A 115343-nucleotide genomic window follows, 5' to 3' on the forward strand; every position below is an offset into this window, starting at 1 on the left:
GGTGCTCGGCCTGTTGCCGATCGCCGGTGTCCCGCTCCCGCTGTTCTCCTACGGAGGCTCCGCCCTGCTGCCGACGATGTTCGCCATCGGGCTGCTGATCGCCTTCGCGCGTGACGAACCCGCTGCACGGGCGGCGTTGGCCGCGCTGGCTACGCGGAGGCCGGTTTTCGGCAGAAAGCCGGCCGGGGTGAGATGGAAGACGATGAGACGGCGCGTCAAGAAGCGACCGTCCGGAGAGCGGTGAATTTCGGTGCATGTCGTACTCGCCGGTGGGGGGACCGCCGGCCACATCGAGCCCGCGCTCGCCCTCGCGGACGCCCTGCGGAGGCAGGACCCGACCGTGGGGATCACGGCACTCGGCACGGAGCGCGGCCTGGAGACCCGGCTCGTCCCGGAGCGGGGCTATGAGCTCGGCCTGATCCCGGCCGTACCGCTGCCGCGCAAGCCGACCCCCGAACTGATCACCGTCCCCGGACGGCTGCGCGGCACGATCAAGGCCGCCGAGCAGATCCTGGAGCGCACCAAGGCGGACTGCGTCGTCGGCTTCGGCGGCTATGTGGCGCTGCCCGGCTATCTGGCCGCCAAGCGCCTCGGTGTGCCGATCATCGTCCACGAGGCCAACGCCCGCCCCGGCCTGGCCAACAAGATCGGCTCCCGGTACGCCAAGTTCGTCGCCGTGAGCACCCCGGACAGCAAGCTCCGCGGTGCCCGCTACGTCGGCATCCCGCTGCGCCGCACCATCGCCACCCTGGACCGCGCGGCGGTCCGCCCCGAGGCGCGCGCCGCCTTCGGTCTCGACCCCAACCTGCCGACGCTGCTGGTGTCCGGCGGTTCGCAGGGCGCCCGCCGGCTGAACGAGGTCATCCAGGCCACCGTGCCGGCGCTGCAGCGCTCCGGTATCCAGGTGCTGCACGCGGTCGGCCCGAAGAACGAACTGCCGCACGTGGACAACATGCCCGGGATGCCGCCGTATGTCCCGGTACCGTACGTGGACCGGATGGATCTCGCGTACGCCGCGGCCGACATGATGCTCTGCCGCGCGGGCGCGATGACCGTCGCCGAACTGTCCGCCGTCGGGCTCCCGGCCGCCTTCGTCCCGCTGCCCATCGGCAACGGCGAACAGCGGCTCAACGCCCAGCCGCTGGTCAACGCCGGCGGCGGCCTGCTGGTCGATGACGCCCAGCTGACCTCGGAGTGGGTGCAGAGCACGGTGCTCCCGGTCCTGGCCGATCCGCACCGGCTGTACGAGATGTCCCGCGCGGCCTCCGAGTTCGGCCGCCGGGACGCCGACGAGCTGCTGGTCGGCATGGTGTACGAGGCGATCGCCCAGAACCGGTAGCGGACGAGAGAGAGCAGGGGAGCGTGGCCGGACCGACGACCGCGGGGGAAAAGAGGAAGTCGCCGGCCGGCCCGCCCGCTTCGCCGGCGTCCCGTGCGCGGCGGTTCCCCCGGCTCCGCTTTTCCTTCCGTACGCCGCGCCGTCGCGGCATGATCATCACATTGGTCATCGCGCTGCTGGCCGGGGCGTTGGGAGTCTGGGCCCTGTACGGCTCGGACTGGCTGCGGGTGACACACGTCAGGGCCGAGGGCACCAGGGTCCTGACACCGGCCGAGGTCATCGCCGCGGCCGACGCTCCGGTCAACACACCGCTGGTCTCGGTGGATACCGACGCGATGGCCCGCCGGCTCAGGGCGCGCCTGCCGCGCATCAAATCCGTTGATGTGGTGCGTTCCTGGCCGCACACCATCGATCTGAAAGTGACCGAAAGGACACCGGAACTCCTGATGCGATCGGGCGGAAAGTTCATCGAAGTGGACGTCGAAGGCGTCCGTTTCGCCACCGTCGCCACCGCCCCCAAAGGCATTCCGCTTCTGGAAATGACCGCATCGGACTCCCCGAGCCTGCACCGGTTCGGGACCGACCGGTTGCGGCGTGCCGCGGCCGGCGTCACCGCGCAGCTGCCCCAGGCCGTACACCAGGCCGTACGCAAGATCCGCGTTCGTTCGTACGACTCGCTCACCCTCGAACTGACGGGGGGCCGTACGGTCCTGTGGGGCAGCGGGGAGCGGGGTGCGGAGAAGGCGAAGGTGCTTGTCGCGCTGCTGAAAGCGGCAGGTGACGCGCGCCACTTCGATGTCTCCGTGCCCAGCGCCCCTGCGGCGTCGGGGAGTTGACGTCCGTAGCCGCAGGCCAGCACCCTGGATGGCTACGACTATGGGTGATCACATAGGGTGAAAAGAAAAACGGGAGGTTCGGCGTGTTCGTTGAACGCGCGCGCCTTGTCGACTTAGTGTCTCGTTCCAAAGGGACTATGGAACCAAGGAACACAGGCACAGGTAACCCTAAAGTTGAACGTTAGGGTTCGGGTCGGCGATACGGAACCGTCCCAATCGGCATCAGTCGGCGCCCACACGGAATGTGAGGCGACGACACGTAACTCGAGGCGAGAGGCCTTCGACGTGGCAGCACCGCAGAACTACCTCGCAGTCATCAAGGTCGTCGGCATCGGCGGCGGTGGCGTGAACGCCATCAACCGGATGATCGAGGTCGGGCTCAAGGGCGTCGAGTTCATCGCGATCAATACCGATGCGCAGGCGCTGCTGATGAGCGACGCCGACGTCAAGCTCGACGTCGGCCGCGAAATGACGCGCGGACTCGGCGCGGGCGCAAACCCGGACGTGGGCCGCAAGGCGGCCGAGGACCACCGCGAGGAGATCGAGGAGGTCCTCAAGGGGGCCGACATGGTCTTCGTGACCGCGGGCGAGGGCGGCGGCACCGGCACCGGCGGCGCACCCGTCGTCGCCAACATCGCCCGCTCGCTGGGCGCCCTGACGATCGGTGTGGTCACCCGGCCGTTCACCTTCGAGGGCCGCCGCCGCGCCAACCAGGCCGAGGACGGCATCGCCCAGCTGCGCGAAGAGGTCGACACCCTCATCGTGATCCCCAATGACCGGCTGCTGTCCATCTCGGACCGCCAGGTGAGCGTGCTCGACGCGTTCAAATCCGCGGACCAGGTGCTGCTGTCGGGTGTCCAGGGCATCACCGACCTGATCACCACCCCGGGCCTGATCAACCTCGACTTCGCCGACGTCAAGTCCGTGATGTCGGAGGCCGGCTCCGCCCTGATGGGCATCGGCTCGGCGCGCGGCGACGACCGCGCGGTGGCCGCGGCGGAGATGGCGATCTCCTCGCCGCTCCTGGAGGCGTCCATCGACGGCGCCCGTGGCGTGCTGCTCTCCATCTCCGGCGGCTCCGACCTCGGTCTCTTCGAGATCAACGAGGCCGCCCAGCTGGTCAGCGAGGCCGCGCACCCGGAAGCCAACATCATCTTCGGCGCGGTCATCGACGACGCGCTGGGTGACGAGGTCCGGGTGACCGTGATCGCCGCGGGTTTTGACGGAGGGCAGCCGCCGGCCCGCAGGGAATCGGCGGCGAGCGGGCTGACCTCCGCGAAGCGCGAGGAGCCGGCAGCGGCCCCGAGCCGTCCGGCCGCCCCGGCCGAGCCGCGGTCGTCGTCCTTCGGCGGTCTCGGCGCGGTCCCGGTACGCGACGAGGAGCCGGCCCCGGCCGACACCCCGTCGCTGGGTGAGGTGCCGGCGCCGCCGGCGAGCGCCCCGCAGGTTCCCCCGGCCCGTCCGTCGTACGCGGACAGCGCGGCCGAGGAGCTGGACGTCCCCGACTTCCTGAAGTGACCGAAGCACCCACGTGATAGGGCACCAGCACCACGAGAGCGGCGCGCACTTCGCCTTCACCGACAGGTGGGGCGGGGTGAGCGCCGCTCCGTATGACCAGCTCAATCTGGGCGGCGCGGTCGGCGACGACCCGCAATCGGTCCGTACCAACCGCGAACTCGCGGCCAAGGCACTCGGCCTCGATCCGGCCGCGGTGGTCTGGATGAACCAGGTCCACGGCCGGGATGTGGCGGTGGTCGAAGGACCGTGGCAGGCCGCGGCCGGGGAGATTCCCTGTGTGGACGCGGTGGTGACCGCCCGCCGGGGCCTCGCGCTCGCCGTCCTGACCGCGGACTGCACTCCGGTTCTGCTCGCGGACCCGGTCGCCGGGGTCGCGGGGGCCGCGCACGCCGGCCGTCCCGGCCTGGTCGCCGGGGTCGTCCCGGCGGCCGTCGAGGCGATGGCCGCACTCGGCGCCGAACCGTCCCGGATCATCGCGTACACCGGCCCCGCGGTCTGCGGACGCTGCTACGAAGTGCCCGAGGCGATGCGTTCCGAGGTCGCCGCGGTGGTCCCGGAGGCCAGGTCGACGACCACCTGGGGCACGCCGGCGGTGGATGTCACCGCGGGCGTACGGGCCCAACTCGCCGCAGCCGGCGTGCCGTTGAGTGAGGATTCCCACATCTGCACGCTGGAGTCGGCGGACCACTTCTCCTACCGGCGCGACCGCACGACGGGGCGGCTCGCGAGCTACGTATGGCTGGACGGCTGGCTGTGACGGACGACCGCAGGACGCAACTCGCCGACAACCTGGCGCGGGTGGAGGAACGTATCTCCGACGCCTGCGCCAAGGCCGGCCGGGCGCGTGACGAGGTGACCCTGATCGTGGTCACCAAGACCTACCCCGCGAGCGATGTCCGGCTGCTCGCGGAACTGGGAGTGCGCCATGTCGCGGAGAACCGCGATCAGGATGCGGCACCCAAGGCCGCCGAATGTGCTGATCTGCCCCTTACTTGGCACTTCGTCGGCCAGTTGCAGACCAACAAGGTGCGGTCTGTGGCCGGTTACGCCGGAATTGTTCAGTCGGTCGACCGGGCCAAACTGGTCACCGCGCTCTCCCGTGAGGCGGTTCGCACGGGACGCGAGCTGGGCTGCCTGATCCAGGTGGCACTCGACGCCGAAGCGGAGGCCGGGGGGAACGCCGGGAACACCGCGCGGGTCGCCGCGCGGGCCGACCGCGGAGGGGTGGCACCGGACGGTGTCCCGGCGCTCGGCGAGGCGATCGCGGCCGCCCAAGGTCTGCGGCTGGACGGTGTGATGACCGTCGCGCCGCTGTCCGGTCCCTATGCCGGACGCCAACTCGCCGCTTTCGAGCGGCTCATGGAAATCTCATCCGACCTGCGCGCGAACCATCCTGCTGCCAACATGGTGTCAGCAGGTATGAGCGCGGATCTCGAGGACGCCGTTGCGGCCGGGGCGACACATGTACGCGTCGGCACTGCGGTACTCGGAGTCCGACCACGGCTCGGGTAACGTCGCGAAGCAAGTCGGACCACAGCACAAAATATGGTCATTCCCGCAAAAAGCGGGCAGACCGCGTGGATCCAAGGCGCCCGGTGACGGAGCCGATCCACCACAGAGCGGAGGACGCAGAGAATGGCCGGCGCGATGCGCAAGATGGCGGTCTACCTCGGCCTCGTGGAGGACGATGGGTACGACGGCCGGGGGTTCGACCCCGACGACGAGTTCGAGCCCGAGCTTGACCCGGAGCCCGATCGTGGACGGCGACAGCAGCACCAAGTACCGGCCGAAACACGCCCGGAACGGGAGGAACCCGTCCGAGTGGTGACGCCCCCGGCGCAGCGCGAAGCCGCTCCTCTCGCCGCGGAAAGCGGACGACCCGCGCGAATCGCCCCAGTGGCATCCATCACACCTGACCGCCCGAATTTGGAGAAGAACGCACCGGTGATCATGCCCAAAGTTGTGTCCGAGCGGGAGCCCTACCGCATCACCACACTGCACCCCCGGACCTACAACGAAGCCCGTACCATCGGGGAACACTTCCGTGAGGGCACTCCGGTGATCATGAATCTCACAGAGATGGATGACACAGATGCGAAGCGACTTGTCGACTTTGCGGCCGGTTTGGTGTTTGGTCTTCACGGCAGCATCGAGCGGGTGACGCAGAAGGTGTTCCTGTTGTCGCCTGCTAACGTCGATGTCACGGCGGAGGACAAAGCCCGTATCGCAGAGGGTGGGTTCTTCAACCAGAGCTGAGACGCAACACCGGGCACACCAAGGCCGAGAGGCCGGCAGGGATCAAGGGGAGAGGGACGCGCGAGATGAGTGTCTTTGGTCAGGTGATCTACATCGCGCTGTACTGCTTCCTGATCGTGCTGATCTTCCGGCTGGTGATGGACTATGTGTTCCAGTTCGCCCGCTCATGGCAACCCGGCAAGGCGATGGTGGTCGTTCTGGAGGCCACCTACACTGTGACCGATCCGCCACTCAAGCTTCTGCGGCGGGTCATTCCGCCGCTGCGTCTCGGGGGCGTGGCGCTCGACCTGTCCTTCTTCGTATTGATGATCATCGTGTACATCCTGATCACCGTCGTGAGGTCGGTGTTGTTGGTGTGAACGATACGGTCTTGCCGATTGCCGACGACTACGTTGAGGTGAAGTAGAGATGCCGTTGACCCCCGAGGACGTGCGGAACAAGCAGTTCACGACCGTCCGCCTCCGAGAAGGCTATGACGAGGACGAGGTCGATGCCTTCCTCGACGAGGTCGAAGCCGAACTGACCCGCCTGCTGCGCGAGAACGAGGACCTCCGCGCCAAGCTGGCCGCTGCCACCCGCGCCGCCGCGCAGAACCAGCAGCAGCAGGGCCTGCGCAAGGGACCCGACCAGCAGCAGGACCAGCAGCAGCGAGGCGGGGCCCCCGTGCCCGCCGCCATATCCGGTCCGCAGCCGGTCCCGCCGCAGCAGCAGGGGTTGGGTGGCCCGCCCCAACTGCCCGGTGGCGCACCGCAGCTGCCCCCAGGTCCCGGTGGTCATGGCCCGCAGGGTCACGGTCCCGGCCCGATGGGCCCCGGCGGCCCGATGGGCGGCCCCATGGGCGGCCCCGGTGGTCCGCAGCAGCTCCCGCAGGGGCAGCAGCAGGGCGGCCCCGGTGGTGACAGCGCCGCTCGGGTGCTGTCGCTGGCGCAGCAGACCGCCGACCAGGCGATCGCGGAGGCCCGTTCCGAGGCCAACAAGATCGTCGGCGAGGCGCGCAGCCGTGCCGAGGGCCTGGAGCGGGACGCCCGCGCCAAGGCCGACGCGCTGGAGCGGGACGCGCAGGAGAAGCACCGCGTGGCGATGGGCTCGCTGGAGTCGGCCCGCGCGACGCTGGAGCGCAAGGTCGAGGACCTGCGCGGCTTCGAGCGCGAGTACCGCACCCGCCTGAAGTCCTACCTGGAGAGCCAGCTGCGTCAGCTGGAGAACCAGGCCGACGACTCGCTGGCCCCGCCGCGGACCCCGGCTGCCGCTTCGCTGCCGCCGTCCCCGTCGATGGCGTCGGCCGGTGCGGGCACCATGGGCGGCAACCACACCATGGGTGGCGGCCAGTCCATGGGCGGCAACCACTCGATGGCCGGCCCGTCCGGCGGTGGTCCGTCCTACGGTGGTCAGCAGCAGATGTCGCCGGCGATGACCCAGCCGATGGCTCCGGTGCGGCCGCAGAGCCCGCAGCCGATGGGCCAGGCGCCGTCACCGATGCGTGGCTTCCTCATCGACGAGGACGACAACTGACGCCCGCCTAGGGCACGTAGTCGGCAATCAGGGCCGGGCCCCCGGGGAGTTCTCTCCCCGGGGGCCCGGCTCTTTTCGCTGGCATGCCACGGGCCTCCGACGGCCCGTGCTCCGTGGCGGCGGATACGGAGAAGCCCCCGGCGGTGAGCGCCGGGGGCTTCGTTGGGTGACGGGTCCGTTACGCCTTGCGCAGCCGGAACGTCAGGCCCAGGGCCTCGTCCTCGAAGACCTCGCCGTAGCCGTCCTCGGTGGCCTCGCCGGCGGCGCTGTCCTCGTTCGAGAAGGCCGTGGCCAGTACCTCGTCGGAGATCAGGCCCGCGTGGTCGGCCAGCGCGGTGCGCAGCTCGTCGTCGGCGGCCCGCCAGCGCAGCGCGATCCGGTCGGCGACGTCCAGGCCGCTGTTCTTGCGGGCCTCCTGGATGAGGCGGATCGCGTCGCGGGCCAGGCCGGCCCGGCGCAGCTCCGGGGTGATCTCCAGGTCGAGGGCGACCGTGGCGCCGGAGTCGGAGGCCACCGACCAGCCCTCCCGCGGGGTCTCGGTGATGATCACCTCGTCGGGGGTGAGGGCGACGAGCTCGCCGTCGACCTCGACGCTCGCCGTGCCCTCGCGCAGCGCCAGCGAGAGCGCGGCGGCGTCCGCCGCGGCGACGGCCTTGGCGACCGCCTGGACGCCCTTGCCGAACCGCTTGCCCAGGGCACGGAAATTCGCCTTCGCGGTGGTGTCCACGAGGGAACCGCCGACCTCCGAGAGGGATGCCAGCGAGGTGACGTTGAGTTCCTCGGCGATCTGCGCGCGCAGGTCCTCGGAGAGGTCCACGAAGCCGGCGGCCGCGACCAGCGCGCGGGAGAGCGGCTGGCGGGTCTTGACGCCGGACTCGGCGCGGGTGGCCCGGCCCAGCTCGACCAGTCGGCGGACCAGCAGCATCTGGGCGGACAGCGTCGGGTCGACGGCCGAGGTGTCGGCGACCGGCCAGGTCGAGAGGTGGACGGAGTCGGCCGCGTCCGGGCTGACCGGCACGACCAGGTCCTGCCAGACCCGCTCGGTGATGAACGGGGTGAGCGGGGCCATCAGTCGGGTGACCGTCTCGATGACGTCGTGGAGGGTGCGCAGCGCGGCCGCGTCGCCCTGCCAGAAGCGGCGGCGGGAGCGGCGGACGTACCAGTTGGAGAGGTCGTCGACGAAGGTGGACAGCAGCTTGCCGGCGCGCTGGGTGTCGTAGGACTCCAGGGCCTCGGTGACGTCCCCGACCAGCGCGTTCAGCTCGCTGAGCAGCCAGCGGTCCAGCAGCGGGCGGTCGGCCGGCGCCGGGTCGGCGGCGGACGGCGCCCACTGGGACGTACGGGCGTACAGCGCCTGGAAGGCGACGGTGTTCCAGTAGGTCAGCAGCGTCTTGCGGACGACCTCCTGGATGGTGGTGTGGCCCACCCGGCGCGCGGACCAGGGCGAGCCGCCGGCGGCCATGAACCAGCGGACCGCGTCGGCGCCGTGCTGGTCCATGAGCGGGATCGGCTGGAGGATGTTGCCCAGGTGCTTGGACATCTTCCGGCCGTCCTCGGCGAGGATGTGGCCGAGGCAGACGACGTTCTCGTACGACGACTTGTCGAAGACCAGGGTGCCGACGGCCATCAGCGTGTAGAACCAGCCACGGGTCTGGTCGATGGCCTCCGAGATGAACTGCGCCGGGTAGCGCTTCTCGAAGAGCTCCTTGTTGCGGTACGGGTAGCCCCACTGCGCGAACGGCATGGAGCCCGAGTCGTACCAGGCGTCGATGACCTCCGGGACGCGGGTCGCGGTGCCCTGGCAGGTCGGGCAGGCGAAGGTGATCCCGTCGATGAACGGGCGGTGCGGGTCCAGGCCGGACTGGTCGGTGCCGGTCAGCTCGGTCAGCTCGGTCAGCGAGCCGACGCAGGTGAGGTGGTCCTCCTCGCAGCGCCAGATGGGCAGCGGGGTGCCCCAGTAGCGGTTGCGGGACAGCGCCCAGTCGATGTTGTTGTTGAGCCAGTCGCCGAACCGGCCGTGCTTGACCGACTCCGGGAACCAGTTGGTGTTGCCGTTCTCCCGGAGGAGGGCGTCCTTGACCGCGGTGGTACGGATGTACCACGACGGCTGGGCGTAGTAGAGCAGCGCGGTGTGGCAGCGCCAGCAGTGCGGATAGCTGTGCTCGTAGGCGATGTGCTTGAAGAGCAGGCCGCGGGCATCGAGATCGGCGACCAGCGCCTCGTCGGCCTTCTTGAAGAACTGGCCGCCGACCAGCGCCAGGCCCTCCTCGAAGGTGCCGTCCGGGCGGACCGGGTTGATCACCGGCAGGTCGTACGCCTTGCAGGTCCTGAGGTCGTCCTCACCGAAGGCCGGGGCCTGGTGGACCAGGCCGGTGCCGTCGTCGGTGGTGACGTACTCGGCGTTGACGACGAAGTTGGCGCCCTCCAGCTCGACGAGGGAGAACGGGCGCTCATAGGCCCAGCGCTCCATCTCGCGGCCGGTGAAGGACTGCCCGGTGGCCGTCCAGCCCTCGCCGAGGGCCTTCTCCAGCAGCGGCTCGGCGACGACCAGCCGCTCGGCGCCGTCGGTGGCGACGACGTAGGTGACCTCGGGGTGCGCGGCGACCGCGGTGTTGGAGACCAGGGTCCAGGGGGTGGTCGTCCAGACCAGCAGCGCGGCCTCGCCGGCCAGCGGGCCCGAGGTCAGCGGGAGGCGGACGAAGACGGACGGGTCGACGACGGTTTCGTAGCCCTGCGCCAGCTCGTGGTCAGAGAGGCCGGTGCCGCAGCGCGGGCACCAGGGGGCGACGCGGTGGTCCTGGACCAGCAGGCCCTTGTTGAAGATCTCCTTCAGCGACCACCACACGGACTCGATGTACTGCGGGTCCATGGTGCGGTACGGGTCGTCGAGGTCGGTCCAGTAGCCCATGCGGGTGGTGAGCTCGGCGAAGGCGTCGGTGTGGCGGGTCACCGACTCGCGGCACTTGGCGTTGAACTCGGCGATGCCGTACGCCTCGATGTCCTTCTTGCCGTTGAAGCCCAGCTCCTTCTCCACGGCCAGCTCGACCGGGAGGCCGTGGCAGTCCCAGCCGGCCTTGCGGGCGACGTGGTAGCCCTGCATCGTGCGGAACCGGGGGAAGACGTCCTTGAAGACACGCGCCTCGATGTGGTGGGCGCCGGGCATGCCGTTGGCCGTCGGGGGGCCTTCGTAGAAGACCCACTCGGGCCGTCCCTCGGACTGCTGGAGGGTACGGGCGAAGACCTTCTGCTCCTGCCAGAACTCGAGCACGGCGTGCTCCAGGGCGGGAAGGTCTACCTGGGCGGGCACCTGGCGGTACTGGGGTTGCGGACTCATCGGGGGCTTCCTCCGGCGGACACCTGCTGCGTTTTCCGTCCGGAGGGACGAGAGCCTGCGCTCCCGCGGTACCACCCTCCTTGGCGGTGCCACTGCACCGCCCCCTCATTGGGGTCGCGCTGCCGGTTCTACTCGCCCTGGGTGGCCCGCGGCCCGTGGGCTCCGCCCACTGTCCAGACCCGTGGGCGGAGCCCACTATCCAAAGCTTTCTTCCGGCGACTCCGGGGTGATCTTCACGTCGCGCACGCCCCCGGGCTCGCACCGTCCCCGGGTCGCTGCTGGCTGCGTACGACGCTACTCGTCCCATCGATGCCTTTCGCTGGGTGCAAGTGTACGGGGCCGCACCGACAGCGGCCGACCGGTTTTCCGGATGCGGATGGTGGGTGGAGGGGCGGGCCCGGGAGCGCGGCGCGGCCGGGGCGCCCCGCGGGATGACCCGAATGGCGAACGGCCGGCCGCCGGAGCGCGCGTTCCCCCTGGCCGGCGGCGGACCCGGCGGTTACGGGGCGGGGAGCGGGGCACAACCGATGCAGACCTGGCCTTCGGGTGGGGTGGCCGGAACCGTCGGGCGGTGCGTCCCGTTGCCGCATGGCGTGCGGCGATTTATCGTTCCCGTCACGATTCGCGAACAAGATCACATATGTGAAGGGGTCGCGGCCATGGTGGCGAAAAAGACCGCCGCGGAGCAGAGCACGACGCCTGCCGACGAGGCCGTCGCGAAGCAGCCCGCACAGAAGGCGACGCACAAGACCGCCGCGCAGAAGAAGCCGGCCACGGAGAACACGGCACCGAAGAGTGCGGCGACGACGGCCGCCAAGAAGACCGCGAAGAAAGCGGCGAAGAAAGTGCCGAAGAACACCGCGGCCAAGAAGGCGGCGGTGCCCGCGAAGAAGACGGGAGCCAAAACGGTGGTGGCGAAGAAGACCGCGGCGGCGGCCGGGACGCACGGCAAGGCGCCCCGGCGGGAAACCGCCGTGCCCAAGGCGCGGGTGGCCGCGACGCCGGAGGAGCTCGCCGTACGGCCCGGCGAGGACCCCTGGACACCGGGCGAGGTCGCCGCGGCACGGGCCGAGCTGATGGACGAGGTGGGTCGGCTGCGCAGCGAGATCACCGCGTCCGAGGACGCCATCGCCGGACTGATGCGGGACGGCGACGGCGCCGGCGACGACGAGGCCGACACCGGCACCAAGAACATCACCCGCGAACACGAGCTGGCGCTGGCCTCCAACGCCCGCGAGATGCTCCAGCAGACCGAGCGGGCCCTGGGCCGGCTGGACGCCGGCACCTACGGGCTGTGCGAGAACTGCGGCAATCCGATCGGCAAGGCGCGCATGCAGGCGTTCCCGCGCGCGACACTGTGTGTGGAGTGCAAACAGAAGCAGGAGCGGCGCTGACACGGCCGAATCGTCGCGGCCGGGCCCCCGTTCCGGCCGCGGCCGTACGGGTGTGCCGTACTCTCGTCCTCAGCCAGGCACGGTCTGGCCGCGGACTCAACGGGCTGAGGGACTCACACGTGGCAGAGGCGGAACGCATCACCGGTACGCCGGAATCCGAGCCGGGATCCGGAGCGGATTCCGAGCCGGGATCCGAAGGGGGACGGCCGGCGGAGCCGGAGCAGAAGGCGGCCCGCGGCAAGCGGCGGATCGTCGCGCTGCTGCTCGTCGCCGCCTTCGTCTACCTGCTTGACCTGGGCAGCAAGCTCATCGTGGTCGAGAAGCTGGAGCACCACGCGCCGGTCCAGATCATCGGGACGCTGCTCCAGTTCGAGGTGATCCGCAACCGCGGCGCCGCGTTCAGCATCGGCGAGGCGCTGACGATCTTCCTCACGATCATCGCGGCGACGGTGATCGTGGTGATCGCCCGGATCGCGCGCAAGCTCTACAGCCTGCCCTGGGCCTTCGCGCTCGGGCTGCTGCTCGGCGGCGCCTTCGGCAACCTCACCGACCGCATCTTCCGCTCGCCGGGCGTCTTCGAGGGCGCGGTGGTCGACTTCATCGCCCCGGCGCACTTCGCGGTCTTCAACCTCGCCGACTCCGCGATCGTCTGCGGCGGTTTCCTGATCGTGATCCTGTCCTTCCGCGGCCTGGACCCGGACGGCACCATCCACAAGGACTGAGCCGGCCCCGCCCGCCCACAGGCCTCCGGGGTCCGGCCCCGGGGCCCAGGGCCCGCCGCCGGGCCGGAACACCGTGCCGCGGCTGCCATACTCGTGGGGTGAGCACCCTTCCCGAGATCCGCACCCTGCCCGTACCGGACGGCCTGGAGGGCGAGCGCGTCGACGCCGCGCTGGCCCGCATGTTCGGCTTCTCCCGTACGAAGGCCGCCGATCTCGCGGCCGCCGGCAAGGTCCGGGTCGACGGTGCCGAGGTGATGAAGTCCGAGCGGGTGCGCGGCGGTGCCTGGCTGGAAGTCGAGATGCCGCAGGCCGCGCCGCCCGTGGAGATCGTCGCCGAGCCCGTCGAGGGCATGGAGATCGTGCATGACGACGACGACATCGTGGTGATCGTCAAGCCGGTCGGCGTCGCCGCGCATCCCAGCCCCGGCTGGAGCGGCACCACGGTCATCGGCGGCCTCGCCGCGGCCGGCTACCGCATCTCCACCTCCGGTGCCGCCGAGCGGCAGGGCATCGTGCACCGTCTCGACGTCGGGACCTCGGGCCTGATGGTGGTCGCCAAGTCCGAGCGCGCCTACACCCTGCTCAAGCAGCAGTTCCGGGACCGTACGGTCGACAAGCGCTACCACGCCCTCGTCCAGGGCCACCCGGACCCGATGAGCGGCACCATCGACGCCCCCATCGGCCGGCACCCCCAGCACGACTACAAGTGGGCGGTCACCGCCGAGGGCAAGCCCTCGGTCACGCACTACGACCTGATCGAGGCGTTCCGGGCGGCCAGCCTGCTCGACATCAAGCTGGAGACCGGGCGCACCCACCAGATCCGGGTGCACATGGCCGCGCACCGCCACCCCTGCGTCGGCGACCTGACGTACGGCGCCGACCCCACCCTCGCCAAGCGGCTGGGCGTCGGCCGGCAGTGGCTGCACGCGGTCCGGCTGGGCTTCGAGCACCCCTCCGACGGGAGCTGGGTCGAGTTCGAGAGCGCCTACCCCGATGATCTGCGGCACGCCCTGGAGACCGTGCGGGACGAGAGCAGCTGACGGCGGGGCGGTTGCCGCCCGGACCGGGCGCGGTCGGCGACCACAGGCATCCGGCGTGCTGCCGGTCCCACCGCGGTCGGCAACCACAGGCATCTGGCAATCTTGAGCCGGAAAGTGATCGATTCCGACCACCCCGGAGCGTAGCCTCGTGGACCAGCTGGCTCTGCTGTTCGTCCTGCTGCTCGGAGCCGTGGTCATGGTCCCGGTCGGCGACCGGCTGGGGCTGCCCTCGCCGGTGCTGATGACGCTCGCCGGTGCGGTCCTCGCGCTGCTGCCGTTCGTGCCCAACATCGAGGTACCGCCCGAGTTCATCCTGCCGATCGTGCTGCCGCCGCTGCTCTACGCGGCCGTGCAGCGCACCTCCTGGCGGCAGTTCACCGCCAACCTCCGGCCGATCTTCCTGCTCGCCGTCGCGCTGGTCTTCGCCACCACGGCCGCCGTCGCCGCGGTCGCCCAGGCCGTGGTGCCCGGGATGCCGCTGGCCGCCGCGGTGGTGCTCGGCGCGCTGGTCGCACCGCCCGACCCGGTCGCCGCGACGGCCGTCGCCGGCAAGCTCGGACTGCCCCGCCGGATGGTCTCGATCCTGGAGGGCGAGGGGCTGTTCAACGACGTCACCGCGATCGTGCTCTACCACGTGGCGCTCGCGGCGGCGGTCAGCGGCACCTTCTCGGTGCCCGGGGCGCTCGGCTCGCTGGTGCTGTCCGCGGTGGTCGCCATAGCGGTGGGGCTGGTGCTGGGCTGGCTCACCAACAAGCTGATGGGACTGCTCGGCGACCCGACGCTCCAGATCGGGCTGACGCTGCTGGTGCCGTTCATGGCCTACGTCCTGGCCGAGGAGTTCCGCGGCTCCGGTGTCCTCGCGGTGCTGACCTGCGCGCTCTTCCTGGCCGAGTACGCGGTCGACGCCGACGACGTGATGGGCCGGCTCGCCGGATACACCTTCTGGGAGGTCGTCGACACCCTGGTCACCGGTGTCGCGTTCGGACTGATCGGGCTGGAGCTGCACAACATCTTCGGCGCCGCGGACGGCCGTTGGGACCAGCTGCTCGGCGCGGGCGCCGCCGTCGTCGGGGTCGTCGTCGCGGTCCGTCTGCTGTGGCTGCTGCCCGCGTCCTGGCTGGCCAAGCGGCTCCACCGGCGCCGCGACTACGACGAGGACATCCCGATGAGCTGGCGCGAGACGCTCATCATGTGGTGGTCGGGGATGCGCGGGGTGGCCTCGGTGGCGCTGGCGCTGGCCATTCCGTACTCCGTCGACGGCGGCGACGGTTTCCCCGTCCGCGACGACATCCTCTTCATCGCCTTCGCGGTGGTGCTCAGCACCCTCGTCGTCCAGGGCCTCACGCTGCCCTGGCTGGTGCGCAGGCTGAACGTGCGGGCCGACACCGATGCCGAGGACGCGCTGGAGCGGGAGCTGGCGCTGCGGGTCATCAAGGCGTCCAAGCGGCGGCTGAGGGAGATCCTGGCGGTCGAGGAGCTGCCCGAGGAGGTCGGCGACCAGCTGGCGCGGCGGGCGTACGACATCGGGGCGCGGATCGCGCCGGAGATCGTCGACGACGAGCGGCGCGAGCTCTTCGAGAAGCGCTTCACGCGGATGAAGAAGGTGCAGCGCATCCAGGCCGAAATGTTCTCCGCGGCCCGGCACGAGGTGCTCGCCGCGCGCAGCGAGCCGGGCGCGGACCCGGAGATCGTGGACCGGGTACTGCGGCATCTGGACGTGCGGAGCCTGCGGGGGAGCCCCTAGGGGACGTTCGAACAGATCCCCTAGGGGACGCGAGGGCCCCCTGCGGGTCCACAACGTGGGGGCGGCGGGGGGTTATTCCGGGGGGTGTCGGCGGTCCGGCCGCGCCGCTTCCTGGTCGGCCGGTGCCGTCGTCGTGCTGATGCGTGGCAGTGCGTACGCGTGCTCCGTGCGCAGCCACTCGATCATCCGCTCGCGGACGTGGCAGCGCACCGTCCAGATGGTGTCCGCGTCCCGGGCGGTGACCAGTGCGCGCACCACGATCGTGGACGGTGTGGTGTCGGTGACGACCAGGCTCCAGGAGCGGCCGTCCCAGTCCGGGGACTCCTCCAGGATCTTCTGCATCCGCTGCCGCATCTCCTCCACCGGCGCGGAGTGGTCGAGGTGGAAGAGGACCGTGCCGGTCATCTGCGGGCCGCCGCGCGACCAGTTCTCGAACGGCTTGCTGGTGAAGTACGACACCGGCATGGTGATCCGGCGCTCGTCCCAGGTCCGTACCGTCAGGAAGGTCAGCGTGATCTCCTCGACGGTTCCCCACTCGCCGTCCACGACCACCGTGTCACCGAGCCGCACCATGTCGCCGAACGCGATCTGGAGGCCGGCGAAGAGATTCCCGAGGGTGGACTGGGCGGCGATGCCGGCGACGATGCCCAGCACCCCGGCCGACGCCAGCATGGACGTGCCGACCGCCCGCATCTCGGGGAAGGTCAGCAGCATCGCGGCCGCCGCGACGACCCCCACCACGGCGGTCACCACCCGCTGGATCAGCGTCACCTGGGTCCGCACCCGGCGCACCCGCGCCGCGTCCCGGCCGGCCGCCGCATAGCGCGAGTACCACGACTCCACGACCGCCGCCGAGGCCCGTACGAGCAGCCAGGCGGTGGCCGCGATCAGGATCAGCGACAGCGCCCTGCCGACGCCGGCGGAGTGCTGCTCGACGCTCTCCAGCCCGGTCTCGTCGTACGCGCCGCGCAACAGGGCCGTGCACAGCACGACTTGCAGCGGGATCCGGCAGCGGCGCAGCAGGTCCCACAGCGGGGTCTCGGGATGTCTGACGTCGATCCGGTGCAGCGTACGGTCGGCCAGCCATCCCAGGATGAGCGTGACCACCACCGCGCCGCCGATCACGGCTATCGGGCGCAGCACATCCTCCATGGACACGGGTGCCTCCTCGATGCGGTGTACGGCACCGCTCGGGCAGCGATGCCGTGTGCTCGTGCCGTTCCCACCGACCGTAGCTGGCACGATGGGGGAAGTGCGATCCAACCCCAGGGAGTGATGTCAGTGCCGGCCTCCGCCGAGTCCCCGACCAGCGGGTCCTTGACGATTGTCCTGTTTCATTCGGTGTGTGGGCTGAGACCCGCCGTGCGGGCCGCGGCGGATCGGCTGCGCGCCGCCGGACACGAGGTGATCGTTCCCGACCTGTTCGACGGGCGGACCGCCGACTCGGTGCAGGACGGCATGCTCATCAAGGAGGAGATCGGCAAGGACGAACTCCTCAAGCGGGCCGTCACGGCCGTCGCGCCGTACTCGGAGCGCGGTCTGGTCTATGCCGGCTTCTCCTTCGGCGGCTCGGTCGCGCAGAACCTCGCGCTGGCCGACGAGAAGACCCGCGGGCTGCTCCTGCTGCACGGCACCTCCGACATCGCGGACGGCGCCGAGGCCGATGACCTGCCGGTACAGCTGCATGTGGCCGACCCCGACCCGTACGAGCCGCATGACTGGCTGAACGCCTGGTATCTCCAGATGCGCCGGGCCGGCGCCGATGTCGAGGTGTTCCGCTACGCCGGCGCCGGCCATCTCTACACCGACCCGGACCTGCCGGACTACGACGCGGAGGCGGCGGAGAGCACCTGGAACGTGGCGCTGGGGTTCCTGGCCGGCCTCTGAGCGGAAGACGGGCCGGGTCCGGGGCCCGGTGGGACGGCGCGGGCCCCGGCGCCCCGGCCTCAGCTCACCGGCTGGTCGGCCCGCTCCATCTGCTGGGTCCCCGTCCGGGTGCGGTAGGAGCGCAGCAGCTCGCTGGTGGCGTTCGGGTCGGTCTTGTCGGAGATGCCGAAGTAGTCCATCTGTGTGCGCTCGGCGGTGACGTCGAGGACGCCGTAGCCGTGCGAGTCCATGTCCAGCCACTTCACATGCCGGTTGGCGGCCCGGATGGCGGCGACGCCGGCGAGCGAGATGGTGTGCGGGGCGACGTGCAGGATGTCGTCCAGGTTGTCGGAGGTGACGGAGGTGACCACGAACTCGGTCGCCACCGGGCGGGTGGCCGGGTAGGTCGCCGCCTTGAGCGGTACGTCGTTGGCCCAGGCCATGTGGATGTCGCCGGTGAGGAAGACGGTGTTGTCGATGCCGCGGTCGCTGAGGTGGCCGAGCAGCTCCTGCCGGTCGTCGGTGTAGCCGTCCCACTGGTCGGTGTTGGCTGCCAGGCCCTCCTTGGGTATGCCGAGGATCTCGGCGAGCGGGCCGAGCAGATGGGCCGGTATGGAGCCGAAGGCGACCTGCGAGACCATGACCGAGGTGCCGACCAGCCGCCAGGCGGTGTCCGAGCGCTCCAGCCCGGCCTTGAGCCAGTCCAGTTGGGCCCGCCCGGTGATCGTCCGGCTCGGGTCGTCGACCGCGCCGCTGCCCGGCTTGGCCTGCTCGTCGCGGAACGACCGCAGGTCCAGCAGATGCAGATCGGCGAGGGTGCCGAAGCGCAGCCGGCGGTAGGTGGTGCCGGCTATGGAGGGGCGGACCGGCATCCACTCGAAGTAGGCCTGCTTCGCGGCGGCCACCCGTGCGGACCAGGCGCCCTCGGCGTCCGGTGTGTGGTTCACCGCGCCGCCCGACCAGGCGTTGTCGGCGAACTCGTGGTCGTCCCAGATGGCGATGACCGGGTGCGCGGCGTGCATGGCCAGCGCGTCCGGGTCGGTCTTGTGGATGCCGTGCCGGGTGCGGTAGTCGGCGAGCGTGAGCAGCTCGTGGGCGGGGGAGTGCGGGCGTACGACGTACTTGAAGGCGGGGTACTCGCCGGACTTGTACTCGTAGAGGTAGTCGCCGAGGTGCAGCACCGCGTCCAGGTCGCCGCGGTTCGCGAGATGGCGGTACGGGGAGAAGTAGCCGGACTCCCAGTTGGCGCAGGAGACCACGCCGAAGCGGACGTTGCCGGCCGCGGAGTCGTGGGCGGGCGTGGTGCGGGTGCGGCCGACGGGGGAGTGCTGCCCGTCGACGGTGAAGCGGTAGTAGTAGCGGGTGGCCGGGCGCAGGCCGCGGACGTCCGCCTTGACGGTGTGGTCGGTGGCGGCCGAGGCGGTCACGCTGCCGTGCGCGACGACGGAGGCGAAGTGCTGGTCCGTCGCCACCTGCCAGCTCACCTTGGTGGCCGGGCCGCGGCCTGAGCCGGGGGCGGCCGCGGCGGTCGGCGTGACGCGGGTCCACAGCAGGACGCCGTCGGGCAGCGGGTCACCGGAGGCGACGCCGTGCTGGAAGAACCGGCTCTGGTTCCCGGTCTCTTGGGCGTACGCGGCGGCGGCGCCCGCGAAGGGCAGCAGTGCGGCGGTGGCGGCTACGGCCGTGACGGCAGTGCGGCGGGAGATCTGGTCATGATCGGTCACGGCCGATCACCTTACTGGCCGGTAGGGAAGAACGGGAGAGCGATTTCCGGGAATCCCGAGAATTCGCCCTCCCGCCCCCATTCCTTAAGGGATTCGGGAGGTTCTTCCCTCCGTCGGGGCCCTCAGTTGCCGGCCGTGGGGTCCTTCTCCCCCTCCCGGATGCCCTTTCCGTCGCCCTTGTTCTTGCCGTCGTCCTTGCCCGCGCCCGTCCCCTTCGCCGGGCCGAACTCCTTGTCGATCATCTTCTTGAAGTTGGCGTCGGCGAGGGCGTTGTACTGCGCCTGCGTCATCTGCTGCTGCGGGATCGGGGCCAACGTCAGCTTCTTGTCGCCATGCATGAAGCTCGGCGTGCCCCGCACCCCCTTGCGGCCGAAGAGGGCCTCCATCTTCATCGCCCAGGGGTCGTAGGTGCCCTTCCTGACCGCCCCCACGAACGCCTTGTTGTTCTTCAGCTCCGGCACCTCGGCGGCGATCTTGAGCAGCGCGGCGTCCTTGCCGTAGACGTCCTCCCGCTCCTCGGGGTGGTTCTTGACGGAGTACAGCGCCGTCTTGAACTTCAGGAAGGCGTCCGGGCTGACGTTCAGCGCCGCGCCGAGCGCGCTCAGCGCGTTCTTGGAGCCCTCGCCGCCCGCCAGGCCGTCGATGAACGCGTACATGGTGAAGCGGACCTTGTAGCGGCCGTCCTCGATGTCCTTGAGCAGGGTCTTGCCGGTGCTCTGCTCGAAGGCCGCGCAGGACGGACAGCGGATGTCCTCGAAGACCTCCAGGGTCTCCTTGGCGTTCTTGTCGCCTATGAGGATCTCTGTGCCGTCCTTGCCCTGGGTGTGCTGCGGCTTGATCAGCTTCGCCTCCTTGGCGGCCTCCCAGCCGGTGGGCTCGTTCGCCTTCATCACGGCGACGCCGATCCCGGTGGCCAGGGCCAGGACGCCGACCACCGACCCCCCCACGACGAGCTGGCGGCGCAGCCGCTCCTTCTTCTTCTGCCGCTCCCGCTCGGCGCGGATCCGCTCGCGGGCGGCCGTCTTGCTGCTCTGGCTGTTGCGGTTGCTCATGGTGTTTTGTCCCGGTCCCTCGGTGCTGTGAATGCTGATGGCTCGTACGGACTGCTGGTCAGACGGCCGTACGGGGCGGGCCGCGGCGCAGTACGCAGTGTGCGAGGAGGGGCAGCGGGCGGGCCGGCGGCGCCGGGTGCGACGCCCTGATGCCGCGGCGGAGCAGGGCCGGCACGTACCCGGCCACCGTGACCGCGATCAGCAGCGGCCGGAACGCGTACGCGGCCGCCGCCCGCAGCAGCCCGTCCAGTGCGGCGTCCCCGCGGTGCAGCCAGGCGGCGGCGAGCAGGCCGACGGCCACATGGGCGGCGAGCAGCAGCCAGGGCGCGGCGGTGGGCACCACCGGCGGAATCGCGCCGCCGGGATGTGCCGCCATCCGGGCCAGCGGGGTGCCGAACTCGCCGCCCCGGCACAGCAGATCGACGCCGACCGAGCGCAGCGGCCCGGTCACCGGGCCGCCGGCCGGCCCGTAACAGGTGTGCTGCCCGGCGGTGAAGACGGTGTCGGCGGCCAGCTCCAACGGCACCAGGAGCGCCGCGAACCGGCCGTATCCGCGCCTGCGTCCGGTCAGCGCGTACGCCGCGGCGAAGACGGCGGCGCAGATCGCGGCGACCGTGACGGGCGGCAACGGGGCGCCGGAGAGCAGCACATGGGAGGCGGTGGACAGGGTCACGCACAGCGCGGTGAACAACGCGGCCCGCACCGCCCTGAGTTGAGCCCCCGGCGAGACCCCTGGCCGGGTCCCGGGGTGAACTCCTGTCCCCTGCATGCCGGGAGTCTGCCACGGGCACGGCACCCGCCCGGGTCAAGATTTGGCATCGGGACAAGAATGCGGCCGGCACGCGGGACGCGCGCCGGCCGCAGTCACGACCTGACCGGGGTCAGAACGTGGCTCAGCCCTTCATGGCCTTGTCGACCATGGACGTGAAGGTCGCCGGGTCGGCCGGGGCCGCCTTGCCCTGCGGGGTGTCCGTGCCCAGCACCGTGTCGTCGAGCTTGACCGTCGGGGTGCTGGTGACGTCCTTGAACTTGTTGAACGCGTCGGACATCGCCAGCGCCCACTTGTCGTACGTGCCGGACTTGAGCGCCTTCTGGAAGGAGGCGTTGCCCTTGAGCCCCGGGACCGTGTCCGCGACTTCGACCAGGTAGTTGTCGTCGGCGAACTTGTCCGGGCCGGTCTCCTCCGGGTGGAACTCCTTCGAGAACAGCGCTTCCTTGTACTGGAGGAAGGCGTCCGGGCTCTCGTTGAGGGCGGCGCCCAGCGCGCTCAGCGCGTTCTTGGAGCCGGTGCCCTGGAGGTTGGCGTCCAGGAACGTGCCCAGATGGAAGGACGCCTTGTACTTGCCGGCCTTGATGTCCTTCTGGACCGTCTCGCCGACCTTCTGCTCGAAGTTCGCGCAGCCGGGGCAGCGCGGGTCCTCGAAGAGCGACAGGGTGTGCTTGGCGTCCTTCTTGCCGATGACGATGGTGGTGCCGTCGGTGCCGCTGGTGTTCGCCGGCTTGATGAGCCTGGCCTTCGCGGCCTTCGCCCAGACGTCGCCGCTCGCGCCGCTGCCGCTGCTGTCGCCGCCGCCCGCGTTGGCGACCGCCAGACTGATACCGCCGGCCGCCGCCAGCACGCCGACGACGGCACCGCCGACGATCAGCTGCCGGCGGGTCCGCTCCCGCTTCGCCTGCCGCTCACGCTCGGCGCGCAGCCGCTCGCGGGCTGCCTGCTTGTTGGCCTGGGTGTTGCGATTGCTCATGACTGATCCTGCTCCGTGGAATCCGTGGCTGTCCGTGGGACGGGGTTGCGTGCTGTCGGAGGCGTACGCCGGTGACGGCGTACGCGTGCTGCGGGCCCGGGGGCCTCAGGCAGCGAGCGCGCAGGGCGGGCCACGGCGCACGACGCAGTGCACCAGCAGCGGGAAGGCGCGGGCGGCCGGTCCGGGCCGTACGGGGGCGGCCACCGCGCGGCGCGGTGCGGCCGACGCGGCGGTGACCGCGACGGCTATCAGCAGCGGGCGGAAGGCGAAGCCGGCCACCGCGCCCAGCAGCCGCGCCAGCGCGGCCTCGCCGCGGCGCAGCCAGGCTGCGGCCAGCAGCCCCACCAGCAGATGCGCCGCGAGCAGCAGCATCCAGACGGTGGAGGGCGCGGCGGTAGCGGCGGCGGCGTCCTCGGGGAGCCGCGCCAGCGGGGTGCCGACGGAGCCGCCGCCGCAGACCAGATCCACGCCCAGGGAACGCAGCGGGCCGGTGACCGGGCCGCCGGCCGGTCCGTAGCAGGTGTGCTGGCCGAGGCTGAAGACCGTGTCGGCGGCCAGCTCCAGAGGGAGCAGCAGCGCGGCGATCCGCCAGTAGCCGCGCTCGCGGCCTGCCAGCGCGTAGGCGAGGGCGAACACGGCGACCGAGAGCGCGGCGACGGTGGTCAGCGGCAGCGGCATACGGGACAGCAGCACATGCGACGCCGAGGACAGCGTGACGCACAGCGCTGTGAAGAGCGCCGCGCGCAGTGCCCGCAGGTGTGCCGCCGAGAGATCCATTGCTGCCGAGTGTGCCATGAGCCGGGGTAAGCGACGGCTAAGAGGGATCGAATTCACATATACCGGACAGGTCGGCCTACAGGCCGGGGATCCGGCCGTTGCGGAAGAGGTCCACGAAGACCTGGTGGTCGGCGCGGGCACGGGCGCCGTACGCGTGCGCGAAGTCCACCAGGAGCTCGGCGAAGCCGTCCTCGTCGGCGGCGATCGCGGCGTCGATGGCGCGCTCGGTCGAGAACGGCACCAGGGAGTGGCCGCTCTCGTCGTCCGCGGCGGCGTGCATCGTGGCGGTGGCCCGGCCCAGGTCGGCCACCACCGCGGCGATCTCCTCCGGGTCGTCGATGTCCGACCAGTCCAGATCGACCGCGTACGGCGAGATCTCGGCGACCAGCTGGCCCGCCCCGTCCAGCTCGGTCCAGCCCAGCCACGGGTCGGCGTGGTCCTGAAGGGCGCGCTGCGAGATCACCGTGCGATGGCCCTCGTGCTGGAAGTACTCGCGGACCTTGGCGTCGGTGATGTGCCGGGAGACGGCCGGGGTCTGCGCCTGCTTCATGTAGATCACCACATCGTTCTCCAGGGCGTCGCTGTTGCCCTCCAGAAGGATGTTGTACGAGGGCAGACCGGCCGACCCGATGCCGATGCCGCGCCGGCCCACCACGTCCTTGACCCGGTAGGAGTCCGGGCGGTCCAGGCTGGACTCCGGCAGCGTCTCCAGATAGCCGTCGAAGGCGGCCAGCACTTTGTAGCGGGTCGCCGCGTCCAGCTCGACGCTGCCGCCGCCGGCCGAGAACCGCCGCTCGAAGTCGCGGATCTCGGTCATCGAGTCCAGCAGCGAGAACCGGGTCAGCGAGCGGGCGTCGCGCAGCGCGTCCAGCAGCGGGCCCTCGGCGGTGTCGAGCGAGAACGGCGGCACCTCGTGATCCTTCGCACCCGAGGCCAGCGCCTGGATCCGCGCGCGGTAGGCGGCGGCGTAGGTGCGCACCAGGGCGGTGATCTGCTCGTCGCTGAGCGCCTTGGCGTAGCCGATCAGCGCGACCGAGGCGGCGAACCGCTTGAGGTCCCAGGTGAAGGGCCCGACGTACGCCTCGTCGAAGTCGTTGACGTTGAAGATCAGCCGGCCGGTGGCGTCCATGTACGTGCCGAAGTTCTCGGCGTGCAGATCGCCGTGGATCCACACCCGGCCGGTCCGCTCGTCCAGATACGGCCCGCCGTCCTTTTCGCCGGCGGCCTCCAGATCGCGGTAGAACAGGCAGGCCGTGCCCCGGTAGAAGGCGAAGGCCGAGGCCGCCATCTTCCGGAACTTCACACGGAAGGCCGCGGGGTCGGCGGCGAGCAGCTCCCCGAAGGCGGTGTCGAAGACGGCGAGGATCTCCTCGCCGCGCTGCGCGGCGTCCTGCGCCGGGGCGTGCTGGGACGACATCGCTGGGTGCCTCCTGAGGTGCGGAAACGATAGGGAGGACAGGTGCCGGTCGGGCACCTGTTCTGCCTGTGACAACGGGCGAGGCTACCCGCGAGTGCCCGGCGTTTGTCAGTGGGGAGTCGTAGACTTCGGGACCGTCTCACCAGTCCGTCGCCCACTGTTTTCCGGAGGTCCTCCGCCGTGGCAAAGCCGCCCTTCACGCACCTGCACGTCCACACCCAGTACTCGCTGCTGGACGGTGCGGCGCGGCTGAAGGACATGTTCAACGCGTGCAACGAGATGGGCATGACGCATATCGCCATGTCCGATCACGGCAACCTCCATGGCGCGTACGACTTCTTCCACTCCGCGCAGAAGGCCGGGGTGACGCCGATCATCGGCATCGAGGCGTATGTCGCCCCCGAGTCGCGGCGCAACAAGCGCAAGATCCAGTGGGGCCAGCCGCATCAGAAGCGCGACGACGTGTCCGGTTCGGGTGGTTACACGCACAAGACGATCTGGGCGGCGAACAAAACCGGTCTGCACAACCTCTTCCGGCTGTCCTCGGACGCGTATGCCGAGGGCTGGCTGCAGAAGTGGCCGCGCATGGACAAGGAGACCATCGCCCAGTGGTCCGAGGGCCTGATCGCGTCCACCGGCTGCCCCTCCGGGGAGCTCCAGACCCGGCTGCGCCTCGGCCAGTTCGACGAGGCACTGAAGTCGGCCTCCGAGTACCAGGACATCTTCGGCAAGGACCGGTACTTCCTGGAGCTGATGGACCACGGCATCGAGATCGAGCGCCGGGTGCGGGACGGCCTGCTGGAGATCGGCAAGAAGCTCGACATCCCGCCGCTGGTCACCAACGACTCGCACTACACCTACGCCCATGAGGCGACCGCGCACGACGCGCTGCTGTGCATCCAGACCGGCAAGAACCTCTCCGACCCGGACCGCTTCCGCTTCGACGGCACCGGCTACTACCTGAAGTCGACCGACGAGATGTACGCCATCGACTCCTCGGACGCCTGGCAGCAGGGCTGCGCCAACACCCTCCTGGTGGCCGAGCAGATCGACACCACCGGCATGTTCGAGAAGCGCGACCTGATGCCGAAGTTCGACATCCCGGAGGGCTTCACCGAGGTCACCTGGTTCCAGGAGGAGGTCCGCCGCGGCATGGAGCGCCGCTTCCCCGGCGGCGTCCCCGAGGACCGCCAGAAGCAGGCCGAGTACGAGATGGACGTCATCATCCAGATGGGGTTCCCCGGCTACTTCCTCGTGGTCGCCGACTTCATCATGTGGGCGAAGAACAACGGCATCGCGGTGGGTCCGGGGCGTGGTTCCGCGGCCGGCTCGATCGTCGCCTACGCCATGGGCATCACCGACCTCGACCCGATCGAGCACGGGCTGATCTTCGAGCGGTTCCTCAACCCCGAGCGCGTGTCCATGCCCGATGTCGACATCGACTTCGACGAGCGCAGGCGCGTCGAGGTCATCAGGTATGTGACGGAGAAGTACGGCGCCGACAAGGTCGCCATGATCGGCACCTACGGCAAGATCAAGGCCAAGAACGCCATCAAGGACTCCGCGCGCGTCCTGGGCTACCCGTACGCGATGGGCGACCGCCTCACCAAGGCCATGCCCGCCGACGTCCTCGGCAAGGGCATCGACCTCGACGGCATCACCAACCCCGAGCACCCCCGCTACTCCGAGGCGGGCGAGATCCGGGGGATGTACGAGAACGAGCCGGACGTCAAGAAGGTCATCGACACCGCCAAGGGCGTCGAGGGCCTGGTCCGGCAGATGGGCGTGCACGCCGCCGGCGTCATCATGTCCAGCGAGCCGATCGTCGACCACGCCCCGGTCTGGGTGCGGCACACCGACGGCGTGACCATCACGCAGTGGGACTACCCGCAGTGCGAGTCGCTCGGCCTGCTGAAGATGGACTTCCTGGGCCTGCGGAACCTCACCATCATGGACGACGCCGTGAAGATGGTGGAGGCCAACAAGGGCATCAAGCTGGAGCTGCTGTCGGTCCCGCTCGACGACCCGAAGACCTTCGAGTTGCTGTGCCGCGGTGACACGCTCGGTGTGTTCCAGTTCGACGGCGGCCCGATGCGTTCGCTGCTGCGCCAGATGCAGCCCGACAACTTCGAGGACATTTCCGCCGTGTCGGCCCTGTACCGGCCGGGCCCGATGGGCATGAACTCGCACACGAACTACGCCGAGCGCAAGAACGGCCGGCAGGAGATCACGCCGATCCACCCGGAGCTCGAAGAGCCCCTGAAGGAGACGCTGGGCCTCACCTACGGCCTGATCGTCTACCAGGAGCAGGTGCAGAAGGCCGCCCAGATCATCGCCGGTTACTCCCTCGGCGAGGCCGACATCCTGCGCCGCGTCATGGGCAAGAAGAAGCCCGAGGAGCTGGCGAAGAACTTCGTTCTCTTCCAGGAGGGCGCGAAGAAGAAGGGCTTCTCCGACCAGGCGATCCAGGCCCTGTGGGACGTCCTGGTCCCGTTCGCCGGCTACGCCTTCAACAAGGCGCACTCCTCGGCGTACGGCCTGGTGACCTACTGGACCGCCTACCTCAAGGCCAACTACCCGGCCGAGTACATGTCCGCGCTGCTGACCTCGGTGCGCGACGACAAGGACAAGTCGGCGGTCTATCTCAACGAATGCCGCCGGATGGGCATCAAGGTGCTGCCGCCGAACGTCAACGAGTCGGAGGCGAACTTCGCCGCCCAGGGTGACGACGTGATCCTCTTCGGCCTCACCGCGGTCCGCAACGTCGGTCAGAACGTCGTCGATTCGATCATCCGCTGCCGCAAGGCGAAGGGGAAGTACGCCTCGTTCCCCGACTACCTGGACAAGGTCGACGCGGTCGTCTGCAACAAGCGCACCACCGAATCACTGATCAAGGCCGGCGCCTTCGACGAGATGGGCCACACCCGCAAGGGGCTGACGGCGCACTACGAGCCGATGATCGACAACGTCGTGCAGGTCAAGCGCAAGGAGGCCGAGGGGCAGTTCGACCTCTTCGGCGGCATGGGCGACGCCGCCGACGGCGCCTCCGAGGGCCCCGGCTTCGGTCTCGACGTCGAGTTCTCCGACATCGAGTGGGACAAGACGTATCTCCTCGCCCAGGAGCGCGAGATGCTCGGGCTGTACGTCTCCGACCACCCGCTGTTCGGCCTGGAACACGTCCTGAGCGACAAGGCGGACGCCGCCATCGCCCAGCTGACCGGCGGCGACTACTCGGACGGCTCGATCGTCACCATCGGCGGCATCATCTCCGGCCTCCAGCGCAAGATGACCAAGCAGGGCAACGCCTGGGCCATCGCCACCGTCGAGGACCTGGCCGGCTCCATCGACTGCATGTTCTTCCCGGCGACCTACCAGCTGGTGTCCACCCAACTCGTCGAGGACACCGTCGTCTTCGTCAAGGGCCGACTCGACAAGCGCGAGGACATCCCCCGTCTGGTCGCCATGGAGATGATGGTCCCCGACCTCTCGGAGGCGGGCACCAACGCCCCCGTGACGATCACCATTCCGACGGTCAAGGTCACCCCGCCGATGGTCGAGAAGCTCGGCGAGGTGCTGAGCAGCCACCGCGGCTCCACGGAGGTGCGGATCAAGCTCCAGGGCGCGCGGAAGACGACGGTGCTCCGGCTGGACCGGCACCGTGTCACGCCCGACCCGTCGCTGTTCGGCGACCTGAAGGTGCTGCTCGGCCCGTCCTGCCTGGCGGGCTGACGCAAGGCCGACCAGGTCCTGCCGCTGGAACGCCGGCCCTGGTCGGCCTTGAGGGGTGCGCCCGCATCGGGTGCGCCCCTCAACGCGGCTGCGGCATACGTCAGTTGTGGCCGAACCTGCGCTCGCGGCCCTTGCGGGCCAGGTCCCCGGGGGTGGCCGAGACGGCGGACTGCGTGTGCGCCTCCATGGCCGACTTCTCGGCGTCCTGGCGGCCGCGCTCGGCTGCCGGGGCGCTCTTCTGCTGCTGACTGCGGTCACGGTTCTTGTTCTTGGCCATGATCGTGCCTCCTGAGGGGGATCCTGGGATCGGGGCCGGGATCAGACTTACACGCCGGACGAAGTCGTGCATTTCGGGCAATTACCCTGAGTGGTGTGGCCGGTTACGCGCCGTACCCGAGATCCCCGCCGAATCCGCCACGCCGATGATCCAGTTGGGGCAGATAACCCTCGTACGGTCGGGCAGACTCGAAGGAAGCCGAAGAGAACTCGCGCCACAGGCCGAGCCGGGGGGCGACCGGACTTCAGCACCTCAGGGAAGAGGGTGGAACGTGGATCGCTGCGTCGTCCTGGTGGACGCCGGATACTTGCTCGGCGCCGCTGCGAGTCTGCTCGCCGGAGAGCCTGCCCGGTCCCGGATCACCGTCGATCACGCCGCCCTCATCCAGGGCCTGCGGCAGCGCGCCGAAGCCGACACCGAACGGCCACTGCTGCGGATCTACTGGTTCGACGGCGCCCCCGACCGCGTCCCCCAGCCCGAGCACCGCCGGCTGCGCGTGATGCCCCGGGTCACCGTCCGGCTGGGCGCCCTGACCCGCAGCGACGGCCGCTGGGCGCAGAAGGGCGTGGACGCCGCCATGCACGCCGAGCTGACCGAGCTGGCCCGCAACCGCGCCTGTTCCGACATCGTGCTGGTCACCGGCGACGGCGATCTGCTGCCCGGCCTGATGTCGGCCAAGGAACACGGCGTCGCCGTCCACCTCTGGGCCGTACAGGCCGCCGACGGCGACTACAACCAGTCCGAGGACCTGGTCGCCGAGGCCGACGAGCGGCGGGTGCTGGACCGGACCTGGATCACCCGCGCGGTACGCGCCAAGGAACTCGGCGGGCCCTGCGCCTCGCCGCCCGCCCCGCGCCCCGAGATCGCCGCGATCCTCTCCGCGCCGCTGCCCGAGTCCGCGGTCGCGGCGGCAGCGGCGGCCGCCGCCTCGGCGTCCGGACCGGACACCGCCGAGCGCAACGGCGCGAACGGCACGAACGGTGCGGCCAGGACCGCCCCCCAGGACGACGAGACGGCCGCCGGCGAGGCGGGCAACGGCGGCGGCAGGGGCGTCCCCACCCCCAAGGACCTGGCCGGACTCGGTCGCGCCCACGCGGCGGGCCAGGGCGCGGGCCCCGCCGCGGGACCGTCCCTGCCCGCGCCCAGCGCCACCCTGCGCTGGTCCTCCGACAAGGGCTGGGTCGAACGCGGCGGCCCGGTGGGCGAACCGTCCGAGACGGCCTCCCTGCCCACCCTCGCCCAGCTGACCAGCGCCGAGCAGCGCTGGGCCGACCGCGAGGAGGACATCACCGCCGTCAGCGGCGACCCCTTCGAGGTGGGCCAGGTCTTCGCCCGCCGCTGGACCGAGCGGCTCTCCGACACCGCGCACCTCCAGCAGCTCTCCACGGAATACCCGCGCATCCCGCACCGCATCGACGGCGAACTGCTGCGCTACGCCGCCCGCTTCGGGCTGCTCGCCCACAAGGACGACCAGATCGACGAGCACGACCGCTATGCCATCCGGGCCGGATTCTGGCGCGAGGTCGATCTGCGCACCGCCGCCGAACACGCACCCGCCGGCGACTGAACGGCAGCCCCGGCGGCCGGCATCGTCGTGCCCCGCGGCCGGGCGGGCCTTTGGGGACGCGTACCCTCGTAGCTCGTGAGGACGGGCGCAAAGCAGGTGGAGCGCGGCGGGCCGGTGTGCGCCGTGCGGGACCTGGTCAAGACGTATCCCGCGACGCGCGGGCGCCGCGGGTCGGAGGGCCGGGCGCCCGCCGTACGCGCCAGCGACGGCATCAGCCTGGACGTGCACCGCGGCGAGATCTTCGGACTGCTCGGCCCCAACGGCGCCGGCAAGTCCACCCTGGTCCGCCAGCTGACCGGACTGCTGCGCCCGGACTCCGGCAGCATCTCCGTACTCGGCCACGACCTGGTGCGCCACCCGGAGCGGGCCGCCCGGCTGCTGGGCTACCTGGGGCAGGAGTCCACCGCCCTGGACGAGATGACCGTCGCGCTGGCCGTGGAGACCACCGGCCGGCTGCGCGGCCTCGGTGCCCGTGAGGCGCGGGCCGAGCGGGACGCGGTGGTCGATGAGCTGGGCCTCGCCGACATCGCCGGCCGCGCCCTGAAGAAGCTCTCCGGCGGACAGCGCCGGCTGGCGTGCTTCGCGACCGTCCTCATCGGCGAACGGTCGCTCCTGGTGCTGGACGAGCCGACCACCGGTATGGACCCCGTCGCACGGCGCGCCGTGTGGGACGCGGTGGACCGGCGCAGGGCCGAGCGGGGCGCCACCGTGGTGCTGGTGACGCACAACGTGCTGGAGGCCGAGAGCGTGCTGGACCGGGTCGCGGTGATCGACCGGGGCCGGGTCATCGCCTGCGATACGCCGGGCGGGCTGAAGGACATGGTGGGCGAGGAGGTCCGGCTGGATCTGGTGTGGCGGGACCGCCCGCCCCTGGACGTCCCCGAGGTCGCCGAGCTCGCCTCCGCCGCCCGGGTTTCCGGCCGCCGCTGGACTCTCCGCCTCCCCGCCGACCGGGCCCGCGCCGCGGTCGCCGCCGTCACCGCGGGCCCGGCGTTCGCGGCCCTCGACGACTTCACGCTGGCCACACCGAGCCTGGAGGACGTGTACCTGGCCTTGGGCGGGCGTGCAGAGGGGCTGGTCAAGGGGTGAGGCGGGGTTTGGCGTACCCGGAGTACCGGTCGGCCGCACCGGGGCGCGGCACTAAGGTACTGGCGGATGCGGCAAGAAAGGCTTGGTGAAGGCGTGAGTGTGGTTCCCGCGCAGGCGGTGCCCGTGCCCGGGGCACGGGATGCCCTGGAGGCCGCCGCCCGGCCCGAGGACGGCCGGGCCGCCCCGCTGGCACCGGCCGCCCGGCTGCTGCCCGCGCTCTGCGCCGTCTACCGCGCCCAGCTCTCGCGGGCCCGGGTCGCCCGGATCCCGCTGCTGTTCGTCGCCACCTTCCAGTCCGTCGGGATCATGGTCCTGATGCGCGGCGTGGTCGACGGCGGCGACGAGGCACGGGCCGTCGTCTCCGGCGCCGGCGTGCTGGTCGTGGCCTTCGTGGCGCTCAACCTGCTGGCGCAGTACTTCGGCCAGCTGCGGGCCAGCGGCGGACTCGACCACTACGCGACGCTGCCGGTGCCGCCGGCCGCCGTGGTGCTCGGGGCGGCCGCCGCCTACGCCTCGTTCACCGTGCCGGGAACGGTCGTCACCACGGTCACCGGATGCCTGCTCTTCCAGCTGCCGATGACCCACCTCTGGGTGCTGGCCGCCGTGATCCCGCTGTCCGGTGCGGCCCTCGCCGGCCTCGGCGCGGCCCTCGGCCTGCTCGCTCCGCGCCCCGAACTCGCCACGCTTTGCGGCCAGTTGGGCATGTCCGCCGCACTGCTGCTGGGCGTACTGCCGGCCGAGCGGCTGCCCGCGGCGATCGACTACGCCCGCGATCTGCTGCCCTCGACCTACGGCGTGGAGGCGCTGGCCGCCACCTTCGACGCGCGACCGGACTGGCTCGCGGTCGCCGCCGACCTGGGCGTCTGTGCGGCCGTCGGCGCGCTCTCGCTGGCCATCGCGACCTGGGCGTACCGCCGCGCCGCGACCCGATGACCGGCGCCGCACGCCCGAACGGGCGTCCTGCCTCCGGCCGCACCACGTCCACCTGGCACGATGACGGGGTGACCGCACCGCTGACGCCCCGCGACAACCAGCCGCCCGAAGAACCGCAGAACCCCTTCGCCGCCCCCTCCGCCGGGGGCTCCCCGGCCGATCCCGGCGCGTATCCGGCGGACAAGGGCGACCCGGAGCACGCCCCGGACCACGCCCGCGAGCTGCGCGAGGCCGCCGTGATCGCGCTCGCGGTGGCGGTGAGCGGTGCGCTGCTCGGCGTGCTGTGGGCGTGGCTGGCGCCGCATGTGCCGCTGGTCTCGGACGCCAAGAGCGTCTACCTCAAGAACACCGAGGGCGAGGAGGCGATCGGCGCGGACAGCGTGTTCGCGCTGCTGGCCGTCGGCTTCGGCCTGCTCACCACCGGCGGGGTGTTCCTCTTCCGCCGGAACGGCGGGATCCCGCTGGTCGTGGCGCTGGTCGTGGGCGGAGTACTCGGCGCGGTACTGGCCTGGCGGCTGGGCGTCTGGCTGGGCCCCGCGCAGGACGTGGTCGCGCACGCCCGGCAGGTCGGCCCCGGGGTGACCTTCGACAGCCCGCTGCGGCTGGAGGCCAAGGGCGTGCTGCTGGCCTGGCCCATCACCTCGATGCTGGCGCAGCTGCTGCTGACCGCGCTGTTCGCGCCGTTCGACACCGGGACGCCGCGGTTGGTGCCGGACTGGTCCGACTACCACCGGGAGAATCCGCCGGCGGCCGACGGCCGACCGACCGCGGACGAGCCGAAGCCGGACGACGGCCCCGAGCGGTAGGCCCTGCCCGATGGGCCGGGGCGGGAACGGCTCGGGTCCGCCCCCGCCCCCTGGCCCGCCCGCCCTCAGGCCGGGCGCCGTCCGTGGTTGGCCCGGTGCTTCCTGATGCGCCACTTCCGCTTGCGGGTCCGCTTCGACACGGTGTGCCTCCTCGGCTGTGACGTGGGCCGTGGCCCTTATCCCCACGGGTCGTAGCCGAGGACCGATCCGCCGTAAAGCCCTCGCGGCAGCGGCGCCGTATGCCCGGCGGCCGTTCTCGGCCACTCCGGAGGGCGCCGGCTCAGACGCGGGCGATCGGTGCGAACCGGGCGCCGGTGAGCGCGGCCAGATCGGCGGGCGACAGCTCGACCTCCAGGCCGCGCCGGCCCGCCGAGACGCAGACCGTCGGCCGGCCCTCCGCCGACGCGTCCAGCACCGTCCGCAGCCGCCTGCGCTGCCCCAGCGGCGAGATCCCGCCCAGCACATAGCCGGTGCTGCGCTCGGCCGCCGCCGGATCGGCCATCGCGGCCCGCTTGCCGCCCACCGCGGCCGCCAGCGCCTTGAGGTCGAGGGAGCCGGACACCGGGACCACCGCGACGGTCAGGGTGCCGTCGACGTCCGCGAGCAGGGTCTTGAACACCTGGTCGGGCGCGACACCGAGCGCCTCGGCGGCCTCCTCGCCGTACGAGGCGGCGGCCGGGTCGTGCTCGTAGGAGTGCGTCGTGAAGGGGACGCCGGCCTCGGTGAGGGCGACCGTCGCGGGAGTACCGACGGACTTCTTGGACTTCTTGGCCACGGCTCTCCTCGCTACGGCTTCGCGCCTCGACGCTCGCCTCGATGCCTTGTGCCCCGCGTCAGTTGGGGCTGGTCGGCTGCCGGGTGAGATCCACCGCCGGCAGCGACGGGAGCTTACCGAGCAGCGCCGACTCGTGGCGCAGGAGTTTCAGCTCCTGGCCGAGCCGGGCCGCGGTGTCCGGCGCCTGCAGCAGCCGCTGCTTGGCCGGCACGTCCAGGACCGCCGCGGCCGCGACGAGATACGACAGCACCGACGGGTCGGCCGGCAGGTCCTGGCCGCTGGACAGGGTCCGCTCGTTCGCCCAGGCCAGCCGCTTCTGGTAGGTGCGGAAGGCGCGTACGACGCCCGAGGCGAGCGCGCCGGCGCCCTCGCCCTGGCTCTCCTCCAGCTCCTCCATCTCGCCGGTCAGATACGGCCCCGAGGTGTCCACCGACAGCAGCCGGAAGCGGGTGGTGCCGGTGGCCAGCACCTCGAAGCCGGTGTCGTCGGCGGACGACTTCTCCCGGATGGTCGCCGCGTCCGCGATGCAGCCCACCGAGTGGAACGCCTGCATCGGGTCGTCGCCGAAGCCCGCCGCGGGTCCTTCGGCCGTCGGCAGCGTGGCGTCCGGCATGCCCTGCGCGGTCGGGGCGACCTCGCGGCCGTCCCGGATCGCGATCACCGCGAAGCGGCGCTCGTCCTCGGGCCGGGTGAGCAGATCGCGCATCATCGCCCGGTACCGCGCCTCGAAGACGTTCAACGGGAGCACGAGCCCCGGGAACAGCACCGAGTTCAACGGGAAGAGCGGCAGGCGCACGGAAGTCACAGCCGGTAAGCCTATTGCCTGCGGGCGCGGGGTCCGTCACCCAGGCTCCCCGCGGCCCCCGCTACTGCCTCCGCAGCAGCCGTGAGGCGCCCGCCGCGACGGTCGTGGCCAGCACCCAGCCCGCGAGAATCAGCACCGCCGCCGCCCACTGCGCGCCGCCGGACGGTTTCCAGGCGGCGCCCTGGTTGAGGTCGATCACCGGCAGCAGCAGGTCCAGGGCGTAGAGATACGGGTTCCAGGGCGGTGCTTCGCCCGGCTTGAGCGGGGGCGGCTGGTTCTGGGAGAAGTAGACCGTCCCGATGGCCCACAGGATCGCCATCCACACCGCGGCCCGACCCGGCCGGTAGCCGTACGCCACCGTCCAGTCCTGCAGGACGCCCCATGCCTTGGCCGCCAGCGGCAGCGTCTCCCGGCGGCGCCGCTGCTTGGCCAGCAGCACCTCACGGGCGTCCGCGTCCTCGCCGCTCCGGCGCAGCGCGGTGGCCAGCATCTCGTAGGGCTCGGGCGCGTACTCGGGGGTCGCCGCGGCCACCCACTGGAGCCGCAGCGCGAGCGGGAAGTGACCGCGCGGGATCAGCGTCTCGTAGGCGAAGCCCGCCATCCACAGCCCGCCGAGCCCCGGCCAGCTTGCCGACTTGTCGACAAGGTTGACGACCCGGGCGCCGGAGAGGATCACCCGGCCGCGCTGCGGACGCTCGCCGAGGAACCGCAGCTCGGGCGTCTGGATGCGGCGCAGCGACAGCTCCTGGTCGGACTCCATGATGAACCGGGCATGCTCGAAGTCGACCGCGTCGCCGAACCGCCCGTCGTCCAGCCGCATCCCGCCCTCGCACTCGAAGCGCTGCATGCGGGTGCCGCGGGAGGGGGTGTGTGCGATGCCGTACGGGGGAGTGGCGCTGCTGGAGAACGGGGAGTTCGCCAGGCCCGCGGCGGTCAGATACAGGGTCCGCTCGACGGTCAGCTGCGGGGCGTTCAGCGCCCGCCGCCCGAAGGGGTTGCTGAGCCGGCTGCCGCGCAGGCTCAGCGACACGCCGACGGTGGCGCCGCGCAGCGACAGCTCGCCGTACGACTCCATCATCTCGGCCTGGAGGTCCTGGGCGACGGTCATCCCGTCCGCCATGATCGACCGGCCCTGCCGGTCCTTGTGCACCACGGTCTGGCTGAGCAGCAGGTCCGTGCCGATGTGCGCGTCGGTGAGCCGGATGCCGGACTGCACCACACAGCGCGGCAGATGCAGATCGCCCTCGGTGTGCAGCCGGGCCGCCTCCACCCGGGGTATCGCACAGTTCATCAGCCGCAGCGTGGTGAACCGGGCCTCCGGCAGCCGCACCTCGGCCTCGAAGCGGCAGTCCCGCAGCTCTACGAATGGCTGGATAGTGCCGCCCGCGACGTCCAGAGTGTCCGTGATGTACGCGCCGGTGAGCTTGAGCGCGGAGACCCGGCCCGGCTGGGCGGGCGGTCCGTCGAGCAGCAGCAGCGACACCACCCGGCCGCGCACCCGGCGTTCAGGACCCCACAGATGCTGCCCGTGCGGATCGTCCCTGGCCGGATCGCCGATGTGCAGATCGCAGGTGCTGCCGTTCCGGAATGCCTGCCACATGCTCCATTCCGCCGATGTCAGCTGCAGGTCGGCGGGCGCGTCGCCGTCCCCGGGCTCGGTCACTGTGGGATCCCCCTCCCCGTGTGGGGCTGTCGCTGCGTGGTCGGTGCCGGTCTGCCGTGCGTCCGCCGGGCCGGTGCACACCCGTCCCGTGCGTGTCCCCGTACGCCTCGTGGACCCCCTGCCCGCCGGGTGACTGCTTGAACACGGGAGGTCAGGGCCAACTCCGGTCAACTTCGGCTGACCGGTCCCGCACGCCCCTCCTGCGTCCGGCCCGCCATGCGTCCAGGTGGTGTATCGCTGTGTATCACTGAGTGATACGCGCGGACGGCGGCGAGATCGGGTCTGAGACACTGGGGGCGTGATCTCCCGAATCGACCTGCGCGGTGACGCCCTCCCCGAGGGCGGCGCCCTGCGCGATCTGCTGCCCCGTGCCGAGTTCGACGTGGAAGCCGCCCTGGAGAAGGTGCGGCCCATCTGCGAGGACGTACGCCATCGCGGCACCGCGGCGCTGATCGACTACGCGCGGCGGTTCGACGGCGTCGAGATCGAGCGGGTCCGGGTCCCCGTCGAGGCCCTGCACAGCGCCCTCGACGAGCTGGATCCGGCCGTCCGGGCCGCCCTGGAGGAGTCCATCCGGCGCGCCCGGATCGTGCACCGCGAGCAGCGCCGCACGGACACCACGACCAAGGTCGTCCCCGGCGGCACCGTCACCGAGCGCTGGGTGCCGGTCGAGCGGGTGGGTCTCTACGTACCGGGCGGCCGCTCGGTCTACCCCTCGTCCGTCGTCATGAACGTCGTCCCCGCGCAGGAGGCCGGCGTCGAGTCCCTCGCCGTCACCTCGCCGCCCCAGGCGGACTTCGGTGGCCTGCCGCACCCCACCATCCTCGCGACCTGCGCCCTCCTCGGCGTCGACGAGGTCTACGCCGCCGGTGGCGCCCAGGCCATCGCGATGTTCGCGTACGGCACCGACGAGTGCCGGCCCGCCAACCTCGTCACCGGCCCCGGCAACATCTACGTCGCCGCCGCCAAGCGACTGCTCAAGGGCCGGATCGGCATCGACTCCGAGGCCGGTCCCACCGAGATCGCGATCCTCGCGGACGACACCGCCGACCCGGTCCATGTCGCCGCCGACCTGATCAGCCAGGCCGAGCACGACCCGATGGCCGCCGCCGTCCTGGTCACCGACTCGGTGGAGCTGGCCGAGAAGACCGAGAAGGAGCTGGAGCCGCAGATCGCGGCCACCAAGCACGTCGAGGACCGGATCGTCCCGGCGCTGTCCGGCCGGCAGTCCGCGATCGTCCTCGTCGACGGCCTCGACGAGGGCCTCAAGGTGGTGGACGCCTACGGCGCCGAGCACCTGGAGATCCAGACCGCGGACGCCACCGCCGTCGCCGCCCGGGTCCGCAACGCCGGCGCGGTCTTCGTCGGCCCGTACGCCCCGGTCTCGCTCGGCGACTACTGCGCCGGCTCCAACCACGTCCTGCCCACCGGCGGTTGCGCCTGCCACTCCTCGGGGCTGTCCGTGCAGTCCTTCCTGCGCGGTATCCACGTCGTGGACTACTCGCGCGACGCCCTGGCCGAGGTCGCCCACCATGTCGTGACCCTCGCCGAGGCCGAGGACCTTCCGGCCCATGGCGCCGCGCTGAAGGCAAGGTTCGACTGGAAGGTCCCGCAGAGCAAGTGAGCAGGCACGTGACCCGCATCGACGATCTCCCCATCCGGGACGAGCTGCGCGGCAAGTCCCCGTACGGCGCGCCGCAGCTGGACGTCCCGGTACGTCTGAACACCAACGAGAACCCCTACCCGCTGCCCGAGCCGCTGGTCCGGCGGATCGCCGAGCGGGTGACCGAGGCCGCCCGCCGGCTCAACCGCTACCCCGACCGGGACGCCGTCGAGCTGCGCACCGAGCTGGCCCGGTACCTCTCCCGCACCGGCGGCCACGAGGTCACCAAGGACCAGGTCTGGGCCGCCAACGGCTCCAACGAGATCATCCAGCAGCTGCTGCAGACCTTCGGCGGGCCCGGCCGCACCGCGATCGGCTTCGAGCCGTCGTACTCCATGCACGCGCTGATCTCCCGCGGCACCGGCACCGGCTGGCTCTCCGGACCGCGCACCGAGGACTTCACCATCGACGTCGGGGCGGCGGTCGCGGCCATCGCGGAGCACCGGCCCGACGTGGTCTTCATCTGCTCGCCGAACAACCCCACCGGAACCGCCGTCGACGCGGACACCGTCCTCGCCCTCTACGAGGCGGCGCAGACGGCGAAGGCGGACTCCGCGGGGGCGCTGGTGGTCGTCGACGAGGCGTACGGCGAGTTCAGCCACCGCCCCTCGCTGCTCCCGCTGATCGAGGGCCGGCCGAACCTGGTGGTCTCCCGGACCATGTCCAAGGCGTTCGGCGCCGCCGGGCTCCGCCTCGGCTATCTGGCCGCCGACCCCGCCGTGGTCGACGCCGTCCAGCTGGTCCGGCTGCCGTACCACCTCTCGTCCGTCACCCAGGCCACCGCGCTCGCCGCCCTGGAGCACACCGACACGCTCCTGAAGTACGTCGAGCAGCTCAAGGCCGAGCGGGACCGCCTGGTCACCGAGCTGCGCGCGATCGGCTACGAGGTGACCGAGTCGGACGCCAACTTCGTGCAGTTCGGGCGGTTCCGGAGCGCGCCCGAGGTCTGGCAGAAGATCCTCGACCGGGGAGTCCTGGTCCGTGACAACGGCGTACCGGGGTGGCTTCGGGTCACCGCCGGCACGCCCGCAGAGAACGACGCGTTCCTCGATGCGGTTCGCGAACTGAAGAAGGAGCAGAGCTCATGAGCCGGGTAGGACGGGTCGAGCGCACCACCAAGGAGACGGCGGTCCTCGTCGAGATCGACCTCGACGGGACGGGACAGGTCGACGTTTCGACCGGTGTCGGCTTCTACGACCACATGCTCGACCAGCTCGGCCGGCACGGCCTCTTCGACCTCAAGGTCAAGACCGACGGCGATCTGCACATCGACACCCACCACACCATCGAGGACACCGCCCTCGCGCTGGGCGCCGCGTTCAAGCAGGCCCTCGGCGACAAGGTCGGCATCTACCGCTTCGGCAACTGCACCGTCCCGCTGGACGAGTCGCTCGCCCAGGTCACCGTCGACCTCTCCGGCCGCCCGTACCTGGTGCACACCGAGCCGGAGAACATCGCGCCGATGATCGGCAGCTATGACACGACGATGACCCGGCACATCCTGGAGTCCTTCGTCGCCCAGGCGCAGATCGCGCTGCACGTACACGTCCCGTACGGCCGCAACGCCCACCACATCGTGGAGTGCCAGTTCAAGGCCCTGGCCCGCGCGCTGCGCTACGCCAGCGAACGCGACCCGCGCGCGGCCGGAATTCTCCCCTCCACGAAGGGCGCACTGTGAACGGCCTGTCCACCGTCTTCATCCTCGTAGGGCTCTTCCTGCTCGGCGGCGTCTACTCCTTCTGGAAGCAGCAGCTGCCCAAGAGCGTCATCACGCTGCTCGCCATAGGCTCCGCGATGTGCCTGGTCGCCGGTGTGCTGCGGCTGGAGGTGTGGAATTGACCGCCGTATCCCGTAGGAAAGTCGTCGTCTTCGACTACGGCTTCGGCAACATCCGCTCCGCCGAGCGCGCCCTGGCGCATGTCGGCGCCGACGTGGAGGTCACCCGGGACTACGACCGGGCGATGAACGCCGACGGCCTGCTGGTTCCCGGCGTCGGCGCCTTCGCCGCCTGCATGCGGGGCCTGAAGGAGGCCCGCGGCGACTGGATCGTGGGCCGCCGGCTCTCCGGGGGCCGCCCCGTCATGGGCATCTGCGTCGGCATGCAGATCCTCTTCGCCCGCGGCATCGAGCACGGTGTGGAGACCGAGGGCCTGGACGAGTGGCCCGGCACGGTCGGCCCGCTCAAGGCCGACGTCGTCCCGCACATGGGCTGGAACACGGTCCAGGCGCCCGAGGACTCCCGCCTCTTCGCCGGCACGGCCCCCGACGCCCGCTACTACTTCGTGCACTCCTACGCGGTGCACGACTGGGAGCTGGAGGTCGGCAACCCGCACATCGCCGCGCCCAAGGTCACCTGGGCCCGGCACGGCGAGCCGTTCGTCGCCGCCGTGGAGAACGGTCCGCTGTGGGCCACCCAGTTCCACCCCGAGAAGTCCGGCGACGCCGGCGCCCAGCTCCTGACCAACTGGATCAAGACCCTGTGAGTCCCGAAGTGAGCCCCGAAATGCCGAAGCTTGAACTCCTCCCCGCCGTGGACGTCCGCGACGGCCAGGCCGTCCGCCTCGTGCACGGCGAGTCCGGCTCCGAGACCTCCTACGGCGACCCGCTGCAGGCCGCCCTCGCCTGGCAGCAGGCCGGTGCGGAATGGCTGCACCTGGTCGACCTCGACGCGGCCTTCGGCACCGGCGACAACCGGGCGCAGATCGCCGAGGTCGCCCGCTCCATGGACATCAAGGTCGAGCTGTCCGGCGGCATCCGCGACGACGCGTCGCTGGCCGCCGCGCTGGCCACCGGCTGCAAGCGGGTCAACCTCGGCACCGCCGCACTGGAGACCCCGGAGTGGGTCGCCAAGATCATCGCCGAGCACGGCGACAAGATCGCGGTCGGCCTCGACGTCCGCGGCACGACCCTGCGCGGGCGCGGCTGGACCCGCGACGGCGGCGACCTCTACGAGACCCTGGCCCGCCTGGACGCCGAGGGCTGCGCCCGCTACGTCGTCACCGACATCAACAAGGACGGCACGCTCCAGGGCCCCAACCTGGAGCTGCTCAAGAACGTCTGCGCGGCCACCGACCGCCCCGTGGTCGCCTCCGGCGGCGTTTCCTCCCTCGACGACCTCCGGGCGATCGCCACCCTGGTACCCGAAGGTGTGGAGGGCGCGATCGTCGGCAAGGCGCTCTACGCGAAGGCGTTCACCCTGGAAGAGGCACTGGCAGCAGTGTCGTAACGGTGTACCGGAAGGCGGCGTGATGACCATCGAGCGGGTACGGACCGACAGTCACTGGGAAGCGGCCATCGGCTGCGCCCGCGCCGTCGCGGCCGGCGACCGGGTTCTGGTCGCCGGCACGATGCCGCTGGTCGACGGCGTCCTCCAGGGTGAGGGCGACCCGTACGAGCAGGCCAGGGCCGCCTTCGGCAACGCGCTCGCGGCACTCAAGCCGTTCGGCCTCGGCGCCGACGCGGTGGTGCGTACGCGGGTGTATCTCACCCACCTGCGCGACGTGGACGCGGCCGCCCGCGCGCACAAGGAACTGTTCGACGCCCATCCGCCCGCCTCGACCCTGGTCGTGGTCTCCGGCTTCGTCGACTCCCGCGTCCTGGTCGAAGTGGAACTAGAAGCATGCAGAGAGGTCCGAACGACATGACCCTGGCGGTCCGAGTCATCCCTTGCCTGGACGTCGACAACGGCCGGGTCGTCAAGGGCGTCAACTTCCAGAACCTGCGCGACGCGGGCGACCCCGTCGAGATGGCCAAGATCTACGGCGAGGAGGGCGCCGACGAGCTGACCTTCCTCGACATCACCGCCTCCTCCGGCAACCGCGAGACGACGTACGACGTGGTCCGCCGGACCGCCGAGCAGGTCTTCATCCCCCTCACGGTCGGCGGCGGCGTCCGCACCACCGAGGACGTCGACAAGCTGCTGCGCGCCGGAGCCGACAAGGTGGGCGTCAACACGGCGGCCATCGCCCGCCCCGACCTGATCCGCGAGATCGCCGAACGCTTCGGCAGCCAGGTCCTGGTCCTGTCGGTGGACGCCCGCCGCACCGCTGCCGGAGCCTTCGAGGTCACCACCCACGGCGGCCGCCGCTCCGCCGGCATCGACGCCGTCGAATGGGCGCACCGCGCCGCCGAGCTGGGCGCCGGCGAGATCCTGCTCAACTCCATGGACGCCGACGGCACCAAGGACGGCTACGACGTGGAGATGATCGAGGCCGTCCGCAAACACGTCACCATCCCGGTCATCGCCTCCGGCGGCGCCGGCAAACTCGACCACTTCGCCCCGGCCGTGGCCGCCGGCGCCGACGCGGTCCTGGCCGCCTCCGTCTTCCACTTCGGCGACCTGCGCATCAGCGAGGTCAAGGGCGCACTGCGCGAGGCGGGGCACCCGGTGCGCTGACCCGTGGCGCCCCGCCGGGATCGGGGCGGTCAGCGCCCCTTCCGCGCCGCCCGTACGAACTCGCGGTTCATCGTGGTGATGCTGAAGAGCGGGATGCCCTTGGGGCAGGCGGTGGCGCACTCGCCCGTGTTGGTGCAGCCGCCGAAGCCCTCCGCGTCCATCCGGCCCACCATGTCCAGGACCCGGCTCTCGCGCTCCGGGGCGCCCTGGGGCAGCGAGTTGAGGTGGACGACCTTGGCCGAGGTGAAGAGCATCGCCGACCCGTTGGGGCAGGCCGCCACGCAGGCACCGCAGCCGATGCACTCGGCGTGCTCGAAGGCGGTGTCGGCGGCCGGCTTGGGGACGGCCGTGGCGTGCGCCTCGGGCGCGGCGCCGGTCGGTGCGGTGATGTAGCCGCCGGACTGGATGATGCGGTCGAACGCGGACCGGTCGACGACCAGGTCCTTGACGACGGGGAAGGCGGCGGCACGCCAGGGCTCGACGTCGATGGTGTCGCCGTCCTTGAAGGACCGCATGTGCAGCTGGCAGGTGGTGGTCCGCTCCGGGCCGTGGGCGTCGCCGTTGATGACCAGGCTGCAGGCGCCGCAGATGCCCTCGCGGCAGTCGTGGTCGAAGGCGACCGGGTCGTCACCGGCGAGGATCAGCTTCTCGTTGAGGGTGTCGAGCATCTCCAGGAACGACATGTCGGAGGAGATGCCGTCGACGTCGTAGGTGGCCATCGCGCCGGGGGCGTCGGGGTTCTGCTGGCGCCAGACGCGCAGGGTGAGCCTCATGCGTAGCTCCGCTGAGTGGGGTGGACGTACTCGAAGACCAGGTCTTCCTTGTGCAGGGTGGGAGCCGCGCCGGTTCCGGCGCTGTGTTCTCCCGGGGGACGACCCCCGGAGCCCCCGTGTTCCCAGGCGGCCACGTAGGAGAACTCCTCGTCGTGGCGGGCGGCCTCGCCGTCCGGGGTCTGCGACTCCTCGCGGAAGTGGCCGCCGCAGGACTCCGCGCGGTGCAGCGCGTCGAGGCACATCAGCTCGGCGAGTTCCAGATAGTCGACGATGCGGTTGGCCTTCTCCAGCGACTGGTTGAATTCCTCGCCGGTGCCCGGCACCTTGATGCGCCGCCAGAATTCCTCGCGGATCTGCGGAATACGGTCGAGGGCCTTGCGCAGCCCTTCCTCGGTGCGGGCCATTCCGCAGTACTCCCACATGAGTTCACCGAGCTCCCGGTGAAAGGAGTCGGGGGTGCGGTCGCCGTCCACGGCCAGCAGCGCGGCAAGCCGTTCGTCGGTCTCCCGCACCGCCGCGACCGCCGCCGGATGCCCGGCGTCGACCTCGTCGTGGTGCGGATTGCGGGCGAGGTAGTCGTTGATGGTCGACGGGAGGACGAAATAGCCGTCGGCCAGGCCCTGCATCAGCGCCGAGGCCCCGAGGCGGTTGGCGCCGTGGTCGGAGAAATTGGCCTCACCGATCGCGAACAGGCCCGGGACGGTGGTCTGCAGGTCGTAGTCGACCCACAATCCGCCCATGGTGTAGTGCACGGCGGGATAGATCCGCATCGGGACCTCGTACGGATTCTCCGCGGTGATCCGTGCGTACATGTCGAAGAGGTTGCCGTATTTCTCCTCGACCTTCGCCTTTCCCATGCGTGCGATGGCGTCCGCGAAATCCAGGTAGACACCCTGGCCGCCGGGGCCGACGCCGCGCCCCTCGTCACACACGTTCTTCGCCGCCCGGGAGGCGATGTCGCGCGGCACGAGATTGCCGAAAGCGGGATAGATCCGCTCCAGGTAATAGTCCCGCTCGTCCTCGGGGATGTCCTTCGGCGATCGCGCGTCGCCCTTCGCCTTCGGCACCCAGATACGCCCGTCGTTGCGCAGCGACTCACTCATCAGCGTCAGCTTCGACTGGTGGTCGCCGGTGCGCGGAATGCAGGTCGGGTGGATCTGTGTGAAACAGGGATTGGCGAAGTACGCGCCGCGCCGGTGCGCCCGCCAGACCGCGGTCGCATTCGAGTTCATGGCGTTGGTGGAGAGATAGAAGACATTTCCGTAGCCACCGCTGGCGAGGACGACGGCGTCCGCGAAGTAGGTGTCGATACGGCCGGTGACCAGGTCGCGGGCGACGATGCCGCGGGCCCGCCCGTCGACGACGATCACATCCAGCATTTCGGTGCGGGCATGCAGATTCACGTTCCCCGCGGCTGTCTGCCGGGAGAGCGCCTGATAGGCGCCGAGCAGCAGCTGCTGCCCCGTCTGGCCGCGGGCGTAGAAAGTACGGGAGACCTGGACGCCGCCGAAGGAACGGGTGTCGAGCAGCCCGCCGTATTCGCGGGCGAACGGCACACCCTGTGCCACGCACTGGTCGATGATCTCGACGGATATCTGCGCGAGACGGTGGACATTCGACTCCCGGGCGCGGAAGTCGCCGCCCTTGACGGTGTCGTAGAAGAGCCGATGGATGGAGTCGCCGTCGTTCCGGTAGTTCTTCGCGGCGTTGATACCGCCCTGCGCGGCGATGGAATGCGCCCGGCGCGGCGAGTCCTGATAGCAGAACTGCTCGACGTGGTAGCCCTGTTCGGCGAGCGTGGCCCCCGCGGCGCCGCCCGCGAGCCCGGTGCCGACGACGATGACGGTGTGCTTGCGGCGGTTGGCCGGGTTCACCAGCTTGGCCTCGAAGCGGCGGGTGTCCCAGCGCTCGGCTATCGGCCCCTCGGGCGCTTTGGTGTCGACGACCGGCGCGCCGGTCGGGTAGTCGGTGTATGCGGTCACGTCAGCTCACCAATCCGGTCATGACGGCGACGGGTACGGAGACGAAGCCCACGGTCAACAGCAGCGCGAGCAGATTGGCGGTGGTTTTGAGAACGCGGTCGCGGCCGGGCCGGTTGGCGCCCAGCGTCTGCGCGGCACTCCAGAACCCATGCCGGATATGCAGCCCGAGGGCGAGCATCGCGACGATGTAGACGACGTTGCCGTACCAGGTGGAGAAGGTGGCGACGACATTCGCGTACGGGTGGCCGCTCGCGGCGCGCGGATTCACCGTCAGCGTCGTCAGATCCAGAATGTGCCAGACGAGGAAAAGGCCGAGGATGACACCGCCCCAGCGCATTGTCCGGGTGGCGTAGGAGGCGCGGTGGCGCTTATGGGAATACTTCATCGGCCGGGCGGCGATATCGCGCCGGCTGAGCTGATAGGCCGCCACCGCATGGGTCAGCACGGCGGCGAGCAGCACCACCCGCGCGATCCACAGGAACCACTCGTGGTGCAGAAAGGGCTCGCCGATCGTCCGCAGCCACGCCGCATAGGCGTCGAAATCCGCGGCCCCGAAGAAGATCTTGAGATTGCCCAGCATATGGACGACCAGATACAGCAGCATCACGATGCCGCTGACGGCCATCGCCGTCTTCTTGCCGACGGTCGAGTGCCACAGAAGGCCCGTGAAGGACGGCCGTCGATCCGTCCGAGTGTCCAGTGCCATGAGTCCTGACGTTAGGGACCGGCGGTCCGATCAGTCCAAGACATGGTCCGGCTCATATCCATAGGCGGAACCTATCGTCGCCTAATATCGCGGCCATGCAGTTGCAGCAGCTCCGCTATTTCACCGCGGTGGCCGACACCCGCCACTTCACCCGCGCCGCCGAGCGCGAGCATGTCGCCCAGCCCTCCCTCTCACAGCAGATCCGGTCCCTGGAAAGGGAGTTGGGCGCCGACCTCTTCCATCGCGCCCGCGGCCACATCACCCTCACCGACGCCGGCGAGACGCTGCTGCCGCTGGCCCGCCGGATCCTCGCCGACGCCGAGACCGCCCGCCGCGAGGTCCAGGAGGTCGCCCAGCTGCGCCGCGGCCGGCTCCGCCTCGGCGCCCCGCCCAGCCTCTGCGCCAGCCTCGTCCCCGACGTCCTCAGCGCCTTCCACGCCACCTACCCGGGCGTCGAGCTGATCGTCAACGAGGACGGCTCACAGGACCTGGTCCGCGCCCTCGCCGACGGCGAACTCGACCTGGCCCTGATCATCACCCCGCTCCCCGGCCAGGCCCCCGCCCTCGCCACCTCCGACCTGCTCCGCGAGGAACTCGTCGTGGTCTCGGCCCCCGACCGTCCGGCGCCGGCCGGACGCCGCACCCGCATCCGTATCGAGGATCTGCGCGACCGCCCGCTGGCGATGTTCCGGCGCGGCTACGACCTGCGGGAATTCACCACCGCGGCATGCCGCGCAGCCGGCTTCGAGCCGGTGTTCACCGTGGAGGGCGGCGAGATGGACGCCGTCCTCGGCTTCGTACGCGCCGGGCTCGGCATCGCCGTCGTCCCCAGCATGGTCGCCGAACGCTCCGGTCTGCGCGTCACCCGCTTCGCGACCCCCGGCATGCACCGCGTCATCTCGGTGGCCCACCGCGGCGACGTCTCCCCGCCCCGGGCGGCACGGGAGCTGGAACGCATCCTGATGGAGCATGTGGATCTGGGGACGTCCTGACGGGGCGGGACACGGGGCGGGACATGTCAGGCGCGGCGCCGTGGCACCGCCCCCACCCCGGTCGTAGGCTGACCGCATGTCGACCCATGCGAAGCGTGAACGGCTGCTCCTCGCCGACCTGTTGGAGAGCGCCGGCCCCGACGCGCCGACGCTGTGCGAGAACTGGACGACGCGGCAGCTGGCCGCGCACGTCGTGGTGCGCGAACGGCGGGCGGACGCGGCCGGCGGGCTCGTCATCAAGCCGCTGGCGGCCCGGCTGGAGCGGGTGCAGGCCGAGTTCGCCGCCAAGCCGTACGAGGAACTGCTCCAGCTGATCAGAACCGGTCCGCCCGGGATGTCGCCGTTCGCCTTCAAGCAGATCGACGAGGCGTCCAACACCGTGGAGTTCTACGTCCACGCCGAGGACGTACGGCGGGCGCAGCCGGACTGGACGCCGCGTGAGCTGGACCCCGTGTTCGCGGACGCGCTGTGGAAGAGGCTGGAGAAGGCGGCCCGCCTCCTGGGCCGCAAGTCGCCGGTGGGGCTGGTGCTGCGGCGGCCGGACGGCCAGACGGCGGTGGCGCACCGCGGCACTCCGGTGGTCACGGCGACCGGCGAGCCGGGGGAGCTGACGATGTTCGCGTTCGGCCGGCAGGAGGCGGCCGACGTGGAGCTGGACGGGGACAAGGAGGCCGTCGCCCGGCTGCTGGAGGCGAAGCTGGGGGTGTGAGAGCGCCACCCGGGGCGAACACCTCGCCGCCGCGTTGTCAGCCCCGCAATAACAGCACCATGCCCACCACCACCGCCGCCAGGAACACCGCACCCAGCACCACCACGGCGACCTTCCCGGCCCGGTCCGGATCCGGCGGCGGTGGCGGCGGCACGGGCGGCGGCTGCTGATCCATGCCAGCAGCATGCCGCACGGCACAATGGACACCATGAGCAGCCGCGCCACCACCCCTGACACCGAGCTGGACCCGAGCATCGCCGCCCGCCTCAAGCGCGGCCCCGACGGACTGGTCCCCGCCATCGCCCAGCAGTACGACACCGGCGAGGTGCTGATGCTCGGCTGGATGGACGACGAGGCGCTGCACCGCACGCTCACCACCGGCCGCTGCACCTACTGGTCCCGCAGCCGTCAGGAGTACTGGGTCAAGGGCGACACCTCGGGCCACTTCCAGTACGTCAAGTCCGTCGCCCTCGACTGCGACGCCGACACCGTCCTCGTCAAGGTCGACCAGGTCGGCGCCGCCTGCCACACCGGCGCCCGCACCTGCTTCGACGCGGACGTCCTCGCCACCGACCCGGCCGCCGCCCCCTCCGCCCCCTCTTCCTCCGGCACCACCGCCCCCGGCGCCTCCGCTCCCGCCACCCCCGGCACCTCCACTCCCGCCACCCCCGCCCAGTAGGCTCCGCTGCCATGACCACGGGAACCACCGGCACCGCCACTCCGGACCTCGACACCTTCCGTACGCTCGCCAAGGACCGGCGGGTCATCCCCGTCACCCGCCGCCTGCTCGCGGACGGCGACACCCCGGTGGGGCTGTACCGAAAACTCGCCGCCGAACGCCCCGGCACCTTCCTCCTGGAATCCGCCGAGAACGGCCGTACGTGGTCGCGTTACTCCTTCATCGGCGTGCGCAGCGCCGCCACCCTCACCGCCCGCGACGGCCAGGCGCACTGGCTCGGCACCCCGCCCGTCGGCGTGCCCACCGACGGCGACCCGCTCGCCGCCCTGCGCGCCACCGTCGAGGCGCTGCACACCCCCCGCGACCTCATCGAGGGCACCGGCCTGCCGCCCTTCACCGGCGGCATGGTCGGCTACCTCGGCTACGACATCGTGCGCCGGCTGGAGAAGATCGGCGAGCAGACCACCGACGATCTCCGGCTGCCCGAGCTGACCATGCTGCTCACCTCCGACCTGGCGGTCCTCGACCACTGGAACGGCACCGTCCTGCTGATCGCCAACGCCATCAACCACAACGACCTCGACACCGGCATCGACGAGGCCTACGCCGACGCGGTCGCCCGGCTGGACACCATGGCCGACGACCTGGCCCGCCCCGCGCCCGCCAGCGCCGCCGCGCTGCCCCCGTCCGCCGTTCCCCCGTACACCGCGGAGTGGGGCGGCCAGGACTTCCAGGACGTCGTCGAGGACATCAAGGAGCGCATCCGGGCCGGCGAGGCGTTCCAGGTGGTGCCCTCCCAGCGCTTCGAAACCCCCTGTACGGCAAGCGCGTTGGACGTCTACCGGGTGCTGCGGGCCACCAACCCGAGCCCGTACATGTACCTCTTCCGCTTCGAGGGCGGCGACGGCGACGGTGCGAGCGGCGGCTTCGACGTCGTCGGCTCCAGCCCCGAGGCGCTGGTCAAGGTCGAGGGCGGCCGGGCGATGGTGCACCCCATCGCCGGCACCCGCCCGCGCGGCGCCACCGTCCAGGAGGACCAGGCGCTGGCCGACGAGCTGATGGCCGACCCCAAGGAGCGCGCCGAGCACCTGATGCTGGTCGACCTGGGCCGCAACGACCTGGGCCGGGTCTGCGAGCCCGGCAGCGTCGAGGTCGTCGACTTCATGTCGGTGGAGCGCTACAGCCACGTCATGCACATCGTGTCCACGGTCACCGGACAGGTCGCCGACGGCCGTACCGCCTTCGACGTACTGACCGCCTGCTTCCCGGCGGGCACCCTGTCGGGCGCGCCCAAGCCGCGCGCCATGCAGATCATCGAGGAACTGGAGCCGACCCGGCGCGGCCTGTACGGCGGCTGCGTCGGCTATCTCGACTTCGCCGGCGACTCCGACACCGCCATCGCGATCCGTACCGCGCTGCTGCGGGACGGCACCGCCTACGTCCAGGCCGGCGCCGGCATCGTCGCCGACTCCGACCCGGTCGCCGAGGACACGGAGTGCCGCAACAAGGCCGCGGCGGTGCTGCGCGCCGTGCACACGGCCAACCACCTCGGGAAGTAGCCGGAGCCGGTCCGGACCCGCCCCGCGCGGCATGCGTCCACGGGCGGGACCACCAACGGCTCCTGCCCCGGCCCGCCCCGCCGCGGGGCACCCCGCGCGGCATCCGTCCGCGGCCGGTAGGCGATAGTGGTACGCGTGAGTGCCGTACCCCAGCCCCGTACAGACGCCGAGCCGCTCGACCAGGCCGCCGAGCGGCCCGCCGCGTCCGGCGGCGCCCGGCGCAGCCTCGCCTTCGCGCTGCCGGCCGGCGCGGTCGGCGCCGGCCTCGCGCTGCTCGCCGCCAGCCGCACCTGGGCCCAGGGCACCGCTGTCCTGGCCCAGGGGGAGCTGCCGCGCAGCGTGACCGGCGGCGATGTGACCGGCGTGCCCGGCGCGCTGGCCGTCGTCGGCCTGGCCGCGCTGGTCGCCGTCTTCGCCGTCCGCCGGGCCGGCCGGATCACGGTCGCCGCGCTGCTCGCGCTCAGCGGCCTGGGCATCGTCGTCGCCGCCGTGCTCGGCAACGCCGACACCTCGGCGCTGCGCGAGAAGGCGTCCACCGCGGTCGGCCTGTCGGGTACCGATGTGCATCACGTCACGCACACCGGCTGGCCGTGGGTGGCCGCGGCCGGCGGCCTGCTGCTGCTGACCGCCGGAGTGCTCGCGCTGCTCCACGGCCGTCACTGGCCTGCCATGTCGGGGAAATACGAGCGCGCGCCGGGCGGTGCCCGCGGCCCTCGGCGTGCCGCGGCCCCGCCGGACCTGGACCGTCCGGAGGAGATCTGGAAGTCCCTGGACCGTGGTGAGGACCCGACCCGGTAGCGGTGCCGTCCCCGGCATCGGTGACAATGGTCGGCGAGGATCAAGCGCCCGTACCCCGGCGCGAGAGAGCAACGAGGAGCACTCATGTCGAGCAGTGGCCACGGACACACCCCCGCCGCCTGGACCGGCGTCATCATCTCCTTCATCGGCTTCTGCGTCGCCGGTGTCTTCATCGTGATGGCGAACGTGCCCGGCTTCTGGGCCGGCATCGTGCTGATCGGCGCCGGTGCCGTCGTCGGTGGCCTGATGCGCGCGGCCGGCATGGGCCAGGCCCCGAAGCGCGCGGCGCAGCCCGCCGTCAAGGCGCAGGCCCAGCCGCAGGAGGGCTGACCGCCCTGCTCCCGTGGCGCCGCTCCCGGCGCCACGGCCTCGCAGCACCTCGCGAAGGCGCAGCCTCCAGGCCCGCACGTCGGCTGAGAAGCTGCGCCGATGCGCGTCCGGGGCCCATACGGCGGCCGGTCCAGGCGCCGATGCGCGTCTCCGGCCCGTACCTGCGGCGGTCCTCGCCCGTACGGCGGCCCAGCACAGGCGCCCCGGCCCGGATCGCTGGACAATCGGCAGCGTGAGCGACCCCGCGGCCCAGCTACGGCCCCACGTCCGGCCGGCGGCCCCACCGGATCCGTCGGAGCCCCTGCCGGCGGCCCCGCTGCGCCGCCTCGCGGCGCCCCTCGGGACGTTCGCCGCGGTCACCGCGGCCGTGGTCTGCGTCGGCCTCGTCGACCCCAACGAGCCCGGCCACTACCCCGTCTGCCCGCTGCTGCACCTCACCGGCGTCTACTGCCCGGCCTGCGGCGGTCTGCGCAGCGCGCACGCTCTCGCGCACGGCGACCTGGCTGCGGCGCTGGGCGCCAACGCCCTCGCGGTGGCCGCCTTCGCCGCCTTCGCCGTCCTCTGGCCGGTCTGGCTCGGCCGGGCGGCCCGCGGACTCCGCACGGCCGGCCCGCGGCCGCGAGCCGTCCACTGGTGGGCGCTGGGCGGGCTGCTGCTCGCCTTCACGGTCGTCCGCAACCTGCCCTTCGGCACCGGGCTGAGCCCATGACGGGGCGACGGCACCGACCGGCTGCGCGGGCCGCCCCGTACGGCACCGAGCGCGCCCGAGCCGTGGTGCGGGCCGCCGCACAAACCACCACGAAACCCGGAGATGTCCAGGTGGTGGGATCACGGTCAACCGGATGCGAGACCTGTGCCCCATGGCGGATACCATCGGAGTGCCTGCTGGGACTGCTTTTCGCCCCATGGGTCCCTGTCCACCTCCACCGTTCTAGAAGGAGGCCGCTCGCGTGAGTGTGCTCGACGAGATCATCGACGGGGTCCGCGCCGACCTCGCCGAGCGGCAGGCGCGTGTCAGCCTCGACGAGCTCAAGGAGCGGGCCCAGAAGGCACGCCCGGCCAAGGACGGCGTGGCGGCCCTCAAGGGCGAGAACGTGACGGTGATCTGCGAGGTGAAGCGCTCCAGCCCGTCCAAGGGCGCGCTGGCCGCGATCGCCGACCCCGCCGGGCTCGCCGCCGACTACGAGGCGGGCGGCGCGGCGGCCATCTCCGTGCTCACCGAGGAGCGCCGGTTCGGCGGCTCGCTGGCCGACCTGGAGGCGGTACGCGCCCGGGTCGACATCCCCGTCCTGCGCAAGGACTTCATCGTCACCGCCTACCAGCTGTGGGAGGCCCGTGCCTACGGCGCCGACCTGGCGCTGCTGATCGTCGCCGCGCTGGAGCAGGAGGCGCTGGTCTCGCTCATCGAGCGGGCCGAGTCGATCGGGCTGACGCCGCTGGTCGAGGTGCACGACGAGGAAGAGGTCCAGCGCGCGGTGGACGCCGGCGCCCGGATCATCGGCGTCAACGCCCGCAACCTGAAGACCCTCGAGGTCGACCGCGGCAACTTCGCCCGGGTCGCCCCCGAGATCCCGGACCACATCGTCAAGATCGCCGAATCCGGGGTGCGCGGGCCGCACGACCTGATCGCCTACGCCAACGACGGCGCGGACGCGGTCCTCGTCGGCGAATCCCTGGTCACCGGCAAGGACCCCAAGACCGCGGTCGCGGACCTGGTCGCCGCGGGCTCCCACCCGGCGATCCGGCACGGCCGGTCCTGAGCGGCCGGGCAGGGCGTACACAGACATGACCGCCACCGTCGCGAGGCTCCGCCGCCCGGCCCGGGGAGTGCACCCGGGCCCGGTCGGCGTGCGTGCCGCGGCGGGGGCCGCCCGCGTTCCCTATCCGGCGCTGGGCCGCGGCTGCCGGCCGCGCGGCTGCCGGGCGCCCGCGCGACGGGTCCACGGACGCCGGGTGAGGTATCACATCGGATCCGAGCCGGGACAGATCAACGGCATGCGATGGCGCCCGGGGTTCGCGCGCTGACGCGCAGCCCTTTCCGCGGAACCGGTATCTCCGATTCCGGGATACGGCCCTGTGCGTTCCACCGGGCGGGACCATCCACGGCTCCTGCCCCGGCCCACCCCGTCGCGGGGTGCCTGCGCGCCCGCATACCGTGATGCCCACATCCCGACATAACCGGACTTCCGGGGCGGTTGCCCCGGTAGAGGAGTGCGTCAGATGTCCTCCGAATTCTTCATTCCCGACCCCGAGGGGCGCGTGCCCAGCCCCGAGGGCTACTTCGGTGCCTTCGGCGGCAAGTTCATCCCCGAGGCGCTGGTCGCCGCGGTCGACGAGGTCGCCGCCGAGTACGAGAAGGCCAAGGCGGACCCCGCGTTCGCGGCCGAGCTCGACGACCTGCTCGTCAACTACACCGGGCGCCCCAGCGCGCTCACCGAGGTGCCCAGGTTCGCCGAACAGGCGGGCGGGGCCCGGGTGTTCCTCAAGCGCGAGGACCTCAACCACACCGGCTCGCACAAGATCAACAACGTGCTGGGCCAGGCGCTGCTCACCAAGCGGATGGGCAAGACCCGGGTCATCGCCGAGACCGGCGCCGGCCAGCACGGCGTCGCCACCGCGACCGCCTGCGCCCTCTTCGGCCTCGAATGCACCATCTACATGGGCGAGATCGACACCCAGCGCCAGGCGCTCAACGTCGCCCGGATGCGGATGCTCGGCGCCGAGGTCATCGCCGTGAAATCCGGCAGCCGCACCCTCAAGGACGCCATCAACGAGGCGTTCCGGGACTGGGTCGCCAACGTCGACCGCACCCACTACCTCTTCGGCACGGTCGCCGGACCGCACCCCTTCCCGGCCCTGGTCCGCGACTTCCACCGGGTCATCGGCGTCGAGGCCAGGCGGCAGATCCTGCAGCGCGCGGGCCGGCTGCCGGACGCCGCCCTCGCCTGCGTCGGCGGCGGCTCCAATGCCATCGGCCTCTTCCACGCCTTCCTCGGCGACGACACCGTCCGCCTGATCGGCTGCGAGCCGGGCGGGCACGGCGTCGACACCGGCGAGCACGCGGCCACCCTCACCGAGGGCACCCCCGGCATCCTGCACGGCTCCCGCTCCTACGTCCTCCAGGACGAGGACGGCCAGATCACCGAGCCGTACTCGATCTCGGCCGGTCTGGACTACCCCGGCATCGGCCCGGAGCACGCCTACCTCAAGGACGTCGGCCGCGCCGAATACCGCGCCGTCACCGACGACGAGGCGATGCAGGCGCTGCGGCTGCTGTCGCGCACCGAAGGCATCATCCCGGCGATCGAGAGCGCGCACGCGCTGGCCGGCGCCCTGGAGCTGGGCCGCGAGCTGGGCCCGGAGGGCCTGCTGCTGGTCAACCTCTCCGGCCGGGGCGACAAGGACATGGACACCGCCGCCCGCTACTTCGGACTGTACGACGGCGACAACAGCGAGGGGGAGAAGTGATGGCGGGCAATCTGGAACTGCTCAACTCCGTGCTGGCCCAGGCCCGTTCGGAGAACCGCGCCGCGCTCGTCGGCTATCTCCCGGCCGGTTTCCCGACCGTGGACGGCGGTGTGCAGGCCATGATCGCGATGCTGGACGGCGGCTGCGACATCGTCGAGGTCGGGCTGCCGCACAGTGACCCGGTCCTGGACGGCCCGGTGATCCAGACCGCCGACGACATCGCGCTGCGCGGCGGTGTGAAGATCGTCGACGTGATCCGTACGGTCCGCGAGGTGCACACCGCCACCGGGGCGCCGGTGCTCTGCATGACCTACTGGAACCCCGTCGACCGCTACGGTGTCGAGCGGTTCGCGGCCGATCTGGCCGAGGCGGGCGGCGCCGGCTGCATTTTGCCCGACCTGCCGGTCGAGGAGTCCGAGGTGTGGCGCAAGGCCGCCGAGCAGCACGGTCTGGCCACCGTCTTCGTGGTCGCGCCGAGCAGCCGGGACGAGCGGCTGGCCAAGATCACCGAGGCCGGCAGCGGCTTCGTCTACGCCGCGTCGCTGATGGGCGTCACCGGCACCCGCGAGTCCGTCGGCCGCGAGGCGCAGGACCTGGTGGCCCGCACCCGCGCCACCCCGGCGGCCCAACGTGGCCTCCCGGTGTGCGTCGGGCTCGGCGTCTCCAACCCCGAACAGGCCGCCGAGGTGGCCCGGTTCGCGGACGGCGTGATCGTCGGCTCGGCGTTCGTCAAGCGGCTGCTGGAGGCGGACGGCGACCCGGCGGCCGGTGTCGCCGGGGTCCGCGCCCTGGCAGGACAGCTGGCCGAGGGCGTACGCAAGCGCGACTAGCCGCAGCCCGCCAAGGGGCGGCGTCCCTCGATAGGGCGAACATCGGTGCGGAGGGGTGCGAGGGCACCCCTCCGCTTCGTTGTCCAAGAGCGTGAGCCAGAAGAATCCTGAGGGACAGAGCAGCGCCCGTGAGCGACTGCAGGCACAGCGTGCGAAGGAGAAGGCACGCGCCCGGCGCGGCCGCCAGCTGAAGGTCGCCGTAGCGGTGATCGCGGTGCTGGCGGTCGGTGGCGGCATCGCGGTCTGGGCGGTGTCGGCCGGCAACGAGACAAGCAGAACCGACAACGAGATGGTCCTCCCGAAGGCGGCGAGCGACGGCGACAAGCCCGCCGTCCCGGTGGGCCGGGCCGACGCCCCCTCCACCCTCACCGTGTGGGAGGACTTCCGCTGCCCCGCCTGCCGGCAGTTCGAGACCGGCTTCCGCCCGGTCATCCACGAGCTGGTGGATTCCGGCCAGCTGAAGACCGAGTACCACCTCGCGACGATCATCGACGGCAATGTCGGCGGCAAGGGCTCCCACAACGCGGCCAACGCCGCGCTCTGTGCCCAGGACGTCGGCCGGTTCCGCGAGTACCACGACGTGCTCTATTCCAGCCAACCGCCCGAGACACAGGACAAGTTCGCCGACAAGCAGTACCTCCTCCAGCTCGCCGGCAAGGTCAAGGGACTGGTGACCCCCGCCTTCACCAAGTGCGTCAACGACGGCAGGTACGACGGCTTCGTGGAGCAGTCCAACACCGCCTTCACCAAGTCGGGACTCCACGGCACGCCCACCGTCCTGCTCAACGGCACGGACCTGTCGAAGGTCAAGGGCGGGCAGGTCACCCCGGCGGTGCTCAAGAAGATGGTGCGGGACGCCAACAAGGGGAAGCAGCCGGCGAAGCCGGCGAGTCCGCAGGCGCCGGAGAGCCCGGCGAAGCCGGGGCATTCGGCCATGACGGGCAAGCCGTCAGCGCCGTAGGCACCACCGCCGGACACGCAGTGTCACGGGGCGATACGGCAGGGTCGTTACGGAGCCGTGGCCGGGGTGGGTTGCCGCCGACCCCGCCCGGCGCGGTAGCGTCGGTCCTGCCATGGACCTCGCATTCATTCCCAGCCCGTCGACCGGTGTCGTACATCTCGGCCCGATCCCGCTGCGCGGCTACGCATTCTGCATCATCATCGGCGTCTTCGTCGGCGTCTGGCTCGGCAACAAGCGCTGGATCCAGCGCGGTGGCCGCTCCGGAACCGTCGCGGACATCGCCGTATGGGCCGTGCCCTTCGGGCTCGTCGGCGGACGCCTCTACCACGTCATCACGACGTACGAGCCGTACTTCGGCAAGGACGGCCATCCCCTCGACGCGTTCAAGGTGTGGGAGGGCGGCCTCGGCATCTGGGGCGCGGTCGCGCTCGGCGCGGTGGGCGCCTGGATCGGCTGCCGCCGGCGCGGCATCCCGCTCCCCGCGTACGCCGACGCGCTGGCGCCCGGCCTCGCCTTCGGGCAGGCGATCGGCCGCTGGGGCAACTGGTTCAACCAGGAGCTCTACGGCCGGGCCACCGATGTGCCGTGGGCGCTGGAGATCAGCTCCGACCCGGCCATCGGACGGGTCGGCGGCACCTACCACCCGACCTTCCTCTACGAGTGCCTGTGGTGCATCGGTGTCGCACTGCTGGTGATGTGGGCCGACAAGCGCTTCAACATGGGCCACGGCCGGGTCTTCGCGCTCTACGTCGCCGCGTACTGCGCGGGCCGCGCCTGGATCGAGTACATGCGCGTCGACGAGGCGCACCACATCCTGGGCATGCGGCTGAACGTCTGGACCGCGCTGATCGTCGGCCTGCTGGCCATCGCCTACCTGGTGGTCTCCGCGAAGAAGCGGCCGGGCCGGGAAGCGGTCGTCGAGCCGGGGGCGCAGCTCGCGGCGGACGAGGGCCCGGATGAGTACGCAAAGGCCGAGGCGGAGGAACTCGGCCTCACGGGCGGCAAGGCCGCCGAGGACGCCGCAGGCGGCAAGGTCTCGGTCGAGAAGGCGGCGGAGGCCGAGCCGGAGGCGAAGCAGGACGGCAAGCCGGACGGCAAGCCGGACGGCAAGGACGGCAAGGACGGCAAGGCCGCCGAGCAGGACGCCGGGTCGGAGGCGACGCCCGACGCGGACGCCGGGGCCGGGGAGTCCGACGGCGACGGCGGTTCCGACGGCGACGCAGCCAAGGCCGCCGGGAGCGGCGGCACCAAGAAGTCCTGACGCCACGCGTCAGCAGCCGGTAAGCGCCGGGTGGACCCGATACGTCGGGTCCGCCCGGCGCTTCGTCGTTCCCGCCCGCACGGGCCCGGGCTCAGCGGCGGCGATGTGCCAGGGCCAGCACCCGCTGGGCGCCGGCGGCCACCGCCGCGTCCACGAACCGGCCGTCCGGCAGTGCCTGCGCCCCGGCGTCCGCCGCGGCCGCCTTGACGATCTCCTCCGCCGCCTCGATCTCCTCGGCGGTGGGCAGATAGGCCGCCTCGATGACCGGCAGCTGGCGGGGATGGATCGCCGCCCGGCCGAGAAAGCCCAGGTCCCGGCCCTGTGCGCAGGACCGGGCAAGCCCTGCCAGGTCGCGTACGTCGGGGTGGACACACTGCGGCGGCGGGGCCAGTCCGGCGGCGCGGGCGGCGATCACCGCCCGGCTGCGCGGCCAGGCCAGCCCCGTCTCGTTGCGCAGCCCCAGTTCCGCCCGGAGGTCGGCCTCGCCGAGCGCGATCCCGCGCAGCGCCGGATGCGCGGTGGCGATGGCGAAGGCGTGCTCCACGCCGAGAGCGGATTCGAGCAGGGCGTAGAGGGCGGGGAGGCGGCCCTCTTCGGGGCCCCCTTCGGTGGCCCAGGCCGCGGCCCGGTGGATGTCCTGCGGGCCGCGCACCTTGGGCAGCCGCAGTCCGGCGAGGCCGGGCAGCGGGGCGAGGGTGCGGATCTCGGTCGCGGCGAGCGGGCCGTCCAGCGCGTTGACGCGGACGTGTACCGGGGCCGGTCCTGGCGCCGGGTCGCTCAGCAGCTCGGCGGTGGCGCGCAGCGCGCGTTCCTTGCGGTCGGGGGCGACCGCGTCCTCCAGGTCGACGACGATCACATCGGCCCCGCTGCGGAGCGCCTTGGCGACCACGTCCGGACGGTCGCCGGGCGCGTAGAGCCAGGTCAGCGGGGTCGTATCGGGTTCGCACCGGAGGGTCACAGGGCACCTGCCGCGCGCAGCCCGGCGATCTCGGGGCCGGTCATGCCGAGGCCGGTCAGCACCTCGTCGGTGTCCGCGCCGTGCGCGCGGCCCGCCCAGTGGATGGCGCCCGGCGTCTCGGACAGCCGGAAGAGGACGTTCTGCATCCGCACCGTCCCGAGCTCGTCGTCCGGGACGTCGGTGAGCGACCCGAGCGCCTGGTACTGCTCGTCCGCCATCACATCGCGGATGTCGTAGACCGGTGCGATGGCCGCCTCCGCCTTCTCGAAGCCGGCGAGCACCTCGGCGCGGTCGTGACGGGCGATCCAGTCGCCGACCGCGGTATCGAGCTCCTCGGCGTGCCGGGCGCGGCCCGCGCCGGTCGCGAACCAGGGCTCGTCGATCAGTTCGGGCCGGCCGACCAGCCGCAGCACCCGTTCGGCGATGGACTGCGCCGAGGTGGAGACGGCGACCCAGGAGCCGTCGGCGGTGCGGTAGGTGTTGCGCGGCGCGTTGTTGGCGGAGCGGTTGCCGGTCCGCTCCTGGACGTATCCGAGCTGGTCGTACCAGAGGGGCTGCGGGCCGAGGACGGTCAGCATCGGCTCGATGATCGCCATGTCGACGACCTGGCCGCGTCCTGTGGTTTCGCGCCCGCGCAGTGCGGCCATCACGGCGTACGACGTGGCGAGCGCGGCGATGGAGTCGGCGAGGCCGAACGGCGGGAGGGTCGGCGGCCCGTCCGGCTGGCCTGTGATCGCGGCGAAGCCGCTCATCGCCTCGGCGAGGGTGCCGAAGCCGGGGCGGTGGGCGTACGGGCCGAACTGCCCGAAGCCGGTGACCCTGGCGAGCACCAGCCGGGGATTGACGGCGGCGAGCTCCGTCCAGGCCAGGTCCCATTTCTCCAGGGTGCCGGGCCGGAAGTTCTCGATGATCACATCCGTTTCGGCGGCGAGCCGGAGCAGCACCTCGCGGCCGCCGGGCGTGGACAGATCGAGGGTGATGGTCTTCTTGTTGCGGCCCAGCAGCTTCCACCACAGGCCGATGCCGTCCTTGGCGGGGCCGTGGCCGCGCGCCGGGTCGGGCCGGCGCGGATGCTCGACCTTGATCACCTCGGCGCCGAAGTCCCCGAGCATGGTGGCGGCGAGGGGACCGGCGAACAGGGTGGCGAGGTCGAGCACCCGGAGTCCGGCGAGCGGGCCGGGGGAGCCGGGAGAACCGGGGGAGCCGGGGGCCGGCGCGTCGGGACGGGGGCGGGCGGCGGCGGGGTCGGCGGGGTGCGGTCCGGTCATGGTGCGGGAGCCTCCGGTGGGTGGTGCCTGGCCAGTGCGGCGGTGCGTGCCGCGAGGGTGTCGAAGCCGACGCCGTCCAGCCCGCCGACCGTGGTGGCGAGCCGGTTGTGCAGGGGCTCGGTCCAGCGGGCGGGGAGCGCGGCGGGGGTGCCGGCGAGCAGTCCGGTGATCGAGCCGGCCGTGGCGCCGTTGGAGTCGGTGTCCCAACCGCCGGACACCGCACGGCAGATGGAGCCGCTGAAGTCGCCGTCGGCATGGGTGAGGGCGGCGGCCAGCAGCGCGGCGTTCGGCACCGCGTGCACCCAGTGGTAATGCCCGTAGGCGGCGTGCAGGCGGTCGACGACGGTGGCGAACCCGGCCGCCGTCCCGGTCGGCTCCTCGCGGGCGGCCGCGATACCGAAGCGGACGGCCCGCGCGAGCCGGGACCGCCCGGGGATCACCGCGAGCCCGGCCCGCAGCGCGTCGTGCACCTCCGAGTTGCCGCCCGCGCCCGCGGCGACGGCGGCCGCCGTGAACATCGCGGCGTACACCCCGTTCGCGGTGTGGCTGAGCGTGGCGTCCCGCCAGGCGGCGGCCGCCGCGGCCCCCGGGTCGCCGGGGTGCGTCCAGCCGAAGACGTCCGCGCGGATCTGCGCGCCGATCCACTCGCGGAACGGGTTGCGGTGGCGGGCGGTGCGGGGCGGCTCGATGCCGTCGAGGAGATTGCGGTACGCGAGGCGCTCGGCGGTGAAGGTCCGGCCGGCGGGCAGTTCGTCCAGCCACAGCCGGGCCACGTCGGTGGTGCGGAAGTCATGGCCGTGGCGTTCGAGGAGCAGCAGCCCGAGCACGGGGTAGTTGAGGTCGTCGTCCTCGGGCATCCCGTCGATGTTCTCGGCGAGCGAGGTGGCTCTGCTGCGGCGGTTCCAGGGGTGCCGGGCGGCCACCGCACGGTCCAGGCCGAGTTCGGTGAACCACGAGGTCAGCGGCCAGTTCCCGGTGGAGCGGGCGAGCGCCCTGATGCCGCTGAGGGGCAGCTTCTCGACGGGCTTGCCGAGCAGGCAGCCGGCCGCCCGCCCGAGCCAGCCGGCCTCCAGCCGGGAGGTCAGGTCACGGTCGTCGCCCCGGGCGCCGCGGGCCGGCGGCGGCTGCCCGCACGCCTCCTGAATGGCCGTCAGCTCGGTGGGTTCATCGGCGGCCGTCGGGCAGGGCAGCAGGGAGAGTTCGTCGAGCAGCTGCCCGGCGAGGGCACGGAGCGCCGGGTCCGCCGGGCTCGGCGAGGCGCCCGCCCGGTCGGGTGCCGACGCCCCGCCCGCCGACCGCCACCGGCGCTCGATCCCGGCGGCCGCCCGGCCGTCCTCGGCCGCCTGCCGCAGCTCATGCCCGATCAGATCCTCGGGCTGCACCCAGGTCAGGCGCAGCGGGCGGGGCCGCGCCGGGCCCGCAGGGAGCACTGCGGTGGCGGTCATCTCAGGCACCCGCGAGGGCCGCGAAGGCCCGCTCGTGGGCGCTGCGGCGGGCCCGGTCACGGCTGAAGATCTCCCGGGTGACCTTGGCCAGCGCCGCGGCGGGCGCGTACAGGTCGAGGCGGCTGGCCCGCGCGACCTCGGCGCTCCATTCGTCGGGCACCGCCGAGGCGCCGCGCAGCGCCCCGACCAGCGCACCGCTCATCGTGGCGATCGAGTCGCAGTCGCGCCCGTAGTTGACCGAGCCGAGGACGGTGGTGCGGAAGTCGCCGTCGCCGACGAGCAGCATGCCCAGCGCGACGGGCAGTTCCTCGATGGCGTGCAGCCGGGACGGGCGGCGGGCGCCCAGCGACGGGTTGCGGTAGTCGGGGCCCACCGTGTCGAAGGGGGCGACGGCCTCGCGCAGCGGGGTCAGCGCGGACTCGAAGTCGCGGTGCGGCAGTGCCGCTTCGCAGACCGCCTCGATCGCGGCGCGGGTGCCGTCCTTGGCGAGCCGGAGCGCGCCGTCGACGACGGTGGCCGGGGTGGCGTTCGGTGCGCAGGCGGCGGCGACGGCCGCGGCGAACACGCCCGCCGCCTCCCGGCCGTACGAGGACTGGTGGGCGCCCGCGATGTCCAGCGCCTCGGCGTAGGCCCGGTCCGGATTCCCGGCGTTGACCAGCCCGACCGGCGCCATGTACATCGCCGCCCCGCAGTTGACGATGTTTCCGACGCCCGCCTCGCGCGGATCGGCGTGCCCGTAGTGCAGCCGTGCCACGATCCACTTCTCGGCCAGGAAGATCCGTTGCAGCGGCAGCGCCTCGGCCTCCAGCTCGGGGATCCAGCGCGGGGTGCCGATCAGATCCGGTACGAGGTGGTCGGCGACGTCGTAGGCGTCGAGGTGGTCGCGGACCTTCTCGTAGACCCGTACCAGCGCATGCGTCATGAGGGTGTCGTCGGTGATGTGGCCGTCGCCCTTGTGGTACGGCGCGATGGGGCGGGCGGTGCGCCAGTCCTCGTGGAACGGGCCGACGATGCCGGTGACCCGGCCGCCGTGCCGCGCCATGATCTGCTCGGGTGTCCAGCCCTCGACGGGCCCGCCGAGCGCGTCGCCGACGGCGGCGCCGACCAGGCACCCGGCGGCCCGGTCCTCCAGGGTCGGTGACGGGGTGTCGGCCGGTGGGCGGGTGGTGGTGTTCGCGGTGGTCGCCGTCATGCGCGGGCGAGTCCTTCCAGGGTCGGGCCGGGGGGCGGGGGAGCGGGGTCGGGGGCGGGGCCGATGTCCTCGGTCCCGGGGAGCGGCAGGGCTTCCGGTGTGGTCAGTTCGGTGCCGGCGAGCAGGCCCGCCAGTTCGACGAGATCGGTGCCGGCCAGCCGTGGCAGCGCGCAGCCGGAGAGCACCCGGCAGGCGTCGCGCCAGGTCGGGGGCAGTTCGCGGGCGCCGCCGAGGGCGCCGGTCAGCGCCCCCGCGAGGGCCGGCGCCGAGTCGGCGACCCGGGAGAGGCAGGCGGCGGCCGGCACCGCCTCGGCGACCAGCCCGTCCGAGGCGACGGCGAGGGCCAGCGCGACCGGGACGGTTTCGGCCGCCGCGATGCCGTAGCTGTAGACGTGGTCGACGATCTCGTGTTCCAGCACCGGGACCAGCGCGAACGCGTTGCCCGGACGGCCGGGCAGATCGGCGGCGACCTCCCGCGCGAGCCGTACCGCGTGCAGCGCGTTGCGGCGGATCTCGGTGCCCTCGGGGAGCTGGTCGAGCGCGGTGTCCACACAGTCGCCGGCCGTCGCGCCGCCGAGCGCGGCCGCCACCGCGGCGGCCATCGCGCGGGCGCCGTGCACCCCGTCGCCGTCCTGGGTGTAGCGCGCGTCGTACTCGGCCAGCTCGGCCGCCGAGGCGGGGTCGCCGGGGTGGACGACGGCGAGGACGGCGGCCCGTACGCAGGCCGCGTCGTCGAAGAAGTGCGGGTTGTCGTGGCCGGTGGCGGGCGGCCGCAGCCCGGTCGCGAGGTTGCCGAGCCCGGCCCGTACGGAGATCCGGGCGCGCAGCGGCAGCACCGCGGACTCCACTTCCGGCGCCCGGTCGGCGGCCGCGGCGACCTCGCTGGCCAGCGCGTTCCAGGCGAGGTCGATGGCGGCCCGCATCCGGCGGACCCGGCCGAGGTCGCTGAGCAGCGCCCCGGCCGCGGTGAGCACGGATTCGGCGGTGAAGGCCGCCCACTCGGCGTCGTCGGAGGGGCCCAGCCGCAGCGGCTCGGGCGGCTGGTTGAGGGCGATCGGCACGGGCAGCGTGGTGGTGGCGTTCTGCTCGGCGAAGGTGTCCAGCTCGCGGGTCAGCCGCCGGGTCCACTCGGGCATCCGGGCCGCCCGGTGCCGCGCCGCCGGCCAGCCCGCGGCGTCGCCGGCGGCCAGCCCGAGCAGCAGGCCCTCGATACGGCCGCGGGCGCGGGCGATGTCGGCCGAGCCGGCCGGGTCCGTCGCCGGGCCGTTCATCCGGCCACCCCGGCCGGCTCGGCGGCACCGGTCCCCGACGGGACGAGCAGGTCCGCGATGTCCAGCACGTGGTAGCCCGCCATCGACGGCAGACAGCTGCCGAGGGCCGGGCCGATGGCGGCGGTCCACGACTCGGGGATCGCGGCGGCCCCGTTCAGCGCCCCGGCGAGTGCCCCGGCGACCGCCGCCGTGGTGTCGGCGTCCCGGCCCATGTTGACCGCGGTCAGCACCGAGGCGGTGAAGTCGCCGCGGGCTGCGGTGAACGCCCCGAAGGCGAGGCCGACGGCTTCGGGGGCCAGGTCCGTCCAGGGGTAGCCGCCGATGACGACGGCGGAGCGCACCGCCCGCTCGGTGCCGAGTCGGGTGATGCCCGGATCGTGCCGGCAGCGCTGCGCGGCGCCCACCGCGCGGCGCAGCGAGCGCGCGGTCCAGGAGTCCTCGGGGACGACGGAGAGCGCGGCGGCGATCACCGCGTCCAGGTTGGGGGTCCCCCCTGGACCGGAGGTCGACGGCCCCGGGGGGAGGGCGACCATGGCGGTGGCGACCCCGGCGGCGACCGCACGGCCGCCGTAGATCCCCTCGCCGTCGTGGCTGACGGTGCCGTCGATGGCGACCAGCCGGGCGGCCTCGGCGGGCCGTCCGGCGGCGAACACCCCGAACGGCGCGGCGCGCATCGCCAGGCCGTCGCTCCAGGCGTGCCGGTGCTGCGCCGAAATCGGCGCCGCCAGGCCGCGGCGGAGGTTCTCCAGCGTGCCGCGCTCGCTGAACCCGGCGCCGCGGAACGGGCCCTCGTCGCGGTCCGCGATCCACTGGTGCCAGGCGGCCTCGACGTCGGCGACGGTCAGCGCCGAGCCGTGCGCGGCGAGCAGCAGCCCGGAGAAGATCGCGTACTCGGTGTCGTCGGTGCCGGCCGGAACGTCCTCGACGAACCCCTCGATCCGGCCCCAGCGGCGCCGGATCTGGGAGGGCTTCATGTTCTCCGCGGGTGCCCCGAGCGCGTCGCCGACCGCCAGCCCGAGCATCGCGCCCCGCGCCCGGTCCTGCAGCTCGCCGGCGGCGCTGGGCTCCGCGGCCGGGAGGTCCGGTGCGCTCATGGCGGGCGCCCTTCTGTCCGTCGGGTGGGTCGAACCACTGCGCTGTATCCGTGCCACGCCCGAGCCCCGCTCTCCTCCCGGAGACGGCAGGGTCACCCGGTCGACTCCCTGCGAAGGCACCCCCCGGCATCCCGGATCGCCACCCGAAATGCCGTGTGACTCAGATCACACTCTCTGCGTCGCGACAAAACCGCAGGTCAGCGCGGTAAGTACGGCCTTCCTTGCTAGCGGGGAGGGTGAATTCGCGCATAGCTTCGAGGTGTTCCAGGGGGAAGCGCCGCCATCGGCCCACACCTCGCTGAAGGGAGTAGGTCCCGATATGTCCGTCATGGAGATCATGGACACCGCGGCTCCGACACATGTCGCCCACCGCGACAACCACACCCACCGCGATGTGAACGGCGGCTGGCTGCGTCCCGCGGTCTTCGGCGCGATGGACGGGCTGGTCTCCAACCTCGCCCTGATGACCGGCGTCGCCGGCGGCTCCCTGTTGCCGCAGACGATCGTCCTCACCGGGCTGGCGGGCCTGGCCGCCGGCGCCTTCTCCATGGCCGCCGGCGAATACACCTCGGTCGCCTCCCAGCGCGAGCTCGTCCTGGCCGAGCTGGCCGTCGAGCGCGACGAGCTGCGCAAGCACCCCAAGGACGAGCTGGAGGAGCTCGCGGCCCTCTACGCGTCCCGGGGCGTCGAGCCGAAGCTCGCCCGGCAGGTCGCCGAACAGCTCTCCAGGGACCCCGAGCAGGCGCTGGAGATCCACGCCCGCGAGGAATTGGGAATAGACCCGTCCGACCTTCCTTCGCCCGCTGTCGCCGCCGTTTCCTCCTTCGGATCGTTTGCGCTGGGCGCGCTTCTCCCTGTTCTTCCTTATCTGTTGGGGGCGACGGCGATCTGGCCGGCGGTGCTGCTCGCCCTGCTCGGACTTTTCGCCTGCGGGGCGGTTGTGGCGCGGGTGACGGCGCGTTCCTGGTGGTTCAGCGGACTGCGCCAACTGGCCCTGGGTGGCGCCGCCGCGGGTGTGACATATGTCCTGGGAGCTCTCTTCGGAACCGTCGTAGGGTGACGAGTCATGCAGACGACCGCATAATTAACGCGTTACTCGACGGTTTCGAATTCTTGACAGCGGGGCATAAGGCCGAAGCGTCGCGGGCAGAGTCGCTGGCGATCGCCGCCTTGTGGGATGGCTATGTCCGTCCGCGTCCTTGATCCACCGCTGTGCGCGGTGTCCGCATGTTGGAAGGCCCTATCCACTTCTTGGGAATGGCGCCATCCTGTAACCTGCACGAAAATTTCGCGGAGGGCCAACGTCGTCCCTCGGCAATGCCTATGCCACGACGACGTTGGGAGAGCCGATGCGTTCCGCGTCCACGCACTCCGCGACCACCGGCAGCGCCAGCGCCGCCGCTTGGTCGCCCATGGACGGGCGCCCCGCCCAGCAGGGGATGTACGACCCTCGCAATGAGCACGACGCCTGTGGCGTCGGCTTTGTGGCCACCCTCACCGGCGAGGCCAGCCACGCGTTGGTCGAGCAGGCGCTCACCGTCCTGACGAACCTGGAGCACCGCGGTGCCACCGGCTCGGAGCCCGACTCCGGTGACGGCGCCGGCATCCTGCTCCAGGTCCCGGATGCGTTCCTGCGCGAGGACGTCACCTTCGAGCTTCCCGAGGCCGGCGCGTACGCCGTCGGCATCGCCTTCCTGCCGTCCGACGCCCAGGATGCGGCCGCAGCCGTCGCGCGCATCGAGGCCATGGCCGTCGAAGAGGGCCTGAACGTCCTCGGCTGGCGCGTCGTCCCGGTCGCCCCCCAGCTGCTCGGCAACGGCGCCCGCGCCACCATGCCGGCCTTCTCGCAGCTTTTCGTCGGCGACGGCGAGAACACCGGCCTGGCCCTGGACCGCAAGGCGTTCGCGCTGCGCAAGCGCGCCGAGCGCGAGGCCGGTGTCTACTTCCCGTCCCTCTCCTCGCGGACGATCGTCTACAAGGGCATGCTGACCACCGGCCAGCTGGAGCCCTTCTTCCCGGACCTGTCCGACCGCCGCTTCGCCACCGCCATCGCGCTGGTCCACTCGCGGTTCTCCACCAACACCTTCCCGAGCTGGCCGCTCGCCCACCCGTACCGCTTCGTTGCGCACAACGGCGAGATCAACACGGTCAAGGGCAACCGCAACTGGATGCGCGCCCGCGAGTCCCAGCTCGCCTCCAAGCTCTTCGGAAACGAGGACCTGGAGCGGATCTTCCCGGTCTGTACGCCGGACGCCTCCGACTCCGCCTCCTTCGACGAGGTCCTGGAGCTGCTGCACCTCGGCGGCCGCTCGCTGCCGCACTCGGTGCTGATGATGGTCCCCGAGGCGTGGGAGAACTCCACCGCCATGGACCCGGCCCGGCGCGCCTTCTACCAGTACCACTCCACGATGATGGAGCCCTGGGACGGCCCGGCCTGCGTCACCTTCACCGACGGCACCCAGGTCGGCGCGGTCCTCGACCGCAACGGTCTGCGCCCCGGCCGTTACTGGGTCACCGACGACGGCCTCGTCGTGCTCTCCTCCGAGGTCGGCGTCCTGGACATCGACCCGGCCAAGGTCGTCCGCAAGGGCCGCCTGCAGCCCGGCCGGATGTTCCTCGTCGACACCGCCGAGCACCGCATCATCGAGGACGACGAGATCAAGGCGCAGCTCGCCGCCGAGCACCCGTACCAGGAGTGGCTGGACTCCGGCCTGATCGACCTGGCGGACCTGCCCGAGCGCGAGCACATCGTGCACACCCACGCCTCGGTCACCCGCCGCCAGCAGACCTTCGGCTACACCGAGGAGGAGCTGCGGGTCATCCTCGCGCCGATGGCCAAGGCCGGCGCCGAGCCGATCGGCTCGATGGGCACCGACTCGCCGATCGCCGCGCTCTCCGAGCGCCCCCGGCTGCTCTTCGACTACTTCACCCAGCTGTTCGCGCAGGTCACCAACCCGCCGCTGGACGCCATCCGCGAGGAACTGGTCACCTCGCTGATCTCCTCCCTCGGCCCCCAGGGCAACCTCCTGGAGCCGACCGCGTCGTCCTGTCGCAGCGTGACCCTGCCGTTCCCGGTCATCGACAACGACGAGCTGGCGAAGCTGGTCCACATCAACGCCGACGGCGACATGCCCGGCATGAAGGCCGTGACCCTCTCCGGCCTCTACCGGGTCTCCGGCGGCGGCGAGGCACTGGCCGCCCGGATCGAGCAGATCTGCGCCGAGGCCGACGCCGCCATCGACGACGGCGCCCGGCTGATCGTGCTCTCCGACCGCCACTCGGACGCCGAGCACGCGCCGATCCCGTCGCTGCTGCTCACCGCCGCGGTCCACCACCACCTCATCGCCACCAAGGAGCGCACCCAGGTCGGTCTGCTCGTCGAGGCCGGCGATGTGCGCGAGGTGCACCACGTCGCGCTGCTCATCGGCTACGGCGCCGCGGCCGTCAACCCGTACCTGGCGATGGAGTCCGTCGAGGACCTCGTCCGCGCCGGCACGTTCCTGCCCGGCGTCGAGGCCGAGACCGCCATCAAGAACCTCATCAAGGCGCTCGGCAAGGGCGTCCTGAAGGTCATGTCCAAGATGGGCATCTCGACCGTCGCCTCCTACCGCGGCGCGCAGGTCTTCGAGGCCGTCGGCCTGGACGAGGAATTCGTCGCGAAGTACTTCCAGGGCACCGCCACCAAGATCGGCGGCGCCGGTCTGGACGTCATCGCCAAGGAGGTCGCGGCCCGGCACGTCAAGGCGTACCCGGTCTCCGGCATCGCCGCCAGCCACCGCGCGCTGGAGATCGGCGGCGAGTACCAGTGGCGCCGCGAGGGCGAGCCGCACCTGTTCGACCCGGACACCGTCTTCCGGCTCCAGCACTCCACCCGCTCGCGCCGCTACGACATCTTCAAGCAGTACACCGAGCGGGTGAACGAGCAGTCCGAGCGGCTGATGACGCTGCGCGGCCTGTTCTCCTTCAACTCCGACCGGCCCGCCATCCCGCTGGACGAGGTCGAGCCGGCGTCCGAGATCGTCAAGCGCTTCTCCACCGGCGCGATGTCCTACGGCTCCATTTCGCGCGAGGCCCACGAGACCCTCGCCATCGCCATGAACCAGCTGGGCGCCAAGTCCAACACCGGTGAGGGCGGCGAGGACCCGGAGCGGTTGTACGACCCGGCGCGCCGTTCGTCCATCAAGCAGGTCGCCTCCGGCCGCTTCGGTGTGACGTCCGAGTACCTGGTCAACTCCGACGACATCCAGATCAAGATGGCCCAGGGCGCCAAGCCCGGCGAGGGCGGCCAGCTGCCGGGTCACAAGGTCTACCCGTGGGTCGCCAAGACCCGGCACTCCACGCCGGGCGTCGGGCTGATCTCCCCGCCGCCGCACCACGACATCTACTCCATCGAGGACCTGGCTCAGCTGATCCACGACCTCAAGAACGCCAACCCGGCCGCCCGCATCCACGTGAAGCTGGTCTCCGAGGTCGGCGTCGGCACCGTCGCCGCGGGTGTCTCCAAGGCGCACGCGGACGTGGTCCTGATCTCCGGCCACGACGGCGGTACGGGCGCCTCCCCGCTCACCTCGCTGAAGCACGCGGGCGGACCCTGGGAGCTCGGCCTCGCCGAGACCCAGCAGACGCTGCTGCTCAACGGCCTGCGCGACCGCATCGTGGTGCAGACCGACGGCCAGCTCAAGACCGGCCGTGACGTCGTCATCGCCGCCCTGCTGGGCGCCGAGGAGTTCGGCTTCGCCACCGCCCCGCTGGTCGTCTCCGGCTGCGTCATGATGCGCGTCTGCCACCTGGACACCTGCCCGGTCGGCATCGCCACCCAGAACCCGACGCTGCGCGAGCGGTTCAGCGGCAAGGCCGAATACGTCGTCAACTTCTTCCAGTTCATCGCCGAAGAGGTCCGTGAGCTCCTCGCCGAGCTGGGCTTCCGCACCCTCGACGAGGCCGTCGGCCACGCCGAGCTGCTCAACACCGCCAAGGCCGTGGACCACTGGAAGGCGCAGGGCCTGGACCTGGCCCCGCTGCTGCACGTCCCCGAGCTGCCCGAAGGCGCGGTCCGCCACCAGGTCACCGTCCAGGACCACGGCCTGGAGAAGGCGCTCGACAACGAGCTGATCGAGCTCGCCGCCGACGCGCTGGCCGCGGACACCGCCGAGGCCGCCCAGCCGGTCCGGGCCCAGGTCGCGATCCGGAACATCAACCGGACCGTCGGCACCATGCTCGGCCACGAGGTGACGAAGAAGTTCGGCGGTGCCGGTCTGCCCGACGACACCATCGACATCACCTTCACCGGCTCGGCCGGCCAGTCCTTCGGCGCGTTCCTGCCGCGCGGCGTCACGCTGCGCCTGGAGGGCGACGCCAACGACTACGTCGGCAAGGGCCTCTCCGGCGGCCGCGTGATCGTCCGCCCGGACCGGGGCGCCGACCACCTCGCCGAGTACTCGACCATCGCGGGCAACACCCTCGCCTACGGCGCCACCGGCGGCGAACTGTTCCTGCGCGGCCGGGTCGGCGAGCGGTTCTGCGTCCGCAACTCCGGTGCCACGGTGGTCTCCGAGGGCGTCGGCGACCACGGCTGCGAGTACATGACCGGCGGCAACGCGGTCGTGCTCGGTGAGACGGGCCGCAACTTCGCGGCCGGTATGTCCGGCGGTTTCGCGTACGTCATCGACCTGGACAGGAACAACGTCAACAAGGAGCTCGTCGACGCGGTCCACACGCTGGACGACGCCGACAAGCAGTGGCTGCACGAGGTCGTGCGCCGCCACCAGGAGGAGACCGGCTCCACCGTCGCCGCCAAGCTCCTCGCCGACTGGGATGCCGCCGCTGCCCGCTTCAGCAAGGTCATCCCGCCCACATACAAGGCAGTGCTCGCCGCCAAGGACGCCGCTGAGCAGGCCGGACTCTCCGAGTCCGAGACCCACGAGAAGATGATGGAGGCGGCGACCAATGGCTGACCCCAAGGGCTTCCTGAACCACGACCGCGAGGTCGCCAAGACCCGCCCCGTCGAGGAGCGCGTCAAGGACTGGAACGAGGTCTACCAGCCCGGCTCCCTGCTGCCGATCATCAGCAAGCAGGCGTCGCGCTGCATGGACTGCGGCATCCCGTTCTGCCACAACGGCTGTCCGCTGGGGAACCTCATCCCCGAGTGGAACGACTACGCCTACCGGGAGGACTGGAGCGCGGCCAGCGAGCGGCTGCACGCCACCAACAACTTCCCGGAGTTCACCGGCCGGCTCTGCCCGGCACCGTGCGAGTCGGCGTGTGTCCTCGGCATCAACCAGCCGGCCGTCACCATCAAGAACGTCGAGGTCAGCATCATCGACCAGGCGTGGGACAACGGTGACGTCACCCCGCAGCCGCCCGAGCGGCTGTCCGGCAAGACCGTCGCCGTCATCGGCTCGGGCCCGGCCGGTCTCGCCGCCGCCCAGCAGCTGACCCGGGCCGGACACACCGTCGCCGTCTACGAGCGCGCGGACCGTATCGGCGGACTCCTCCGCTACGGCATCCCCGAGTTCAAGATGGAGAAGCGCCACATCAACCGCCGCATCGAGCAGATGCGCGCGGAGGGCACCAAGTTCCGTACGGAGGTGGAGATCGGCCGCGACATCGACGCCGCGAAGCTGCGCAAGCGCTACGACGCCGTCGTCATCGCCGCCGGTGCCACCACCTCCCGCGATCTGCCGGTGCCGGGGCGCGACCTCAAGGGCATCCACTTCGCGATGGAGTACCTGCCGCTCGCCAACAAGGTGCAGGAGGGCGACCTGACCGTCGCCCCGATCACCGCCGAGGGCAAGCACGTCGTCGTCATCGGCGGTGGCGACACCGGCGCGGACTGCGTCGGCACCGCCCACCGCCAGGGCGCGGCCTCCGTCACCCAGCTGGAGATCATGCCCAAGCCGGGCGAGGAGCGGAACCCGGGCCAGCCCTGGCCGACGTTCCCGATGCTCTACAAGGTCACCTCCGCGCACGAGGAGGGCGGCGAGCGGGTCTACTCCGTCTCCACCACCCACTTCGAGGGCGACGAGGACGGCAACGTCAAGGCGCTGCACCTGATCGAGGTGGAGTTCAAGGACGGCAAGCTGGAGCAGAAGCCCGGCACCGAGCGGGTCATCCCCGCCGAGCTGGTCACCCTCGCGATGGGCTTCACCGGCACCGACCAGGAGAACGGCCTGGTCTCCCAGTTCGGCCTGGAGCTGGACGCCCGCGGCAACGTCGCCCGCGACGCGGACTTCGCCACCAACGTCCCCGGCGTGTACGTCGCCGGTGACGCGGGCCGCGGCCAGTCGTTGATCGTGTGGGCCATCGCCGAGGGCCGCTCCGCCGCCCGTGGCGTGGACCGCTTCCTCACCGGAGCCAGCGCCCTGCCGGCCCCCATCAAGCCGACGGATCGCGCGCTGACCGTCTGACAGCGCGCCGTCCCGACGGCCCCAGATGTCCCGTACAACGTCGTACGGAACAACCCGGCGCCTGCCTTCTCCCCGACCGGAGGGCAGGCGCCGGACCCTTTCCGGGACGCTGTGTCCGCTGAACGCTCTACGGGGCGGGGGTGTTCGACGCGGCACTGCGCTGCCCCGGGAAGCGCCGTCCCAGCCGCTCCGCCAGCTCCCGCGCGGGCACCGGCGCCGGCGGGTGCGACGGCACGCCCGAGGGCCGGAAGTCATGCACCGGCGGGCACCACGCCGACAGTTCGATCCCCCGGTCGCCCATCGGCAGCACCCACCGCGGATCCGCGTGCACCCGCAGCACCTGCGCCTCGAAACGCGTCCATGCGCCGTCGGTGACCGTCAGCTCGGGAACACAGCGCGCCTCCAACTGCAGCGGGCAGTCCGCCAGCCGGGGCGTCCGCACCATCTCGGACGGCTCCGTCGGCAGAGCATCGGCCAACTCCGCTTCCGTCAACGGGAGTTGTGCCAACGGTGCCTCCGCCAACGGGAGTTCCGCCAACGGCGGTTCGGTCAAGGCGATGTCCGATGTTGACACCCCACCGTCCGGCCCCTCCTCGGGCCCCCTACCGGGCGGCGACAGGTTGAAGACCACTTCCGGGCGCACCACCAGGTTGCGCGCGGCGCGGCTGCGCGCCGGCAGCCAGGCGCTCACGACCGGGCCGAATTCCCAGGCGATGTCCAGGGCGACCAGCGCGAACGTCCCGTCGTCGTTCTCCGTCGACAGCAACGCCCGAGTGACCGAACTGCTCTTCTCCAGCACGCATTTCATGATTCTTAGGATAGAAGCCGAATCATTCGGCGCTCACCGAAGTGTGATGAACGCTTACTCTCCGCATACTCTCTGCACATGAACCGACCGGAAGTCGATCACGAAAGCGCCGCCGAAACCCCGGACCTGGCCGCCCTCGCGTCGCTGCTCGCGGACCGCACCCGCGCCGCCATCTGCATCGCCCTGCTGGACGGCGGCGCCTGGAGCGCGGGCGAACTGGCCGAATACGCCGCGGTGGCCCCCTCGACCACCACCGAACACCTCAACCTGCTGGTCGCCGGCGGCCTGCTGGCCGAGGAACGGCAGGGCCGGCGGCGCTACGTACGCCTGGCCGGTCCCGACACCGCGGAAGCCCTGGAGAACCTCGCCGGACTGGCCCCCTACCGCCAGGTCCCGGTCCGCTCCCTCGCCGAGGCCAACCACCGCAGGGCCCTGCACCACGCCAGGACCTGCTACGACCACATCGCGGGCGCGCTCGGCGTCGCCATCGCCGAGACGATGACCGAACGCGGCCTGCTGGTCAGGGACTACGGGCCGGCGCTGACCCGGGCGGGCGCGTCCTGGCTCGGCGACCTGGGCATCCCCGACGCGGGTCCGTCCGCCGCCCACCGGGCCCACGTCCGCACCTGCCTCGACTGGACCGTGCGACGGCAGCACCTCTCCGGCGCGGTCGGCGCCGCCCTCTGCCGGCACGCCCTCGACCAGAAGTGGATCACCAAGGCCCCCACCACCCGCATCATCACCGTCACCGAGATCGGCCGGGCGGCCTTCCGCCGCCACCTGGGGCTGGCCGAGGACGTCCTCACACCCTCCCTGACGCTGCTGCCGCCGCGCGCCTGACGCGTCCCACCCACCGGGGCGGTCGGCTGCCGCCCCTCCGCGAGCCGGGCCGGGAAACCACCCGTGGCGACCGGCCCCCAACGCACCGATATCACCCGGATCAGTGACCCGCCCCGCTTGTGGCGGGCGGCCGTCACTTCCCGGCGAGTTGTTTCCCGGTCGCCGCGTCCACGATCTTCCGGTCGTCCAGCGGGCTCGTCAGCCGCACCTTCACCTTGTCGGTGGCGAGCTGCTCGGTGCACATGCCCTTCGCATTCTTCTTCTTGCTCCAGCCGGCGACCACCACGAAGCCCTTCGACTCGTGGGTGTGCACACCGTATTTCGCATCGCACGCACCGTGTCCGACGGTCACCGTGATCTCCCGTGTCGCGGTGTCCTTCGGCCGGTCCGCGCCCACCAGCGGCAGCATCGCGTCCTTCCGCCCGGAGACCGGGGAGACCTTCGGCCAGTCCCGCTCGATCTGGTCCGCCCGCCGCTCGAAGGGATCCTGCTTCTTCGGTGGTTCCGTGCCCACCTTCTGTGTCTGGCCGCCGCAGCCGGACAGCGCGACGGTGCCGGTGGCCGCCATCGCCAGCACGGCGGCCACCGCACGGGAACGGGCACGAGAACGGGAACCGGGATGGATGCCGTTACGGGTGTCGGTATGGGTACGGGGACGTGGCATGTCCTACCTCCTCTGATCGCCGATGGGACGTGCCAGCCGGGATCCCGGTTCCGGTCCCGTTGCTCCCCCACGCCTTAAGGGCGCGGGAGGTACCCCCACCCAGCTCAATCCGCCCACGGCGCAACCCCGGGAGCGCCGGGGCCCGAGCCCGTTAGCGTCCGGGGCATGGACACCGTCACCCTCACCGAGATCACCCCGGACGTCTGGCAACTCCCGTTCCCCGTCGGGCATGTGTATCTCGTCGCCCTGCCCGAGGACGGCTACGCCGCCGTCGACACCGGCATCCCCGGCTCCGCGCCCGCCATCCTCGACGCGCTCGCCCGGCTCGGCGCGAAGCCGGCCGCGCTGCGCCAGATCGTGATCACCCACTCCCACATCGACCACATGGGATCGGCGGCCGACCTGGCCGACGCCACCGGCGCCCGCGTCCTGGCCGGCGCGCAGGACGCACCGGTCATCCGCGGCACCGTCCCCGAGCCCCCGCCCGTGTACACCCCGGCCGAACGTGTCCTGCACGAAGGGGTCATGGCGGGCTTCGCCGACGCCGGGCTGCCGCCGCTGCGCCCTGTCGAGGTGGATGTCGAACTGTACGAGGGGGACACCCTGGACGACTGGGCGGAGCCCGTCCGGGTGCTGCACGTCCCCGGCCACACACCGGGCGGAATCGCGCTGTACCTCCCCGAGAGCGGCCTGCTGTTCCCGGGCGACATCATCGGCTCCGGCGAGGGCCGGGCGGTCCTCGGCCCGTTCAACGTCGACCGCGAGGTGGCCATCGCCTCCTTCCGCCGGCTCGCCACCCTCGACGGCCTGGAGATCGTGTGCGTACCGCACGGCGAGCCGATCCGCACCGGCGCGCGCGACGTCCTGGCGGCCGCCACCCCGGAAAAGGACTGGCTGTGAGCCAGCGTCCCGGCGCGCCCGCCGGGCCGACCGCGTCGTCCGTCACGCTGCCGCTGACCGTCCGCGATCTGCTGCCCGCCGACCTGCCGTCCTGCGGCTGGGCCGGGACCCCGCTCCATCTGGCCAACGTGGCACGGCAGTTGGACCGGGCCCGCCGCGGCGAGGTCGACTACCTCGCGGTCTGCACACCGTCCGGAGCGCCGGTCGCGAAGTGCGGCATCGACTACCGGGTACGGGAGGGCGCCGGCACGCTCTGGCAACTCGCGGTGCTGCCCGCGCTCCAGTCCTGCGGCATCGGCGGCCTGCTCGTCTCCGCCGCCGAACGACGGATAGTCGGCCGTGGCCTGAGCCGCGCCGAACTCTCCGTCGAGGAGGACAACCCGCGTGCGCGTGCCCTCTACGAGCGGCTGGGCTATACCGCGTACGGGCAGGAGACCGAGTCCTGGGACCAGCAGGGGCCGGACGGGGTGGTGCGGCGCCATGAGGCGGTGTGCACGCTGATGCGGAAGGAGCTCGAACGGCCCCTGTGACCCAGGTGAGTTGGCGAGGCGGGTGTGGTTCCACAATGGGTACACGGATTCGTCTCGTCGGGCCGCCGGCGTACGGGGGAGAGGGGCACGGTATGCAGCTGCACACCCACGAGTGGGGGGCCGGTGACCGGATCGCGGTGCTGGTCCACGGGATCATGTCGGACCACCGCACCTGGCGCCGGGTCGGCCCGGCGCTGGCCGACCGCGGCTACCGCGTCATCGGTGTCGATCTGCGCGGCCACGGCCGCAGCCCGCGCGGCCCGTACGGTGCCGAGCTGTTCGCCGGCGACCTCGTGGACACCCTGCCGGCCGGCCCGGAGATCGCGATCGGGCATTCCCTGGGCGGCCTGGCGTTATCCCTCGCGGTGGAGCGGCTGCGACCGGCCCGCGCCGTCTACAGCGATCCGGCGTGGGCCCTCGGCGCCGTCGGCCGGGGGCTGGACCCGGCCGTCTTCGCGCAGCTCAAGGGCGCCTCCCGGGGGGTGGTCAGCGCCTTCAACCCACGCTGGGAGGAAGCCGACGTCGACATCGAACTGGCCACGCTGGCGGCCTGGGACAGCGATACCGCACTCGCACTGTCGGGCCCGCACCTGACGGACCACACACCGGAGCGCCCGGTGGTCCCGTCCATGGTGCAGATAGCCGAGAAGGGATTCCTGTTCACCGAGGACGCACCGGCCGGTCTGACGGCCCGCGGCTTCGAGGTCCGTACGGTGCGGGGCGCCGGCCACACCATCCACCGCGATGACTTCGACGGCTTCATGGCGGGGCTGGACGGCTGGATATAGATCCCGCCGCACGTCCCCCGCGACCCGCGCGCTATGTGTCGCAGTCCAGCAGCGTCCTGCACAGCCCGCAGCGCGCCTGAAGCCGGCCGCGGACCGGGACGCGGATCCGCTGGTGGCAGGTGGGGCAGGGGAACGACACCCGGAGCGGCGCGGGACCCTCGAAGGCGTAGCCGTCGCCGGGGCCGCGCACCGTTCCGCCGCGCCTCGGATCCTGCGCCGTACGCCGGTCCTTGGCGTAGCGGAGCCGGGCGGCCCAGCCCGCGGCGGCCAGCGGCGGCCGCCGGGTGTCGTCACGGGCCCGCGCCCGCCCCGCCGTGTACGCCTCGTACGCCTGCGGGCTGGTGAACCACGGCGCGGGGTCCTCGTCGAAGAACCGCGCGCGTTTCGCCAGCACATAGCCGAATTCCTCCGGCGTCAGATAGCCGAGCTTCTGCGAGAACGGGCCGTGCTCGCGGTACGCGTCCAACAGCAGCCAGCCGGCGCCGAGATAGGTGGTGGCGGTGTCGGTGAGGATCTCGTTGTCGCGGGTGCCGGGGAACGACAGGTCCAGCCGGTGCAGATAGACATGCATCACCTCATGGGCGAGCGCGGCACCGATGTCCTTGCGATGTGTCTTGAAACGTTCGTTGAGCTCGATGAAGTACTCGGGCCCCGCGGTGAGTTCGACGTTCGCGGCATGCTCGATCTCGCGGAAGGACACGACGACGCGGGCATCCGGCAGCCGGAGATGGCGGACCAGCGCACGGGCCACCCGCTGTGCGCCCAGATACAGGTCCTCGCTGTCGTCGAAGGCCACGTCGACGGGCGGCACGGCGGCGGCGAAGGTGCTCACGGTGTCGTACGACAGCCGTTTGAAGAGCGCCGTGATGGCCGAACGCACCATGCCGAGATGGGGAAATCCGTGCTCGATGTCACCGGTACCGGTTGCCACCCGGCCACTGTACGGGTGACCGGGATCTCCCGGTATGAGCCGTACGGGGCGTGGGTAGTACGGAAGTTGGCCGGATGCGCACCCTTGTCACTCTGATCGGCCCCTCACATAATCACAGGGCGCTTTACGGACTCATCCCCCACTGGGTCCGGACGCCTCATGGCGTGCTGCCCGATTCCACGCGCTCGTTCTCGGCAGTCACGTCCGGCTCCCGGTGGTTGGCATGGGCCCGTCATTGACGTGCAACCCCCCACGAAAGGAAGCCCGTTGCGCAGCTACCTGAAGCACCTCAAGAGAAGTGCCGCCGTCGGCGCGGTCGCCCTGGCCGCCTTCAGCCTCCAGCCCGGCTCCGCCACCGCCGCCCCCGAGCCGACCCCCAGCGGCGGCAGCCACACCAAGGTCGTCGGCGGCACCAAGGCCGAACAGGGCGAATACCCCTTCATGGTCCGGCTGTCGATGGGCTGTGGCGGCGCCCTGTACGCCAAGGACATCGTGCTCACCGCGGCGCACTGCGTCGACGGCAGCGGCCCGAACACCGACATCACCGCCACCGCCGGTGTCGTCGACCTGGAGGACTCCAAGGCGATCACCGCCAAGTCCACCGAAGTCCTCCAGGCCCCCGGCTACAACGGCAAGGGCAAGGACTGGGCGCTGATCAAGCTCGACAAGGAGATAGACCTCCCCACCCTGAAGATCGCCGAGGACGACAAGCTCAACAACGGCGACTTCGAGATCGCCGGCTGGGGCGCCGACAAGGAAGGCGGCGACCAGCAGCGTTACCTCCTCAAGGCGACCGTCCCGTTCGTCGACGACGACGCCTGCAAGAAGGCGTACGGCGACCAGCTGACCCCGGGCGACGAGATCTGCGCCGGCAAGCTGGACACCGGCGGCGTCGACACCTGCCAGGGCGACTCCGGTGGCCCGATGTTCCGCAAGGACGACTCCGGCGCCTGGCTCCAGGTCGGCATCGTCTCCTGGGGCGAGGGCTGCGCACGGCCCGGCAAGCCCGGTGTCTACAGCGAGGTGAGCACCTTCGCCAAGGACATCCAGAAGGCCGCCGGGGACCTGGGCGGCAGCTGACCGAGTGACACGTGGGGCCCGGGGACACCGTCCCCGGGCCCTTCGCGTTGTGGTCCGCCACGCGCCCCTTTAGTCCAACATCTGTTCCTCTTTTGTCCATAGGCGCCCACCCCGCACCGGCAGCACGCTGTCCGGCAACAAGCCGTGCCGGTGCGAAGGAGGACAGCGCGCGTGAACCACCAGACAGGCGCCCGCCGCGGGCCCAGCCGCAGAGAGATCGTCGCGGCCACCGCGCTCGCCGGGGCCGCCGCCACCCTCCCGCTCGGCACGCGGACCGCGGCGGCCGCGCCGCACACCGGGGAGGCGGTGCTGCGCTCCGACGCGCTGGAGGTCCGCGTCGACACCGCGTTCCCGCGCATCGTCTCCTACACCGACCGCGGCACCGGCGCCGTCCTGCACGGTCAGGAGACCCCGGTCGCCCAGGTCCTCATCGACGGCACCGCACGCACCCCCACCGTCAGCCACCGGGCCGCCGACGACCGCGCGACCTACACCCTCGCCTTCGACGGCGGCACCACCGTCGACGTGGCCATCACCGTCCAGGGCCGGCAGGTCACCTGGCAGGTCACCGGCATCACCGACACCGCCGCACTGCGCGTCGGCACCCTGGAGATACCGGATCTGGCCCTGCTCAGCGTCCGCAGCGACCAGCCGGGCGCCGCGCTGCTCGCCGCCCGCATCGACCTGGACAAGGCCAGAAGCGGCGACACCCTGGTGAAGGTCACGCCCGGCACGCCCGCCGAGGCGTCGCCCACCGGCTGCGCGTACGCCGTGGTCGCCACCGACCGGCTCGCCGCCGCCATCGAGACCAACACCGTCCACGACCGGCCCACCGGCGGCACCACCTGGGAGAACGGCCGGCTGTCGCGGCAGACCGTCAAGGGCGACGGCTTCGTCAAGGCGCAGCTGGCATGCGGCCAGTGGACCCACCGGGCGGCCGGACAGCCCCTGGACGCCACCGACCCGCTGCCGTACGCCACCGTGATCGTCACCGGCGACCGCAACGGCGACGGCAGGATCGACTGGCAGGACGCCGCGATCGCCCTGCGCGACATCATGGTGACGCCGCTGGGCGCCGACGAGCAGCATCTGCGGGTCGTCCCGCACATCCCGTTCAACTTCGCCAGCCAGGCCACCAACCCGTTCCTCGCCACCCTCGACAACATCAAGCGGATCTCCCTGGCCACCGACGGGCTGCGGCAGTTCACCCTGCTCAAGGGCTACCAGTCGGAGGGGCACGACTCCGCGCACCCGGACTACGGCGGCAACTACAACGAGCGGGCCGGCGGCCTCGCCGACCTCAACGCCCTCCTACGCGACGGGAAGAACTGGCACAGCGACTTCGCGGTGCACGTCAACGCCACCGAGTCCTACCCCGTCGCGCAGGCCTTCTCCGAGACCCTCGTCGACAAGGACGACAAGCAGTGGGACTGGCTCGACCAGTCCTACCGCATCGACCCCCGCCGCGACCTGGTCTCCGGCGACATCGCCCGGCGCTTCGCACAGCTCCGCAAGGAGACCGACCCCGCCCTGAACACCGTCTACATCGACGTCTTCCGCGAATCGGGCTGGAACTCCGACCGGTTGCAGCGGCAGCTGCGCGACCAGGGCTGGCAGGTGACCACCGAATGGGGCCACGGCCTGGAGCGGTCCGCCCTGTGGTCGCACTGGGCGACCGAGACCGACTACGGCCCCGACACCTCGCGCGGTATCAACTCCCGGCTGATCCGCTTCGTCCGCAACCACCAGAAGGACGTCTTCGCCGACAAGTGGCCGACGCTGCTGGGCGCCGCGCGGATGGGCAACTTCGAGGGCTGGGTCGGCAAGACCGACTGGCACGCGTTCTACAAGATCATCTGGGCCGACGCGCTGCCCGCCAAGTACCTCCAGGCGTACCCGATCAAGACCTGGGGCGCGCACGAGATCACCTTCGAGGGGCCCACCAAGACCTCGGTCGGCGACGCGGACGGCACCCGGAAGATCACCACGGACGGGCGGCTGGTCTACGACGGCGGCACCTATCTGCTGCCCTGGGAACCGCGCCGGGCCACCGACCCGGACAAGCTTTACCACTACAACCCCCGTGGTGGTAAGACCAGTTGGGAGCTGCCGCGCGGCTGGTCCGGCACTGGTCAGGTGTATGCCTACCGGCTCACCGACCAGGGCCGTACCGAGGAGACCAGGGTCCCGGTCAGCGGCGGGAAGATCACCCTCACCGCGGAGCCCGGCGCGGCCTATGTCGTCCACCGCGGCAAGGCCCCCACCCAGGCCGACCCCGCCTGGGGCGAGGGCACCCCGCTGACCGACCCCGGCTTCCACTCCGGGACCCTCGACGGCTGGCGGACCACCGGCCCGGCATCCGTCCGACGGACCGCGCTGGGCGACTACGAGCTGGTCATCGGCGCGGGCGGCGCCGCCACCGTCGGCCAGCGGCTCGCCCGGCTGGCGCCCGGCGGCTACGCCGCATCGGTACAGATCGAGGTCGGCGCCAAGGCGGGGGAGCGGCGCCGGGCCGGCCTGGAGGTCCGTACCGCCGACGGCGTCACCGCCGCCAACTGGACCGAGACCTCGACGGCCGGCAACTACGTCGCCGCCGACCGCAAGTCCGGCACCCGCTTCCAGCGGCTGTTCACCCACTTCACCGTCCCGGAGGGCGGCGGCCCGGTCACCCTCACCCTGACCGCGGCGGCCGGCCGGGCCCGGGTCGCCTTCGACAACGTACGGATCGTGCCCGCGGTCCGCAGCACCAGGAAGGGCACGCTGGCCTACGAGGACTTCGAGCACGTACCGCAGGGCTGGGGCGTCTTCGTCAAGGGCGACGCCGGGAAGATCACCGACCCGCGCACCCACATCGCCCAGCGGCACGCCCCGTTCACCCAGCGAGGCTGGAACGGCAAGGCCGTCGACGACGTCATCGACGGCGGACAATCGCTGAAATCACGCGGCGAGAACAGCGGACTGGTCTACCGGACGGTGCCGCACACCGTCCGCTTCACCGCTGGCCGCCGCTACCGGGTCGCCTTCCGCTACGAGAACGAGAAGGCCGGACAGTACGCCTGGGTCACCGCCGTCGACGAACCCGAGGCCCGCGAACTGACCCGCGAGCCGCTGCCGGTCGCCACCCAACCCGCCACCTTCGCCTACGAGTTCACCGCCCCGGCCCGCGGCGAGGCCTGGGTCGGGCTGCGCAAGGTGGGGGACGACGGGACGGCGGAATTCGTCCTGGATGCCTTCGAGGTGCGGGAGCTGTAGGGGCGGTGCCCACCCCACCACCCCCACCGCCGCCTCGGCGCGGCGCGCAGGGACGCAGACCGGGCGCCCCCGCCCCTGCCCCCACAAGGGGCGGGGCGCCCTCCAGCTCCAAGCCGCGGGTCCGCCCGGGCAGCACGAGATCGGCGTCGCCGGGACGGCAGCGCAGGGTCAGCGTGCCCCGGTAGAGCCCCCCTCGCCCCCGGCGCCCTCGCCGAGCCCCCGTTTTCCCCGCCGAGCGCCTCGCGCCCCGCCCCCGCCAACGGCCGGAACGGCACCCTGTCCAGCGCCCCGTCCCCCTCCAGCGCGTCCAGCCGCGGCCCGCGCGCCCGTACGCCGTGCAGAAACTGCCGCTCGTGCAGCAGCCCGCCGGTGATCCCCTTGGACTCCGCCAGCCGCGGCGCGTAGTTGACCCGCCCCAGCGACCCCACTGGATTTCCAGCGAGGGCACCTTCGCCTTTGAGTGTGGCGGCTACAGCTCTCTCGCTTGCCCTGGCCTGGGCTTTCCCAAGGATCTGCGCTGTTGTCAGTGGCCTTGGTTAGGGTGGGGGGTGAAGGGGGGTGACTTCGTGGTACGCCAAGCAGACGTGATCGCGCACGAGAAGCCGCGCATCGCGAACATGACCCGCCGACCCAAGCCCCGTAGGAGCGATGCCGGCACCTACGAGCCGAACGCAGCCTTGGCCAAGGCGGGGCCGAACAAGAGGACCCCGGACGCGGGTTGGGGGGTGTTCCTCGGAACCCTTGCGAACAAGGCTGAAAGCGCCGGTCGTCGGTCGATACCTGTGGGCCCCGCCAACAACACCGGCCGGGCCGGCCCTCTGCGCGGCGGCATAGCCACCTGCGCAGGAAGCCCGCAGTTTCGGCTGTAGGCGGAGTCACGGACAAAGATCGGCGTTGTCGGGACGGAGACCCACGAAACGACGGGAGCCCGGGTTTGTACCACACCTGGACGCGGTACTTCACTCCGAGCCCGGTCCACCACCGGCTCGGCCTGGTGTGCCTGGGCGTCGGACTCCAGCACGGCACACTGCCGACGGTCGGCCCGCGCACCCTCGACCACCACGTCGCCATCATCATCAGCGCCGGCGGCGGCTGGCTCATCGCCCCCGACGGAGCGCGCCACACCGTCACCGCCCCGGCCCTGCTGTGGATCGTGCCCGGCGTACCGCACCACTACGGGGCCGACCCGAAAACCGGCTGGGACGAAAGCTTCGTCGACTTCACCGGACCGGCCGCCGACACCTACACCGAGCTGGGCTACATCGAGCCGGACCGGCCCGTCGTACCGCTCGCCGACACCGGCCCCGCCAGGACCGCGGTGGGACGCATCGCACGCGCCGCCCGCCGCGGCAACCCCCTGCTGGAGGTGGAGACCTCCGCCGCCGTCCATGAACTCCTGGTCGCCCTGCGCCGCGCCCGCGCCGACACGGACGCCGACGGCGACCCCGTCCTCCAGGCCCTGGCCAGGGACGCGTTCCTGCCGCTGTCGGTCGGTGAACACGCCGCCCGGCACGGCATGACACCCGCCGAACTGCGCACCGCCGTACGCCGCGGCGCCGGCTGCAGCCCCAAGGACTACCTGCTCGGCATCCGCCTGGGCCGGGCCAAGGAACTGCTGGTGGGCACCGAACTCCCGGTCGCCGCGGTCGCCCGCAGGGTCGGCTACGACGACCCCGCCTACTTCAGCAGACTGTTCACCCGCCGGGTCGGCACCGCCCCTGTGCGCTTCCGCGACCGGCAGATCCGCAGCGTCCCCGGCGGCTGGTCCACCCAGATCCCCGACCCGGACAACCCGCCGCTGGTCAGCGGTTGACCACCTCGCCGGCCGGTTGGTGACCAGCCCGCTGGTCAGCGTTGACCACGTCGACGGCCGGTAGCTGACCACGTGGCTGGTCAGCCGTTGACCACGCAGCCGGCCACCGGCCGACCACGCAGCCGATCAGTACTTGACCAGCGCGACCACGACGAAGATCACCGCGGGAATAGCCAGGACGGCCAGCACACAGCCACAGCCCTTGGTCGTGCCGCTGATGACCTCGCGGGCCTCCTTCCGCCGGGCCGCATGCTCCGCCGTCTCCACCGGACGCAGCGCCCGCCAGAGGGTCCGGGTGATCCAGTACGGGCTGGTGACCACGTAGAACACGCACACCGCCGCGTAGTACAGCGCCTCCAGAATCTGCGCGAAGAAGCCGACCACGAGCAGCACCGGCAGCATCAGCAGGATCATGCCCGCCGACTTACCGGCCGACCAGGCATCCCAACTGGGCTTCTTGACCGGCGATTTGGGGAGTTTCCGCTTGCGCGCGGCGGCCTCGGTGGCGGCGTCCGGGGTGCGGGACGGAGCGGCTGCCGGGTCTGCGGGGGCTGCGGGGAACCCCGCCGCGGAGCCGCCGTACGGTGCTGGGGAAGGTTCGTTTGTCCTGCTCACGCCAGAGAAAGTAACAGGGCGCACCAGCCGCCACGACCCGGGCCCGCCCCCCGAACACCCCGGGAACCCCGCCGCCACAAACCCCGGGCACCCGCCCCGGCCCGTACGGCAGCATGGCCCCATGCCCGCACTGCAGCGCGACGAGGCGCAGACCCGAGCCCAACGCATCGACGTCCACCGCTACGACATCGCCCTCGACCTCACCCAAGGCGACGACCACTTCGGCTCCCACACCGTCATCCACTTCACGGCACACGACGCCCAGGACCCCGACGGCACGATCGACACCTTCGCCGAGATCAAGCCCGTCGAGCTGCACACCCTCACCCTCGACGGCCGCCCCCTCGACCCGGAAACCCTCGACGGCAACCGCCTCCCCCTCACCGGCCTCACCCCCGGCGACCACGAACTCCGCATCCACGCCACCATGCGCTACTCCCGCACCGGCGAAGGAATGCACCGCTTCACCGACCCCGCGGACGGCGAAACCTACGTCTACACCCAGCTGTTCCTCGAAGACGTCCAACGCGTCTTCGCCGCCTTCGACCAGCCCGACCTCAAAGCCGTCTTCGCCCTCACCGTCACCGCCCCCACCGACTGGACCGTCCTCGGCAACGGCCTCGCCGAACACACCGGCAACGGCCGCTGGACCCTCGCCACCACCCCACCGATCTCCACCTACCTCGTCGCCGTCGCCGCCGGCCCCTGGCACTCCGTACGCACCCAACACGCCGGCCTGCCCTTCGGCCTGCACTGCCGCCGCTCCCTCGCCCCCCACCTCGACGCCGACGCCGACGAACTCCTCGACATCACCCGCCGCTGCTACGACCGCTACCACCAGATCTTCGACGAGCCCTACCCCTTCGACTCCTACGACCAGGCATTCGTCCCCGAATTCAACGCCGGCGCCATGGAGAACCCCGGACTCGTCACCTTCCGCGACGAATACGTCTTCCGCTCCGCCGTCACCGACACCGAACGCCAGACCCGCGGCGTGACGATCGCCCACGAAATGGCCCACATGTGGTTCGGCGACCTCGTCACCCTCCAATGGTGGGACGACATCTGGCTCAACGAGTCCTTCGCCGAATACATGGGCTACCAGGTCCTCTCCGAAGCCACCCGCCACCAGAACTCCTGGACCGGCTTCGCCATCACCCGCAAGGGCTGGGGATACGACGCCGACCAGCGCCCCTCCACCCACCCCGTCGCCCCCGAGGCCGTCCCCGACACCGCCTCCGCCCTCCTCAACTTCGACGGCATCTCCTACGCCAAGGGCGCTTCCGCCCTGCGCCAACTCGTCGCCTGGATGGGGGAGAAGGACTTCCTCGCCGGCATCAACGACCACTTCGCCCGGCACCGCTTCGGCAACGCCACCCTCGCCGACTTCATCGACTCCCTCGCCCGCGCCACCGACCGCGACGTCCACGCCTGGGCCGATCGCTGGCTGCGCACCACCGGAGTCGACACCCTCACCCCCGACATCACCGCGGGCCGCGACTCCTGGCGCCTCGACGTCACCCACACCGGCAGCCGCCCGCACCGCATCACCGTCGGCACCTACGACCAGGACCTCGCCGGCACCGGCCGCCTCACCCTCCGCGACCGCTTCGACCTGGACATCCCCGAAGCCGGCGGCCGCACCTCACGCACCCTCCCGCAACCCGCCCCCGCCCTCGTCGTCCTCAACGACCACGACCTCACCTACACCAAGATCCGCTTCGACCCGCCGTCCTGGCAGACCCTCGCCCGCTCCCTCTCCGGCCTGCCCGACCCCCTCACCCGCGCCGTCGTCTGGAACGCCGCCCGCGACATGGTCCGTGACGGCGAACTCCCGCCCACCACCTACCTGGACGCCGCCCGCGCCCACCTCCCCCACGAAACCGACCTCGCCATCGTCCAGGGCGTCCTCACCTTCGCCCGCACCCAGATCGCCGACCGCTACCTCCCAGAAACCGACCGCCACACCGCCCTCGCCACCCTCACCGCCCTCAGCCGCGACATCCTGCGCCGCACCGAAGGCAGCGAGAACGGCGACGGCAAGGGCCTCCGCCTCACCGCCGTACGCACCTACATCGACAGCGCCACCACCCCCGAAGGCATCCAGGACTGGCTCGACGGCGACGGCGTCCCCGGCGGCCCCACCCTCGACCCCGAACTCCGCTGGCGCATCCTCCACCGCCTCGCCACCCTCGGCGCCCAACCCCTCGACGACCTCCGCACCGCCATCGACACCGAACTCACCCGCGACCCCAGCGCCACCGGCCACGAAGGCGCCGCCCGCTGCCACGCCGCCCTCCCCGACCCCGCGGCCAAACAAGCCGCCTGGGACGCCCTCTTCACCACCGCCGACGGGAAAGCCCTCTCCAACTACCTCTTCACCGCCACCGCCTCCGGCTTCTGGAACCCCGAACAACACGACCTGCTCCGCCCCTACGTCGCCCGCTACTTCACCGACGCCCCCGCCCTCGCCGCCCACCGCGGCGCCGCCCTCGCCGAAGCCGCCGGCCGCCACGCCTTCCCCACCCACATCGACGACACCACCCTCCACCTCGGCCGGACCTGCCTCACCGAAGCCGACCCCACCCCCGCCCTGCGCCGCAAACTCATCGACCAACTCGACGACCTGCAAAGGGCATTGGCCGTACGTGCCGCCAACCCCACGACATAACCGCACCCCGACGACACAGGGCCGCCGGAGCACGCACCGGCGGCCCCCGAACACCTGCCGCAGACCCGTACCACGAACGGGTGTAACCCACCCAACCAGTGGATACGCAGCGTGCCGGGAAAGTAACTTAGGGCGCCCTTAGGTCCCGAGAGGACCGCAGCTGACTTCCCGCCCTTCTCCGCAAAGAAGAACCCACCCATGCCCGTGCCCCCTGCCGGCACCGCCCTCGCAGGCGGCACCAACGGCCCCCGCGCACTGCGCCCCCTCCTCGACACCGTCCTCGACGCCCTCACCACCGGCGCCGAAGACCGCGCAGGACCCCTCCCGCCCGGCGGCCCCGACGCCGTCGCCCGCGCCGTACGCGCCGCCTGCGACCCCGTCCTCCCCGAAAACGGCACCGGACCACACGACGCGCTGCGCACCCTCACCCACACCCTCGCCGCCGGCGCCGCCGACCCCGCCGACCCGCACTGCGCCGCCCACCTGCACTGCCCACCGCTGGCCCTCGCCGCCGCCGCCGACCTCGCCGCCAGCGCCCTCAACCCCTCCATGGACTCCTGGGACCAGGCCCCCGCCGCCTCAGAACTCGAAGCCCTCACCAGCCGCGCACTCGCCGCCCTCGTCTACCCCCAGGCCACCGACCCCGACGCACTCGTCACCACCGGCGGCACCGAATCCAACCAACTCGCCGTCCTCCTGGCCCGCGAAGCCCCCCACGGCCCCCCAGGCACCCACCCCCACACCAGCACCGCCCCCCTCCAGATCGTCTGCGGCGCCAACGCCCACCACAGCATCCACCGCGCCGCCTGGCTCCTCGGCCTCCCCGAACCCCTCACCATCCCCACCCCCAACGGCATCCTCACCCCCGACGCCGCCCACACCACCCTCACCGCCCTCGCAGCACACCCAGGCCCCGGCGGCCACAACGCCCCCGGCGGCCCGGTCCTGCTCATCGCCACCGCAGGCACCACCGACTCCGGCGCCATCGACCCCCTCCCCGCCCTCGCCGACATCGCCGACCACCACGGCGCCCGCTTCCACATCGACGCCTCCTACGGCGGCCCCCTCCTCTTCAGCACCACCCACCGCACCACCCTCCAAGGCCTCGCCCAGGCCCACACCGTCACCCTCGACCTGCACAAACTCGGCTGGCAACCCGTCGCCGCCGGCCTCCTCGCCGTCCCCGACCCCACCACCCTCACCCCCCTCGCCCACCGCGCCGACTACCTCAACCCCGACGACGACATCGAAGCCGGCCTCCCCGACCTCCTCGGCCGCTCCCTCCGCACCACCCGCCGCCCCGACATCCTCAAAATCGCCGTCACCCTCAAAGCCCTCGGCCGCAACGGCCTCGGCGAACTCGTCGACCGCACCCTCACCGCCGCCCACACCCTCGCCGACCTCATCGAGGCCCACCCCCGCTACGAACTCCACTCCCGCCCCACCCTCAGCACCGTCCTCTTCCGCCCCACCGGCGCCGACACCGCCACCCTCGCCACCATCCGCCGCACCCTCCTCAACGACGGCCACGCCGTCCTCGGCCGCGCCACCACCCCCACCGGCCTCTGGCTCAAAGCCACCCTCCTCAACCCCCACACCCAACCCGGAGACCTCACCACCCTCCTCAAACTCGTGGAAGGCCACACCCCCCGATGACCACCCCCACCCCCGACACCACCCCCCACACCGGCACCACAACCCCCGACGAACCCCTCGACCTCGTCGGCATCGGCATCGGCCCCTTCAACCTCTCCCTGGCCGCCCTCGCCCACCCCCTCACCCACCTCCGCACCGCCTTCTACGACCAACGCCCCACCTTCCACTGGCACCCCGGCCTCCTCATCGACGGCACCACCCTCCAAGTCCCCTTCCTCGCCGACCTCGTCACCCTCGCCGACCCCACCAGCCCCTGGAGCTTCCTCAACTACCTCAAAACCCGCGAACGCCTCTTCCCCTTCTACTTCGCCGAACGCTTCCACCCCCACCGCGCCGAATACGACGCCTACTGCCGCTGGGTCAGCGAATCGCTGCCCACCCTCCACTTCGGCCACCACATCGACGCACTCCGCTGGAACCCCGAACGCGACCTCTTCGAAGTCGACTTCACCCAACTCGACCCCGACGGCGAAGCCCAAGCCCTCGGCCGCACCCACGCCCGCAACCTCGTCCTCGGCATCGGCACCACCCCCCACATCCCCGAACCCCTACGCCCCCTCGCCGACGCCCCCGCCGTCCCCGTCATCCACTCCGCCGACTACCTCACCCACCGCGAAACCCTGCTCGCCGCCGACCACATCACCGTCATCGGCGCCGGCCAATCAGGCGCCGAAATCTTCCTCGACCAACTCCGCGCCCGCCCCGCCGGCCGCGAAGGCCTCCACTGGCTCGCCCGCACCCCCGCCTTCGCCCCCATGGAATACAGCAAACTCGGCCTCGAACACTTCACCCCCGACTACACCCGCTACTTCCACGCCCTCCCACAAACCGTCCGCGACAACCTCCTCCCCGGCCAATGGCAGCTGTACAAGGGCATCGACCACGACACCCTCACCGCCATCCACGAAGAGCTCTACCGCCGCACCCTCCACGGCGGCTGGCCCGACACCACCCTCACCCCAGGCGTCTCCGTACGCACCGCAGGCCGCGTCGGCACCACCAAAGTCGAACTCCACCTCGACCACACCCAACAAGGCACCCGCACCCGCCTCACCACCGACGCCGTCGTCCTCGCCACCGGCTACCGCGAACGCCGCCTCGACACCCTCCTCGCCGCCCTCGACCCCTACCTCCGCCGCGACGCCGCCGAACGCCCCCGCATCGACGAACACCACCGCCTCGTCCTCGACCCCTCCATCACCGGCTCCCTCTACGTACAGAACGCCGAAACCCACACCCACGGCGTCGGCACCCCCGACCTAGGCCTCGCAGCCTGGCGCAGCGCCACCATCCTCAACTCCCTCACCGACACCACCCCCTACCCCCTCCCCACCCGCACCGCCTTCACCACCTTCGGCCTCCAACAACCCCCCACCACCCCGGGCCACACCATCCCCCACCAAAGCCCCACCCTCGTCCCACGCCACTGACCACACAACCGGCGCTCCCTATGCCACCCTGCAACCCCACCCCCCACACAAAACCCAAGGAGCGCCCCCCCATGACCGACCCCACCCAGCCCCCCACCCAAACCACCCCCCACACCCCCCTGCCCTACGGCACCCCCGACACCCCCCGCCTCGCCGTACGCGGCGAAGCCCGCCTCGAAGTCGACCCCGAAATCGCCCGCATCGCCATCACCATCAGCGCCCGCGGCACCGACCGCAAAACCGCCCTCACCGACCTCACCCGCCGCAACGAACAAGCCCTCACCCTCATCAAGAGCTACGGCGACACCCTCGAAAAACTCGAAACCGGCGCCTTCAGCCTCACCCCCCAACTCACCGACAAAGGCCGCAACGAACGCATCCGCGCCTACCACGGCCGCGTCACCCACACCGCCACCCTCAACGACTTCACCACCCTCGGCGAACTCACCACCCGCCTCGCCGACCTCGAACTCACCCGCGTCGACGGCCCCTGGTGGGCACTGCGCCCCGACTCACCCGCCCACCGCGACGCCCGCACCCAAGCCGTCCGCGAAGCCGTCCAACGCGCCCGCGAATACGCCGAAGCACTCGGCGCCCGCCTCGACGCCCTCGTCGAGCTCGCCGACCTCGGCGCCGAGAACACCGCCCCCGTCGCCGCCCCCGCCATGCGCTCCTTCGCCGGCTACGGCGGCGGCCCCGCCCCTCAGGGCGCCGCCCCCGCCCTCGACCTCGAACCCCAACGCCAGACCGTCTACGCCAACGTCAACGCACGCTTCACCATGACCCGTCCCGCACTCTGAGACCCCACCCCGAAGAGGCGAAATTCCGCTCATCGGAGCACCCCCGTGCCCATTCCAAGACTTGTCAACAGCCTTTCACCAAACGGTCGTTGAGCAGTCGCCTCTCCACAGTTCCCTACCAACGGGTAGGTCATAGGGTCGAAACATGCGCCGAGCAAAAATCGTCTGCACACTGGGACCCGCCACCGACACGTACGAGCAGATCAAGGCACTCGTCGACGCCGGAATGGACATCGCACGCTTCAACCTCAGCCACGGCACCTACGCCGACCACGAAGCCCGCTACGACCGGGTCCGCAAAGCATCCGAAGAAACCCACCGCAGCGTCGGCGTCCTCGCCGACCTTCAAGGTCCGAAGATCCGCCTGGGCCGATTCCATGAAGGCCCCGTACTTCTCGAACGCGACGACGAGTTCACCATCACCGTCGAACCCGACATCCAAGGCGACCGCCACCTCTGCGGCACCACCTACGACGGCCTCGCCGCCGACGTCACCACCGGCGAACGCATCCTCGTCGACGACGGCAAAGTGACCCTCGAAGTCACCGGAGTCACCGGCCCCCGGGTCCACACCAAGGTCATCGAAGGCGGCATGGTCTCCGACCACAAAGGCCTCAACCTCCCCGGCGTCGCCGTCTCCGTCCCCGCCCTCTCCGAAAAAGACCAGGACGACCTCCGCTGGGCCCTGCGCACCGGCGCCGACATCATCGCCCTCTCCTTCGTCCGCAGCGGCCGCGACATCGAAGACGTCCACCGCATCATGCGCGAAGAAGACCGCTTCCTCCCCGTCATCGCCAAGGTCGAAAAACCCCAGGCCGTCGACAACATCGACGACATCGTCGCCGCCTTCGACGGCATCATGGTCGCCCGCGGCGACCTCGGCGTCGAAATGCCCCTCGAAACCGTCCCGATCGTCCAAAAGCGCGCCATCAAACTCGCCAAGCGCAACGCCAAACCGGTCATCGTCGCCACACAAATGCTCGACTCGATGATCGACAACTCCCGCCCCACCCGCGCCGAAGCCTCCGACGTCGCCAACGCCGTCATCGACGGCACCGACGCCGTGATGCTCTCCGGCGAAACCAGCGTCGGCAAATACCCCACCGAAACGGTCAAGACGATGAGCCGCATCGTCGAAGCCGCCGAGGAAGACATCCTCGCCAAGGGCCTCCCGCCCCTCACGGTCACCAGCAAACCCCGCACCCAGGGCGGCGCCGTCGCCCGCGCCGCCGCCGAAATGGGCGACTTCCTCGGCGCGAAATTCCTCGTCGCCTTCACCCAGTCCGGCGACACCGCCCGCCGCCTCTCCCGCTACCGCTCGCCGATCCCCCTCCTGGCCTTCACCCCCGACCCGGCCACCCGCTCCCAGCTCAACGTCAGCTGGGGCGTCGAGACGTTCCTCGGCCCGACCGTCAACTCCACGGACGAAATGGTCGCCCAGGTCGACGAGCAACTCCTGAAGATCGGCCGCTGCGAACGCGGCGACGTCGTCATCATCACCGCCGGCTCGCCCCCCGGAGTCCCCGGCTCCACCAACCTCGTCCGCGTCCACCACATCGGTGAATCGGACGCGGCGAACTAGCCATTCAGGCAAGCGAGTTGAAGTTGCCGGGCCGAGGTCCTGACTGCCGTCCCTGTCAGTACTTCGGCCCTATGTGTTGGTCCATGAGGGCCACGGAGGCTTTGCGGGCGACGGAGATGTTGAAAGGGTCGCTGCCGCGGGCGAGGACGGTCCACTCGACGCCGACCTTCGTCATGGTGTCGGAGCAGAGTTTGCGGATGTCGTCGGACTTGTTGGTGAAGAAGTACCGCGGGTACTCGTAGCGCTTGCGCTCCCCGGCGACCATACGCGTCGTCCAGTTGGTGATCCGGCACCCGTCCGAGTGGATCAGCCCGCGGATGAACTCCCAGGGGTACTCGTCCACGATCTGCTGCTGCCACGGCTCCAGGATGATCGGTCGCTCGTGCTTCTTGCCTTCGCCGTGCTGCGGAAACATGCACCGTAAGTGCTTGGAGTAGACCTTCATGTTGTGGCAGCCGGTCCTGCGGACCCGGCACACGGAGTTGTCGGGGAAGACCGCGCGCATCGCGGCTTCGCATTCGTCCATCAAGCCCGGCCAGGTGTCGCCGCACGCGATCATGAGGCTGGGTGCGCGGTGAGCGGAGTGCTGGATGATGTGGCCGTCGCCGAGGTAGAGGGCCAGGAGGTAGGAGTAGGCCGCCGCATCGAGCTCGCGCCCATCGCAGCGCGGGCACTTCGGGTTGTGGGCGCCCGGGCACTCTCCGCGCTTGGCGCGGTCCATGTGCCGCCAGTAGCTGACGGTGCCGAGGGGGACGCCCAACGCGCGGGCGACGTCTGCGTTCTTGGCCCCTGCGCGGAGCTGGGCGACTGCCTGGTGTCGTACGTCCGTGCCATGGAAGATCATGGCATTACTGTGAGTGACGGACCGCACTCGCGCAGCGTAATGTCCACGATTCACCGGAACGTGAAATTTCGCTTGTTTCAGAGGTGCCGGGTGCGGGACTCGAACCCGCAAGCCCTTTCGGGCAGATGTGTTTGAGACATCCGTGTATGCCATTCCACCAACCCGGCCGGTGGCTCCAGACACAATACCGTGTGCACCACGGCGCCTGCCTCTAGGTAGGCTGCAATGGCACCACCTGCCTGAACGAGGAGTCCCGTGAGCGCCGCCGAGCCCGAGCAGCCCGTCGCCGATGACGATCAGTCGCACGTCCCGCCGCTGACCACGCGCGTCGTGATCGCCGAGGACGAGGCTCTCATCCGTCTCGATCTCAAAGAGATGCTGGAGGAGGAGGGCTACACCGTCGTCGGTGAGGCCGGGGACGGTCAGACGGCCATTGAGCTGGCCCGGGAGCACCGCCCGGATCTGGTGATCCTGGACGTGAAGATGCCCGTGCTGGACGGTATCTCGGCGGCGGAGAAGATCGCCGAGGAGAGCATCGCGCCGGTGCTGATGCTGACCGCGTTCTCGCAGCGCGAGCTGGTGGAGCGGGCGCGTGACGCGGGTGCGATGGCGTATCTCGTGAAGCCGTTTTCGAAGAGTGATGTGGTGCCGGCGATCGAGATGGCCGTGAGCCGGTTCACGGAGTTGAAGACGCTGGAGAAGGAGGTCGCGGACCTCACTCAGCGGCTGGAGACCCGGAAGCTGGTGGACCGGGCGAAGAGCATTCTGCAGACGCAGTACGGGTTGACGGAGCCGGCCGCTTTCCGGTGGATTCAGAAGACGTCGATGGATCGTCGGCTGTCGATGCAGCAGGTTGCCGAGGCGGTTATCGAGGACGCCGAGGAGAAGAAGCAGAAGAAGGATCAGTAGCGCGTAACGTCCACTTACGCGTGAGCGGCCCCGTACCGGTGATCGGTACGGGGCCGTTCGCGTGGTGCGGGGGTTAAGGCCATGGCCTCAGTCCTCGCCCAGGTATGCCTTGCGGACGGATTCGTCGTGGAGGAGCGTTTCGCCGCTGTCGGAGAGGACGACCTTTCCGATTTCCATGACGTGGCCCTGGTCGGCGAGGGAGAGCGCGGCTTGGGCGTTCTGTTCGACGAGGAGGATGGTCATGCCTTGGGTGCGGAGTTCCTCGATGGTTTCCATGATTTTCTGCATCATGATCGGTGAGAGGCCCATGGAGGGTTCGTCGAGCATGAGGAGTTTGGGCCGGGACATGAGTGCGCGGCCCATGGCGAGCATTTGTTGTTCGCCGCCGGAGAGGGTTCCGGAGGCTTGTTTTCTGCGTTCGCCGAGGATGGGGAAGAGGTCGTAGATGCGCTGGATGTCCTCTTCGATGCCGGCGGTGTCCTTGCGGAGGAAGGCGCCTAGCTGGAGGTTTTCGGCGATGGTGAGGCGGGGGAAGAGGCGGCGGCCTTCGGGGGAGTGGGCGAGGCCGCGTTCGACGATCTTGTGGGCGGGGACGCCGTTGAGTGGTTGGCCGTCGAAGGTGATTTTTCCGGCGAGGGGCTTGAGGAGGCCGGAGAGGGTGCGCAGGGTGGTGGTTTTTCCTGCGCCGTTGGTGCCGATCAGGGTGACGACCTGGCCGGCTTCGACGGTGAAGGATATGCCTTTGACGGCTTCGATTTTGCCGTAGGCGACGCGGAGGTCCTCGACTTCGAGCAGTGCGGTCATGGGGTGTCTCCGGTCTCTTCGTCGGCTGCCTCCGCTGTTTCAGCCGTGTTGGTTTTGCTTGCCTCTTCTGCTGTTTCGGCCGTGCTGTCGCCGTTCCCGTTCCCGTTCCCGTTTTCGACGGGGGTGCCGAGGTAGGCGGCGATGACGCGTTCGTCGGCTTGGACGATGTCCGGGGTGCCTTCGACGAGTTTTTGGCCTTGGACGAGGACGGCGACGCGGTCGCAGAGGTTGAAGATGAAGCGCATGTCGTGCTCGATGACGAGGACGGCGGTGCCTCTGTCGCGGATGGCGAAGACGAGGTCCTGGGTGGCGCGGGTTTCTTGGGGGTTCATGCCGGCGGTGGGTTCGTCCAGCAGGAGGAGTCCTGGTTCGCTGGCGAGTGCGCGGGCGATTTCGAGCTTGCGTTGTTCGCCGTAGGGGAGGTTGCGGGCGAGGTGGTCTCGTTTGTGGGCGAGGCCGGTGAATTCGAGGAGTTCCATGGCGCGCTCTTCGGAGGTGGTTTCGGCTTTTTTGAAGCCGGGGCCGCGGAGGAGGGCTGACCAGAGTCCTTCTTTGGTGCGGGTGTGCCGTCCGACGAGGACGTTTTCGAGGACGGTCATGTTGGCGAAGAGGCGGATGTTCTGGAAGGTGCGGGCGATGCCGGCTTGGGTGACGAGGTGGGGCTTGCGGGAGAGCCGGGTGCCTTTGTAGCTGACGGCGCCTTCGGTGGGGACGTAGAGCCCGGTGAGGCAGTTGAAGAAGGTGGTTTTTCCGGCGCCGTTGGGGCCGATGAGGCCGACGATTTCGCCGGAGCCGACGGTGAGGCTGACGTCGCGTACGGCGGTGAGTCCGCCGAAGCGCATGGTGACGCCGGAGGCTTCGAGGACGGTGCCGGTGGTGGTGCCGAGTGTGGTTGTGGTCATGGTGTCGTCACGCCTTTGCCTTGGTGACGCCGATGGTCGCGTCTGCGTCGGGCAGGCGCTGTTGATCGGGCACATCGAGCTGGCCGGTCTCGTGGAATTCGAGCTGCTTCCTGCGGTCGGCGATGAGGCCCTCGGGGCGGAATCGCATGAGCAGGACGAGGGCGATGCCGAAGAGCAGCAGCTGGTAGTCCTGGAGGAAGTCGAGTTTGGCCGGGATGAGGAAGAGCAGTGCGGCGCCGACGAGGGGTCCGCTGAGGGTTCCCATGCCGCCGAGGATGACGGCGGCGAGGAGGAAGGCGGAGTTGGGGGGCTGGGGGCCGGCGAACTGGAACTGCTCGGGGGTGGCGGTGGTGACGACGTGGGCGTGCACGGTGCCGGCGAGTCCGGCGAGTGCGGCGCCGAGGGCGAAGGCCATGAGGCGGAGCCGGAAGCTGTTGATGCCCATGGCGATGGCGGCGGTTTCGTCTTCGCGGATGGCGATCCAGGCGCGGCCGATGCGGGAGGCCGCGGCGCGTCGGAAGACGAGGACGACGAAGGCGGTCACGAGGATCATCAGCAGGTAGTAGTTGCCGTAGGTGGCGACGGGGATGCCGAGGATGTCGTGGGGTTCGCCGAAGTTGAAGCCGAAGATCTCCAGGTTGGGGATGTTCGGGATGCCCATGGCGCCGTTGGTGACGTCGGGTCCTGTGGTGCCGTTGAGGTTGAGCATGGCGATGCGGAAGATCTCACCGAAGCCGAGGGTGACGATGGCGAGGTAGTCGCCGCGTAGCCGCAGGGTGGGGGCGCCGATGAGGACGCCGAACACCAGGGAGGCGGCGGCTCCGGTGAGGAGGGCTGCCCAGAAGGGGAACTGGATGCCCAGGGCGGATTCGGCGGAGCCGGAGACGAGGGCTGCGGCGTAGGCGCCGACGCCGAGGAAGGCGACGTATCCGAGGTCGAGGAGGCCGGCGAGGCCGACGACGACGTTGAGGCCCAGGGCGACGGTGGCGAAGATCAGGATGTTGGCCCCGATGATCGTGTATTGGTCGGTGTCCTGGGTGAAGGGGAAGCTGGCGGCGGCGATGAAGGCGGCGCAGAGGGCCGGGCCGCGGTGTGCGTGGGTGAGTTCGGTGAGTCGCTTGATGAGTCCTGCCCGGTTGAGGGCGGGGATGGTGATCACCATGAAGACGAGGAAGCCGACGAAGGGGGCGCCGTCGTCGGTGTCGATGCCGTAGGTGAAGGCGAGGAGTCCGGCGGCGAAGGCGGCGGCGATGATGAGGATTTCGGCCCAGCCGGGGAGTTCGCGGGTGCGGCTTCGTACGGGGCTGGCGGCGAGGGACGTGGTGAAGCGTTGCCAGGCGCCGGCCGGGGGTGTGTCGGGGGTGTGGTCGGCGGGGAGGCCGAGTGCGGCGACCAGTGTGATCAGTGAGGTGGCGCCGGCGAGGAAGCCGCCTGGTTCGAGGTTGACGAGGCCGCCGAGTTGGACGGCTATGGAGATGAGGGTGAACCAGGTGGCGGCGAAGGTGGCGAGGGCGGCGAGGAGTACGGGTGCGTTGCGGCCGCCGGGGGTGAGCCATTGGAGGCCGCGGATGCCGAGTCCTGCTGCGGCGAGGAGGAGGGTGAGGATGCCGCCGACGAGGGTGAGGATTTGGAGGCCGGCGGGGGATCCGTAGTAGGTGAGTTCGCCGGGGAAGTCGTTGCTCCAGGTCCAGGCGAGGCTCGTGGTGAGGGCGGTGGCGAGGGCGGCCGCTGCGGTGGTGATGCGGGCGGTGCGTTCGGGGAGGGGAAGCACGGCCGGGGCGCCCGGTGCGGTGGTTTTGGTGATCGTTGTGGTCATCGCTATCACGCCCGATCCGCGACGCGTTCGCCCAGTAGGCCTTGTGGTCTCAGGAGGAGTACGAGGATGAGGAGGACGAAGGCCCAGACGTCCTTCCAGGCTCCGCCGCCGAATTGCTGCATGCCGGGGATTTCTTCGATGTAGGCGGTGGCCAGGGATTCGGCGACGCCGAGGACGACGCCGCCGAGCATGGCGCCGTAGATGTTGCCGATGCCGCCGAGGACGGCGGCGGTGAAGGCCTTGAGGCCCATGATGAAGCCCATGCGGAACTGGACCTCGCCGGTGCGCAGGCCGTAGGCGACGGCGGCGACGCCGGCGAACGCGGCGCCGATGGCGAAGGCGAGGACGATGATCCGGTCGGTGTTGATGCCCATGAGCTTGGCGGTGTCGCGGTCCTGGGCGGTGGCCTGCATGGCGCGGCCGCTGCGGGTCTTGGACACGAAGAAGCCGAGGGCGATCATGCACGCGGGCGCTGCGATGAGGACGAAGAGGTCGCCGCGTTGGACGGTGGCGCCCAGGATGTCGAAGGAGTGGCCCTTGAACTGGGGGAAGACGCGGGCTTTGTTGCCGCCGGGGTACCACTTCCAGATGGCTTGCTGGAGGGCGATGGAGAGGCCGATGGCGGTGATGAGTGGGGCTAGGCGGGGTGCGCCGCGGAGGGGGCGGTAGGCGAAGCGTTCGGCGGCGACGCCGACGAGGACGGATACCGCGATGCCGCCGATGAGCATGATCGGCAGGGCGAGAATGAGTGAGGTGCCGGTGGGGAGGGCGAGGTAGACGCTGAGTGCGCCGAAGCCGCCGACCATGAATATCTCGCCGTGGGCGAAGTTGATGAGCTGGACAATTCCGTAGACCATCGTGTAGCCGATCGCGATGAGTCCGTACATCGCGCCGAGGATGAGTCCGTTGGCCAGCTGTTGCGGCAGTTCGTTCACCGCAGGGCCTCCGTTGCGTGGGAGTTACGAGGTTCCGGGGGGTAGCCGGTGTGCCGGTGTGCCACGGGCCGCGCCAGGGTGGTTTGTGGCGCCCTGGCGCGGCCCGGTGTGTCGGCGTTGAGGGGTCTCGTCGGTGGGTCGGCTCTTACTTCTTGAAGGGGGCGCTGTAGCGGGAGGCCCACTCACCCTTGTCGACCTGGTAGGCGGTGATCATGGTGTTGGTGGTGTCGCCGTACTTGTCGAAGGCGACGGGGCCGGTGACGCCGTCGAAGGTGACCTTGTTCATGGCTTCGGAGACCTTCTTGCGGGCGTCTTCGGGGAGCTTGCCGTCGTTGTCGCCGACGACTGCCTTGACGGCCTGGATGAGGGCCCAGGTGGCGTCGTAGGTGGAGCCGCCGTAGGCCTCGTAGGCCTCCTTGAAGCCGGCTGCCTTGTAGTCGGCGATGAACTTCTTGGCGGAGGGGAGTTCTTCGACGGGCTTGCCGACGGAGGAGGCGTAGTCGCCCTGTGCCTTCTTGTTGAGCTTGATGTAGTCGGCGCTGTACATGCCGTCGCCGCCCATGAGGGGGACGGTGACGCCGCCGTCCTTGAGCTGCTGGCTCAGGGGGCCGGAGGCGGGGTACTCGCCGCCGTAGAAGACGAGGTCGGGCTTGGCGGACTTGACCTTGGAGACGACGGCCTTGAAGTCACGGTCGTCGGGGCTGACGTGTTCGGTGCCGACGATCTTGCCGCCGAGCTTGGTGAACTGGTCCTTGAAGGAGGAGGCCAGGCCGACGCCGTAGGTCTTCTGGTCGTCGATGATGTAGGCCTTCTTGGTCTTCAGCTTCTCGTAGGCGTACTGCCCGTCGAAGGCGCCCTGTACCTCGTCGGTGGTGGCGGTGCGGAAGTACGTGGGGAAGGGGCGGACGCGCTTGTCCTTGCGCCAGTCGGGGCCCTGGGTCAGGTCGGGCGTGGTGTTCGCCGGGGAGATCAGGGTGAGGTTGTTCTGCTTGGAGACCTGCTGCATGGACTGGGCGACGCCGGAGTTGAGCGGGCCGACGATGCCGAGGACGTCCTCGTCGCCGGCGAGCTTGGTGGTGTTCTGCTGGCCGACGTTTGGCAGGGCCTTGTCGTCGAGGGCTTCGAGTTTGAAGGTGACGCCCTTGACTTCGCCGGCCTTGTTGGCGTTGTCGATGGCGAGCTGGGCGGAGTTGCGGATGCCCAGACCGAGGGCGGAGAGCTCCCCGGTGGTCGGGGCGTCGAGCCCGATGACGACGGTTGCGTTGGAGCCGTCGCCGCTCTTGTTGTCGCCGCGGGAGCCGCACGCGGAGAGCGTGAGGGCGCCTGCGGTGACTGCGGTGGTGAGGATGAGCAAGGAACGGTGACGCACGATCAGTCCTTTCCCTGGCGCGGCCAGTGCTGTCGCATGGCCTTTTCACGTCGGGCTGTACGGGGGTGGTACAGGGTCCGTGCTGGGTGCACGCCCGGCGGCGCGGTGACTGGCGGTGACTTTAGGGCCGTGTTCTTCGCTCCGGGAGTGGCGCTGGCCAGGATGTGACGCTCTTGTTATGACATGCGATGAGCGTTTCGCCTCCATGCTCCTTACATCCGGGGTGCGGACGTTGTGCGGAGGACGAACTTGCACTTCCGCGGGGGATTGCGGCACGGAGTGACGAATGGCGTCCGGTTATCGGATACGTCGGGTGTGGTGGGGCGTCGGCCGGTGCGGGGCTTGGGGTGTGGGGGTGGTGCGACATGGCGTGCGTGTTACGCAGCGTTACAAGAATGTGTGCGGCCCCGCTCCCGGGTGTCCGGGGGCGGGGCCGTGGTGGTGGGTTGCGGTGCTGGTCAGCCGCGGTAGGCGTCGGTGTCCACGTCGCGCAGCATGCAGGTCAGGCGGGCGGTGCAGAGCCGCTTGTCGTGTTCGTCGGTGATGACGATTTCGTAGGTGGCGGTGGAGCGGCCGCGGTGGACGGGGGTGGCGACGCCGGTGACGAGGCCGGAGCGGGTGCCGCGGTGGTGGGTGCAGTTGAGGTCGACGCCGACGGCGAGTTTGGTGGGGCCGCCGTGGAGCATGGCGCCGACGGAGCCGAGGGTTTCGGCCAGTACGGCGGAGGCGCCGCCGTGCAGGAGCCCGTAGGGCTGGGTGTTGCCCTCGACGGGCATGGTGCCGACGACGCGGTCCGGTGCGGCCTCGGTGACCTGCACGCTCATCCGCTCGCCGAGGTGTCCGGCGGAGAACAGGGCGGCCAGGTCGAGGCCGAGGCCGGCCCACTGGTCGAGGATCTCCTGCGGAAACTTGGTCGTGCTCTGCTCACCCATGGCCTGCGTCTCCGTTCGCTCGCGCGTGATCGCCGTCGATCTGTGCCTGTTCCTATCAGGCCACTGAGCAAGCGCTCAGGCCGGGGTGCCGTTGCCCCCCGTCGGCCTGCGCCCGGTCAGCTCGGGAGCGTGCTCTCCAGGCGGATGACCAGGGACTTCGCGGCCGGGGTGTTGCTGGTGTCGGCGGTGTGGTCGAGCGGGATGAGGACGTTGGTCTCGGGGTAGTAGGCGGCCGCGCAGCCGCGGGCGGTGGGGTAGTGGACGACGCGGAAGCCGGGGGCGCGCCGTTCGCTGCCGTCGGTCCATTCGCTGACCAGGTCGGCGTAGGTGCCGTCGGCGAATCCGAGGGCGCGGGCGTCGTCGGGGTTGACCAGGACGACGCGGCGGCCGTTCTTGATGCCGCGGTAGCGGTCGTCGAGCCCGTAGATGGTGGTGTTGTACTGGTCGTGGGAGCGCAGTGTCTGCAGCAGCAGGCGCCCTTCGGGGAGCGCGGGGTATTCGACCGGTGCGGCGGTGAAGTTGGCCTTCCCGGTGGTGGTGGGGAATTGCCGCTTGTCCCGGGGGGCGTGCGGGAGTGTGAAGCCCCCGGGGTGGGCGACCTTGGTGTTGAAGTCCTCGAAGCCGGGGACGACGTGCGAGATGCGGTCGCGGATCGTGGCGTAGTCGTTCTCGAACTCCGCCCAGGGGGTGTGGCTGCGGTCGCCGAGGACGCGGCGGGCCAGGCGGGTCACGATGGCGGTTTCGGACAGCAGATGGGGGCCGGCGGGCTCCAGGCGGCCGCGGGAGGCGTGCACCATGCCCATGGAGTCCTCGACGGTCACGAACTGCTCGCCGCCGGCCTGGAGGTCGCGCTCGGTGCGGCCGAGGGTGGGCAGGATCAGGGCGCGGGCGCCGGTGACCACGTGCGAGCGGTTGAGTTTGGTGGAGACGTGGACGGTGAGCCGGGCGCGGCGTACCGCGGCCTCGGTGACGTCGGTGTCGGGGGTGGCGGAGACGAAGTTGCCGCCCATGGCGAGGAACACCTTGGCCCGGCCGTCGCGCAGCGCCCGGATGGCGTGGACGACGTCGTAGCCGTGTTCGCGGGGCGGGGCGAAGCCGAACTCCTTCTCCAGGGCGTCGAGGAAGGCGGGGGCGGGCCGTTCGAAGATGCCCATGGTGCGGTCGCCCTGGACGTTGCTGTGGCCGCGTACGGGGCAGACGCCGGCGCCGGGGCGGCCGATGTTGCCGCGCAGCAGGAGGAAGTTGACGACTTCCTTGATGGTGGGGACGGCGTGCTTGTGCTGGGTCAGGCCCATCGCCCAGCACACGATGGTGCGTTTCGAGGCGAGGATCATGGCCAGCGCGCGGTCGATCTCCTCGCGGGTCAGGCCGGTGGCGCGCAGCGTCTCGTCCCAGTCGTCGCCGGCGCGGGCGGTCCGCGCGAACTCCTCGTATCCGTGGGTGTGGGCGCGTACGAACTCCTCGTCGACGGCTCCGTCCGTGTCGAGGATCAGTCGGTTGAGGGCGCGGAAGAGTGCCTGGTCGCCGCCGAGCCGTACCTGGAGGAAGAGGTCGGTGAGGGCGGTGCCGCCGCCGGCGAGGCCGCGCGGGGTCTGCGGGTTCTTGAACCGTTCCAGGCCGGCTTCGGGCAGCGGATTGATCGAGATGATCTTTGTGCCGCCGGCCTTGGCCTTTTCCAGGGCGGTGAGCATCCGGGGGTGGTTGGTGCCCGGGTTCTGGCCGGCGATGATGATCAGGTCGGACTTGTAGAGGTCGTCGAGCAGGACGCTGCCCTTGCCGATGCCGATGGTGTCGGTGAGCGCGGAGCCCGACGACTCGTGGCACATGTTGGAGCAGTCGGGGAGGTTGTTGGTGCCGAATTCCCGGGCGAAGAGCTGGTAGAGGAAGGCGGCTTCGTTGCTGGTGCGTCCTGAGGTGTAGAAGACGGCTTCGTCGGGGGAGTCGAGTGCGGTGAGCTCCTCGCCGATGATGTCGAAGGCCCGCTCCCAGGGGACGGGGACGTAGTGGTCGGCGCCCTCGGCCAGGTACATGGGGTGGGTGAGGCGGCCCTGCTGGCCGAGCCAGTAGCCGCTGCGGCCGGCGAGGTCGGTGACGGAGTGGGCGGCGAAGAAGTCCGGGGTGACGCGGCGCAGGGTGGCCTCTTCGGCGACGGCCTTGGCGCCGTTCTCGCAGAATTCGGCGGCGTGCCGCTTGTCGGCCTCGGGCCAGGCGCAGCCGGGGCAGTCGAAGCCGTCCTTCTGGTTGACCCGGAGGAGGGTGAGCGCGGTGCGGCGCACGCCCATCTGCTGCTGGGAGACGCGCAGGGTGTGGGCGAGGGCCGGCAGGCCGGCGGCGGCGTGCTGGGGTGCGCTGACCTCGGGTGCGTCCTGGACGGGGTCCGACGCGGGCGGCTTGCCTGCCATGGCGCTCTCCCTTGAGCCGTGGGCTGTGTTGTCTCCGGTCATGCGGCTGCCCGCTCCGCCGGGGTGTGGTGGAGCGTTGCCGTACGGAGCGGATCGTTGCCGTACACATCCGATCCTGTCACGAGCGGGGCGGCGGCGGGGCGGGGACGGCGGTGCGGGCGTCGCGTGGACGGTCGGGGGCCGGTCGCGCGGACGGCTGCGGGGCGGGCGGGCAGGCGGCCGCGGCGGGGATTGTCAGTGGGGCGTGGCAGGATCGGGGGCGTGGCAGCAAAGGCAGCGAAGAAGAGCGAAGCGACCGGCAGCGAGGCGGCGGGTCGCCGTCCCCACCTGCTCCTGATGGACGGGCATTCCATGGCGTACCGGGCGTTCTTCGCCCTGCCCGTGGAGAATTTCACCACCGCCACGGGGCAACCGACCAATGCGATCTACGGCTTCGCGTCGATGCTCGCGAACACCCTGCGCGACGAGGCGCCCACGCATTTCGCGGTGGCGTTCGACGTCTCGCGCAAGACCTGGCGGTCCGAGGAGTTCCCCGACTACAAGGCGAACCGTTCGAAGACGCCCGACGAGTTCAAGGGGCAGGTCGAGCTGATCGGCGAGCTGCTCGACGCGATGCGGGTCAAGCGGTTCGCGGTGGACGGCTTCGAGGCCGACGATGTGATCGCGACGCTGACGGAGCAGGCCACCGCGCAGGGCTTCGAGGTCTCGATCGTCACCGGTGACCGCGACTCCTTCCAGCTGGTCTCCGAGGACGTCACGGTTCTCTACCCCACCAAGGGCGTCTCGGAGCTGACCCGTTTCACCCCCGAGAAGGTCGCGGAGAAGTACGGCCTGACCCCGTCCCAGTACCCGGACTTCGCCGCGCTGCGCGGTGACCCGTCCGACAACCTTCCCGGTATCCCGGGTGTCGGCGAGAAGACCGCGACGAAGTGGATCAACCAGTTCGGTTCGTTCGCGGAGCTGGTGGAGCGGGCCGACGAGGTCAAGGGCAAGGCGGGCCAGAACCTCCGCGAGCATCTGGAGGCCGTCAAGCTCAATCGCCGGCTGACGGAGATGGTGCGCGATGTCGCGCTGCCGTGCGGCCCGGCGGAGCTGACTCGTGAGGCATACGACCGGGAGGCCCTGAAGGTCTTCCTCAACGCGCTGGAGATCCGCAACCAGGGCCTGCGGGACCGGCTGCACGCCGTCGACCCGGGTGCCGAGGAGACCGGCGAGGAGGCCACGCCGGCCGCCGGTGTCGAGGTGGACGGCACGGTTCTCGGGGCGGGCGAGCTCGCCCCGTGGCTGGCCGAGCACGGCGAGGGCACCCTGGGTGTCGCCACCGTGGACGTCTGGACCCTGGGCAGCGGCAGCGTCGCCGAGGTGGCGCTGGCCGCCGCCGATGGGCCGGCCGCCTGGTTCGACCCGTCCCAGCTGGACGAGGCCGACGAGCGGGCCTTCGCGGCCTGGAGCGCGGACGCCGCCCGGCCCAAGGTGATGCACAACGCCAAGGGCCTGATGCGGGTCTTCGGCGAACACGGCTGGCAGATCGACGGCGTCCTGATGGACACCGCGCTGGCCGCCTATCTGGTCAAGCCGGGCCGCCGTTCGTTCGCGCTGGACGCCCTGTCCATCGAATACCTGGGCCGTGATCTTGCCCCTGCGGCGGCCGGAGACGGCCAGCTGGCGTTCGGCGCCGACGAGGAAGCCGAGGCGGACGCCCTGATGGGGCAGGCGCGCACGGTCCTCGACCTGGGCACGGCCTTCGAGGCCAAGCTCGCGGAGGTCGGCGCGGCCGAGCTGCTGCGTGATGTGGAGCTGCCGACCAGTGTGCTGCTGGCCCGGATGGAGCGGGCGGGTATCGCCGCCGACCGGGGCTGGCTGGAGCGCATGGAGCAGCAGTTCGCGGGCGCCGTGCAGCAGGCCATAAAGGAGGCGCACGCCGCGGCGGGCCATGAGTTCAACCTGGGCTCGCCCAAGCAGCTGCAGGAAGTCCTCTTCGGTGAACTGGGCCTGCCCAAGACGAAGAAGACCAAGACCGGCTACACCACCGACGCCGACGCTCTCGCCTGGCTCGCCGCGCAGACCGAGAACGAACTCCCGGTGATCATGCTCCGTCACCGTGAGCAGGCCAAGCTGCGCACCACGGTCGAGGGTCTGATCAAGACCATCGGTGCGGACGGCCGCATCCACACCACCTTCAACCAGACCGTGGCCGCCACCGGCCGGCTGTCCTCCACCGACCCGAATCTGCAGAACATCCCGGTGCGGACGGACGAGGGCCGGGCGATCCGCCGTGGCTTCGTCGTCGGCGAGGGCTTCGAGTCGCTGCTGACCGCCGACTACAGCCAGATCGAGCTGCGGGTGATGGCCCACCTCTCCGAGGACGAGGGCCTGCTGGAGGCGTTCACCTCCGGTGAGGACCTGCACACCACCGTCGCCTCCCAGGTCTTCTCGGTCGCCAAGGACCAGGTCGACCCGGAGATGCGCCGCAAGATCAAGGCGATGTCCTACGGCCTGGCGTACGGCCTGTCGGCGTTCGGCCTCTCCCAGCAGCTGGGCATTCAGCCCGACGAGGCCCGCAAGCTGATGGACAACTACTTCGAGCGGTTCGGCGGGGTGCGCGACTATCTGCGGCGCGTCGTCGAGGAGGCCCGTGCCACCGGCTATACGCAGACCATCCTCGGCCGTCGCCGCTATCTGCCCGACCTCAACAGCGACAACCGCCAGCGCCGCGAAATGGCCGAGCGGATGGCGCTGAACGCCCCGATCCAGGGCACCGCCGCCGACATCGTCAAGATCGCGATGCTGAAGGTCGACGTGGCGCTGCGGGAGGCGGGGCTGAAATCCCGGCTGCTGCTCCAGGTCCATGACGAAATCGTGGTCGAGGTGGCCCCGGGCGAGCGCGAGAAGGTCGAGGAACTGGTCCGCCGTGAGATGGCCGCGGCGGTCGAGCTGAGCGCGCCGCTGGATGTCTCGGTCGGCTCCGGCAAGGACTGGGAGTCGGCGGCCCACTGAGCGAAGGGGCGCGGGGCGGGGCGGTCAGTCGGTGCCGGCTGCGCCCGTCCCCGCGCAGGCCGGGGTCTGCGCCGCGGGCCCTGCCGGCCGCCCGGGTTCTCCGTCCTCGGCCGCCTCGGCCCGGCGTGCGCGGCGGTGCAGCAGCCGTACGGTCACCCCGTAGCAGACCAGGCCGGCGACGAGGCCGGCGCCCGCGCCGAAGAGCACGGTCGGCACGTAGCTGAACCAGGAGACCGTGCCGTCGTAGAAGGTGTATGCCCGCAGCGTGCGGTGTACGGCACCGAGGAGCACCCACAGGACGATCGGAGCGGTCAGCAGCAGCCGCATCCGGACGGTCAGTGCGGGGATGGCCCTTGTATCCACCGCACCTCGCGCGCCCGCCTCCCGCAACGCCGACCACAGGAACCAGCCGATCCCCGCCATCGCGAGGGCCGACGTCCCGTACTGCAGGTATGTGTAGACCGGCAGGCCGTGGACGATGTCGTTGAGGCCGGGGATCAGCCGGGTGCCCCAGCGGCCCGGGTGGGTGAAGGCGTCCCAGACGACATGCGTCGCGGCCCCGAGCGCTGCCGAGAGCCAGAACCAGCCTGCCAGCGCGGCGAGTTGGCGCGGCCCGCGCGGATCCCAGGGGCGGCCGCGGACGAACGCGTACGCCCGTCCCCGCCATGCGCCGGGCAGCAGCGCCAGCAGCGGTTCGCGCAGCAGCAGCCAGCCGCCGACGAGCGCCGCGGTGACCAGTACATCCACCGTCAGCACTCCGGGGAGGCCGTGTGTCACCTCGCCGAAGAGCATGGCGCCCGGCACCAGAGTGTCCGCGTAGTACGTCATGTCCGGTGCGAACGACCCCGCGACGAGCGCCGAGGCGATCAGCGGGCCGCGAGCCGCACCTGTCCGGCGGATGGCCGGAAGCACGGCAGCGGCATGGCTGAGCGTGAACGGCATGCACCTCTCCTTGATCGATTCAGATCGGTTCGGATCATTATGTCGGCCAGTGAGGGCGCTGGCTGCTCGGCCCGACTTGTCGTAGTGTCGCCTGAGTTGGAGCGCAGGGGAGCGCGCCACCGCGTCCGCGCGCGGTGGGGGCAACGCGGAGGGGACGGCACGTATGGCAGCCACATTCCGGCGACGGCTCCTGAGGGGAGCGGCCTCAACGGTCGTGGTGGCATTGGCGCTCGCCGCCCTGACCGCCTCTCAGTCACCGGGCGCCGCCGAGGCCGCAGGAGAACACGACCCGGTCACGCCGGCGACCGACACCCCCATCGACGGCGGATCGACGTACTACACCGACCTGCCACCCCTCAACAGCCCCGTGCCGCCTGGGAGTTCAGGCCGCAAGAGCGGCGACGGAGACGGGGACGGCGGCCCGATAGCCACCGGCCCCGCCGAGGCGGGCATCCCCGCCAGCGTCCTCGCCGCTTACAAGAGTGCCGCGGCCCGGATCGCCGAGACCGACCCGGGCTGCCGCCTCCCGTGGCAGCTGCTCGCCGGCATCGGCAAGGTGGAATCCGGGCAGGCGGCCGGCGGAGCGGTCGATTCCAGGGGGACCACGCTCCGGCCGATCCTCGGGCCGCAGCTCAACGGCCATGGCTTCGCGCGGATCACCGACACCGACGGCGGCCGTTACGACGGCGACCTCACCCATGACCGCGCCGTGGGCCCGATGCAGTTCATCCCGTCCACCTGGTCCAACGGCGGCCCCGACGGCGCCGGCTGGGGCACCGACGGCAACGGGGACGGCAAGAAGGACCCCAACAACGTCTTCGACGCGGCACTCGCCGCGGGCCGCTATCTCTGCAACGGCGGCCGCGACCTGACGACGCGGCACGACCTGGACCACGCGATCCTCGGCTACAACAACTCCACGGAGTATCTGCGGACGGTGCTGTCCTGGTACGCGTTCTACCGCAAGGGCACCCATGAGGTGCCGGACGGCAAGGGCGTACTCCCGGTGCACCGGACCGGCTCGCGGGCCGACGGCGGCCGCAACGGGCGGGGCGAGGGCGCGGGGGCGCACCACGGCGAGCGCGCCGATCAGCGACATGAGCCGGGCAAGGCGGCCGGCAAGCCGGCGAAGCCGAGTCGGCCGGGCAAGCCGGGCAAGCCGGGCAGGCCAGGGAAGCCGAACGAGCCCGGTGAGCCCGACGGCGGCAACCCGCCGAAGCCGACCCCCGACCCGGCGAACCCCAGCCCGACAACCCCCGCCCCGAAGCCTCCCGCTCATCCCGCCCCCCTCACCGCCCTCGAACGGACCGGCGACCAGCACCTGACGGCTGCCGCGGGCGCCGAGTTCGCCGCATCGCCACAGGTGAAAGCCAAGGACGCCACGGGTAAGCCGGTGGTCGGCGCCCCGGTGCGCTTCCTCGTCACCGGCAGCACGCACGCCCGCTTCCCCGACGGCACCACCACCGTAACCGTCACCACTGACAACGCCGGTCTGGCCACGGCGCCCAAGCTCCAAGCAGGCGACAGGGCGGGGGCGTTCACCGTCCGGGCGGAGACCGAGGGCCGCACCGTACCGGCCGTCGACTTCGCCATGACCGTCCAGGCCGCGCAGTCCGCGCCGAAGGCCGACGCGCTCGTCCGTACCTCCGACAAGAAGCTGACGGCGACCGCCGGCGGGGCCTTCGCGGCCGACGCGGTAGAAATCAAGGCGACGTATCACGGCAGGGCCGCCGCCGGCGTGGCCGTCACGGCGACCATGGTCACCGACGACCCGAAGTGCTCGGCCGAATGCGCCGAGAACGACAAGGGCCCCTACTTCAAGAACCCCGAGCCCGTCAGGGACCCCGAGCACGCCGGGAACCGCGAGCCCGCCACGGACTCCGAGAAGGTCACGAAGCCAGGGGCCACCGCCGCCGACCCGAACGAGCCGGTGCGCACCCTCACCACCCTCACGACCGACGGCAACGGCCTGCTGAAACTCCCGAAGATCTACACCGACACGCACACTGGGACGTTCCTGCTGCGGCTGACCACCGCCGACGGCGCCGTACTGACCATCAAGCTCAACGTCACCGCCCCGGCCGCCACGTAGACGCCCCGCCCCATAGGACGGCCCGCCCGTAGGCCCGTCGCGAAGGTTCCGCACCGCCGTCCCGCCCGCCCCAGGGCAGGACGGCGGTGCAACGTGTTCTCATCTGCGCCGCCCATTGCTACGGTGCCCCCGCCCTGACGACATATCAGATCGCCGATCACCGGGAGGCCCGACCATGCGCGCCCTGACAGCAGCCGCCGTCGGACTCGCCGCGGCGCTCGCCCTCGTGCTCACCGTCACCGCGGCAGGCCCGCCCAGCGGCCGCACCTCGCCGAAGCCGCTGCTGACCACCGTCCCCGAGCACCCCTGAGGGGGACGCCGTCATGCGCCGCAAAGCCAGCCTGGTCCTGCTCGCGTTCGCCGTCTTCTTCACCGCCCTGGCCCCGCTGCTGCGCTGGTACGCCTTCCCGCGGCTCGCCAAGATCCCGGCCGGCCAGTACCAGGACATGGTCCTGGAGGCGAAGCCCGCCACCCTGATCGACTACGGGACGATGAAGGCCAAGCGGGTACCCAAGGTCACCATCGTGCAGACCCTCAAGGGCAATGTCGCCGAGTCCGACCGGATAGAGCAGACCGCCGGCCGCGACGTCGTCGTCTGGGACGCGCTGTCCTATGTGGCCGGACCCGACGGCAAGATGGTCTCCGAGATCCCCGAGCGCTATATCTTCGACGCCCACTCCCAGGAGCCGGTGCACGCCACCGGCGAGATGGTCGACGGCGACCGGGTCCGCCGCGAAGGCATCGAGTACAAGTGGCCGTTCCTCACCGAGCCGCGCGACTACACCTACTTCGACGCCCAGACCCGCACCTCCGCCCCCATCCACTACAAGGGGACCCGCACCTTCCGCGGCCTGGAGGTCTACTACTTCGAGCAGACCATTCCCTGGACCAAGGTCCGGCTCCCCAAGAAGATGCCGGTCAAGGGCATCACCCCGGAGTCCGTCGAGAAGATGGGCACCACCCGCTGGTACAGCACCAAGCGGATGTTCTGGGTGGAGCCGGTCACCGGAGCACCGGTCAACGGCCAGGAGATCCACAAGGAGGAGCTGCGCGGCGGCGATCTGCTGCCCGGTGGCGGCAAGGTCACCGCCTTCGCCGGCCATGTGAAGATGCGCGACGACTACGTCGACTCGACCGTCGCCCTGGTCACCTCCCAGCGGACCCTCGTCCTGCTGCTCACCGGCTACCTGCCCTGGGGTTTCCTGGTCGTCGGCGCCGCGCTGCTCGCCCTGGGCCTCCACCTGGAAGCCCGCAGCCGCCGCCCCGGCGCCGGCGTCCCCGACGACGAGACCCCCCGACCCGACCCCCGGCCGACGCCCGCCTGACGCCACCGCCGCCGACTCCTGGCCCGTGACCGTCGCCCGGCGCCCGCCACCAGCCCCTGCCCCATCGGATACGCCCTAGCCCCGCTTGAGCCGTGCCGTCGTATGCCGCGTCGGCTCGGCCGTAGAAGGATCCTCCGGCCACGGGTGCTTGGGGTAGCGGCCGCGCAACTCCGCACGCACGGAGCGGTAACCGTCCCTCCAGAACGACGCCAGGTCGGCGGTGACGGCGGCCGGCCGCCCGGCCGGTGACAGCAGATGCACCAGTACGGGCACCCGCCCGTCCGCCACCCGCGGCGACTCCTGCCGGCCGAACAGCTCCTGCAGCTTGACGGCCAGCACCGGCTGCTCACCGCCGTAGTCCACCCGCACCCGCGAACCGCTCGGCACCTCGATACGCTCCGGCGCCAGCTCCTCGAAACGCGCCGCGTCGCCGGTCGCCCACGGCAGCAGCCGGGCCAGCGCCTGCCCCGCGTCGATCCGCGCGAGGTCGGCCCGCCGCCGGGCCCGCCCGAGCTCCACCCCCAGCCACTCCTCGACGCGCTCCAGCAGCGCCGCATCCGACACATCCGGCCACGGCGCGCCCAACTCCCGGTGCAGAAAAGCCATCCGCTGCCGCAGCGACAGCGCGCCCGCCGACCACCGCAGCAGCCCGGGACCCTCCTGCCGCAGCCCCGACAGCACCGCCTCCCGCAGCAGACCGGCATCGGGCGCCGTCAGCGGCCGGGCCGCCAGCTCGATCGCCCCCAGCCGCGTCACGCTCCTGGCCACCACGTCCCCGTCCGACCAGCGGACCTCCTCGCCCGAGGAGTACAGCGCCCGCGCCGCGGCACACGCCGTCTCCGCGTCGATCACCGCCGCCAGCCGCACCCGTGCGGACGCCGCCGCCACCGGCCGGTCCGCCACCGCGACGGCCAGCCACGCCGCATCCCGCAGCCGCGAGGAGTCGCCCGCCCGCGCCCCCGGACCGGGCCCCGCCCCGGCCAGCTCGGCCCCGGTCCCGGAGGCCATCAGATAACTCCCCACCCCGCGCGCCCGCGCCACCCGCTCGGGGAACGCCAGCGCGGCGACCAGCCCGGCGACGGCGTCATCGCTCGCCGCCCGGCCGTCCGCGCCCCCGTCCGGACCGGAAACCGCGCCATCAGCGCCATCCGCGCCCTCGGCCCGTCCCGGCACCCCGGCCGCCGACGACAGCCGTCGCGCCTCCTGCCGCCACCTGGCCGCGTACGCGTCACCGCCCCGCCGCGCCGTCCGCCATGCCGCCGCCAGATCGTCCCCGTACGCGCGCGGCGGCTCCTCGCTCAGCAGCGCCACCACCTCCGCCGCCCGACGCACACCGACCTCGCGCGCGCCGTCCAACAGCGCACGCGCCAGCCGCGGATGCAGACCGAGCCGCCCCATCCGCACACCGCGCTCCGTCGCCCGGCCGTCCGCGTCCACGGCTCCGACCGCCGCCAGTACGTCCCGCGCCGCGGCGAGCGCACCCGCCGGCGGCGCGTCCAGAAGCGCCAGCCCGGTCGCCGCCGGATCCCCCCAGCACGCCGCCTGAAGCGCGAACGCGGTCAGATCCGCGACCTTGATCTCCGGATCGGGGAACCGCGGCAGCCGCCCGTCCTCCCCCTCCGACCAGCAGCGATAGACCACACCCGGTGCCTCGCGGCCGGCCCGCCCGGCCCGCTGACGCGCCGCCGCCCGGGAGGCCCGTACGGTCGCCAGGGCACTCAGCCCCCGCACATGATCCATCCGCGGCACCCGCGCCAGCCCGCTGTCCACCACCACCCGCACGCCCGGCACCGTCAGGCTCGACTCCGCCACCGACGTCGCCAGCACCACCCGCCGTACGCCGTCCCCACCGCCCAACACGGCGTCCTGCACCTCGGCCGGCGCTCGCCCGTGCACCTGCAGCACCTCGGCATCCAGCCCGGCCAGCAGCCCGGCGACACGCCCGATCTCCCCGACACCGGGCAGGAAACACAGCACATCCCCCGACTGCTCCCGCAGCGCGCGCCGCACCACCCCCGCCACATGCGTCAGCAGCGCGGGATCGACCCGCATCCCATGCGGGGGCCGCACCGGCCGCTCCGGAGGCGCCCACACGACGGCCACCGGGTGCGACACGCCGGCCGCCGCCACCACCGGCGCGGGACCGTCCGCACCGCCCAGCAGCCGGGCCCACCCCTCGGCGTCCGTCGTCGCCGACGCCGCCACCAGCCGCAGCTCGGGGCGCAGCGTCTCCCGTACGTCCAGCAGGAACGCCGCGGAGGTATCGGCGTCCAGATGCCGCTCATGGCACTCGTCGAGCACCACCACATCGACACCGGCCAGCTCCGGATCCCGCTGCAACCGCTGCAGCAGCACCCCGGTGGTCACCACTTCCACTGCCGTACGCGGCCCGACCCGCCGCTCACCACGCACGGTGAACCCGACGGAATCGCCGACCTTCTCGCCCAGCAGCCAGGCCATCCGCCGGGCCGCGGCACGGGCCGCGATCCGCCGTGGCTCGGCGACGAGCACCCGCCGCGCCGGCCCCTGGCCCGTAAGACCCGCGAGATCCAGCGGCACCAGCGTCGTCTTGCCGGTGCCCGGCGGCGCACAGAGCACCGCGGCACCAGGACCGTCGGACCCGTGGAGGGCAGCACGCAGCGGGGGCAGCGCGGTGCGCACGGGCAGCTGGGCAAGGGCGTCGCGGGGCGTACCCGCGGCCGGGGGTCGGGCGAGATTCACCGTCCCAGTCTGCCGCCCCCGCCGCACCGGGCAGCCACGGGCCGAAGGGCAGGGACTACGACTCCGCCACACACACGAAGATCGCCGTCCCCGGGATCAGGTTCCCGCGCAGCGGAGACCAGCCGCCCCACTCCTGCGTATTCCATTCCGGCCATTCCGGTTCGACGAGATCCACCAACCGGAACCCGCCGGCCACCACATCCCGCACCCGGTCGCCCAGCGTCCGGTGATGCTCCACATACACCGCGCGGCCGGTCTCGTCCTGCTCGACGTACGGCGTCCGGTCGAAGTAGGAGGCCGCCACCGACAGGCCCTCCGGGCCCGGCTCGTCGGGGAACGCCCACCGGATGGGGTGGGTGACCGAGAAGACGAACCGGCCGCCGGGCCGCAGCACCCGGCGGACCTCGCGCAGCACCCGCACCGGATCGGCGACAAACGGAATCGCGCCGTAGGCGGAGCACGCGAGGTCGAAGCAGCCGTCGCGGAACGGCAGCGCCCCCGCGTCCGCCTCCACCAGGCCGACCTCACCCTCCGCCCCGTCGGCGATCCGCAGCGCGTGCTGCAGTTGCCGGTGCGAGAGATCGAGGGCCACCGGGTGGGCGCCCTGAGCCGCCAGCCAACGGGAACACTGCGCCGCGCCCGCCCCGATCTCCAGGACCCGCCGCCCCTTCAGCTCCGTCGCCGGACCCAGCAGCCCGGCGTCCGCCTCGTCCAGCCCCTCGGGGCCCCAGACGAAGCGGTCGTCCCCGAGGAACGCGCCGTGCTCGCTCTGGTAGTCGTCCGCGTTACGGTCCCACCAGCCACGACTGGCCCGGCTGCTCTCCGCGTCGGAGGCGTCACGTCGGGTCGCCTCCGGCTCATACTCTTGGTTCATCGCGCCCGTCGTCGTAGTCTTCGCTGTGCTTGTCGCTGCAGGGACTGTGAGGCCATTAGCCTCGCGGAACATCGCGTGTGCCGGTTATGGGGCGTTCTGCCCCGGGTGTGCGCGTTCGCGCATTGACCGTGTCCGGCTGCCCCCGTATGCTACAAGTTGCGCTGCGGGCTTGCGCGCCTCAGACGGAGCAGGCCGCGCTCGCATCTGTATGTATGTCCCCTCGGTTTTCGAGGCGTTTCGGGTTGCTCCGGGTTTTCGCGGGGCATCCGGAGGGTGCGCCTGATGCTGTCTGGCTTATGCAGAGGCGATTCCGGCTCTCGGCGTAGCAGTACCTACGACTTCAATGTCCGCACCGGAGCCCTTTCCCACATGACGAGCAGCACCGAGACCACCGCCACCACCCCGCAGGTTGCGGTCAACGACATCGGTAACGAGGAAGCCTTCCTCGCCGCGATCGACGAGACGATCAAGTACTTCAACGACGGCGACATCGTCGACGGCGTCATCGTGAAGGTCGACCGGGACGAGGTCCTGCTCGACATCGGTTACAAGACCGAAGGTGTGATCCCGAGCCGCGAGCTCTCGATCAAGCACGACGTCGACCCCAACGAGGTCGTTGCCGTCGGTGACGAGATCGAGGCCCTGGTTCTCCAGAAGGAGGACAAGGAAGGCCGCCTCATCCTGTCCAAGAAGCGCGCTCAGTACGAGCGTGCCTGGGGCACGATCGAGAAGATCAAGGAAGAGGACGGGATCGTCACCGGTACCGTCATCGAGGTCGTCAAGGGTGGTCTCATCCTCGACATCGGCCTCCGTGGCTTCCTCCCGGCCTCCCTGGTCGAGATGCGCCGCGTCCGCGACCTCCAGCCCTACGTGGGCAAGGAGCTCGAGGCCAAGATCATCGAGCTGGACAAGAACCGCAACAACGTGGTCCTGTCCCGCCGTGCCTGGCTGGAGCAGACCCAGAGCGAGGTCCGCCAGACCTTCCTCACCACCCTCCAGAAGGGCCAGGTGCGCTCCGGCGTCGTCTCCTCCATCGTCAACTTCGGTGCCTTCGTGGACCTGGGTGGCGTGGACGGCCTGGTGCACGTCTCCGAGCTGTCCTGGAAGCACATCGACCACCCCTCCGAGGTCGTCGAGGTCGGCCAGGAGGTCACGGTCGAGGTCCTGGACGTCGACATGGACCGCGAGCGCGTGTCCCTGTCGCTCAAGGCGACCCAGGAAGACCCGTGGCAGCAGTTCGCCCGGACCCACCAGATCGGTCAGGTCGTCCCGGGTAAGGTCACCAAGCTCGTTCCCTTCGGTGCGTTCGTGCGCGTCGACGAGGGCATCGAGGGCCTGGTCCACATCTCCGAGCTGGCCGAGCGCCACGTCGAGATCCCGGAGCAGGTTGTCCAGGTCAACGACGAGATCTTCGTCAAGGTCATCGACATCGACCTCGAGCGCCGCCGCATCAGCCT

Annotated in this window: 99 protein-coding genes, 1 tRNA gene and 1 pseudogene (2 of these 101 cut by a window edge); 61 read left to right on the forward strand and 40 right to left on the reverse strand. The window is 71.2% G+C overall.

Features of this window, described 5'->3' with window-relative positions; all coding sequences use genetic code 11:
* From ftsW to FCH28_RS20980, 9 genes are all read left to right on the forward strand, one after another.
* Positions 1-244: the 3' end of a putative lipid II flippase FtsW gene (gene ftsW / locus FCH28_RS20940; RefSeq protein WP_246103058.1), read on the forward strand. The gene continues 1154 nt to the left of window position 1, outside the view; 244 of the gene's 1398 nt are visible here — the last part of the coding sequence; its start codon lies beyond the left edge, outside the window; the stop codon is at positions 242-244.
* Positions 245-250: 6 nt separating this feature from the next.
* Positions 251-1339 (forward strand): undecaprenyldiphospho-muramoylpentapeptide beta-N-acetylglucosaminyltransferase, encoded by a 1089-nt coding sequence (gene murG, locus FCH28_RS20945; protein WP_136741608.1) that lies wholly within the window; start codon positions 251-253, stop codon positions 1337-1339.
* A 23-nt stretch (positions 1340-1362) separates the two neighbouring features.
* Positions 1363-2175 (forward strand): cell division protein FtsQ/DivIB, encoded by an 813-nt coding sequence (locus FCH28_RS20950; RefSeq protein WP_136741609.1) that lies wholly within the window; start codon positions 1363-1365, stop codon positions 2173-2175.
* 285 nt (positions 2176-2460) lie between these two features.
* Positions 2461-3693, forward strand: a complete 1233-nt coding sequence (gene ftsZ, locus FCH28_RS20955; RefSeq protein WP_136741610.1) for a cell division protein FtsZ — start codon at positions 2461-2463, stop codon at positions 3691-3693.
* Between the two features lie 13 nt (positions 3694-3706).
* The gene (gene pgeF, locus FCH28_RS20960) at positions 3707-4450 is read left to right on the forward strand and encodes a peptidoglycan editing factor PgeF (protein WP_136741611.1); all 744 of its coding nucleotides are present in this window, start codon (positions 3707-3709) and stop codon (positions 4448-4450) included.
* Positions 4429-5205: a YggS family pyridoxal phosphate-dependent enzyme gene (locus tag FCH28_RS20965; protein ID WP_136741612.1), complete on the forward strand. Its 777-nt coding sequence runs from the start codon at positions 4429-4431 to the stop codon at positions 5203-5205. Before pgeF ends, FCH28_RS20965 begins: the two co-directional genes overlap by 22 nt.
* A 123-nt stretch (positions 5206-5328) precedes the next feature.
* Entirely contained in the window at positions 5329-5949 is a 621-nt protein-coding gene (locus tag FCH28_RS20970; protein WP_136741613.1) for a cell division protein SepF, read from the forward strand.
* A 65-nt stretch (positions 5950-6014) separates the two neighbouring features.
* On the forward strand, positions 6015-6308 hold the full coding sequence (locus FCH28_RS20975; RefSeq protein ID WP_044364269.1) for a YggT family protein: 294 nt from the start codon (positions 6015-6017) through the stop codon (positions 6306-6308).
* A gap of 49 nt (positions 6309-6357) precedes the next feature.
* A complete protein-coding gene (locus FCH28_RS20980; RefSeq protein WP_136741614.1) occupies positions 6358-7461 on the forward strand; it encodes a DivIVA domain-containing protein in 1104 nt (367 codons plus the stop codon).
* 178 nt (positions 7462-7639) lie between these two features.
* On the opposite strand, the gene ileS is transcribed toward FCH28_RS20980, so the two are convergent.
* Positions 7640-10795, reverse strand: a complete 3156-nt coding sequence (ileS, locus tag FCH28_RS20985) for an isoleucine--tRNA ligase (protein WP_136741615.1) — start codon at positions 10793-10795, stop codon at positions 7640-7642.
* Positions 10796-11454: 659 nt separating this feature from the next.
* Here ileS and FCH28_RS20995 point away from each other — a divergent pair.
* The 4 genes from FCH28_RS20995 (at position 11455) to FCH28_RS21010 (ending at position 15695) form a co-directional block, all read left to right on the forward strand.
* Positions 11455-12189 (forward strand): TraR/DksA family transcriptional regulator, encoded by a 735-nt coding sequence (locus FCH28_RS20995; protein ID WP_136741616.1) that lies wholly within the window; start codon positions 11455-11457, stop codon positions 12187-12189.
* A 119-nt stretch (positions 12190-12308) separates the two neighbouring features.
* Positions 12309-12911 (forward strand): signal peptidase II, encoded by a 603-nt coding sequence (lspA, locus tag FCH28_RS21000; protein ID WP_136741617.1) that lies wholly within the window; start codon positions 12309-12311, stop codon positions 12909-12911.
* Positions 12912-13009: 98 nt separating this feature from the next.
* A complete protein-coding gene (locus FCH28_RS21005; protein ID WP_136741618.1) occupies positions 13010-13951 on the forward strand; it encodes an RluA family pseudouridine synthase in 942 nt (313 codons plus the stop codon).
* Between the two features lie 148 nt (positions 13952-14099).
* Complete coding sequence (locus FCH28_RS21010) at positions 14100-15695, forward strand: Na+/H+ antiporter (RefSeq protein WP_136741619.1); 1596 nt, start codon at positions 14100-14102, stop codon at positions 15693-15695.
* Between the two features lie 72 nt (positions 15696-15767).
* Here FCH28_RS21010 and FCH28_RS21015 read toward each other — a convergent pair whose 3' ends face one another.
* Complete coding sequence (locus FCH28_RS21015) at positions 15768-16847, reverse strand: mechanosensitive ion channel family protein (RefSeq protein WP_136741873.1); 1080 nt, start codon at positions 16845-16847, stop codon at positions 15768-15770.
* Positions 16848-16970: 123 nt separating this feature from the next.
* Between FCH28_RS21015 and FCH28_RS21020 the strand changes: the two genes are divergently transcribed.
* A complete protein-coding gene (locus tag FCH28_RS21020; protein ID WP_136741620.1) occupies positions 16971-17582 on the forward strand; it encodes a dienelactone hydrolase family protein in 612 nt (203 codons plus the stop codon).
* Between the two features lie 59 nt (positions 17583-17641).
* On the opposite strand, the gene FCH28_RS21025 is transcribed toward FCH28_RS21020, so the two are convergent.
* From FCH28_RS21025 to FCH28_RS21050, 6 genes are all read right to left on the reverse strand, one after another.
* Positions 17642-19285, reverse strand: a complete 1644-nt coding sequence (locus FCH28_RS21025) for an alkaline phosphatase D family protein (RefSeq protein ID WP_136741621.1) — start codon at positions 19283-19285, stop codon at positions 17642-17644.
* 122 nt (positions 19286-19407) lie between these two features.
* Entirely contained in the window at positions 19408-20337 is a 930-nt protein-coding gene (locus FCH28_RS21030) for a thioredoxin domain-containing protein (RefSeq protein WP_136741622.1), read from the reverse strand.
* A gap of 58 nt (positions 20338-20395) precedes the next feature.
* Entirely contained in the window at positions 20396-21106 is a 711-nt protein-coding gene (locus FCH28_RS21035; RefSeq protein ID WP_136741623.1) for a hypothetical protein, read from the reverse strand.
* Positions 21107-21230: 124 nt separating this feature from the next.
* A complete protein-coding gene (locus FCH28_RS21040) occupies positions 21231-22082 on the reverse strand; it encodes a thioredoxin domain-containing protein (protein WP_136741624.1) in 852 nt (283 codons plus the stop codon).
* 105 nt (positions 22083-22187) lie between these two features.
* Positions 22188-22859, reverse strand: coding sequence for a hypothetical protein (locus FCH28_RS21045; protein ID WP_136741625.1), 672 nt, complete (start codon positions 22857-22859; stop codon positions 22188-22190).
* 76 nt (positions 22860-22935) lie between these two features.
* Positions 22936-24276 carry a DUF2252 domain-containing protein gene (locus tag FCH28_RS21050; protein ID WP_136741626.1) on the reverse strand — a complete coding sequence of 447 codons (1341 nt, stop codon included), beginning with the start codon at positions 24274-24276 and terminating at the stop codon, positions 22936-22938.
* Between the two features lie 180 nt (positions 24277-24456).
* On the opposite strand from FCH28_RS21050, the gene dnaE reads away from it, so the two are divergent.
* A complete protein-coding gene (dnaE, locus tag FCH28_RS21055) occupies positions 24457-28005 on the forward strand; it encodes a DNA polymerase III subunit alpha (RefSeq protein WP_136741627.1) in 3549 nt (1182 codons plus the stop codon).
* 100 nt (positions 28006-28105) lie between these two features.
* Here dnaE and FCH28_RS38205 read toward each other — a convergent pair whose 3' ends face one another.
* Entirely contained in the window at positions 28106-28282 is a 177-nt protein-coding gene (locus FCH28_RS38205; protein WP_169314212.1) for a hypothetical protein, read from the reverse strand.
* A 271-nt stretch (positions 28283-28553) separates the two neighbouring features.
* Between FCH28_RS38205 and FCH28_RS21060 the strand changes: the two genes are divergently transcribed.
* The 4 genes from FCH28_RS21060 to FCH28_RS21075 all read left to right on the forward strand — a co-directional run bounded on the left by FCH28_RS21060 (position 28554) and on the right by FCH28_RS21075 (position 32677).
* Positions 28554-29849 carry an NYN domain-containing protein gene (locus FCH28_RS21060; RefSeq protein ID WP_136741628.1) on the forward strand — a complete coding sequence of 432 codons (1296 nt, stop codon included), beginning with the start codon at positions 28554-28556 and terminating at the stop codon, positions 29847-29849.
* A 96-nt stretch (positions 29850-29945) separates the two neighbouring features.
* On the forward strand, positions 29946-30938 hold the full coding sequence (locus FCH28_RS21065) for an ABC transporter ATP-binding protein (RefSeq protein WP_136741874.1): 993 nt from the start codon (positions 29946-29948) through the stop codon (positions 30936-30938).
* A 66-nt stretch (positions 30939-31004) separates the two neighbouring features.
* A complete protein-coding gene (locus tag FCH28_RS21070; protein ID WP_136741629.1) occupies positions 31005-31871 on the forward strand; it encodes an ABC transporter permease in 867 nt (288 codons plus the stop codon).
* Positions 31872-31939: 68 nt separating this feature from the next.
* On the forward strand, positions 31940-32677 hold the full coding sequence (locus FCH28_RS21075) for an ABC transporter permease (RefSeq protein WP_136741630.1): 738 nt from the start codon (positions 31940-31942) through the stop codon (positions 32675-32677).
* Between the two features lie 65 nt (positions 32678-32742).
* Here the strand turns inward: FCH28_RS21075 and FCH28_RS40215 are convergent, their stop codons facing one another.
* The 4 genes from FCH28_RS40215 to FCH28_RS21090 all read right to left on the reverse strand — a co-directional run bounded on the left by FCH28_RS40215 (position 32743) and on the right by FCH28_RS21090 (position 35920).
* Positions 32743-32817 (reverse strand): hypothetical protein, encoded by a 75-nt coding sequence (locus FCH28_RS40215; RefSeq protein WP_484422077.1) that lies wholly within the window; start codon positions 32815-32817, stop codon positions 32743-32745.
* A gap of 140 nt (positions 32818-32957) precedes the next feature.
* Entirely contained in the window at positions 32958-33452 is a 495-nt protein-coding gene (gene ybaK, locus FCH28_RS21080; RefSeq protein ID WP_136741631.1) for a Cys-tRNA(Pro) deacylase, read from the reverse strand.
* Between the two features lie 58 nt (positions 33453-33510).
* A complete protein-coding gene (locus FCH28_RS21085) occupies positions 33511-34257 on the reverse strand; it encodes an LON peptidase substrate-binding domain-containing protein (RefSeq protein ID WP_136741632.1) in 747 nt (248 codons plus the stop codon).
* 61 nt (positions 34258-34318) lie between these two features.
* Positions 34319-35920 (reverse strand): oxidoreductase, encoded by a 1602-nt coding sequence (locus tag FCH28_RS21090; RefSeq protein ID WP_136741633.1) that lies wholly within the window; start codon positions 35918-35920, stop codon positions 34319-34321.
* A gap of 298 nt (positions 35921-36218) precedes the next feature.
* On the opposite strand from FCH28_RS21090, the gene hisD reads away from it, so the two are divergent.
* The 8 genes from hisD to hisF are packed head-to-tail and all read left to right on the forward strand — an operon-like array spanning position 36219 to position 41979.
* Entirely contained in the window at positions 36219-37544 is a 1326-nt protein-coding gene (gene hisD / locus FCH28_RS21095) for a histidinol dehydrogenase (protein WP_136741634.1), read from the forward strand.
* An 8-nt stretch (positions 37545-37552) separates the two neighbouring features.
* On the forward strand, positions 37553-38671 hold the full coding sequence (locus tag FCH28_RS21100; protein ID WP_136741875.1) for a histidinol-phosphate transaminase: 1119 nt from the start codon (positions 37553-37555) through the stop codon (positions 38669-38671).
* Positions 38668-39261, forward strand: a complete 594-nt coding sequence (gene hisB / locus FCH28_RS21105) for an imidazoleglycerol-phosphate dehydratase HisB (RefSeq protein ID WP_136741635.1) — start codon at positions 38668-38670, stop codon at positions 39259-39261. The genes FCH28_RS21100 and hisB overlap by 4 nt, the downstream gene beginning before the upstream one ends.
* Positions 39258-39422, forward strand: a complete 165-nt coding sequence (locus tag FCH28_RS38210; protein WP_169314213.1) for a hypothetical protein — start codon at positions 39258-39260, stop codon at positions 39420-39422. The genes hisB and FCH28_RS38210 overlap by 4 nt, the downstream gene beginning before the upstream one ends.
* Positions 39419-40066, forward strand: a complete 648-nt coding sequence (hisH, locus tag FCH28_RS21110; protein WP_136741636.1) for an imidazole glycerol phosphate synthase subunit HisH — start codon at positions 39419-39421, stop codon at positions 40064-40066. Before FCH28_RS38210 ends, hisH begins: the two co-directional genes overlap by 4 nt.
* A gap of 20 nt (positions 40067-40086) precedes the next feature.
* The gene (gene priA, locus FCH28_RS21115; RefSeq protein ID WP_136741637.1) at positions 40087-40809 is read left to right on the forward strand and encodes a bifunctional 1-(5-phosphoribosyl)-5-((5-phosphoribosylamino)methylideneamino)imidazole-4-carboxamide isomerase/phosphoribosylanthranilate isomerase PriA; all 723 of its coding nucleotides are present in this window, start codon (positions 40087-40089) and stop codon (positions 40807-40809) included.
* Between the two features lie 22 nt (positions 40810-40831).
* Positions 40832-41227: a Rid family hydrolase gene (locus FCH28_RS21120; RefSeq protein WP_136741638.1), complete on the forward strand. Its 396-nt coding sequence runs from the start codon at positions 40832-40834 to the stop codon at positions 41225-41227.
* Positions 41224-41979, forward strand: coding sequence for an imidazole glycerol phosphate synthase subunit HisF (gene hisF / locus FCH28_RS21125; RefSeq protein ID WP_136741639.1), 756 nt, complete (start codon positions 41224-41226; stop codon positions 41977-41979). The genes FCH28_RS21120 and hisF overlap by 4 nt, the downstream gene beginning before the upstream one ends.
* Positions 41980-42008: 29 nt before the next feature.
* On the opposite strand, the gene FCH28_RS21130 is transcribed toward hisF, so the two are convergent.
* Genes FCH28_RS21130 through FCH28_RS21140 form a run of 3 tightly spaced genes read right to left on the reverse strand, consistent with a single transcriptional unit; the run spans position 42009 to position 45440 of the window.
* Positions 42009-42752, reverse strand: a complete 744-nt coding sequence (locus tag FCH28_RS21130) for a succinate dehydrogenase/fumarate reductase iron-sulfur subunit (RefSeq protein WP_136741640.1) — start codon at positions 42750-42752, stop codon at positions 42009-42011.
* Complete coding sequence (locus FCH28_RS21135; RefSeq protein ID WP_136741641.1) at positions 42749-44734, reverse strand: fumarate reductase/succinate dehydrogenase flavoprotein subunit; 1986 nt, start codon at positions 44732-44734, stop codon at positions 42749-42751. The genes FCH28_RS21130 and FCH28_RS21135 overlap by 4 nt, the downstream gene beginning before the upstream one ends.
* A gap of 1 nt (position 44735) precedes the next feature.
* Positions 44736-45440: a succinate dehydrogenase cytochrome b subunit gene (locus FCH28_RS21140; protein WP_136741642.1), complete on the reverse strand. Its 705-nt coding sequence runs from the start codon at positions 45438-45440 to the stop codon at positions 44736-44738.
* A 95-nt stretch (positions 45441-45535) separates the two neighbouring features.
* On the opposite strand from FCH28_RS21140, the gene FCH28_RS21145 reads away from it, so the two are divergent.
* On the forward strand, positions 45536-46432 hold the full coding sequence (locus FCH28_RS21145; RefSeq protein WP_136741643.1) for a LysR family transcriptional regulator: 897 nt from the start codon (positions 45536-45538) through the stop codon (positions 46430-46432).
* A 76-nt stretch (positions 46433-46508) separates the two neighbouring features.
* Positions 46509-47141: a TIGR03085 family metal-binding protein gene (locus FCH28_RS21150; RefSeq protein WP_136741644.1), complete on the forward strand. Its 633-nt coding sequence runs from the start codon at positions 46509-46511 to the stop codon at positions 47139-47141.
* A gap of 37 nt (positions 47142-47178) precedes the next feature.
* Here FCH28_RS21150 and FCH28_RS38215 read toward each other — a convergent pair whose 3' ends face one another.
* On the reverse strand, positions 47179-47316 hold the full coding sequence (locus FCH28_RS38215; RefSeq protein ID WP_169314214.1) for a hypothetical protein: 138 nt from the start codon (positions 47314-47316) through the stop codon (positions 47179-47181).
* A gap of 24 nt (positions 47317-47340) precedes the next feature.
* Here FCH28_RS38215 and hisI point away from each other — a divergent pair, with 24 nt between their 5' ends.
* The 11 genes from hisI to lgt all read left to right on the forward strand — a co-directional run bounded on the left by hisI (position 47341) and on the right by lgt (position 57027).
* Complete coding sequence (gene hisI, locus FCH28_RS21155) at positions 47341-47820, forward strand: phosphoribosyl-AMP cyclohydrolase (RefSeq protein WP_136741876.1); 480 nt, start codon at positions 47341-47343, stop codon at positions 47818-47820.
* Between the two features lie 11 nt (positions 47821-47831).
* Positions 47832-49379, forward strand: a complete 1548-nt coding sequence (locus tag FCH28_RS21160; protein ID WP_136741645.1) for an anthranilate synthase component I — start codon at positions 47832-47834, stop codon at positions 49377-49379.
* A 135-nt stretch (positions 49380-49514) separates the two neighbouring features.
* Positions 49515-50177: a TIGR02234 family membrane protein gene (locus tag FCH28_RS21165; RefSeq protein ID WP_136741646.1), complete on the forward strand. Its 663-nt coding sequence runs from the start codon at positions 49515-49517 to the stop codon at positions 50175-50177.
* An 84-nt stretch (positions 50178-50261) separates the two neighbouring features.
* On the forward strand, positions 50262-50507 hold the full coding sequence (locus tag FCH28_RS21170) for an HGxxPAAW family protein (protein ID WP_136741647.1): 246 nt from the start codon (positions 50262-50264) through the stop codon (positions 50505-50507).
* A 232-nt stretch (positions 50508-50739) separates the two neighbouring features.
* Positions 50740-51216, forward strand: coding sequence for a DUF2752 domain-containing protein (locus FCH28_RS21175; RefSeq protein WP_136741648.1), 477 nt, complete (start codon positions 50740-50742; stop codon positions 51214-51216).
* A 241-nt stretch (positions 51217-51457) separates the two neighbouring features.
* Positions 51458-52267, forward strand: coding sequence for an indole-3-glycerol phosphate synthase TrpC (trpC, locus tag FCH28_RS21180; RefSeq protein WP_136741649.1), 810 nt, complete (start codon positions 51458-51460; stop codon positions 52265-52267).
* Between the two features lie 25 nt (positions 52268-52292).
* Entirely contained in the window at positions 52293-52532 is a 240-nt protein-coding gene (trpM, locus tag FCH28_RS39300) for a tryptophan biosynthesis modulator TrpM (RefSeq protein WP_136741650.1), read from the forward strand.
* A gap of 195 nt (positions 52533-52727) precedes the next feature.
* Positions 52728-53975, forward strand: a complete 1248-nt coding sequence (gene trpB, locus FCH28_RS21190) for a tryptophan synthase subunit beta (RefSeq protein ID WP_136741651.1) — start codon at positions 52728-52730, stop codon at positions 53973-53975.
* The gene (gene trpA / locus FCH28_RS21195; RefSeq protein ID WP_136741652.1) at positions 53975-54805 is read left to right on the forward strand and encodes a tryptophan synthase subunit alpha; all 831 of its coding nucleotides are present in this window, start codon (positions 53975-53977) and stop codon (positions 54803-54805) included. The genes trpB and trpA overlap by 1 nt, the downstream gene beginning before the upstream one ends.
* A 91-nt stretch (positions 54806-54896) precedes the next feature.
* Positions 54897-55766: a DsbA family protein gene (locus FCH28_RS21200; protein WP_136741653.1), complete on the forward strand. Its 870-nt coding sequence runs from the start codon at positions 54897-54899 to the stop codon at positions 55764-55766.
* 112 nt (positions 55767-55878) lie between these two features.
* Positions 55879-57027, forward strand: a complete 1149-nt coding sequence (lgt, locus tag FCH28_RS21205) for a prolipoprotein diacylglyceryl transferase (protein WP_136741654.1) — start codon at positions 55879-55881, stop codon at positions 57025-57027.
* A 91-nt stretch (positions 57028-57118) separates the two neighbouring features.
* Here lgt and FCH28_RS21210 read toward each other — a convergent pair whose 3' ends face one another.
* Genes FCH28_RS21210 through FCH28_RS21235 form a run of 6 tightly spaced genes read right to left on the reverse strand, consistent with a single transcriptional unit; the run spans position 57119 to position 64255 of the window.
* Positions 57119-57985, reverse strand: coding sequence for an HpcH/HpaI aldolase/citrate lyase family protein (locus FCH28_RS21210; protein WP_136741655.1), 867 nt, complete (start codon positions 57983-57985; stop codon positions 57119-57121).
* Positions 57982-59253: a CaiB/BaiF CoA transferase family protein gene (locus tag FCH28_RS21215; protein ID WP_136741656.1), complete on the reverse strand. Its 1272-nt coding sequence runs from the start codon at positions 59251-59253 to the stop codon at positions 57982-57984. Before FCH28_RS21215 ends, FCH28_RS21210 begins: the two co-directional genes overlap by 4 nt.
* Positions 59250-60698 carry an ADP-ribosylglycohydrolase family protein gene (locus FCH28_RS21220; protein WP_136741657.1) on the reverse strand — a complete coding sequence of 483 codons (1449 nt, stop codon included), beginning with the start codon at positions 60696-60698 and terminating at the stop codon, positions 59250-59252. Before FCH28_RS21220 ends, FCH28_RS21215 begins: the two co-directional genes overlap by 4 nt.
* Position 60699: 1 nt before the next feature.
* Entirely contained in the window at positions 60700-61890 is a 1191-nt protein-coding gene (locus FCH28_RS21225) for an ADP-ribosylglycohydrolase family protein (protein WP_136741658.1), read from the reverse strand.
* On the reverse strand, positions 61887-63161 hold the full coding sequence (locus FCH28_RS21230; RefSeq protein ID WP_246103060.1) for an ADP-ribosylglycohydrolase family protein: 1275 nt from the start codon (positions 63159-63161) through the stop codon (positions 61887-61889). The genes FCH28_RS21225 and FCH28_RS21230 overlap by 4 nt, the downstream gene beginning before the upstream one ends.
* Entirely contained in the window at positions 63158-64255 is a 1098-nt protein-coding gene (locus tag FCH28_RS21235; RefSeq protein ID WP_136741659.1) for an ADP-ribosylglycohydrolase family protein, read from the reverse strand. The genes FCH28_RS21230 and FCH28_RS21235 overlap by 4 nt, the downstream gene beginning before the upstream one ends.
* Before the next feature lie 328 nt (positions 64256-64583).
* Here FCH28_RS21235 and FCH28_RS21240 point away from each other — a divergent pair, with 328 nt between their 5' ends.
* From FCH28_RS21240 to FCH28_RS21250, 3 genes are all read left to right on the forward strand, one after another.
* Complete coding sequence (locus tag FCH28_RS21240) at positions 64584-65315, forward strand: VIT1/CCC1 transporter family protein (protein ID WP_136741878.1); 732 nt, start codon at positions 64584-64586, stop codon at positions 65313-65315.
* Between the two features lie 289 nt (positions 65316-65604).
* Entirely contained in the window at positions 65605-70209 is a 4605-nt protein-coding gene (gene gltB, locus FCH28_RS21245) for a glutamate synthase large subunit (protein WP_136741660.1), read from the forward strand.
* On the forward strand, positions 70202-71662 hold the full coding sequence (locus FCH28_RS21250) for a glutamate synthase subunit beta (RefSeq protein ID WP_136741661.1): 1461 nt from the start codon (positions 70202-70204) through the stop codon (positions 71660-71662). The genes gltB and FCH28_RS21250 overlap by 8 nt, the downstream gene beginning before the upstream one ends.
* Positions 71663-71789: 127 nt before the next feature.
* On the opposite strand, the gene FCH28_RS21255 is transcribed toward FCH28_RS21250, so the two are convergent.
* Positions 71790-72470 (reverse strand): hypothetical protein, encoded by a 681-nt coding sequence (locus FCH28_RS21255; protein ID WP_136741662.1) that lies wholly within the window; start codon positions 72468-72470, stop codon positions 71790-71792.
* 78 nt (positions 72471-72548) lie between these two features.
* On the opposite strand from FCH28_RS21255, the gene FCH28_RS21260 reads away from it, so the two are divergent.
* The gene (locus FCH28_RS21260) at positions 72549-73310 is read left to right on the forward strand and encodes an ArsR/SmtB family transcription factor (protein WP_136741663.1); all 762 of its coding nucleotides are present in this window, start codon (positions 72549-72551) and stop codon (positions 73308-73310) included.
* A 32-nt stretch (positions 73311-73342) separates the two neighbouring features.
* Here FCH28_RS21260 and FCH28_RS39305 read toward each other — a convergent pair.
* Together FCH28_RS39305 and FCH28_RS21270 are read right to left on the reverse strand one after the other, a co-directional pair.
* A pseudogene (locus FCH28_RS39305) lies at positions 73343-73450 on the reverse strand (PPOX class F420-dependent oxidoreductase); the annotation flags it as partial.
* Positions 73444-73974, reverse strand: coding sequence for a hypothetical protein (locus tag FCH28_RS21270; protein WP_246103061.1), 531 nt, complete (start codon positions 73972-73974; stop codon positions 73444-73446). The gene FCH28_RS21270 and the pseudogene FCH28_RS39305, both read right to left, overlap by 7 nt.
* Positions 73975-74139: 165 nt before the next feature.
* Between FCH28_RS21270 and FCH28_RS21275 the strand changes: the two genes are divergently transcribed.
* The 3 genes from FCH28_RS21275 (at position 74140) to FCH28_RS21285 (ending at position 76192) form a co-directional block, all read left to right on the forward strand.
* The gene (locus tag FCH28_RS21275) at positions 74140-74874 is read left to right on the forward strand and encodes an MBL fold metallo-hydrolase (protein WP_136741664.1); all 735 of its coding nucleotides are present in this window, start codon (positions 74140-74142) and stop codon (positions 74872-74874) included.
* Positions 74871-75404, forward strand: coding sequence for a GNAT family N-acetyltransferase (locus tag FCH28_RS21280; protein WP_136741665.1), 534 nt, complete (start codon positions 74871-74873; stop codon positions 75402-75404). Before FCH28_RS21275 ends, FCH28_RS21280 begins: the two co-directional genes overlap by 4 nt.
* Positions 75405-75496: 92 nt before the next feature.
* Positions 75497-76192 carry an alpha/beta fold hydrolase gene (locus FCH28_RS21285; RefSeq protein WP_136741666.1) on the forward strand — a complete coding sequence of 232 codons (696 nt, stop codon included), beginning with the start codon at positions 75497-75499 and terminating at the stop codon, positions 76190-76192.
* 31 nt (positions 76193-76223) lie between these two features.
* Here FCH28_RS21285 and FCH28_RS21290 read toward each other — a convergent pair whose 3' ends face one another.
* Positions 76224-77123 carry a hypothetical protein gene (locus FCH28_RS21290; protein ID WP_136741667.1) on the reverse strand — a complete coding sequence of 300 codons (900 nt, stop codon included), beginning with the start codon at positions 77121-77123 and terminating at the stop codon, positions 76224-76226.
* Between the two features lie 267 nt (positions 77124-77390).
* Here FCH28_RS21290 and FCH28_RS21295 point away from each other — a divergent pair, with 267 nt between their 5' ends.
* From FCH28_RS21295 to FCH28_RS21310, 3 genes are all read left to right on the forward strand, one after another.
* Positions 77391-78203, forward strand: a complete 813-nt coding sequence (locus FCH28_RS21295) for a S1 family peptidase (RefSeq protein WP_136741668.1) — start codon at positions 77391-77393, stop codon at positions 78201-78203.
* Between the two features lie 171 nt (positions 78204-78374).
* Positions 78375-81455, forward strand: a complete 3081-nt coding sequence (locus FCH28_RS21300) for an endo-alpha-N-acetylgalactosaminidase family protein (protein WP_136741669.1) — start codon at positions 78375-78377, stop codon at positions 81453-81455.
* 934 nt (positions 81456-82389) lie between these two features.
* Entirely contained in the window at positions 82390-83268 is an 879-nt protein-coding gene (locus FCH28_RS21310; RefSeq protein WP_136741671.1) for a helix-turn-helix domain-containing protein, read from the forward strand.
* A gap of 126 nt (positions 83269-83394) precedes the next feature.
* On the opposite strand, the gene FCH28_RS21315 is transcribed toward FCH28_RS21310, so the two are convergent.
* Entirely contained in the window at positions 83395-83883 is a 489-nt protein-coding gene (locus FCH28_RS21315; protein WP_136741672.1) for a hypothetical protein, read from the reverse strand.
* Positions 83884-84004: 121 nt separating this feature from the next.
* Between FCH28_RS21315 and pepN the strand changes: the two genes are divergently transcribed.
* The 5 genes from pepN to pyk all read left to right on the forward strand — a co-directional run bounded on the left by pepN (position 84005) and on the right by pyk (position 92022).
* Positions 84005-86554, forward strand: a complete 2550-nt coding sequence (gene pepN, locus FCH28_RS21320; RefSeq protein WP_136741673.1) for an aminopeptidase N — start codon at positions 84005-84007, stop codon at positions 86552-86554.
* Between the two features lie 198 nt (positions 86555-86752).
* Positions 86753-88210, forward strand: coding sequence for a pyridoxal phosphate-dependent decarboxylase family protein (locus tag FCH28_RS21325; RefSeq protein ID WP_136741674.1), 1458 nt, complete (start codon positions 86753-86755; stop codon positions 88208-88210).
* Entirely contained in the window at positions 88207-89640 is a 1434-nt protein-coding gene (locus FCH28_RS21330; protein WP_136741675.1) for a lysine N(6)-hydroxylase/L-ornithine N(5)-oxygenase family protein, read from the forward strand. Before FCH28_RS21325 ends, FCH28_RS21330 begins: the two co-directional genes overlap by 4 nt.
* A gap of 71 nt (positions 89641-89711) precedes the next feature.
* Complete coding sequence (locus FCH28_RS21335) at positions 89712-90440, forward strand: SIMPL domain-containing protein (protein ID WP_136741676.1); 729 nt, start codon at positions 89712-89714, stop codon at positions 90438-90440.
* A gap of 145 nt (positions 90441-90585) precedes the next feature.
* Positions 90586-92022: a pyruvate kinase gene (pyk, locus tag FCH28_RS21340; protein WP_136741677.1), complete on the forward strand. Its 1437-nt coding sequence runs from the start codon at positions 90586-90588 to the stop codon at positions 92020-92022.
* A gap of 55 nt (positions 92023-92077) precedes the next feature.
* On the opposite strand, the gene FCH28_RS21345 is transcribed toward pyk, so the two are convergent.
* Both FCH28_RS21345 and FCH28_RS21350 read right to left on the reverse strand, forming a co-directional pair.
* Positions 92078-92866 (reverse strand): helix-turn-helix domain-containing protein, encoded by a 789-nt coding sequence (locus tag FCH28_RS21345; RefSeq protein ID WP_136741678.1) that lies wholly within the window; start codon positions 92864-92866, stop codon positions 92078-92080.
* A gap of 84 nt (positions 92867-92950) precedes the next feature.
* Positions 92951-93033, reverse strand: a tRNA-Leu gene (locus tag FCH28_RS21350).
* An 88-nt stretch (positions 93034-93121) separates the two neighbouring features.
* Here FCH28_RS21350 and FCH28_RS21355 point away from each other — a divergent pair.
* Positions 93122-93775, forward strand: coding sequence for an ANTAR domain-containing response regulator (locus FCH28_RS21355; protein WP_136741679.1), 654 nt, complete (start codon positions 93122-93124; stop codon positions 93773-93775).
* Positions 93776-93862: 87 nt separating this feature from the next.
* Here the strand turns inward: FCH28_RS21355 and FCH28_RS21360 are convergent, their stop codons facing one another.
* The 7 genes from FCH28_RS21360 to FCH28_RS21390 form a co-directional block, all read right to left on the reverse strand.
* Positions 93863-94579 (reverse strand): ABC transporter ATP-binding protein, encoded by a 717-nt coding sequence (locus tag FCH28_RS21360; protein WP_136741680.1) that lies wholly within the window; start codon positions 94577-94579, stop codon positions 93863-93865.
* The gene (locus FCH28_RS21365; RefSeq protein ID WP_136741681.1) at positions 94576-95481 is read right to left on the reverse strand and encodes an ABC transporter ATP-binding protein; all 906 of its coding nucleotides are present in this window, start codon (positions 95479-95481) and stop codon (positions 94576-94578) included. Before FCH28_RS21365 ends, FCH28_RS21360 begins: the two co-directional genes overlap by 4 nt.
* Positions 95482-95488: 7 nt before the next feature.
* Positions 95489-97297, reverse strand: a complete 1809-nt coding sequence (locus tag FCH28_RS21370; RefSeq protein WP_136741682.1) for a branched-chain amino acid ABC transporter permease — start codon at positions 97295-97297, stop codon at positions 95489-95491.
* Between the two features lie 5 nt (positions 97298-97302).
* Entirely contained in the window at positions 97303-98232 is a 930-nt protein-coding gene (locus FCH28_RS21375; RefSeq protein ID WP_136741683.1) for a branched-chain amino acid ABC transporter permease, read from the reverse strand.
* A 145-nt stretch (positions 98233-98377) separates the two neighbouring features.
* Complete coding sequence (locus tag FCH28_RS21380) at positions 98378-99586, reverse strand: branched-chain amino acid ABC transporter substrate-binding protein (protein ID WP_136741880.1); 1209 nt, start codon at positions 99584-99586, stop codon at positions 98378-98380.
* Between the two features lie 473 nt (positions 99587-100059).
* Positions 100060-100533: a PaaI family thioesterase gene (locus tag FCH28_RS21385; RefSeq protein WP_136741684.1), complete on the reverse strand. Its 474-nt coding sequence runs from the start codon at positions 100531-100533 to the stop codon at positions 100060-100062.
* Between the two features lie 116 nt (positions 100534-100649).
* Positions 100650-102935, reverse strand: coding sequence for an FdhF/YdeP family oxidoreductase (locus tag FCH28_RS21390; protein ID WP_136741685.1), 2286 nt, complete (start codon positions 102933-102935; stop codon positions 100650-100652).
* Between the two features lie 261 nt (positions 102936-103196).
* Here FCH28_RS21390 and polA point away from each other — a divergent pair, with 261 nt between their 5' ends.
* Positions 103197-105932, forward strand: coding sequence for a DNA polymerase I (gene polA, locus FCH28_RS21395; RefSeq protein ID WP_136741686.1), 2736 nt, complete (start codon positions 103197-103199; stop codon positions 105930-105932).
* 24 nt (positions 105933-105956) lie between these two features.
* Here the strand turns inward: polA and FCH28_RS21400 are convergent, their stop codons facing one another.
* Positions 105957-106874 (reverse strand): DUF4184 family protein, encoded by a 918-nt coding sequence (locus tag FCH28_RS21400; protein WP_136741687.1) that lies wholly within the window; start codon positions 106872-106874, stop codon positions 105957-105959.
* A 163-nt stretch (positions 106875-107037) separates the two neighbouring features.
* On the opposite strand from FCH28_RS21400, the gene FCH28_RS21405 reads away from it, so the two are divergent.
* From FCH28_RS21405 to pgfA, 3 genes are all read left to right on the forward strand, one after another.
* On the forward strand, positions 107038-108966 hold the full coding sequence (locus FCH28_RS21405) for a lytic transglycosylase domain-containing protein (protein ID WP_136741688.1): 1929 nt from the start codon (positions 107038-107040) through the stop codon (positions 108964-108966).
* A gap of 175 nt (positions 108967-109141) precedes the next feature.
* Positions 109142-109276 carry an SPW_0924 family protein gene (locus tag FCH28_RS21410; RefSeq protein WP_136741689.1) on the forward strand — a complete coding sequence of 45 codons (135 nt, stop codon included), beginning with the start codon at positions 109142-109144 and terminating at the stop codon, positions 109274-109276.
* A gap of 13 nt (positions 109277-109289) precedes the next feature.
* Positions 109290-110291, forward strand: coding sequence for a cell envelope lipid trafficking protein PgfA (pgfA, locus tag FCH28_RS21415; protein WP_136741690.1), 1002 nt, complete (start codon positions 109290-109292; stop codon positions 110289-110291).
* 75 nt (positions 110292-110366) lie between these two features.
* Here the strand turns inward: pgfA and hrpB are convergent, their stop codons facing one another.
* Positions 110367-113012, reverse strand: a complete 2646-nt coding sequence (gene hrpB, locus FCH28_RS21420; RefSeq protein WP_136741691.1) for an ATP-dependent helicase HrpB — start codon at positions 113010-113012, stop codon at positions 110367-110369.
* Between the two features lie 55 nt (positions 113013-113067).
* A complete protein-coding gene (locus FCH28_RS21425) occupies positions 113068-113886 on the reverse strand; it encodes a class I SAM-dependent methyltransferase (RefSeq protein ID WP_136741692.1) in 819 nt (272 codons plus the stop codon).
* Between the two features lie 369 nt (positions 113887-114255).
* Here FCH28_RS21425 and rpsA point away from each other — a divergent pair, with 369 nt between their 5' ends.
* Positions 114256-115343 carry the 5' portion of a 30S ribosomal protein S1 gene (gene rpsA / locus FCH28_RS21435; protein WP_136741693.1) on the forward strand. It continues 430 nt past the right edge of the window, so only the first 1088 of its 1518 coding nucleotides appear in the window; it begins with the start codon at positions 114256-114258; its stop codon lies beyond the right edge, outside the window.

Source organism: Streptomyces piniterrae, assembly GCF_005048155.1.
Lineage (GTDB): Bacteria > Actinomycetota > Actinomycetes > Streptomycetales > Streptomycetaceae > Streptomyces > Streptomyces piniterrae.

Excerpts from the sequence above, each read along its gene's own strand:
- FCH28_RS20965 (WP_136741612.1), top strand. The coding sequence starts at position 4,429 with ATGGCTGGACGGCTGGCTGTGACGGACGACCGCAGGACGCAACTCGCC.
- FCH28_RS20970 (WP_136741613.1), top strand. The coding sequence starts at position 5,329 with ATGGCCGGCGCGATGCGCAAGATGGCGGTCTACCTCGGCCTCGTGGAG.
- FCH28_RS20975 (WP_044364269.1), top strand. The coding sequence starts at position 6,015 with ATGAGTGTCTTTGGTCAGGTGATCTACATCGCGCTGTACTGCTTCCTG.
- FCH28_RS20980 (WP_136741614.1), top strand. The coding sequence starts at position 6,358 with ATGCCGTTGACCCCCGAGGACGTGCGGAACAAGCAGTTCACGACCGTC.
- ileS (WP_136741615.1), bottom strand. The coding sequence starts at position 10,795 with ATGAGTCCGCAACCCCAGTACCGCCAGGTGCCCGCCCAGGTAGACCTT.
- FCH28_RS20995 (WP_136741616.1), top strand. The coding sequence starts at position 11,455 with ATGGTGGCGAAAAAGACCGCCGCGGAGCAGAGCACGACGCCTGCCGAC.
- FCH28_RS21015 (WP_136741873.1), bottom strand. The coding sequence starts at position 16,847 with ATGGAGGATGTGCTGCGCCCGATAGCCGTGATCGGCGGCGCGGTGGTG.
- FCH28_RS21020 (WP_136741620.1), top strand. The coding sequence starts at position 16,971 with ATGTCAGTGCCGGCCTCCGCCGAGTCCCCGACCAGCGGGTCCTTGACG.
- FCH28_RS21030 (WP_136741622.1), bottom strand. The coding sequence starts at position 20,337 with ATGAGCAACCGCAACAGCCAGAGCAGCAAGACGGCCGCCCGCGAGCGG.
- FCH28_RS21035 (WP_136741623.1), bottom strand. The coding sequence starts at position 21,106 with ATGCAGGGGACAGGAGTTCACCCCGGGACCCGGCCAGGGGTCTCGCCG.
- FCH28_RS21040 (WP_136741624.1), bottom strand. The coding sequence starts at position 22,082 with ATGAGCAATCGCAACACCCAGGCCAACAAGCAGGCAGCCCGCGAGCGG.
- FCH28_RS21045 (WP_136741625.1), bottom strand. The coding sequence starts at position 22,859 with ATGGATCTCTCGGCGGCACACCTGCGGGCACTGCGCGCGGCGCTCTTC.
- FCH28_RS21050 (WP_136741626.1), bottom strand. The coding sequence starts at position 24,276 with ATGTCGTCCCAGCACGCCCCGGCGCAGGACGCCGCGCAGCGCGGCGAG.
- FCH28_RS38205 (WP_169314212.1), bottom strand. The coding sequence starts at position 28,282 with ATGGCCAAGAACAAGAACCGTGACCGCAGTCAGCAGCAGAAGAGCGCC.
- FCH28_RS21070 (WP_136741629.1), top strand. The coding sequence starts at position 31,005 with ATGCGGCAAGAAAGGCTTGGTGAAGGCGTGAGTGTGGTTCCCGCGCAG.
- hisB (WP_136741635.1), top strand. The coding sequence starts at position 38,668 with ATGAGCCGGGTAGGACGGGTCGAGCGCACCACCAAGGAGACGGCGGTC.
- priA (WP_136741637.1), top strand. The coding sequence starts at position 40,087 with ATGCCGAAGCTTGAACTCCTCCCCGCCGTGGACGTCCGCGACGGCCAG.
- FCH28_RS21120 (WP_136741638.1), top strand. The coding sequence starts at position 40,832 with ATGACCATCGAGCGGGTACGGACCGACAGTCACTGGGAAGCGGCCATC.
- hisF (WP_136741639.1), top strand. The coding sequence starts at position 41,224 with ATGACCCTGGCGGTCCGAGTCATCCCTTGCCTGGACGTCGACAACGGC.
- FCH28_RS21130 (WP_136741640.1), bottom strand. The coding sequence starts at position 42,752 with ATGAGGCTCACCCTGCGCGTCTGGCGCCAGCAGAACCCCGACGCCCCC.
- FCH28_RS21140 (WP_136741642.1), bottom strand. The coding sequence starts at position 45,440 with ATGGCACTGGACACTCGGACGGATCGACGGCCGTCCTTCACGGGCCTT.
- FCH28_RS21145 (WP_136741643.1), top strand. The coding sequence starts at position 45,536 with ATGCAGTTGCAGCAGCTCCGCTATTTCACCGCGGTGGCCGACACCCGC.
- FCH28_RS21150 (WP_136741644.1), top strand. The coding sequence starts at position 46,509 with ATGTCGACCCATGCGAAGCGTGAACGGCTGCTCCTCGCCGACCTGTTG.
- FCH28_RS38215 (WP_169314214.1), bottom strand. The coding sequence starts at position 47,316 with ATGGATCAGCAGCCGCCGCCCGTGCCGCCGCCACCGCCGCCGGATCCG.
- hisI (WP_136741876.1), top strand. The coding sequence starts at position 47,341 with ATGGACACCATGAGCAGCCGCGCCACCACCCCTGACACCGAGCTGGAC.
- FCH28_RS21160 (WP_136741645.1), top strand. The coding sequence starts at position 47,832 with ATGACCACGGGAACCACCGGCACCGCCACTCCGGACCTCGACACCTTC.
- FCH28_RS21170 (WP_136741647.1), top strand. The coding sequence starts at position 50,262 with ATGTCGAGCAGTGGCCACGGACACACCCCCGCCGCCTGGACCGGCGTC.
- trpM (WP_136741650.1), top strand. The coding sequence starts at position 52,293 with ATGACCGCCACCGTCGCGAGGCTCCGCCGCCCGGCCCGGGGAGTGCAC.
- trpB (WP_136741651.1), top strand. The coding sequence starts at position 52,728 with ATGTCCTCCGAATTCTTCATTCCCGACCCCGAGGGGCGCGTGCCCAGC.
- trpA (WP_136741652.1), top strand. The coding sequence starts at position 53,975 with ATGGCGGGCAATCTGGAACTGCTCAACTCCGTGCTGGCCCAGGCCCGT.
- lgt (WP_136741654.1), top strand. The coding sequence starts at position 55,879 with ATGGACCTCGCATTCATTCCCAGCCCGTCGACCGGTGTCGTACATCTC.
- FCH28_RS21215 (WP_136741656.1), bottom strand. The coding sequence starts at position 59,253 with ATGACCGGACCGCACCCCGCCGACCCCGCCGCCGCCCGCCCCCGTCCC.
- FCH28_RS21220 (WP_136741657.1), bottom strand. The coding sequence starts at position 60,698 with ATGACCGCCACCGCAGTGCTCCCTGCGGGCCCGGCGCGGCCCCGCCCG.
- FCH28_RS21225 (WP_136741658.1), bottom strand. The coding sequence starts at position 61,890 with ATGACGGCGACCACCGCGAACACCACCACCCGCCCACCGGCCGACACC.
- FCH28_RS21230 (WP_246103060.1), bottom strand. The coding sequence starts at position 63,161 with ATGAACGGCCCGGCGACGGACCCGGCCGGCTCGGCCGACATCGCCCGC.
- FCH28_RS21235 (WP_136741659.1), bottom strand. The coding sequence starts at position 64,255 with ATGAGCGCACCGGACCTCCCGGCCGCGGAGCCCAGCGCCGCCGGCGAG.
- FCH28_RS21240 (WP_136741878.1), top strand. The coding sequence starts at position 64,584 with ATGGAGATCATGGACACCGCGGCTCCGACACATGTCGCCCACCGCGAC.
- gltB (WP_136741660.1), top strand. The coding sequence starts at position 65,605 with ATGCGTTCCGCGTCCACGCACTCCGCGACCACCGGCAGCGCCAGCGCC.
- FCH28_RS21250 (WP_136741661.1), top strand. The coding sequence starts at position 70,202 with ATGGCTGACCCCAAGGGCTTCCTGAACCACGACCGCGAGGTCGCCAAG.
- FCH28_RS21255 (WP_136741662.1), bottom strand. The coding sequence starts at position 72,470 with ATGAAATGCGTGCTGGAGAAGAGCAGTTCGGTCACTCGGGCGTTGCTG.
- FCH28_RS21260 (WP_136741663.1), top strand. The coding sequence starts at position 72,549 with ATGAACCGACCGGAAGTCGATCACGAAAGCGCCGCCGAAACCCCGGAC.
- FCH28_RS21270 (WP_246103061.1), bottom strand. The coding sequence starts at position 73,974 with ATGCCACGTCCCCGTACCCATACCGACACCCGTAACGGCATCCATCCC.
- FCH28_RS21275 (WP_136741664.1), top strand. The coding sequence starts at position 74,140 with ATGGACACCGTCACCCTCACCGAGATCACCCCGGACGTCTGGCAACTC.
- FCH28_RS21285 (WP_136741666.1), top strand. The coding sequence starts at position 75,497 with ATGCAGCTGCACACCCACGAGTGGGGGGCCGGTGACCGGATCGCGGTG.
- pepN (WP_136741673.1), top strand. The coding sequence starts at position 84,005 with ATGCCCGCACTGCAGCGCGACGAGGCGCAGACCCGAGCCCAACGCATC.
- FCH28_RS21325 (WP_136741674.1), top strand. The coding sequence starts at position 86,753 with ATGCCCGTGCCCCCTGCCGGCACCGCCCTCGCAGGCGGCACCAACGGC.
- FCH28_RS21330 (WP_136741675.1), top strand. The coding sequence starts at position 88,207 with ATGACCACCCCCACCCCCGACACCACCCCCCACACCGGCACCACAACC.
- FCH28_RS21335 (WP_136741676.1), top strand. The coding sequence starts at position 89,712 with ATGACCGACCCCACCCAGCCCCCCACCCAAACCACCCCCCACACCCCC.
- pyk (WP_136741677.1), top strand. The coding sequence starts at position 90,586 with ATGCGCCGAGCAAAAATCGTCTGCACACTGGGACCCGCCACCGACACG.
- FCH28_RS21345 (WP_136741678.1), bottom strand. The coding sequence starts at position 92,866 with ATGATCTTCCATGGCACGGACGTACGACACCAGGCAGTCGCCCAGCTC.
- FCH28_RS21360 (WP_136741680.1), bottom strand. The coding sequence starts at position 94,579 with ATGACCGCACTGCTCGAAGTCGAGGACCTCCGCGTCGCCTACGGCAAA.
- FCH28_RS21365 (WP_136741681.1), bottom strand. The coding sequence starts at position 95,481 with ATGACCACAACCACACTCGGCACCACCACCGGCACCGTCCTCGAAGCC.
- FCH28_RS21370 (WP_136741682.1), bottom strand. The coding sequence starts at position 97,297 with ATGACCACAACGATCACCAAAACCACCGCACCGGGCGCCCCGGCCGTG.
- FCH28_RS21385 (WP_136741684.1), bottom strand. The coding sequence starts at position 100,533 with ATGGGTGAGCAGAGCACGACCAAGTTTCCGCAGGAGATCCTCGACCAG.
- FCH28_RS21390 (WP_136741685.1), bottom strand. The coding sequence starts at position 102,935 with ATGGCAGGCAAGCCGCCCGCGTCGGACCCCGTCCAGGACGCACCCGAG.
- FCH28_RS21400 (WP_136741687.1), bottom strand. The coding sequence starts at position 106,874 with ATGCCGTTCACGCTCAGCCATGCCGCTGCCGTGCTTCCGGCCATCCGC.
- FCH28_RS21405 (WP_136741688.1), top strand. The coding sequence starts at position 107,038 with ATGGCAGCCACATTCCGGCGACGGCTCCTGAGGGGAGCGGCCTCAACG.
- FCH28_RS21410 (WP_136741689.1), top strand. The coding sequence starts at position 109,142 with ATGCGCGCCCTGACAGCAGCCGCCGTCGGACTCGCCGCGGCGCTCGCC.
- pgfA (WP_136741690.1), top strand. The coding sequence starts at position 109,290 with ATGCGCCGCAAAGCCAGCCTGGTCCTGCTCGCGTTCGCCGTCTTCTTC.
- FCH28_RS21425 (WP_136741692.1), bottom strand. The coding sequence starts at position 113,886 with ATGAACCAAGAGTATGAGCCGGAGGCGACCCGACGTGACGCCTCCGAC.